The sequence below is a fragment of the Virgibacillus ndiopensis genome, assembly GCF_900187325.1.
Lineage (GTDB): Bacteria > Bacillota > Bacilli > Bacillales > Amphibacillaceae > Virgibacillus_E > Virgibacillus_E ndiopensis.
This window is the reverse complement of the sequence record NZ_FZMZ01000006.1, coordinates 230,686-346,028: the sequence shown is the minus strand read 5'-3', so window position 1 is coordinate 346,028 and position 115,343 is coordinate 230,686. Positions and strand designations below refer to the sequence as shown.

General features: G+C 37.0%; 115 protein-coding genes, 2 pseudogenes and 2 riboswitches (2 of these 119 only partly in view). Of the genes and pseudogenes, 34 read left to right on the top strand and 83 right to left on the bottom strand.

Annotated features, from left to right (window positions below; all coding sequences use genetic code 11):
* Positions 1 to 259, top strand: partial view of a glycoside hydrolase family 3 protein gene (locus tag CS937_RS14405; protein WP_099159172.1) — the 3' portion only. Its footprint begins 173 nt before the window's first position; only the last 259 of its 432 coding nucleotides appear in the window; the start codon falls outside the window, past its left edge; it ends in the stop codon at positions 257 to 259.
* 54 nt (positions 260 to 313) lie between these two features.
* On the opposite strand, the gene CS937_RS14400 is transcribed toward CS937_RS14405, so the two are convergent.
* From CS937_RS14400 to CS937_RS14395, 3 genes are all read right to left on the bottom strand, one after another.
* Complete coding sequence (locus CS937_RS14400; RefSeq protein ID WP_099159171.1) at positions 314 to 1,126, bottom strand: alpha/beta fold hydrolase; 813 nt, start codon at positions 1,124 to 1,126, stop codon at positions 314 to 316.
* Between the two features lie 124 nt (positions 1,127 to 1,250).
* The gene (locus tag CS937_RS19520) at positions 1,251 to 1,394 is read right to left on the bottom strand and encodes a hypothetical protein (protein WP_176555844.1); all 144 of its coding nucleotides are present in this window, start codon (positions 1,392 to 1,394) and stop codon (positions 1,251 to 1,253) included.
* 55 nt (positions 1,395 to 1,449) lie between these two features.
* Positions 1,450 to 2,673: an MFS transporter gene (locus tag CS937_RS14395; protein WP_099159170.1), complete on the bottom strand. Its 1,224-nt coding sequence runs from the start codon at positions 2,671 to 2,673 to the stop codon at positions 1,450 to 1,452.
* 167 nt (positions 2,674 to 2,840) lie between these two features.
* Here CS937_RS14395 and CS937_RS14390 point away from each other — a divergent pair, with 167 nt between their 5' ends.
* Together CS937_RS14390 and CS937_RS14385 are read left to right on the top strand one after the other, a co-directional pair.
* Positions 2,841 to 3,287: a YndM family protein gene (locus tag CS937_RS14390; protein ID WP_099159169.1), complete on the top strand. Its 447-nt coding sequence runs from the start codon at positions 2,841 to 2,843 to the stop codon at positions 3,285 to 3,287.
* A gap of 144 nt (positions 3,288 to 3,431) precedes the next feature.
* On the top strand, positions 3,432 to 4,358 hold the full coding sequence (locus tag CS937_RS14385) for a bifunctional helix-turn-helix transcriptional regulator/GNAT family N-acetyltransferase (RefSeq protein ID WP_099159168.1): 927 nt from the start codon (positions 3,432 to 3,434) through the stop codon (positions 4,356 to 4,358).
* Between the two features lie 73 nt (positions 4,359 to 4,431).
* Here the strand turns inward: CS937_RS14385 and CS937_RS14380 are convergent, their stop codons facing one another.
* From CS937_RS14380 to CS937_RS14360, 5 genes are all read right to left on the bottom strand, one after another.
* A complete protein-coding gene (locus CS937_RS14380; protein WP_176555843.1) occupies positions 4,432 to 5,784 on the bottom strand; it encodes a TrkH family potassium uptake protein in 1,353 nt (450 codons plus the stop codon).
* Between the two features lie 114 nt (positions 5,785 to 5,898).
* Positions 5,899 to 6,044, bottom strand: a riboswitch (cyclic di-AMP (ydaO/yuaA leader).
* 144 nt (positions 6,045 to 6,188) lie between these two features.
* Positions 6,189 to 7,634 carry a 4-hydroxyphenylacetate 3-monooxygenase, oxygenase component gene (hpaB, locus tag CS937_RS14375; RefSeq protein WP_099159167.1) on the bottom strand — a complete coding sequence of 482 codons (1,446 nt, stop codon included), beginning with the start codon at positions 7,632 to 7,634 and terminating at the stop codon, positions 6,189 to 6,191.
* A 129-nt stretch (positions 7,635 to 7,763) separates the two neighbouring features.
* Positions 7,764 to 8,309 (bottom strand): nucleotidyltransferase domain-containing protein, encoded by a 546-nt coding sequence (locus CS937_RS14370; protein ID WP_099159166.1) that lies wholly within the window; start codon positions 8,307 to 8,309, stop codon positions 7,764 to 7,766.
* Between the two features lie 32 nt (positions 8,310 to 8,341).
* On the bottom strand, positions 8,342 to 8,968 hold the full coding sequence (locus tag CS937_RS14365; protein WP_099159165.1) for a chloramphenicol phosphotransferase CPT family protein: 627 nt from the start codon (positions 8,966 to 8,968) through the stop codon (positions 8,342 to 8,344).
* 39 nt (positions 8,969 to 9,007) lie between these two features.
* A complete protein-coding gene (locus CS937_RS14360; RefSeq protein ID WP_099159164.1) occupies positions 9,008 to 9,649 on the bottom strand; it encodes a DUF2306 domain-containing protein in 642 nt (213 codons plus the stop codon).
* Positions 9,650 to 9,967: 318 nt separating this feature from the next.
* Here CS937_RS14360 and CS937_RS14355 point away from each other — a divergent pair, with 318 nt between their 5' ends.
* Entirely contained in the window at positions 9,968 to 10,162 is a 195-nt protein-coding gene (locus CS937_RS14355) for a hypothetical protein (protein WP_099159163.1), read from the top strand.
* 70 nt (positions 10,163 to 10,232) lie between these two features.
* Here the strand turns inward: CS937_RS14355 and CS937_RS14350 are convergent, their stop codons facing one another.
* Together CS937_RS14350 and CS937_RS14345 are read right to left on the bottom strand one after the other, a co-directional pair.
* Positions 10,233 to 10,541 (bottom strand): hypothetical protein, encoded by a 309-nt coding sequence (locus CS937_RS14350; protein WP_099159162.1) that lies wholly within the window; start codon positions 10,539 to 10,541, stop codon positions 10,233 to 10,235.
* Positions 10,542 to 10,630: 89 nt separating this feature from the next.
* On the bottom strand, positions 10,631 to 11,203 hold the full coding sequence (locus CS937_RS14345; RefSeq protein WP_099159161.1) for a TetR-like C-terminal domain-containing protein: 573 nt from the start codon (positions 11,201 to 11,203) through the stop codon (positions 10,631 to 10,633).
* A gap of 151 nt (positions 11,204 to 11,354) precedes the next feature.
* On the opposite strand from CS937_RS14345, the gene CS937_RS14340 reads away from it, so the two are divergent.
* Complete coding sequence (locus CS937_RS14340) at positions 11,355 to 12,116, top strand: SDR family oxidoreductase (protein ID WP_099159160.1); 762 nt, start codon at positions 11,355 to 11,357, stop codon at positions 12,114 to 12,116.
* A gap of 141 nt (positions 12,117 to 12,257) precedes the next feature.
* Here the strand turns inward: CS937_RS14340 and CS937_RS14335 are convergent, their stop codons facing one another.
* From CS937_RS14335 to CS937_RS14285, 12 genes are all read right to left on the bottom strand, one after another.
* Positions 12,258 to 12,812 (bottom strand): GNAT family N-acetyltransferase, encoded by a 555-nt coding sequence (locus tag CS937_RS14335; protein WP_425445473.1) that lies wholly within the window; start codon positions 12,810 to 12,812, stop codon positions 12,258 to 12,260.
* Positions 12,813 to 12,877: 65 nt separating this feature from the next.
* Positions 12,878 to 13,537, bottom strand: a complete 660-nt coding sequence (locus tag CS937_RS14330; protein ID WP_099159158.1) for an HAD family hydrolase — start codon at positions 13,535 to 13,537, stop codon at positions 12,878 to 12,880.
* A 179-nt stretch (positions 13,538 to 13,716) separates the two neighbouring features.
* Positions 13,717 to 13,899 (bottom strand): aminoglycoside adenylyltransferase domain-containing protein, encoded by a 183-nt coding sequence (locus CS937_RS19830; RefSeq protein ID WP_281251926.1) that lies wholly within the window; start codon positions 13,897 to 13,899, stop codon positions 13,717 to 13,719.
* Entirely contained in the window at positions 13,826 to 14,506 is a 681-nt protein-coding gene (locus tag CS937_RS14325; RefSeq protein WP_281251912.1) for a nucleotidyltransferase domain-containing protein, read from the bottom strand. Before CS937_RS14325 ends, CS937_RS19830 begins: the two co-directional genes overlap by 74 nt.
* A gap of 120 nt (positions 14,507 to 14,626) precedes the next feature.
* Positions 14,627 to 15,100: a DinB family protein gene (locus CS937_RS14320; RefSeq protein ID WP_099159157.1), complete on the bottom strand. Its 474-nt coding sequence runs from the start codon at positions 15,098 to 15,100 to the stop codon at positions 14,627 to 14,629.
* A 170-nt stretch (positions 15,101 to 15,270) separates the two neighbouring features.
* Positions 15,271 to 16,563 carry an MFS transporter gene (locus tag CS937_RS14315; RefSeq protein ID WP_176555842.1) on the bottom strand — a complete coding sequence of 431 codons (1,293 nt, stop codon included), beginning with the start codon at positions 16,561 to 16,563 and terminating at the stop codon, positions 15,271 to 15,273.
* Between the two features lie 110 nt (positions 16,564 to 16,673).
* Positions 16,674 to 17,819, bottom strand: a complete 1,146-nt coding sequence (locus CS937_RS14310) for a winged helix-turn-helix domain-containing protein (protein WP_099159155.1) — start codon at positions 17,817 to 17,819, stop codon at positions 16,674 to 16,676.
* 10 nt (positions 17,820 to 17,829) lie between these two features.
* The gene (locus tag CS937_RS14305) at positions 17,830 to 18,009 is read right to left on the bottom strand and encodes a hypothetical protein (protein ID WP_099159154.1); all 180 of its coding nucleotides are present in this window, start codon (positions 18,007 to 18,009) and stop codon (positions 17,830 to 17,832) included.
* 150 nt (positions 18,010 to 18,159) lie between these two features.
* The gene (locus tag CS937_RS14300; RefSeq protein WP_176555841.1) at positions 18,160 to 19,266 is read right to left on the bottom strand and encodes a glycosyl hydrolase family 8; all 1,107 of its coding nucleotides are present in this window, start codon (positions 19,264 to 19,266) and stop codon (positions 18,160 to 18,162) included.
* A 23-nt stretch (positions 19,267 to 19,289) separates the two neighbouring features.
* Positions 19,290 to 20,567, bottom strand: coding sequence for a glycosyltransferase family 2 protein (locus CS937_RS14295; protein ID WP_099159152.1), 1,278 nt, complete (start codon positions 20,565 to 20,567; stop codon positions 19,290 to 19,292).
* Complete coding sequence (locus CS937_RS14290; RefSeq protein ID WP_099159151.1) at positions 20,560 to 22,314, bottom strand: polysaccharide deacetylase family protein; 1,755 nt, start codon at positions 22,312 to 22,314, stop codon at positions 20,560 to 20,562. Before CS937_RS14290 ends, CS937_RS14295 begins: the two co-directional genes overlap by 8 nt.
* A 76-nt stretch (positions 22,315 to 22,390) precedes the next feature.
* Entirely contained in the window at positions 22,391 to 24,121 is a 1,731-nt protein-coding gene (locus tag CS937_RS14285; protein WP_099159150.1) for a DUF2334 domain-containing protein, read from the bottom strand.
* 179 nt (positions 24,122 to 24,300) lie between these two features.
* Here CS937_RS14285 and CS937_RS14280 point away from each other — a divergent pair, with 179 nt between their 5' ends.
* Entirely contained in the window at positions 24,301 to 25,767 is a 1,467-nt protein-coding gene (locus CS937_RS14280; protein ID WP_176555840.1) for a potassium/proton antiporter, read from the top strand.
* Between the two features lie 263 nt (positions 25,768 to 26,030).
* On the opposite strand, the gene CS937_RS14275 is transcribed toward CS937_RS14280, so the two are convergent.
* From CS937_RS14275 to CS937_RS14255, 5 genes are all read right to left on the bottom strand, one after another.
* Complete coding sequence (locus tag CS937_RS14275; RefSeq protein WP_099159149.1) at positions 26,031 to 26,495, bottom strand: helix-hairpin-helix domain-containing protein; 465 nt, start codon at positions 26,493 to 26,495, stop codon at positions 26,031 to 26,033.
* 156 nt (positions 26,496 to 26,651) lie between these two features.
* Positions 26,652 to 27,116, bottom strand: a complete 465-nt coding sequence (locus CS937_RS14270) for a GNAT family N-acetyltransferase (RefSeq protein WP_099159148.1) — start codon at positions 27,114 to 27,116, stop codon at positions 26,652 to 26,654.
* Between the two features lie 99 nt (positions 27,117 to 27,215).
* On the bottom strand, positions 27,216 to 27,956 hold the full coding sequence (locus tag CS937_RS14265) for an LEM-3-like GIY-YIG domain-containing protein (RefSeq protein WP_099159147.1): 741 nt from the start codon (positions 27,954 to 27,956) through the stop codon (positions 27,216 to 27,218).
* Positions 27,957 to 28,040: 84 nt separating this feature from the next.
* The gene (locus CS937_RS14260; protein WP_099159146.1) at positions 28,041 to 28,571 is read right to left on the bottom strand and encodes a GNAT family N-acetyltransferase; all 531 of its coding nucleotides are present in this window, start codon (positions 28,569 to 28,571) and stop codon (positions 28,041 to 28,043) included.
* 21 nt (positions 28,572 to 28,592) lie between these two features.
* Positions 28,593 to 28,946, bottom strand: a complete 354-nt coding sequence (locus CS937_RS14255) for a VOC family protein (RefSeq protein WP_099159145.1) — start codon at positions 28,944 to 28,946, stop codon at positions 28,593 to 28,595.
* 170 nt (positions 28,947 to 29,116) lie between these two features.
* Between CS937_RS14255 and CS937_RS14250 the strand changes: the two genes are divergently transcribed.
* Positions 29,117 to 29,509, top strand: coding sequence for a hypothetical protein (locus CS937_RS14250; RefSeq protein ID WP_099159144.1), 393 nt, complete (start codon positions 29,117 to 29,119; stop codon positions 29,507 to 29,509).
* Positions 29,510 to 29,561: 52 nt separating this feature from the next.
* On the opposite strand, the gene CS937_RS14245 is transcribed toward CS937_RS14250, so the two are convergent.
* On the bottom strand, positions 29,562 to 30,203 hold the full coding sequence (locus tag CS937_RS14245) for an SDR family oxidoreductase (protein WP_099159143.1): 642 nt from the start codon (positions 30,201 to 30,203) through the stop codon (positions 29,562 to 29,564).
* A gap of 149 nt (positions 30,204 to 30,352) precedes the next feature.
* On the opposite strand from CS937_RS14245, the gene CS937_RS14240 reads away from it, so the two are divergent.
* Positions 30,353 to 31,930 carry a cation:proton antiporter gene (locus tag CS937_RS14240; protein ID WP_099159142.1) on the top strand — a complete coding sequence of 526 codons (1,578 nt, stop codon included), beginning with the start codon at positions 30,353 to 30,355 and terminating at the stop codon, positions 31,928 to 31,930.
* Between the two features lie 39 nt (positions 31,931 to 31,969).
* On the opposite strand, the gene CS937_RS14235 is transcribed toward CS937_RS14240, so the two are convergent.
* Positions 31,970 to 33,199: an MFS transporter gene (locus CS937_RS14235; protein ID WP_099159141.1), complete on the bottom strand. Its 1,230-nt coding sequence runs from the start codon at positions 33,197 to 33,199 to the stop codon at positions 31,970 to 31,972.
* A gap of 41 nt (positions 33,200 to 33,240) precedes the next feature.
* Positions 33,241 to 33,696, bottom strand: coding sequence for a CBS domain-containing protein (locus tag CS937_RS14230; protein WP_099159140.1), 456 nt, complete (start codon positions 33,694 to 33,696; stop codon positions 33,241 to 33,243).
* A 160-nt stretch (positions 33,697 to 33,856) separates the two neighbouring features.
* Between CS937_RS14230 and CS937_RS14225 the strand changes: the two genes are divergently transcribed.
* On the top strand, positions 33,857 to 34,282 hold the full coding sequence (locus CS937_RS14225; RefSeq protein WP_099159139.1) for a MarR family winged helix-turn-helix transcriptional regulator: 426 nt from the start codon (positions 33,857 to 33,859) through the stop codon (positions 34,280 to 34,282).
* Positions 34,283 to 34,636: 354 nt separating this feature from the next.
* A complete protein-coding gene (locus tag CS937_RS14220; protein ID WP_099159138.1) occupies positions 34,637 to 37,030 on the top strand; it encodes an immune inhibitor A domain-containing protein in 2,394 nt (797 codons plus the stop codon).
* 287 nt (positions 37,031 to 37,317) lie between these two features.
* Here CS937_RS14220 and CS937_RS14215 read toward each other — a convergent pair whose 3' ends face one another.
* Both CS937_RS14215 and CS937_RS14210 read right to left on the bottom strand, forming a co-directional pair.
* Positions 37,318 to 37,509, bottom strand: a complete 192-nt coding sequence (locus CS937_RS14215; protein WP_099159137.1) for a hypothetical protein — start codon at positions 37,507 to 37,509, stop codon at positions 37,318 to 37,320.
* A gap of 23 nt (positions 37,510 to 37,532) precedes the next feature.
* The gene (locus CS937_RS14210; protein WP_099159136.1) at positions 37,533 to 37,979 is read right to left on the bottom strand and encodes a hypothetical protein; all 447 of its coding nucleotides are present in this window, start codon (positions 37,977 to 37,979) and stop codon (positions 37,533 to 37,535) included.
* Between the two features lie 236 nt (positions 37,980 to 38,215).
* Here CS937_RS14210 and CS937_RS14205 point away from each other — a divergent pair, with 236 nt between their 5' ends.
* Together CS937_RS14205 and CS937_RS14200 are read left to right on the top strand one after the other, a co-directional pair.
* The gene (locus CS937_RS14205) at positions 38,216 to 38,440 is read left to right on the top strand and encodes a gamma-type small acid-soluble spore protein (RefSeq protein ID WP_099159135.1); all 225 of its coding nucleotides are present in this window, start codon (positions 38,216 to 38,218) and stop codon (positions 38,438 to 38,440) included.
* 270 nt (positions 38,441 to 38,710) lie between these two features.
* Positions 38,711 to 39,397, top strand: coding sequence for a DUF4396 domain-containing protein (locus CS937_RS14200; RefSeq protein ID WP_099159134.1), 687 nt, complete (start codon positions 38,711 to 38,713; stop codon positions 39,395 to 39,397).
* A gap of 49 nt (positions 39,398 to 39,446) precedes the next feature.
* Here CS937_RS14200 and arsC read toward each other — a convergent pair whose 3' ends face one another.
* The 3 genes from arsC to CS937_RS14185 are packed head-to-tail and all read right to left on the bottom strand — an operon-like array spanning position 39,447 to position 41,538.
* Positions 39,447 to 39,866, bottom strand: coding sequence for an arsenate reductase (thioredoxin) (gene arsC / locus CS937_RS14195; RefSeq protein ID WP_099159133.1), 420 nt, complete (start codon positions 39,864 to 39,866; stop codon positions 39,447 to 39,449).
* A gap of 13 nt (positions 39,867 to 39,879) precedes the next feature.
* Complete coding sequence (locus tag CS937_RS14190) at positions 39,880 to 41,178, bottom strand: arsenic transporter (RefSeq protein WP_281251911.1); 1,299 nt, start codon at positions 41,176 to 41,178, stop codon at positions 39,880 to 39,882.
* A gap of 15 nt (positions 41,179 to 41,193) precedes the next feature.
* Positions 41,194 to 41,538, bottom strand: a complete 345-nt coding sequence (locus CS937_RS14185; protein ID WP_099159131.1) for an ArsR/SmtB family transcription factor — start codon at positions 41,536 to 41,538, stop codon at positions 41,194 to 41,196.
* 148 nt (positions 41,539 to 41,686) lie between these two features.
* Between CS937_RS14185 and CS937_RS14180 the strand changes: the two genes are divergently transcribed.
* Both CS937_RS14180 and CS937_RS14175 read left to right on the top strand, forming a co-directional pair.
* Positions 41,687 to 41,878, top strand: coding sequence for an H-type small acid-soluble spore protein (locus CS937_RS14180; RefSeq protein WP_099159130.1), 192 nt, complete (start codon positions 41,687 to 41,689; stop codon positions 41,876 to 41,878).
* A 78-nt stretch (positions 41,879 to 41,956) separates the two neighbouring features.
* Positions 41,957 to 42,694, top strand: coding sequence for a GDSL-type esterase/lipase family protein (locus tag CS937_RS14175; RefSeq protein ID WP_099159129.1), 738 nt, complete (start codon positions 41,957 to 41,959; stop codon positions 42,692 to 42,694).
* Positions 42,695 to 42,860: 166 nt separating this feature from the next.
* Here CS937_RS14175 and CS937_RS14170 read toward each other — a convergent pair whose 3' ends face one another.
* Positions 42,861 to 43,598, bottom strand: a complete 738-nt coding sequence (locus CS937_RS14170) for a hypothetical protein (RefSeq protein ID WP_141554365.1) — start codon at positions 43,596 to 43,598, stop codon at positions 42,861 to 42,863.
* 328 nt (positions 43,599 to 43,926) lie between these two features.
* Positions 43,927 to 44,538, bottom strand: coding sequence for a YpjP family protein (locus tag CS937_RS14165; RefSeq protein WP_099159127.1), 612 nt, complete (start codon positions 44,536 to 44,538; stop codon positions 43,927 to 43,929).
* A 169-nt stretch (positions 44,539 to 44,707) separates the two neighbouring features.
* Between CS937_RS14165 and CS937_RS14160 the strand changes: the two genes are divergently transcribed.
* A complete protein-coding gene (locus CS937_RS14160) occupies positions 44,708 to 44,956 on the top strand; it encodes a hypothetical protein (RefSeq protein ID WP_425445472.1) in 249 nt (82 codons plus the stop codon).
* Positions 44,957 to 44,962: 6 nt separating this feature from the next.
* Here CS937_RS14160 and CS937_RS14155 read toward each other — a convergent pair whose 3' ends face one another.
* Entirely contained in the window at positions 44,963 to 45,892 is a 930-nt protein-coding gene (locus CS937_RS14155) for a DUF4349 domain-containing protein (RefSeq protein ID WP_099159126.1), read from the bottom strand.
* A gap of 152 nt (positions 45,893 to 46,044) precedes the next feature.
* Here CS937_RS14155 and CS937_RS14150 point away from each other — a divergent pair, with 152 nt between their 5' ends.
* A complete protein-coding gene (locus tag CS937_RS14150) occupies positions 46,045 to 46,941 on the top strand; it encodes an aminoglycoside phosphotransferase family protein (protein WP_245835759.1) in 897 nt (298 codons plus the stop codon).
* A gap of 50 nt (positions 46,942 to 46,991) precedes the next feature.
* Positions 46,992 to 47,603, top strand: coding sequence for a hypothetical protein (locus CS937_RS14145; RefSeq protein WP_099159125.1), 612 nt, complete (start codon positions 46,992 to 46,994; stop codon positions 47,601 to 47,603).
* 463 nt (positions 47,604 to 48,066) lie between these two features.
* On the opposite strand, the gene CS937_RS14140 is transcribed toward CS937_RS14145, so the two are convergent.
* The 4 genes from CS937_RS14140 to CS937_RS14125 form a co-directional block, all read right to left on the bottom strand.
* Complete coding sequence (locus CS937_RS14140) at positions 48,067 to 49,074, bottom strand: DUF3231 family protein (protein ID WP_099159124.1); 1,008 nt, start codon at positions 49,072 to 49,074, stop codon at positions 48,067 to 48,069.
* 101 nt (positions 49,075 to 49,175) lie between these two features.
* Positions 49,176 to 49,520 carry a YqzG/YhdC family protein gene (locus tag CS937_RS14135; RefSeq protein WP_099159123.1) on the bottom strand — a complete coding sequence of 115 codons (345 nt, stop codon included), beginning with the start codon at positions 49,518 to 49,520 and terminating at the stop codon, positions 49,176 to 49,178.
* A 128-nt stretch (positions 49,521 to 49,648) separates the two neighbouring features.
* Positions 49,649 to 51,304: a LolA family protein gene (locus CS937_RS14130; RefSeq protein ID WP_099159122.1), complete on the bottom strand. Its 1,656-nt coding sequence runs from the start codon at positions 51,302 to 51,304 to the stop codon at positions 49,649 to 49,651.
* 27 nt (positions 51,305 to 51,331) lie between these two features.
* Positions 51,332 to 51,856, bottom strand: a complete 525-nt coding sequence (locus CS937_RS14125; protein ID WP_099159121.1) for an RNA polymerase sigma factor — start codon at positions 51,854 to 51,856, stop codon at positions 51,332 to 51,334.
* Between the two features lie 211 nt (positions 51,857 to 52,067).
* Between CS937_RS14125 and CS937_RS14120 the strand changes: the two genes are divergently transcribed.
* Positions 52,068 to 52,682, top strand: a complete 615-nt coding sequence (locus CS937_RS14120; protein ID WP_099159120.1) for a DUF3298 and DUF4163 domain-containing protein — start codon at positions 52,068 to 52,070, stop codon at positions 52,680 to 52,682.
* Between the two features lie 237 nt (positions 52,683 to 52,919).
* Here CS937_RS14120 and CS937_RS14115 read toward each other — a convergent pair whose 3' ends face one another.
* Positions 52,920 to 54,329 (bottom strand): SpoVR family protein, encoded by a 1,410-nt coding sequence (locus tag CS937_RS14115; RefSeq protein ID WP_281251910.1) that lies wholly within the window; start codon positions 54,327 to 54,329, stop codon positions 52,920 to 52,922.
* Between the two features lie 194 nt (positions 54,330 to 54,523).
* Between CS937_RS14115 and ymzB the strand changes: the two genes are divergently transcribed.
* The gene (gene ymzB / locus CS937_RS14110) at positions 54,524 to 54,877 is read left to right on the top strand and encodes a protein YmzB (RefSeq protein WP_099159118.1); all 354 of its coding nucleotides are present in this window, start codon (positions 54,524 to 54,526) and stop codon (positions 54,875 to 54,877) included.
* Between the two features lie 167 nt (positions 54,878 to 55,044).
* Here ymzB and CS937_RS14105 read toward each other — a convergent pair whose 3' ends face one another.
* On the bottom strand, positions 55,045 to 56,064 hold the full coding sequence (locus CS937_RS14105; protein ID WP_099159117.1) for a sensor histidine kinase: 1,020 nt from the start codon (positions 56,062 to 56,064) through the stop codon (positions 55,045 to 55,047).
* Positions 56,061 to 56,732, bottom strand: a complete 672-nt coding sequence (locus CS937_RS14100) for a response regulator transcription factor (RefSeq protein ID WP_099159116.1) — start codon at positions 56,730 to 56,732, stop codon at positions 56,061 to 56,063. The genes CS937_RS14105 and CS937_RS14100 overlap by 4 nt, the downstream gene beginning before the upstream one ends.
* Before the next feature lie 195 nt (positions 56,733 to 56,927).
* Here CS937_RS14100 and CS937_RS14095 point away from each other — a divergent pair, with 195 nt between their 5' ends.
* Both CS937_RS14095 and CS937_RS14090 read left to right on the top strand, forming a co-directional pair.
* Positions 56,928 to 57,695 carry an ABC transporter ATP-binding protein gene (locus CS937_RS14095; RefSeq protein ID WP_099159115.1) on the top strand — a complete coding sequence of 256 codons (768 nt, stop codon included), beginning with the start codon at positions 56,928 to 56,930 and terminating at the stop codon, positions 57,693 to 57,695.
* Positions 57,682 to 59,601, top strand: a complete 1,920-nt coding sequence (locus CS937_RS14090; RefSeq protein ID WP_099159114.1) for an ABC transporter permease — start codon at positions 57,682 to 57,684, stop codon at positions 59,599 to 59,601. The genes CS937_RS14095 and CS937_RS14090 overlap by 14 nt, the downstream gene beginning before the upstream one ends.
* 130 nt (positions 59,602 to 59,731) lie before the next feature.
* On the opposite strand, the gene yhbH is transcribed toward CS937_RS14090, so the two are convergent.
* Positions 59,732 to 60,901: a sporulation protein YhbH gene (yhbH, locus tag CS937_RS14085; RefSeq protein WP_099159113.1), complete on the bottom strand. Its 1,170-nt coding sequence runs from the start codon at positions 60,899 to 60,901 to the stop codon at positions 59,732 to 59,734.
* A gap of 421 nt (positions 60,902 to 61,322) precedes the next feature.
* Complete coding sequence (locus CS937_RS14080) at positions 61,323 to 63,218, bottom strand: PrkA family serine protein kinase (protein WP_099159112.1); 1,896 nt, start codon at positions 63,216 to 63,218, stop codon at positions 61,323 to 61,325.
* Positions 63,219 to 63,378: 160 nt separating this feature from the next.
* On the opposite strand from CS937_RS14080, the gene CS937_RS14075 reads away from it, so the two are divergent.
* The gene (locus CS937_RS14075; protein ID WP_099159111.1) at positions 63,379 to 63,621 is read left to right on the top strand and encodes a hypothetical protein; all 243 of its coding nucleotides are present in this window, start codon (positions 63,379 to 63,381) and stop codon (positions 63,619 to 63,621) included.
* On the opposite strand, the gene CS937_RS14070 is transcribed toward CS937_RS14075, so the two are convergent.
* The gene (locus CS937_RS14070) at positions 63,576 to 63,863 is read right to left on the bottom strand and encodes a phospholipase (protein WP_099159110.1); all 288 of its coding nucleotides are present in this window, start codon (positions 63,861 to 63,863) and stop codon (positions 63,576 to 63,578) included. The genes CS937_RS14075 and CS937_RS14070 overlap by 46 nt on opposite strands.
* A gap of 168 nt (positions 63,864 to 64,031) precedes the next feature.
* On the opposite strand from CS937_RS14070, the gene CS937_RS14065 reads away from it, so the two are divergent.
* The gene (locus CS937_RS14065) at positions 64,032 to 64,445 is read left to right on the top strand and encodes a YuzC family spore coat inner layer protein (RefSeq protein WP_099159109.1); all 414 of its coding nucleotides are present in this window, start codon (positions 64,032 to 64,034) and stop codon (positions 64,443 to 64,445) included.
* A 400-nt stretch (positions 64,446 to 64,845) separates the two neighbouring features.
* Here the strand turns inward: CS937_RS14065 and CS937_RS14060 are convergent, their stop codons facing one another.
* From CS937_RS14060 to CS937_RS14015, 10 genes are all read right to left on the bottom strand, one after another.
* The gene (locus CS937_RS14060; protein WP_099159108.1) at positions 64,846 to 66,450 is read right to left on the bottom strand and encodes a long-chain-fatty-acid--CoA ligase; all 1,605 of its coding nucleotides are present in this window, start codon (positions 66,448 to 66,450) and stop codon (positions 64,846 to 64,848) included.
* A gap of 78 nt (positions 66,451 to 66,528) precedes the next feature.
* Entirely contained in the window at positions 66,529 to 67,503 is a 975-nt protein-coding gene (locus tag CS937_RS14055; protein ID WP_099159107.1) for a quinone oxidoreductase family protein, read from the bottom strand.
* Positions 67,504 to 68,256: 753 nt separating this feature from the next.
* On the bottom strand, positions 68,257 to 69,576 hold the full coding sequence (locus tag CS937_RS14050) for a YjiH family protein (RefSeq protein ID WP_099159106.1): 1,320 nt from the start codon (positions 69,574 to 69,576) through the stop codon (positions 68,257 to 68,259).
* Between the two features lie 150 nt (positions 69,577 to 69,726).
* Complete coding sequence (locus CS937_RS14045; protein WP_099160071.1) at positions 69,727 to 70,308, bottom strand: helix-turn-helix domain-containing protein; 582 nt, start codon at positions 70,306 to 70,308, stop codon at positions 69,727 to 69,729.
* 249 nt (positions 70,309 to 70,557) lie between these two features.
* The gene (locus tag CS937_RS14040) at positions 70,558 to 71,463 is read right to left on the bottom strand and encodes a hydroxymethylglutaryl-CoA lyase (RefSeq protein WP_099159105.1); all 906 of its coding nucleotides are present in this window, start codon (positions 71,461 to 71,463) and stop codon (positions 70,558 to 70,560) included.
* A gap of 542 nt (positions 71,464 to 72,005) precedes the next feature.
* Positions 72,006 to 75,179, bottom strand: coding sequence for a DEAD/DEAH box helicase (locus tag CS937_RS14035; protein WP_099159104.1), 3,174 nt, complete (start codon positions 75,177 to 75,179; stop codon positions 72,006 to 72,008).
* 61 nt (positions 75,180 to 75,240) lie between these two features.
* Positions 75,241 to 75,855, bottom strand: a complete 615-nt coding sequence (locus CS937_RS14030; protein ID WP_099159103.1) for an NUDIX hydrolase — start codon at positions 75,853 to 75,855, stop codon at positions 75,241 to 75,243.
* A gap of 51 nt (positions 75,856 to 75,906) precedes the next feature.
* On the bottom strand, positions 75,907 to 77,724 hold the full coding sequence (locus CS937_RS14025; RefSeq protein WP_099159102.1) for a cation:proton antiporter family protein: 1,818 nt from the start codon (positions 77,722 to 77,724) through the stop codon (positions 75,907 to 75,909).
* Between the two features lie 136 nt (positions 77,725 to 77,860).
* A complete protein-coding gene (gene dapA, locus CS937_RS14020; RefSeq protein ID WP_099159101.1) occupies positions 77,861 to 78,763 on the bottom strand; it encodes a 4-hydroxy-tetrahydrodipicolinate synthase in 903 nt (300 codons plus the stop codon).
* A gap of 115 nt (positions 78,764 to 78,878) precedes the next feature.
* Positions 78,879 to 79,057, bottom strand: a riboswitch (Lysine riboswitch).
* Positions 79,058 to 79,160: 103 nt separating this feature from the next.
* On the bottom strand, positions 79,161 to 79,736 hold the full coding sequence (locus CS937_RS14015; RefSeq protein WP_099159100.1) for a flavodoxin family protein: 576 nt from the start codon (positions 79,734 to 79,736) through the stop codon (positions 79,161 to 79,163).
* A 123-nt stretch (positions 79,737 to 79,859) separates the two neighbouring features.
* Here CS937_RS14015 and CS937_RS14010 point away from each other — a divergent pair, with 123 nt between their 5' ends.
* The 5 genes from CS937_RS14010 to CS937_RS13990 all read left to right on the top strand — a co-directional run bounded on the left by CS937_RS14010 (position 79,860) and on the right by CS937_RS13990 (position 86,690).
* Complete coding sequence (locus CS937_RS14010; protein ID WP_099159099.1) at positions 79,860 to 80,753, top strand: LysR family transcriptional regulator; 894 nt, start codon at positions 79,860 to 79,862, stop codon at positions 80,751 to 80,753.
* A gap of 266 nt (positions 80,754 to 81,019) precedes the next feature.
* Positions 81,020 to 84,976 carry a S8 family serine peptidase gene (locus CS937_RS14005; protein WP_099159098.1) on the top strand — a complete coding sequence of 1,319 codons (3,957 nt, stop codon included), beginning with the start codon at positions 81,020 to 81,022 and terminating at the stop codon, positions 84,974 to 84,976.
* Between the two features lie 68 nt (positions 84,977 to 85,044).
* Positions 85,045 to 85,284, top strand: coding sequence for a hypothetical protein (locus CS937_RS14000; RefSeq protein WP_099159097.1), 240 nt, complete (start codon positions 85,045 to 85,047; stop codon positions 85,282 to 85,284).
* Positions 85,285 to 85,514: 230 nt separating this feature from the next.
* Complete coding sequence (gene sipW / locus CS937_RS13995; RefSeq protein ID WP_099159096.1) at positions 85,515 to 86,078, top strand: signal peptidase I SipW; 564 nt, start codon at positions 85,515 to 85,517, stop codon at positions 86,076 to 86,078.
* 24 nt (positions 86,079 to 86,102) lie between these two features.
* On the top strand, positions 86,103 to 86,690 hold the full coding sequence (locus CS937_RS13990) for a CalY family protein (RefSeq protein ID WP_099159095.1): 588 nt from the start codon (positions 86,103 to 86,105) through the stop codon (positions 86,688 to 86,690).
* A gap of 88 nt (positions 86,691 to 86,778) precedes the next feature.
* On the opposite strand, the gene CS937_RS13985 is transcribed toward CS937_RS13990, so the two are convergent.
* The 7 genes and pseudogenes from CS937_RS13985 to CS937_RS13960 all read right to left on the bottom strand — a co-directional run bounded on the left by CS937_RS13985 (position 86,779) and on the right by CS937_RS13960 (position 94,320).
* Complete coding sequence (locus CS937_RS13985; RefSeq protein ID WP_245835758.1) at positions 86,779 to 87,909, bottom strand: endonuclease/exonuclease/phosphatase family protein; 1,131 nt, start codon at positions 87,907 to 87,909, stop codon at positions 86,779 to 86,781.
* A gap of 29 nt (positions 87,910 to 87,938) precedes the next feature.
* Positions 87,939 to 89,405, bottom strand: coding sequence for a serine hydrolase domain-containing protein (locus CS937_RS13980; protein WP_099159094.1), 1,467 nt, complete (start codon positions 89,403 to 89,405; stop codon positions 87,939 to 87,941).
* A 143-nt stretch (positions 89,406 to 89,548) separates the two neighbouring features.
* Positions 89,549 to 89,797: an FIMAH domain-containing protein gene (locus CS937_RS20015; protein ID WP_425445481.1), complete on the bottom strand. Its 249-nt coding sequence runs from the start codon at positions 89,795 to 89,797 to the stop codon at positions 89,549 to 89,551.
* An 18-nt stretch (positions 89,798 to 89,815) separates the two neighbouring features.
* Positions 89,816 to 91,078: pseudogene (locus CS937_RS13975) on the bottom strand (exo-beta-N-acetylmuramidase NamZ family protein); the annotation flags it as partial.
* 77 nt (positions 91,079 to 91,155) lie between these two features.
* Positions 91,156 to 91,743 carry a CalY family protein gene (locus CS937_RS13970; RefSeq protein WP_099159092.1) on the bottom strand — a complete coding sequence of 196 codons (588 nt, stop codon included), beginning with the start codon at positions 91,741 to 91,743 and terminating at the stop codon, positions 91,156 to 91,158.
* A gap of 21 nt (positions 91,744 to 91,764) precedes the next feature.
* Entirely contained in the window at positions 91,765 to 92,247 is a 483-nt protein-coding gene (locus CS937_RS13965; RefSeq protein ID WP_099159091.1) for a hypothetical protein, read from the bottom strand.
* Between the two features lie 18 nt (positions 92,248 to 92,265).
* A complete protein-coding gene (locus CS937_RS13960; RefSeq protein ID WP_245835757.1) occupies positions 92,266 to 94,320 on the bottom strand; it encodes a glycoside hydrolase family 3 protein in 2,055 nt (684 codons plus the stop codon).
* A 448-nt stretch (positions 94,321 to 94,768) separates the two neighbouring features.
* On the opposite strand from CS937_RS13960, the gene CS937_RS13955 reads away from it, so the two are divergent.
* The 3 genes from CS937_RS13955 to CS937_RS13945 all read left to right on the top strand — a co-directional run bounded on the left by CS937_RS13955 (position 94,769) and on the right by CS937_RS13945 (position 98,295).
* A complete protein-coding gene (locus CS937_RS13955) occupies positions 94,769 to 95,323 on the top strand; it encodes a PadR family transcriptional regulator (protein ID WP_099159090.1) in 555 nt (184 codons plus the stop codon).
* Between the two features lie 2 nt (positions 95,324 to 95,325).
* On the top strand, positions 95,326 to 95,835 hold the full coding sequence (locus CS937_RS13950; RefSeq protein WP_099159089.1) for a DUF4188 domain-containing protein: 510 nt from the start codon (positions 95,326 to 95,328) through the stop codon (positions 95,833 to 95,835).
* 105 nt (positions 95,836 to 95,940) lie between these two features.
* Positions 95,941 to 98,295, top strand: a complete 2,355-nt coding sequence (locus CS937_RS13945; protein WP_245835756.1) for a penicillin acylase family protein — start codon at positions 95,941 to 95,943, stop codon at positions 98,293 to 98,295.
* 21 nt (positions 98,296 to 98,316) lie between these two features.
* Here the strand turns inward: CS937_RS13945 and CS937_RS13940 are convergent, their stop codons facing one another.
* From CS937_RS13940 to yeiL, 13 genes and pseudogenes are all read right to left on the bottom strand, one after another.
* Positions 98,317 to 98,814, bottom strand: a complete 498-nt coding sequence (locus tag CS937_RS13940) for a methylated-DNA--[protein]-cysteine S-methyltransferase (protein WP_099159087.1) — start codon at positions 98,812 to 98,814, stop codon at positions 98,317 to 98,319.
* Positions 98,807 to 99,715 (bottom strand): DNA-3-methyladenine glycosylase 2, encoded by a 909-nt coding sequence (locus CS937_RS13935; protein ID WP_099159086.1) that lies wholly within the window; start codon positions 99,713 to 99,715, stop codon positions 98,807 to 98,809. Before CS937_RS13935 ends, CS937_RS13940 begins: the two co-directional genes overlap by 8 nt.
* A 12-nt stretch (positions 99,716 to 99,727) precedes the next feature.
* The gene (locus tag CS937_RS13930) at positions 99,728 to 100,255 is read right to left on the bottom strand and encodes a bifunctional transcriptional activator/DNA repair enzyme AdaA (protein WP_099160068.1); all 528 of its coding nucleotides are present in this window, start codon (positions 100,253 to 100,255) and stop codon (positions 99,728 to 99,730) included.
* A gap of 106 nt (positions 100,256 to 100,361) precedes the next feature.
* Positions 100,362 to 100,511 (bottom strand): annotated as a pseudogene (locus CS937_RS13925) (isocitrate lyase/phosphoenolpyruvate mutase family protein); the annotation flags it as partial.
* Between the two features lie 345 nt (positions 100,512 to 100,856).
* Positions 100,857 to 101,123: a GyrI-like domain-containing protein gene (locus CS937_RS13920; RefSeq protein ID WP_099159084.1), complete on the bottom strand. Its 267-nt coding sequence runs from the start codon at positions 101,121 to 101,123 to the stop codon at positions 100,857 to 100,859.
* A complete protein-coding gene (locus CS937_RS13915) occupies positions 101,105 to 101,329 on the bottom strand; it encodes a hypothetical protein (RefSeq protein ID WP_099159083.1) in 225 nt (74 codons plus the stop codon). The genes CS937_RS13920 and CS937_RS13915 overlap by 19 nt, the downstream gene beginning before the upstream one ends.
* A gap of 65 nt (positions 101,330 to 101,394) precedes the next feature.
* Entirely contained in the window at positions 101,395 to 102,072 is a 678-nt protein-coding gene (locus tag CS937_RS13910) for an RNA polymerase sigma factor (protein ID WP_176555839.1), read from the bottom strand.
* Positions 102,073 to 102,192: 120 nt separating this feature from the next.
* Positions 102,193 to 102,684 (bottom strand): GyrI-like domain-containing protein, encoded by a 492-nt coding sequence (locus CS937_RS13905; RefSeq protein ID WP_099159081.1) that lies wholly within the window; start codon positions 102,682 to 102,684, stop codon positions 102,193 to 102,195.
* A 71-nt stretch (positions 102,685 to 102,755) separates the two neighbouring features.
* Entirely contained in the window at positions 102,756 to 103,130 is a 375-nt protein-coding gene (locus CS937_RS13900) for a VOC family protein (protein ID WP_099159080.1), read from the bottom strand.
* 158 nt (positions 103,131 to 103,288) lie between these two features.
* Positions 103,289 to 104,821, bottom strand: a complete 1,533-nt coding sequence (locus tag CS937_RS13895; RefSeq protein ID WP_099159079.1) for a malate:quinone oxidoreductase — start codon at positions 104,819 to 104,821, stop codon at positions 103,289 to 103,291.
* A 351-nt stretch (positions 104,822 to 105,172) separates the two neighbouring features.
* Positions 105,173 to 105,670: a DUF2798 domain-containing protein gene (locus tag CS937_RS13890; protein WP_099159078.1), complete on the bottom strand. Its 498-nt coding sequence runs from the start codon at positions 105,668 to 105,670 to the stop codon at positions 105,173 to 105,175.
* A gap of 186 nt (positions 105,671 to 105,856) precedes the next feature.
* On the bottom strand, positions 105,857 to 106,462 hold the full coding sequence (locus CS937_RS13885) for a class I SAM-dependent methyltransferase (protein ID WP_099159077.1): 606 nt from the start codon (positions 106,460 to 106,462) through the stop codon (positions 105,857 to 105,859).
* Positions 106,463 to 106,496: 34 nt separating this feature from the next.
* A complete protein-coding gene (gene yeiL, locus CS937_RS13880) occupies positions 106,497 to 107,168 on the bottom strand; it encodes a transcriptional regulator YeiL (protein ID WP_099159076.1) in 672 nt (223 codons plus the stop codon).
* A gap of 82 nt (positions 107,169 to 107,250) precedes the next feature.
* Here yeiL and CS937_RS13875 point away from each other — a divergent pair, with 82 nt between their 5' ends.
* Positions 107,251 to 108,399 carry an MFS transporter gene (locus CS937_RS13875; protein WP_099159075.1) on the top strand — a complete coding sequence of 383 codons (1,149 nt, stop codon included), beginning with the start codon at positions 107,251 to 107,253 and terminating at the stop codon, positions 108,397 to 108,399.
* 216 nt (positions 108,400 to 108,615) lie between these two features.
* On the opposite strand, the gene CS937_RS13870 is transcribed toward CS937_RS13875, so the two are convergent.
* From CS937_RS13870 to CS937_RS13845, 5 genes are all read right to left on the bottom strand, one after another.
* The gene (locus CS937_RS13870; RefSeq protein ID WP_099159074.1) at positions 108,616 to 109,347 is read right to left on the bottom strand and encodes an N-acetylmuramoyl-L-alanine amidase family protein; all 732 of its coding nucleotides are present in this window, start codon (positions 109,345 to 109,347) and stop codon (positions 108,616 to 108,618) included.
* A gap of 28 nt (positions 109,348 to 109,375) precedes the next feature.
* Positions 109,376 to 110,251 carry a polysaccharide deacetylase family protein gene (locus CS937_RS13865; RefSeq protein WP_099159073.1) on the bottom strand — a complete coding sequence of 292 codons (876 nt, stop codon included), beginning with the start codon at positions 110,249 to 110,251 and terminating at the stop codon, positions 109,376 to 109,378.
* A 229-nt stretch (positions 110,252 to 110,480) separates the two neighbouring features.
* Entirely contained in the window at positions 110,481 to 111,173 is a 693-nt protein-coding gene (locus tag CS937_RS13860; RefSeq protein ID WP_099159072.1) for an N-acetylmuramoyl-L-alanine amidase family protein, read from the bottom strand.
* Between the two features lie 351 nt (positions 111,174 to 111,524).
* Positions 111,525 to 113,363: a HAMP domain-containing sensor histidine kinase gene (locus tag CS937_RS13850; RefSeq protein ID WP_099159070.1), complete on the bottom strand. Its 1,839-nt coding sequence runs from the start codon at positions 113,361 to 113,363 to the stop codon at positions 111,525 to 111,527.
* Positions 113,360 to 114,046: a response regulator transcription factor gene (locus CS937_RS13845; protein WP_099159069.1), complete on the bottom strand. Its 687-nt coding sequence runs from the start codon at positions 114,044 to 114,046 to the stop codon at positions 113,360 to 113,362. Before CS937_RS13845 ends, CS937_RS13850 begins: the two co-directional genes overlap by 4 nt.
* A gap of 246 nt (positions 114,047 to 114,292) precedes the next feature.
* On the opposite strand from CS937_RS13845, the gene CS937_RS13840 reads away from it, so the two are divergent.
* Positions 114,293 to 114,853, top strand: a complete 561-nt coding sequence (locus tag CS937_RS13840) for a DUF1697 domain-containing protein (RefSeq protein ID WP_099159068.1) — start codon at positions 114,293 to 114,295, stop codon at positions 114,851 to 114,853.
* A gap of 460 nt (positions 114,854 to 115,313) precedes the next feature.
* Positions 115,314 to 115,343 carry the 5' end (the start) of an NAD(P)H-dependent oxidoreductase gene (locus CS937_RS13835; protein WP_245835815.1) on the top strand. Its footprint extends 612 nt past the window's final position, so the window shows 30 of its 642 coding nt (coding positions 1-30); its start codon is at positions 115,314 to 115,316; its stop codon lies beyond the right edge, outside the window.

Sequence of the window (115,343 nt, the reverse complement as noted above, 5' to 3'; positions counted from 1 at the left end):
TGCCAACACAAACGCAGCCCAACAGCGTTTGGTAGCTTCCTTGATGGAAACAGGAAAACCTGTTATAGTAACGGCGATGCGCAACCCATATGATATCATCGTATTCCCTGAAGTGCAGGCGTATCTAGCTACGTACGGAAATCGGGATGTTTCCGTTAAAGCACTTTCACGCGTACTCAGTGGTGAAGTGAACCCTGAAGGAAAATTACCAGTAACAATCCCAGGATTGTATGATTTTGGGCATTATTTGAGTTATTAAACGGAAAAAGAGCTGTCCTTTGGGGCAGCTTTATCTTTTGTAAAAATCCACTTACTAATTTGCTACAAAATCTGCTAATTCCTTATTAAACTTAGTACGCTCTTCCCAGAACAACCCATGGCCACTATTCTCAAACCATACAAGCTTAGAATTTCTTATGCCGTGATGAAGTGCTGATGCTAATGGTGGTAAACAGATTTGATCATGTCTACCCTGAAATAGTAAGGTTGGCACTTGGATTTTTTCCATATCATAGAACATAGTTTCCTCTCGCAAAGAGACTAATACATTTGCGGTTGAATACCCTGATGCTTCAAGTCCCATTTGGAAAAACCAATCAGAGAATCGCTTCGTAATAGGTTGATAGAAAAACATGTTTGTCAATTCTGCCAGCATAGTTGGACGATCATTATAAACTTGTTGAATGAGTGCATTAACGTCTTCCTTTTCTAACCCATACGGGAAATAAGACCTCTTTACAAAACTAGGAGCAGCAGCAGCAAAAAGGGCTAATTTGGAAACACCATAGCCATAATGACGCCCCATATATCGAATAACAATTGCTCCACCTACAGAGTGCCCTGCAAGTGTGAAATTCTGTAGCCCAAGTGCTTCAACAACACATCGAATATCGTCAGCCAGTATGTCGTAGGTGTAACCTTCCCATGGCTTATCAGATTTTCCAAATCCCCTGATATCAATGCCAATACACCGATATCCCAGCGCAGGAAGTATGTCAAACTGATATTCGAATAATTTATGATTGGCTGGCCAACCGTGAACAAAAAGTATGACATTCGGACTCATTCGGTTGATATCTTCTACATAAATGTTGACATCAGATTTGCACCTAACATAATACCCCATTCGCAGCCCTCACTTCATTATTCATTGTATTATAAGCTATTCAAAAGGGGCTTAGTTTATAACTTTGAAGTTTGGAATAAAAAATCCAATGTGACATGGGAATCCCCCATGTCACACCGCATACTTATTTACCAAGGTTCTTATTGTTAATATATTCGTTCGGTTCTTCCTCGCCATGAGAATTATTATTCTTAAATTGACTTTTACGACCGTTTCGATGTTCACCGTGGTTTGTGTTTTCTTTAAATTGATTGTTTTTCTTATCCATTTTTTATCCCCTTCCTAACAAATATTTTTTGAAATAAGGCGTTTTTTATACATTTTCAAATCCTGTTTCCCATTAGCTGAATATCATGTTTAGGTTTCACATAAAACAACGTAACCAACACGGCAAGCAAACTAAATCCAACAAAACAAATATTTAAATATCCGGGGAAATTTTTCAGAAGAACAGAGACAAGTGGAGGGCCGAATGCTACTCCTAAAAATCTCATACTGCTGTATAAAGACGTAACAGTTCCACGTACTTCCTTATTCACACCTTCTGTAATTAATGCATCCAAACAGGGCAAAGATAAACCAATCCCAATGCCTACTAATGTTAATACAATTAATACAAACGCTAAATTCAAATTGCTACTAAAAAACAAAAGTGACACTGCTGTTAAACCATTCCCAATAATAATTGCCCATTTCATCATCACTTTATTTTCTCCAACTTTTTTACCGGCTATATAGGAGGTCATACAGAGGAACAGTAAAGGGATTGCCAGATAAACACCCTTCAGTAACACACCATCTACATTATATTGATCATCCAAAAGAAAGGAAAAATGGAATAGAAGCGCAAATAACACTAGCATGTTGATGCATCCAATAATAAATACGGATATTAGCCAACGACCGTTATGATGAAAGACGTCTTTAATTGATTTTCTAAATGATGAAAAATTATAATCCTTCTTATCTTCTTTAGAAGCGGGAGCCTTTACTAATACCATAACTAAGATGATCGAAATAATACATAAGATTGGAATGGCTGCAAAGGGTATGAACCATATATAATAAGCAAGAAAAGCCCCAATTATTGGGCTTAAGACTTTTCCAAAGGTGTTAGAAGTCTCAATAAATCCTAACCCGGCACTTACATCTTTCTCGTCTTTGTACATATCACCTACTGTTGGGATGACGATTGGAAAAGCACCTGATGCGCCTATACCCTGTAAGAACCTGCCAACCAGAATAAACAAATAAGGATTATCTAATTTCCAGGCAGCAAAAGCAGAAACAACTCCACCAACTCCAGCAATAATCAAACTTGGAATAATTACCTTTTTTCTACCTATCCTATCTGATAAATATCCAGCAAGAGGAATAAGCAAAATCGCAATAAAGGAATAAACCGATATAATTAAACCGGATTGAAATGGTGTAATCCCTATCTCTTTTTCAATCATCGGTAATACAGGAATTAACATTGAGTTCCCTAGTGTCATAACCAATGGTATTGATGCTAATCCAACCAGATCCCATTTTTTCCTTTCCATGCTATTCCACTCCAATTTAAAGACAATAATGATGAATCATTTCTTTTTTGTATTGTTAATCAAAATCTTCTTTTTATACCGCTTCTTCCCTAAAGGTAAAAGAAAGATAATATTTATCTGGAAATGACAAATACTATAAAAAATTAGGAAGGGATGGGTATAGCTTTATGGATCATTTAAAAACATTTGGGATAAAGTTTATTGTTACAGCAATAGCTGTTTTCTCCATATTTGGCATACTTTTTAATACAACATTGATTAATTTATTCTGGATTAGTTTATTAGTTACAGGAATTTCTTATCTTGTAGGGGATTTATTTATTTTAAAGCGATTTAACAATATCACAGCAATAATTGCGGATTTTGGTTTGGCGTTTCTTTCATTGTGGTTACTTGGAAGTATATTTCTTACCCAAACGGGTCTTCCAATAATTACACTTTCAGCAATGGCGGCTTTTTTTATCACGTTATGTGAACCCTTTATTCACGCCTATATTAGAGAACACTTTTCAGACAACACAAACAAGCACACACCCGTTAGGAGAGAATTACAAACCGAGTTTTCCGAAGAATTGGATGTACACACCAGAAAAAAAGATCGTAGTGATGATTAACATAATGAAACGCAAAAGATCCCAAAAAGTAGTTGGGATCTTTTACGTTATATTCCTATTGAAGAAATTAGCATATCTAATTAGTTGACTATATCAACTAATTAGATTTATCATACATTATATTAAAAAGGGAGGTTAACTTGTATGGAGCTCATTAACTATGTAGAAAAAATTCGGAAATTCAATAGATATTATGCAAACGTTCTGGGTAAAGTCGACCTGGAAATCTATAATCAACCTTTTTCTCTAACCGAAGCCCGTGTTATAACTGAAATCTTTTACAAAAATAGCTGTACTGCTACTGAAATTAGAGAAAACCTGGGAATTGACCGAGGATACATGAGTCGAATTATCCAACGATTTGAGGACGAGAATATAATCTTAAAGAGACAATCAACAGAGGATAAACGACGCTACTTACTTTATCTAACCGAACATGGCATAACTATTTTTGAAAACTTAGTAAAAAAGGCAAATTGTGGTGTGAGCAAAATGATTCAAAACCTATCGGAACGTGATTTGGCCAAGCTAGTCACTTCCATGGAAACGATCGAATCTATATATACAAAAGATCATTCAACACTCACGCAAGTAGCCATTCGTCCATTCCACGCTGGGGATGTTGGATATGTTGCACATCTCCATGGAAGGCTTTATAATCACACATACAAGTTTGGACCACTATTTGAATATTACGTTATGAAGGGCTTATCTGAATTTATGATCAGCACTGACGGAGGAGAGCTCTGGATTGCTGAGCTGAATGGTGAAATTGTTGGTTCTATTGCGATCACAAAACATAGTAATTCAGTAGCCCAGCTTAGATGGTTTATATTGGATGAAAATTATCAAGGAATAGGCATTGGAAAGAAGCTGATGGAAACAGCAATCAACTACTGTAAAGATCAAAACTACAAGCATGTTTTTCTATGGACAGTAAGTATTTTAGCAACGGCCCGCTACCTTTACCAAAATTACAATTTTACATTAACAGAAGAGAAGACCAACAATGAGTGGACTGGAGAAGAATTGATAGAAGAACGCTGGGATCTTGATTTATCTAAATCTTAAAGTAGTAAATACATTAATAACAGAAAAGCAAAAAGATCTAGACTTCATCTTTTTGCTTTTCCTTTCATCAAAGTTACCCAACAATAACCCGCTCTTTTGGATAATGGTAATTCGTTTGTTTATTTCTTCTATTGAACAAGAAAATGAACGATAAAATTCCTATTCTTCCGATGAACATGAGTGATATAATAACAATTTTACCAGCATCACTAAGTTCAGGCGTTATTCCCATTGACAATCCTGTAGTGCCAAATGCAGAACTAACCTCAAACATAATCTCCATTATTGGAAACGGTTCTGTTTCAGAAAGAATAACCGTTGCTAAAAAACAAAGCAGTAATGCAAGAAAGCTAACTACAACCGACTTTCTAACATCATCCTCATGTATTTCACGCCTAAAAACCTTTATATTCTTCTGGCCTTTTGCAAAAGAGAACATTAACAATAAAACAATAGCAAAAGTGGTTGTCCTTATTCCTCCCCCAACAGAGCTTGGCGAAGCACCGATAAACATGAGAAAACAAATAGCTAATAAGGTTGAATTAGAAAAGTAGCTTACATCCATCGTAGCTAATCCACCATTCCGCGTTGTAGACGATTGAAATAATGCATAGAAAAATGACTCATGCCAGCTTTTACCTTGAAAGAAATGGTTAGCTTCAAATATCAAAATAATGATAGTTCCAAATATCATTAATGAAAAAAATGTGACTGTCGTTAATTTTGTATACAAAGAAAAATGATGGCGATAGTGCTTCTTTCTATTTGCCATAAAGTCCTTTAATTCTATCAGTACAGGAAATCCAATTGCACCCAATGTCAATAAAATAATGTTTATAAATTGCACAAAATAATCATGGGCAAATGGAATAAGTGAGTTACCAGTAATATCAAACCCCGCATTTGTTGTTGCACTAACGGCAGCGAATAATCCTTGTAAGAAAGCATCCTGCCAAGTCGGAAAATAAGACAGAAAGTAGATGCCTAGGATAACCGTTCCAACAGACTCAATAATAAGAATCATTACAAGTATCTGTATCATCAATTTAACTAATCCTGACATATTGGACTGATTCTGATCCGTTCGAATTAATTCCCTTTCCTTAAAACCTATTTTCTTTCCTAAAAGTAACCAAAAAAAGGTACCAAGTGTCATAATTCCAATTCCGCCAAACTGCAGAATAAAAAGCAAAATAAATATTCCAGGTGTACTAAATGTATCTATTACCGGTACAACCGATAGACCCGTTACACTTATTGCACTTACCGCCGTAAATATAACATCCAAAAATGACCAGTTCACACCCGGTTTTAGAGCTATCGGCAAGCTAAGCAAACAAACAGAAATGATAACTGCAATTACATAAAAGGAAACAATAATTTGTGCAGGTTGTAAGCTTTTAATTGTTTTTAGTATTGTGGACAAAAGCAATTTCCCCTTTGATTCAAGTTACTCACCTATCTCTTTTTAGCATTTCCATACGAAAAAAGACCATTACAAATAGAATGGTCTCATGATAAATCGATGACCTTCCCCTCTGAAAATACAATACAACGCTTACGAGGTTAGCTGTCGGGTTAGGAACTCGAGAGTATCCCTTCTTACTGTAGTAAGATTCACCCCAGATTGAAAATAATCTACTAACTTTGGTTCCCCCGCTCAAGAAGATTAAGCGATTAAAAGGTACGAGTTATTTAATTAAGGAATAAGCAAAATTTACTCCTATTCTCTTTAATTGTCAACAAGATTTTGGCACTAAAAAATCCCCTTTTGTAATCAAAGCAAAAAAGGGGATATAACACTACTATTAATTTACTGTTAGCACATTGCTAAGATTCCATATTTAAAAACCGATGAACATTCTCCACATATTTATCCTTTTTATAATTCATGTACAAGCTTTGCGAAAGACGAATTGGGTCCCCAAAGAAAAACCGTTCGTACAATGTCTGTCTTGTTCCGAATGCACTCATGGACAGATCCCAAGCCAATCGGAATAATTTGACCCTATCCTCTGCCTTTTTAGTAGCGGCACGCAAATAAAGGTCTAATTCCCCTTTAATTTCTGATTTAAAGTCCTTTTCTGTTGGTATGGAAACGAGACCGCTCGCCCCAAGAGATTGGATGATTTCTGAAAACCTTGGATAAATTTTCGGGAACGTATTAATAGCAGCATATAATGTATTCAAATCTGGTACCATCGTGCCATTTACATCTTGTTTTGCCTGATGCTCAGAAGCGATTAAAAATGCTTTCATCGTTTCACGGGCAAGGATAATTTCTGACACTTTATCTTGCACATGCTGATATTCACCTATATTAATTGTATCAACAAGCGATTGTACTATTCCAAGTACAAATTCTGTTTTAGTAACCTGTCTTGCAACAATCTGATGCAACGTTAATGGGAAAAATAGGCTCTCCGTGAAAAACTTGCCTGTTATCCGTGGATTATCATAATAAAATACTCTATCCCAAGGAACAAGCACATCATTAAACACGATAACAGTATCCATTTCCTCAAAACGCGAGCTTAGCGGATGGTCGAACTCTGAATCTTTATAGACAAACGATTCCCGACAGATGAACCTTAGTCCCTTTGTATTACTTGGAATGGAAAAAGCATAACTATGCGCTTCATCAGCACCCACTGTCGAGAATACCAATATTTCATCTGTGATTCCGCCCTGTGTAGCTAAAAGGCGTGCCCCCTTTATGATAATTCCATCCTTATTTTTCTCTACAACCTGTGCTGTAATGATTTCATCTTCCTCATCATCTTCAAAGTAAAATTTACCTCGGTTAACTTGCGGATTTATAAATGTATGTGTGAACGACAGATCGTTTTCTCTTGCATATTCATAGAATGATAGCAAATTCTCAGGAAAACAATTTTTCTCACCTTTTAACAGATCTACTGACGCAGCAAACGATGCCAAAATAGTGTTCATGTAGTCCGGACTTCTTCCCATCAAACCACCGTTTACTTTTGCCCATTCTTGAATCATCTTACGTCTTTTTAAGAGGTCCTCTTTTGTCTTTGGTATCAAATACGAAGTCCCAACTTTTTCACCTGAAGATGGTGAATCGTATGTCATGATATCCTCAATCGATTTCGTATGCTGTAGATCGTATAATGCAGCTTGGCTTTTCATAACACCTTTAAAAGCTTTATGTTCAGAGATTTTTCCTTCTATTCGCTTCCCTTCAATCCAAATATCAGATTTTAATTTGTTAATCCTATTCATGTAGTCTTCACCTGAAATAATTGGCACCTTAAACCCCTCCTAAATAGCCTTAAACCCCACAAAACAGAGTAATGTATACCATTAATCATTATGAAAAACGGGAGCTATTTATGCACGGATCGGAACACAAGGCCAGTCCCCCTGTCCCACTTGTGGTTAATTCAGTAACTGCATTATCTTTTGTTTCACTTCAATTGGTAAGGGTTGTTTCAGTGCTTCTTCTAGCAAACCTGCATGCTGTACGCCATTAGTTTTAAAATGATTTTCAATTAGGCTTATTTTTTCTTGTTTATTTGGAATTAAACAGTATAAAACATACCAATCTTCCAGTGAACATAGGGGGATTTCTACTCCGTTTATTTTTTTATAATCTACAATGGAATCCCTTTTAAACGACAATTTATATATCCCATCTTTATGTTCTAATGCAAATCCGCCCATAATATCTATATCAATATGATTAATACAATATTTAGTGAAATACGTTGTTCGAAAAGGTGCAGAATGCTTTACTTCTTTACTTTTCCCTAACGGTGAAATTGTTTTATTTAATTGAGTAGCATTATTTTCACTCACCAAAATATCTATATCATTAGGGTTATCCACTATTTTATGAAATTGAAGTAAAAGTGAACCACCAACTCCCCAAGTAATATTCTTATTATCTAGTTTGTTTCCGATTAAAGATAACGCTTCTAGCATATTACATCCCCTTACATTTATTTATAAACAACTTATTCAGTTTCCATTTCTTCAATCTGTTGAAAAGCTATGGGAGGGGGACCGTCTGCGAGTCGTTGACCAATTAAGGCAGCACATTCTTTTGGTGAAAGTAATGAAGTATCGACTTCTAGATCATAAATACCGGGCTTATGGACAAGTTGTTGCCAAAAACGGACTGGTTCGGGAACCTTGCCTTCAGAGGTGTAACCAACTTGCCAGGTATCAATCCGCCGCTCCATAATAACGTCAATCGGACACCGCACACCAACGAAGAAAACAGGGAGTCCCTTCAATATTTGTATGCATTTGGGTAGAATACCACGGGGAACTGAATAACCATCATGATGTCCAACGTCCACTACAACATGAAAGCCCAATCGACTGTGTAATGCAATCGATTCGTATAAAGCTTGATACATATTTACAATAAGAGACTCAAGTTCTGGGCGCTCACCCCCAGGGCGTAACCCAATCCCAGGTTGATATCGTTCTGGAGTCATTTTCATGAAATGATCAACACCTAAGTTCATCCATACACCCTTAAACGTATGTTGGATCTCAGCAGCAATACTGGACTTCCCAGATCTTGGAGGACCATTAAGGATTACAATTTTTCCAGGTGAAGCTGTTTCTGACATAAAGTTTCCTCCTTCCGAATTCCTTTCTTCCACTAAAAATTAATTCTTATGTCCCTTAGGTGATTTTAGGATAATCCACTCAACAATCACAAGGTTTAAGACAATCCCAATCCAGATATTTACATGTAACACTTCTTCTATCATCTTGTCTCTTCCATCTGGAAAAGTAAAGCCGTTTAATGTGTAATAAGCAAGAAGAAGAACTGGCACTACGATTCGCCCACTTACAGCCACCAGCGTTACACCAAAACTACGGATCATCCATTTGCGGTGTTCGTTGAAACTTCTTTTTACAGCTTTTCGATAACCTTTCAACGTCGTAAATAACCATAAAATCGTCAATGTTAGAAATGCCACAGATTTAGTGAAATTATCAATATACAAAACTACCACGAGCGACAAAAGACTACTTATAACGATACTACCGACGTACGTTCTCCCAAGAAAACGATGAAGCTTTGGTTTTTTAAGATGAAAACGATCTACAAACTGAAAAAAACCGGTTACTAATGCAATAAATGCAAAAACAATATGTGTAACTAAGGCTGGATATTGTATAGCCTTCGATGTGATCGTCACACGGCTTGAATCAGGATCTAGCATCAAATATGGTGCCATGAATGGAATAATAACACCGAGACTTACAAAAATTAATAGCCACCAGCTTTTTCTTTTATGCACTTAATCAACCTCCTCTTAATGCTATTCACGTCCACTATAGCTCGATAATCTGTAAAACCTCTTAATAAAATATAAAAAAAATATAAAAATTTTTCCTTATCATGAGACCAGATCGACATCTCTTTTCGATTATAGATATGAACAGCGAACTATTTTGGAAAAATTTTTTAGGAGGAAAAACATATGAATTATTCTAATCCAAGGTATAACTTTTTCGACCTTATATTGGGCAACCCTTATTTATGGCGAAACCTCAGATGAGAACTAACCGATAATCAATGGAAATTGGTATATTTCTTTATCATTGGAGGGATGTCAGTGAAGGACATTGCTACACAAGAAAACACAACCATTGATACGGTAAAAAGCTGGGAGCAGCAAGTTAGGAATAAGCTAAAAGAAGCAGATTTACCAAAACGTATTTCCTGGGACAGGGGGACAAGTTTATTGTCCCCGTCAAATTGGAAGAGTGATTCGCACGGCGGTGCTTTGGGTTGGCTTACTCTTACATGAATAGATCCACCGTCAGCAGAGGTGTGCTTTCCTAATCGAACACAATCAAGATTCCTCTTTCTTTTACCTCTTAGAAAACGCCAATTGTGATATCATAGTAAAAGCCAAACTTACTTTTCTTCATACAAACGCCAGGAACAGCTTGCTCGGTACCGTTATTCACTTTAGGATTATCTATAACATAGCATTTACCATATTTATTACTTTTAGAATCAGGTTTATCTTGTATATCAGTTGTAAAAGCTTCTATTGGATAACCGTTTAAAAATATGGTCCGTTTTATGACTAAGTGATTGGAAAAAGACATCGAAAAATAAAGTAAAACAAAGAATAAAACTACCGATGAAATACTTATGATTACTTTTGTTTGTTTTCTCACAAAATAAATGCCCCCTAAAGATCTTCACTTTATCTGGAAATTAGTTTCTTTTAAAACAAAACATCAATCTATTTATATAACAACTACACCTATCGAAAAGGACTGTTAATCGATAAAATAGTGATAAGCTGTTGATTTAGCTCTTGGATAGATGTCTTATATCCTTGTCGGTGCCATTCAATTAAAATTCCAAGGATAGCATTCGTCTGATAGCTAATTAGATAGTCTACTTGTATGTTAGATTCGGATTGCAATTCTATTTCATCTAAGGTTTCTTTCATAAACGAACGCACCGTATCGAAAAGTAGATAAAAATACATCATTGGAATACGTTCATCGAAGATAATCTGATAAAAATCCTGATATTTTTTCACATGATGAAAGATTCGGATCATGTCCGCTTCGATATTTTGAATATGAAAGTTCGTCTTATGGTAAGGCTCCTCATAAGATTGCCTAAAGTCTTCTACAATCACCTCCAAATAATGCTTAAAGACACCGTGGACATCTTTATAGTGGGAATAAAACGTTCCACGGTTAACTTTTGCTAAACGGCATAGTTCTGCGACTGTAATCAATTCCAAAGGTTTTGTTTTCAATAAAGTTAACAAAGCATGTCGTAAGCTATCCTGCGTTTTTATAATTCGCAGATCCTGTTTCATATTTTTTTCTCCTCAACTTAAACACTTTTGCTAATAAGTGTCTATTACGCAACATTATTTGCGTTTTCCGTCGTTTGTACATGTTTTCCCTATCCAGTATAATAGTTAATATACACATGTTCAATATTTTTTTATTTGGGAGGGAATTAGGATGAAATTAAAAGACAAAGTGGCTATCGTTACTGGTGCAGCTTCAGGTATGGGGAAGGCGATTGCAGAATTATATGCTAATGAAGGCGCTAAAGTGGTTGTTGCCGATCTAAACTTGGAAGGTGCAGAGACAGTAGTTAAAGAAATCACACAAAATAATGGAGTGGCGAAGGCCGTTCAGGTAAATGTTGCAAAACAGAAAGACATTGATAATATGATTGACACAGCCGTAAATGAATATGGAACGTTGGATATTCTAGTAAACAACGCTGGTATTATGGATGGATTTGAGCCTGTCGGGGATATTCTTGATGAACGGTGGGACTTAATTTTTGATGTTAATACAAAAGGTGTTATGAGAGCAATGCGCAAAGCACTACCTATTTTCTTAAAAAAAGGAAAAGGCGTAATCATTAATACCGCTTCTACTGGTGGATTAAACGGAGCCCATGCAGGTGCAACATATGGAGCATCCAAGCATGCAGTTATTGGTCTTACGAAAAATACAGGCTATATGTATGCTAAGAAAGGGATACGCTGTAATGCCATTGCCCCAGGTGGAGTAGCAACCAATATTGCATCCTCCATGAAAAATGTTAATCAATTTGGCATGGAACGAACCAAAGCAGTGCAAGAAGTAATGCCTAGAATAGGTCAGCCTGAGGAAATTGCCCAAGTAGCTCTATTCTTAGCATCTGATGAATCAAGTTTTGTAAACGGTACTGTTATAACCGCTGATGGTGGATGGACAGCAGCATTCTAAATAAAATCCTTAAAAAAGAGGCTTTCGAGGTTGTAAGTTTTAACCTTTTAGAAGGCTTCTTTTAATTTTCTACTTACTTAAAACAATAATTTAAACTTTCTCTAAGACAGAAGATGATAAATTTAGGAGCCTCACAATATATCATTTTGTATTGAAATCTTGCTTTAACAATGAATACATGTATAAATCATCAAATTTTCCACAAGTAAACTCATAACTTCTCAAAAGTCCTTCTCTAATAAATCCCTGTTTTTCTACCAACTTTTGTGATGGTATATTAGGAGGTTCTATTAACGCTTCTATCCGTTGTAAATCGATCTGCTCAAATCCATATCTAATAACAGCTTCAATAGCCTCACTTGCTATTCCTTTCCCCCAATGCTCTCTACTTAACTCAAAACCAATTTCAGAACGATAATGTTGTGAAACCAAGTTAAGAAAACCACAACTCCCAATTACCTCGCCTTGGTCCTTCAACGTAATCCCCCATCTTATTCCTGTTCTCTTTTTGAGGATTGAATGATACCAGGAAATCTCATCCATAGCATCATTAATTGACTTAAATGGCTCCAATCCTACGTATCTCATTACATCTTGATCAGATAAATACTTTAGAAGACTGCTCGCATCCTCTTTTGTTACTTGTCTCAAAACCAATCTATCCGTTTCAAGTACAGGAAATACACTTACTTCCACAACAATTCCCCCTTACAAAACTGAAGCGCCTAATCTCTTAGTGCAATGGACATCCTTTAGAATATCTATTTATTTAGCCTAGGTAATATGGTTTTCAGCTCAATTAGATCGTCTATTACCATATCAGCATGAGAAAGTTCATCTTTTCGTGCAAAGTCAAAATTACAGCCTATCGAGACTAAACCATTATCTCTAGCCGCATTAATATCGGATAGACGGTCCCCGACTATTGCTGCTTTTTTAATATTATACTTTCTTATAATAGTCTTAACTAAATCTGCTTTATACAGCGTTTGTATCTGTTGAACACTAAATGTTTCAGTAATCCAATTATCCAAATCATAGTAATTTACAATTGCATTTAAATATTCTATTAAACCATTACTTGCTATGTATATTGAACAATCGTTCTCTTTTAAATAACTGAAAACCTCCCTTACATTAGGATATAAGGCACCTTTTCCTATTCTTATATTTTCAACTAATCTTTCCAGAAAATAAGCATCAGTTTGTTCTCTTACTTCATCAGAATGTTCAGGTAGTAAAGTTTCCCATACTTTTGGTAAAGGGACACCCATAATTTCACGGTATTTATCAATAGGGGTTACGGTGTGCCATTTGTTTAGTGATCGTAACTGCTCAAAAGTATCATCAAGTGATAATTCTAAAATTTTATCTGTTTGAAATAGTGTTCCGTCCATATCAAAGATTAGTGATTGAGACATTTTTTCACTCCATTTTTAAATTACTGTACTACCAATAACAATTTCGCTATCAGTCCAAGAAACAATGAAATTAAAAACCAATTAAGACCCGATCTGTTTCTCCCTTGTGCTAAACCAGCATTAATAAGAGCAAAAGTACACCAACCAACAAAAATTTATTCGTAAACTTCCTCCACGCTTTACCTTAATAACTCTTGTACATTACTAGCAATATAATTTTTTATTAAAAGAAGTTCATCTTTCTTAAAATCATAAACTTCTTTTTCATTGGCATAACTACGAATCACTTTATGCATAACAAAGTTCATTTCTCCCGGTAATGATAATAGCCCCCAATTGCCAGCTTCTTGCTTCGATGAAATAATTCCTTCTTTTAGATACAGAAAGCAAATTTAATGTACAATATATTGGTTCCTCTTCAATATTCTCTAAACACGCTCGGAAGTCTCCCATAATCGAAGATACATAATGTGAACGTGGAACAGAAGGGAAAATTTCAGCAATAGGCTTTCCATCTATACATACCCCTCTATTAGTGATTATAGTTATATGTGCTGCTAAATCAGCATCAGTCTTAATCACTTCGTTTAAATAGTGATACGCCCCAGTAGCCAAATCATCTTTATAACGTCCCCTCCAAAATTCACTATAATGAAAATCAAACGGACTAGGATGCTTCCAATTTTTTAATTGTTTATCATTCAAAAAACTTACTTCCACTGGATATGGATTATCCGAACAAGTTAGAAAGAATTTTGCTAGTTTCCGCTTAGTTTTAGTAGTCATAGAATTGTTCGTAACTACTAAAATATCAATATCACTTCTATTCGGATTGAAGCCTCCCATTGCTAAAGACCCGTGTATGTAAAAACCGAGATAATTTTCCTTTATAATTTCTTTAGTCTCGTTTAGAAGGTGAGAAACAAAATCCTTTACATCAGTTGAGCACGTTTTCCAACTATAAGCCATATTTATCCCACCATTTAACTTTGTATGGTTAACCGACAACGTTAGCACAAAGAAAATAGAGTTCTGATTCCTTCATTGTCTTCAACTCTTGTAGCGAAAATAATAAAATCACTTGTTTATTCAATTCCAGCCTTTTTGCAACTTCCTTATATAAACAATTTGACCAATATGATAAGCATTGTGCGTAATAGCATTTCCGAGTAACTGATACCATTTAGCTGGTACAGGGAATCCATTTACATCACTTTTGAGTTGTTTCTCGGTTAGTAGACCTTGCCATTGTAATAGCACCTCTAATAGACGCTCTCTTAATTGATTAAACGTTTTGTTTTCTGGAATAATAAAACTTTTATCGTTATTTTCAATAGACGGAACAACTGTGATGTCAGATTGTTGGTATCTTAATTGCCAAATTTCATTCCAGTAAATTAGATGCTGCACAATTTCAGCAATACTATGACTATCTACATTAGGCCGCCAAAATGCTTCTTCCTCCGATAAATTTTCTACTGCTTCTGTAAATGGAAGATACCAGCTGGGGTCATTGGCATTCGCCAATAACTGATCTAATAGAACTTCTTGAACATGTTTCATATTTTCATCTCCTTCATAAGGTACAGAGACCTTATTAATAACTACTCTATTTTTTTAAATATGCTTATCGATTTGCAACTCCCCTGTTCCATAACTTGTGAACCAGCACAATCAAAAATGCTCTATCGGTGTGTGTAAACCATTATCACCATAGTAATCAATTATCAAATCTAATCCCATGTCCCATCAAAATGCCGCTTCACATCCTCTTTAGCTTGTTCCTGGCCTACAGCCGAGTTCTTCTGTTTCCAGATGAGCTTTTGGAAGAGAGTTCCGGCAGCGCCGATCACGGTGAGTCCAATACCGATAATTTTAAAAGCCATAAGTACACCAAACTGATTGATCAGCATACCGCCCAGTAGCGGACCGGCTATAAATAAAATACTCAAGGTAGAATCTACAATTCCAGAGACCCTGCCAATTGCTTCTTTTGGTGGTTCCTTTTGAATTAGATAATTTACCGCAGTAAACATAATCCCATTGCCAATTCCACCTAGCAAAGCAAGCCCAATTGCCAGAATGATAAAGCTGTAATCACCTAGCAATCCAAACCCCCCAGTCATTAAGCCAATGAGCAGGCTGCCAGAACCAAAGAACCAGCCGTAGTTTCGGATCTGTTCCAGCCTGTTTAGAAACAGGACAACAAGGAGGGAGCCGATTCCAATCGCCGATATCGCCCAACCTGTCAGTTCGGCTCTTTTAGGGAATACCTCGCTGAACAATGTAACAATTTGAGCATCAATCATTTGAATCGTTAAAGTACTGACAATCCCAAAAATGATGCTTGCTAAAAGGATCCTACTTTTCAAAACTATGCTCCAGCCTTCCTTCCATGAAGCGAAGAATCCTATTTGTTCTGTTGTTTCGAGTTCCTCCTTTTTTTCTGGAACTTGATTTTTCAAGTGAACCCGAGTCAGGATGATTCCGGACAAAACGAAAGAAAGAGCATTTACAACAATTGAAATGTCTGGAGAAAAAACACCCGCCACCGAACCACCGATAAGCGGACCAACTACCTTTACGAGCTGAAACAGGCTTCCGTTAATGGTTACTGCCTTCAAAATGTCATCTTCATCAACAATATTTCTCATCAGTCCCTGTTGGGCAGGTAAACTTACCACACCTACCGTATTGCGGAACAAAAGAACAGGCAGGGCAAGCATGGGGGCAGGGGTAAAAACTAGCAGCAAAGTTAAACCCGCTCGAATCCAATCGGAATGGACAAGGATTTTCAGCTTATCTCTTCGGTCAGCAAACACGCCTGCGAATTGCCCTAACAAAATGCTCGGAATAGCATACATGACAGGTATGAGGGCGATCAGCATCGGATTCGCCTCCCATGTGTATCGAAACAAAATAAGCACTGCAACAAAGTCAAACCAATTCCCTAAATCGGAAAGGGCATTAGCCGAAAAGAATTTGATAAAATTTCGATCTCTCCAAATTGATGCATTTTTCTTCATCTGTGATACCTCCATGATATTTTCTCCTATTAACAATAACGAGCGAATATCAGAGAAGTATCAGAGGATAGCAATTTTTGAATTTTTCTGCGATGCAGAAGCCTACAATGTTATTTTAAATAAAAATCAAGTTGGCTTTGAATCCTTTGCTGCAATTCAGTAAATTTATATTCTTCAGTATACTTTTTCCATACTTCTTGGTAATGGGCGTATAAGTCATCTTTCATTTGAAACTCATTTAAATAGAATAGGATAATGTTCAGACTGATCAAGATCCCGGGAATGTATTTAGCTTTCCGGAACAGTTCGAATCCTTGATCGAAGTAATACTCCGCTTCGATTTGTTTCTTCAATGCTAGGCTATTTAATCCTTTGATAATTAAAAAGGTTGCTTTTTCCCTTGAAAAAGGATATTTTACGAGTATTTTTTCCATTTCGGTCATCTTTTCTTGTATGGAGGCAATATCATTTTCGAGAAAGGCAAGATAAAGCTCTGTTAGTGAAATCAGCGGTATAAAACCTTTCAGTTCTTTTTCGTGAATTGTCTTTTTTGATTGACTTAAGAGACTTTCCGCTTCACTAATCCGCTTTGTGAATATTAAAAGAGACAAGCGGTTCAGTAACTTTATTTCTTGCCGATGATATTCAGGCAGCTCTTTAGCTGCCAACGCTCTGGTGAAATAATCAAGACATTTCTCTTTATCCGCTTCAATGTAGGAATATATATGAAGAAAGTAATAGCATTTTTCCCAGAAGGAGATTTCCTCCGCACCTATAAACCACTTGAAATTCCCCTTCATGAAATGGAGATAAAGGCGGCTTTGAAGATCAAGCTCAAAGCCAAACACAGCTTGATTTTCCTCAAGCAATTTTAGAGCATCACCCTGGCCATAGAGATGATATTTGTGAAAGAGGACTTTCACATTGGAAGAGACTTCCTCATCCTTTAACAAAGGACTATCATGTACCTCTTTATTAAGCCTTAATTGGTAACCCTGTCCCCGTACTGTCTTTATACCAACAACAGAAGACAGTGGTGACAACTTTTTTCTAATCCGGTAAATATGATCATCAACTGTCCTGTCAATCGGAGCTTCCATTGGCCAAACCGCATCAAGAAGTTCTTCCCTAGTAAAAATCCTTGATGGACTTTGATATAAAAATTGGAGCAGTTGAAATTCCTTTGGTAACAGAACGACCTCTTCGGAACGATATTTCACTTTATAATCACCAATGAAAAACTTGAGCATCCCCATTATTTCACCTTCATGGGACAAGGGGTCTGTCCCTTTGTCCCACTAATAAATCGACAGGACGATAAAATTCATTATAAAACTGACCATACAGTGTTAGTGAAAGAAGCCCAACTACTATAAATATAATAAATGCATCTACAATTCCCGCTCCAAATCTACTCCCAAAATCCACTGGATTACTTACATCCATGTAAACACCCCTTGTATTAAATTTTGGGGACATGGGGTCTGTCCCTCTGTCCCTCTATTTTAACACAAATATTATGAATATAAGGTCAAGTTATCAAACAACGTTATTCACCAGCTCAAATCGAATGTCCTACCATGCTTTTGCAATTTGTTAATCCTCTCCATCAACCTTATCCAACTTCCGCTCTGCCAACAACGGTACCAAATTATCAAAAATGTGCGTATCTCCCACCTCACTAATCGAGTATCCACCATAATACGGGCTCTTATAATCATTATCTTTAAATGCAATCATTCGCTCATACAATTTACGCGCAAAGTCAACTTCGTCCATTTCCAAAGCATACATAATTAAAAAACCATAAACAGCCGGGGATTCATATTCAACTGTCGGCTCTTTTGTTTGAATATCATATTTTCCATTAATAATGCCATGCCGCTCTATTTCCGCCTTCACAAAGTTTAAAAATTCTGCTGATACAATCCCCACCTTTGATTGATGATATGCCATTAGTACTTGGTCTACCATATTAACATCTCTATCGAACTTATATGATTGTTTCCGAACATGATATGATTTAGGATAAAATCCATTTTTCAGTGGTGCATCCTGTAAGATTGCCAGTGTGTTATCGTATATTTGGCTATCTATCCAATTACGTTTTTTTAATTTTTTAAGTGCTAGAGGATCGATATAGGATAATGTAACGTGATTGCTGCTGTAGTTGAGGCGTCTTTCATAATAATCAGTAAGTACGTTGTTATTTTTACTGAACTTGTTAACATAACGACTAATTAAATTTGCAGTTTCTACATAATTTTCATTTCCCCACTTTTTGTCAGCTTGAAGTAGGGCATCTATAATTCTGAAATCGTCCACTAATGCATTTGTGTAAACATAGCTTTTACCAGATGCATTTATTTTCCAGCTGATATAGCCATCTTTTTCGAGAAAATAGTTTTGTAGGTTCTGATACGTTTCATCAAAAAGTTGTTTGTCTTCTATTTCAAGGGCGTACAACATCCATAATCCTAACGTTTCTGATAATGCTTCCCTGCCTTTCACTAAATCCTCATCAACAATATTGCTGTCTTTTATGTAAGTAGCAAGCGTACCATTATTATTTTGCAGACATCTTACGATAAAGCTTTCAGTTGGAAATTTTTTAGGCTTCTTTTTTTCAGGTAAATTTAGAATGATAACAATAATGACGATGATGAATATTAACATTACCAGTAGTTTAATAACTTTTCTCACCCTCCTCCCCCCACATCCTAACATCAAGCTGTACGGTCTTTCTCCAATTCCTCTTGTTTGTATCGTTTCGTTTTATACCATTTTACTTCTTGTTTAAACAAGATTCGTTTTATCTCTAAGAACGTTGCATTTACAACTAGAAACAACCACAGCTGTGAATAAGTTAAATACATCAAAAGCACGGTGAAAAAGTTTTTCCTATTGAACTGATCCTTTTCCATACTTAACGATAGCAGTACCTCTGTCACAAATAGGAGAAACCCTATGATTAGCAAGGCATAGGATACTAGACCAATAGACAAGTTTAAATCGAAGAATAAATTGAGAATAAAAATAGTATGGGAAATCATTACACCACCGAAGAACAAAAGGTATGTAAACAAGAAGTAGAATAAATCAAGACCTACTTTCTTATTTTTTAATTTATGGAATTGCATGAAGAACTTGCCGATAACATATAAATTCCCGCGTGCCCACCTTGTTCGCTGCCGCCACCATACTCGAAGTGTTTCCGGCTCCTGTTCCCAGGTTACAGCCGACGGGAAGAACCGGATATGATAGCCTAAGTTATAAACCCTAAAACTTAATTCGGTATCCTCTGATAATGCCTTTTCATCCCATCCACCTAACTCCTCCAGAATCGACCTGCGTATCGCAAAATTAGTTCCAGGAATGGTTGCCATTTTAAACCAAAACCAACGCCCCGCTTGTGCTAACCATTGAAATGTAAGTGTTTCAATATTAATAAGACGAGTGAGCAGGTTTTTCATGGCATTGTTTACACGGAATTTACCAACAATTGCTCCAGCTTTAGGGTCATTAGATAAACCTATTGTTAACCAGTAAATTGCATCGGATTCTGGTGTATTATCCGCATCATAGACACAAATTACTTCCCCTGTCGATTCACTAAGCCCTTTATTCAATGCTCCAGATTTTCCTTTACCTGAAAATGGTGGCCAATTGTGAATTACTTTGATAAATGGGTATCGTCTTGCATAGGAATCTGCAATATCTCCTGTTTTGTCACTTGAATTATCATTAATAACAATTACTTCCAGCTTATCAAGTGGATAACTTAAGTTCACCATCGATTCCAGTGTATTTCCGATAACAACTTCCTCATTGTGTGCTGGGATTAAAATACTAACAGACGGAAATGAAGTCTTATTCTGCTGCCATTCTTTTTCAGATTTTCGATGCTGCAAGGAATGGAGGTATCCACCCTGCATCAAGAAAATGTGATAGAACAGCATAAACCATATAAGAAATAACGAGATATACATGAATACATCAGCCAAATCGACCCCTCCTTAATCGCTTCCTTGTAACGAACGTATAAATAGTGAAGAGAACTACCGCCAACGCCCCGACACCAACCATCCACCATGTCAGACCTTTAACCGTCTCTTTAAAGTGATACAGGAAATAATCGAAGGATGACATATAAAGACCTAAATTATCAATATTATCAATTCTTTTTCCATTGTCGGTTTCAATTTTGACATTATCCGCTGTCACTGTATGGTCCATTTTTTTCAGATCTATCCATTCTATTCCTGGGATTTTCTCCATCCTATCGAGAAGTTTTATAAAATCATTTATATCTAAATCAGGATGAGAAGGATGAAAAAAAGCCGCCACCATACCATCTCTAACAATTGAGTATTGTTTTGCATCGTTGATCATCCTCTTAATTACTTTTGAATCATTTGGCTGCACATACCCCATTGTTTCTGGAAGCAATGTCATACCTTTTAAAAAGCTAGGCATTGTAATGTAGGGAGCTGTAGTCATAATTTCCCAGTCTTCATCACTAACTTGAACCTGGCCAACATAGGTTGAAAAATGATTAGACGTAACAGCGTAGCCATTTTGTGACATTGTATAATGCGGCGCTTCAAAGGCCAGTGGATAAATACCATAGTTTGTCAGCTCCTGAATTCCTTTCGTCAGTTTCTCTTCAACATACTTCTTCTCAAACTCCTTTTGTTCTTTTTTATACATTTCATAATCTGCAGCTGTATCGAAGTCCTGCTTCGTTTTCTTAATTACTTTTTCGTTTGGTCCATGATAAATTGGCATATTATTTTCTACGTCCCAAAACTCGTATCCTTCTCCTGTTTCACTCTTTCTAAATTGGTGGGTGTAGCCATGCATAACAATATTTCCTCCATTGTCCTGCATATATTTCAGTGCTTTTATCACATGAGGAAAGTCAGACATGTGATATTCCTCGTGCGTTTTAGGGTTTGTATAAACGGGTATAACTGCCACCAAATAGGGTATGTCACGTTTTTTAAGCTCCTCAGCTACCGCCATCAGTTTTTCTACATTAACCATTGGATGAATATCCTCTAATCGAATATAACCAGGATGGACGTTCTCATGCTCCTCATCAAACACTTCATGTAAAACTTCTCCTAGATAAATCGATAGTGGTGGCTTTATATCTGATGAAGCATAATAATAATTCTGTTTATTTTTTACAAACAATGGATAGACATTTTCAGATCCGTGGGTAACCTTTATTAACTCTTCCGTTTCTTTGGTCGTATTTACGTTTAACACTGTATGAGGAATTATACTTTCCACCTTTTCTCCCTTCCCCATCAACAATACTTTTGAAAATATCGCTTCCCCTTGTGGTATAACAAAAGAAAAACGTTTTCCCAATTGGGCGACATTATGTCCCAAAGCAACGACTGTACCGTTAAAAGAATCTAAAATGCTAGTAAACGAGTTTGGTAACTGTTCCTTCATTTGACCAAAGTAAAACAGGTGTGTAACGTTTTTCAGATCATTTTCTTCAATCTCCGATGTATTTATAAAAGTAATATTCATTGTAAAATGACCGGTCAGCAGGTCGAGCATCCGTACATTATCATTAACCTCACCACTTTGTGACGAATAAACAACTAACACTTTTGGATCATTCCCAGCTGAATTTTCGGCATCCACCTGTATACCATTAGTAAATAAAGTCATGAATAGGATTCCGACCAGCATTAAAATCTGAGGTAATCGCTTTTTATGTGTTAAAATCATTTTTAGCCCCCTAGGTGTTCTTTATTTTATATTCATTTGTTCTTATTAAAGAACTAATGATTATAAAAAAATAACCTTACCCATTTCGTATCCTTCTAAAGAATACATACGACAAAAATGCCATGAACATTGTTGTTCCCGAACCTGCCAAAACCCACAGTACATTATCCTTTGACAGTTTGATAAGATACGTAGGAAACTCCGTGGAACCTGATGAACCCTCGTCACGGTCTGTCTTATCAGAAACTAGCTTTCCATTATTTATAACGACTCCACCTGTTTTAACAGTATTATTCACGTCTTTTATATCAATCCATTCCAAATTTGGAATTTTCTCCATTTCATCAATCAGATCAACAAGTCCATCCACACCTAAAAATGGGTGATAAAACCCACCGATAATACCATCCCTGACAATAGAAAAATCATTTACCCTGTCTTTCATTTCCTGAATGGACGTTGGATCGTCATAACGAACATATCGGATTGTTTCAGGAAGCAATTTCATTCCATGTAAAAAGGAAGGAGACGTGATATTCGGAGCTTCGGTCATGATTTTCCAGTCGTCATCGGTAAGCTGAACTTGCCCAACAATCGTTGAGAAGTATTCTGAAACAACCTCGTATCCATTTTGCGACATTGCATAATGCGGCGCTTCAAAGGCGACAGGGTTTAACCCATGATAGACCAAATCCTGAATTCCTTTATTTAATCTTTCTTCGATGTACGCTGTTTCATATTCTTCTAAATTTTTTATATAATTTTTATAAGCTGTGCCACTAGAAAAGTCTTCCTCCGTCTTGATTGGAGTATTTACCTCAGGACTTTGATAGATTGGACTGTTTTTTTCAATATCCCAAAACTCATATCCATCGCCCGTTTCTCCAAGGAAGTACTGATCTGTGTATCCATGTAAGATAATACTTCCACCATTATCCTGCATATACTTTAACTCCTTTACCAGTTCTGGTGCATCGGAGAGGTGATACTTTTCTTCAGTTTCTGGATTTACATAAACAGGTATAACTGAGACCATATACGGAATATCCCTTTGTTTTAGAATCTTTGCAATTTCACTAACATATTCAGGATCAACTAGTGGATGAATATCCTCCAGCCTTAAATATGCCCGTGTTGATGTTTCATGTGAAATCTTAAATACATTATGCAATGCTTCCGCTAAAAAGTTTGAGTTAGGTGGGAATAAATCATTCATAGCGTAATAGTAAGCATTTTGATGGTGAACGAATAATGGATATTCCTTATCGCCTTGACTTACTTCAATAAGGACATCCGTGTTATCCTCAATTGTGATCTCCATAACTTTTTGGGGTTCAACGGTTCGTTTTCTTTTTTCATTTTCAGAAAAAAATATTTCCGTATATTCCTTTACCCCAACAGGTTTCATAAACGAGAATTGAGTTTCTAATTGATTTGCATTATATCCGATAGCTACAACAGTACCAGTGAATGTAGAGAACATCCTTAAAAACGAATTGGGTAATTTATCTTCCACCTGACCATAATAAAAAAGATGGGTAATTCCTTCTAAATCCTTTTCTTGCACTTCATTACTACTTTTAAAAGTCACATTTGTGGTAAAGTGACTAATTAACAAATCTAATAATCGCTGATGCTCATCAACTTTTCTGTCTCGTGAAGAATAGACAATTAACACATTCACGTTCTCGTATTCCTTGTCAGATGCAGCTTTTGCAAGGGAAGGCGGAAATAGTAATCCTAGAAATAGTATTCCACACAGGAGTGGCTTAAGACCATATTTAGCATGATGACGATTCCTGATCATTAACTTCCCTCCTTAAATATAGCTATTGTTCTTATTAAAGAACATACACGAACTTTATAAAGAATTCAAGTGTTTTTTATTTTCTTTGACTTTGCTAGTAGAAAGCACACGCTTTGTTTTTTATCAGAATTTTAGGTATCATTATTTATACAGGCTATGATTGGGGAGGATTATAAAACTTGGATTTGACTGTAGAAATGTTAATATTTTTATTCTCTGCAATGCTAATTATTGGTGTATTGGCTACAAAATTCTCTTCGCGTTTAGGATTACCTTCACTTGTTTTATTCCTACTTGTAGGTATGGCACTCAATGAATTTATTTACTTTGAAAATGTAGAACTTACCCAGCTAATTGGAATTCTTGCTTTAATCATCATCCTGTTCGATGGTGGTGCACATACAAAATGGAATCATATTCGTCCAATTATCGGGGCTGCAAGTACATTAGCAACGTTCGGTGTGTTGATTACTACCGTAGTAACAGGTCTCGCTGCTATGTTCATCCTTGATTTTTCTTTATTGGAAGGGATGCTCTTCGGTGCGATTGTAGGATCTACCGATGCCGCTGCTGTCTTTTCCGTTTTAGGAAATAAGAACATTAAAAAAAGACTTACCTCTACACTGGAAGCAGAATCTGGTTCTAATGATCCGATGGCTGTATTTTTAACAGTAGCGTTTATTGAAATGATTCAAATACCTGACAGCTCTATTTGGAATGCTATTGGAAGTTTCTTTATACAAATGGCACTAGGACTACTATTTGGATTAATACTAGGTAAAATAATTGTTCTGATCATCAATCATATAAAGTTGGATGCAGCTGGATTATATCCGGTACTTGCGATGGGTATGGCTATTTTTACATATGTCATTACCGACCTTGCTGGTGGTAGTGGATTACTCGCCGTGTATGTAATGGCTGTATTTGTCGGTAATAGTGACTTAATGTACCGCTTCACCATCTCACGTTTTAACGAAGGTTTTTCCTGGATGATGCAAATTTTAATGTTTATCCTGTTAGGACTGTTGGTATTTCCAAATCAATTAATAGGCGTATCCTGGCAAGGTATTGTGTTATCCTTCATATTAATGTTTATTGCCCGTCCAATTGCAGTTTTCATCTGTATGATTTTTATGAAATATAACATAAAAGAACAATTATTTATTTCCTGGGCAGGATTAAAAGGTGCTGTCCCTATCGTACTTGCAACTTATCCTATTGTGGCAGATATAGAAAATAGTCAGGTAATTTTTAATGCAGTATTTTTCGTTGTACTTATTTCTGCATTGGTACAAGGTAGTACATTATCATGGCTTGCTTCAAAGCTAGGACTTTCTGGAGAAAAGAGCCACCAAGAATCGCCAAGTATGGAGTTGATCAATCTAGGTAACACCGACTCGGAAATTATGGAAGTAGCAATCACATCAGAATCACCGGCAGTTAACACTTCTTTAATCGATCTGGAACTACCTGATAATACGCTGATTATTGGAATTGTACGTGGTGGTGAGTTACTGACTCCAACAGGAAACTCTGTCATAGAGGATCATGACACGTTATATGTACTGATAAACAAGAAAATCAGGGGAAAAGTGAAAGAAGTGCTGTATGGGAAGAACAGAAAAAAAGAACGGAAAAGTTAATTTAATAAATGAAAAATCTCGGTTTGATTGGCTGAGTACTCATAACTGGAGTAAGTGGAGGCGAAAGGCGTGGGATAAAAGCATTGGGAAGTGATCCGGTTGTGATGATGAAAAGCGGAAGAGTATTTTGGATCGTTGATTTGGCAAATTATGGATTTAAAGATTTAAATGATTCCTCCACTTACACTGTAATTGATTTTTGTAAAGTAAAAGGTCTGGCACCTAAACATGTTTTGGTAATTTTATATTGAATGTATACGATCCTATTCATTCCACGCTTTTCTAGGCCTGTCTTTTGGAAAACCAACTTTTTCCCTGTATTCTTTTCTTTCTTTTGTGAAATCGAACCATTGTCTGTTAGAACCTGGAGTATTCGCATGGTGAACGATGCAGCGAATTTGATCTTCTACACAGCTGTCCGTCCATACACCTAAACATTGTTCCAACCTATCAAATAGTTCAGCACCATCTTTATCTTTCATATCATTTAAAGAATAAATATTTAAACGATATACAAGCTTCTCAGCCAATTTATAACCAATGGATGGAACCGCTTGGAATTCTGATAAACCTTTCACTATATTTGCTCTCTCATCTGAAATATTTAGTATCTCGATTAACTGTTCAACACTTAGAGTATGTATTTCACTAATTTTTACTTTAGCTTTTCTAAATTTTGTTTTTTCATCTGGCGTTAGTGACAATGTTGGATTGGGAATGATAATCATCCTCCTTCAAAATACCTGAAAGTTATTATTACCTGAACAAAAGAAGGCGATAATTCTAATCTAGAGGAATTTTTTTTAACAATAGAAAGTGTGTTGAGGAGGAAACTTGCTCTCCTTTTTTATTTCATTTTTTCAAGTTATCCAAAAACATTGAGGTTAGTTTTCGTATTCCATTTTTAGAAACTCAAATGTGCTGCCATTTGTATCCTGCATAAAAGTACCAATATCTTTAAATCCAAACTTTCTATATAATTTTATCGCTCTTTGATTAAAAGCCGCCACAGATAATGTTATTTTTTTAGGTTCATATTCTGATTGAACTAAATTCATAGCTTCCTTTAGGAATTCTAAACCCATACCTCTTCCAGTTAAATCTGGTCTCATTCCTAAACCGATATCAAATGTTTTATCAGCTACTTTGTTAACACTAAAGAAAGCTACCAATTCATCATCTTTAGTAACAGCAAACATTGAGTTCCCTCGTGTTCCTGGGTTTAAAAATTCCTTTAAATCTTCTCTATCAGCTTCCATATCATAAAATGAATATTCATTATCATAATGCCAGTTAAATGCGATATTTTCTGCTTGTTCTTGTGTCATAATTCTAAACTTATAAGTCATAAGTCATTTTTAAACTCCTTTTTTATCTTTTAACTCATTCTCCAACCTGTTAAATAAGATCCCTTTCATTTACATTACCGTACTAATACTTTCTACTTATTAATTTTCTTTTATATTTACGTATCTAATCGGGTTTTGCGCACTTCTTGGAAGATAATGCTCTACTGATTTTCTTATGTATTTTGATCTTATTGTTTCTTCTGCTATTTGACCAACAAATTCCCATCGACCTGTTTCGTAATCAAAAGAACCCCTTGTATTAAATGTACTTCCCGCTCTATACCAACCGTTTACTTTATACACCTCATGAACAATTCCATCAAATACAGCAAATGCATATTGCACTTTCTCCCTATCCTTCCCAATTCTCCATACACTTCTAGTAGCATCATACAATTCGATATCAGTCATGTCATAGCGGAAAATGCGATTTAATCTAATTAATATCGCTGGTTCCATAATATTGACTTGTTCTCTTTCATAATGTGATATCAATTGAGTCACTTCTACTCTTCCAAAAACACCGCTTTGCCATCCACGAACTCTATTGGTCAGTTTTTCTTTTCCAATCAAATCAATAATTGCTGCCTCAACCTTTAGTGCAGTATGCTCATCTTCCAATCCATGAGTAAGAATTTCAATTTTAGGTTCCTTGCCTCTATCGTGAATACGTTTAATAAGTCGGCTCTTTTCTGTACCTTCGGGGTCGGTTAAATGATAAAATACACGATTACCGATTCCTTTCCCTACATAAAATATCTCATCCGTCTCGGGATCAGAGTAAATATAAACATAATACTTTAACTTATTAATAACTTCTTTGGAAAATTGCTCTTTCATACTGAAATTCCTCGCTTACCTTTATTACAGAAGTCTAAATACATGGTCGACTTAAGCCAATCCAATAACTAAGGAGCCACAAGCTCAACTTTTATACTCAATCAACCAACAATCTCGATATTCACCTTCATGAAGCTCATGTTTAGGGAGGATTCTAACTTTATTAAAGCCGCACTTTTCATAACATTTTAAGGCCCGCGCATTTCTTACTTGAGGGTCCATTACTACTAGATCCGCTTTTTTATGTTCTATTAAATAGTTTACCATGGATTTAACAAGTAACATTCCAATTCCATTGTTCCAATACTTCACCTCACCTATGAATTGATCCATTCCATAAATAGTTTCATTAAAATAATCATAATCTTTTTTTGTTTTATCATCTAATACATAAAATTGAATATATCCTATTTCATTCCCCTCAAATTCTACAGTGCATTTAACTACATCATCTTTTGGGTCATAAAACTTCTTATTAACTTTTTCTAATTTAAAAGGATTGTCCCTTCCCTCATAAAATTCCAGAACAGATATGTCTGAAAGCCATTTAGCTAAAAGGTATTTATCTCTTACTTCTAACTTGCGAACTATCAAATTACCATTCTGGAACAACAATACCGCACCTCATTCGTATTACTACTTTCTTTGAATAAGCCCAAACCCAACCCCGGTAGGATCTACTAAGTACGCGAGAAAAAATTCATCAAACTCCATTTTTTCCCGTACTACCATTGCGCCATAGTCTTTTGCTTTGGCGATGGAGTCGTCTATGGAATCAACTTCTATTTGAATACGTGTCCCATGCGGATAATCATTTGGTCCTTTGCTTATTCCACCATTGATTCCAGTTCTCCCAGTACTCTTTTCCGTAGAAACAGACCAATAATCCCAGTTTGGTTCGGATATTTCCCATCCAAAAACATCTGAATAAAATTTTGTTGCCTTTTCCGGTTCCTGACTGCTTAATTCAAATCCAACAACTTTTCCCATTTTAAAACCCTTCTTTCAAAAATATAAAAATTACTATTACAATAATTCTCTATTATCCTATAAAACCCTTTTTCTTATTAACAAAAAAAACATCCTCTCCTATTCCTAGTCATAAATACCATCTACAAACATACAAATGAACTAAATCTATATATCTGGGGGAGTGCGTGATGGAAGCTTCACTTGCTATTACAGAGGAAGAATTACAGCGATACGCTGAACTAAACAAGCTTAAAAAGGAAATTGAAGAAGAAATAAAGCAGTTTAAAACGAAATTTCATAACCATTTTGATGACCTAATTGGAAAGGAACAAAAAGGTGAAATACAGCGCGGAAACTATAAACTTCAACGACAAATACGTACTTCCATTAGTTATCAAGATGATAGTACAGTGCAAAAATTGGAAGAATTAAACCTAAATGATTTTGTTATCGTGGCAAAGCGTCCCGATGCAGATAAACTAAAAGCTGCGTTTAAATTGGGTTTGGTTGAAGAAAGTATTTTTGAAGAATGTAAAAGGGAAAAATTGACACAAGCGATTGTAGTGAAGGAAACAATATGAACACAAATAAGGTGCCTGTTCTTGCGTACAGACACCTTATTTGCGTTATCATTTAAACCCGCTTCAATGCTTCCGTAATTGGAGTGTCTCCCGAGATAAGATCAAATGCGCGTTTATATGTGTTTTTCTCATCCAATGCAGCTACAACTGTACGTGCCACATCCTCACGCGGGATTGATCCTCTTTCTAATTTTTCGGCAGCAGATACTTTTCCTGTACCCGTTTCGTTTACTAATCCGCCTGGTCGAACAATTGTATAATTTAAGTTGCTTGCCTGAAGCATTCTGTCTGCATAGTGCTTCGCAACGTAATAGGCTCTAATTTTTTCATTCCAATTCTCTCTGTTGTTAGCTTGAAAAGCACTGACCATGACATAACGCTCCACTCCCGCTTGCTCAGCAGCCTCCATTGATTTTACTGCGCCATCAAGATCTACTAGCAATGTTTTATCAGATCCTGTGCTGCCTCCTGATCCAGCGGTGAAGATAACAGCATCGCAGCCATTTGCAGCTTCCGCGATCTCATCTACACTTCCCTCTAGATTACCTAGAATCGTTTCTATACCCGCTTGATTAAGAGCGTCTGCTTGCTCCTGTTTTCGCACCATTGCTCTTACTGTATGCGCACTATTTTTTAGTAAATCAACGATATGTTTGCCGATTTGACCATTGGCTCCTATTAAAAGAACTTTCACAAAGCATGTCTCCTTTATTTTGGATTTGCTTACCTTATTATTATTTCAAAATTAAAAAGTCTTATCAATTAAACAGCTTTTAATCGTTAATCGTTTGGGGTAATATGAATGGTATAAATAGGAATAATGCTTTTTAAAGGGGATATACCATGCATGATTTAGATTTACATCATATTTTTCAGCTTGGTCTTATATTGGTTATGATTGCGGCCGGGATTACAGCTATTGCGAAGAAATTTAACAGACCGTATCCAATTGCTCTCGTTATTGTTGGGGCGATTATTGGGCTCGTGAACATTCCGTTGCTTGGGCCACTAAAAGACTTTATTACAGAAGGGGAAATTTTCAACTTTGTCATTATTACATTGTTCCTCCCCGCATTGTTAGGAGAGGCTGCATTAAAGCTGCCATTTGCCCATTTAAACGAAAATAAAAAGCCAATTATTGCTTTAGCATTTGGTGGAACGCTTTTGTCTTTTATTATCATTGGATTTTCTTCACTATGGCTATTAAACCTTACTATCCCAGCAGCTTTTGTATTTGCTGCCTTAATGAGTGCCACAGATCCAGTTAGTGTTTTATCAATTTTTAAAAGTGTTGGCGTACATAAACGATTGTCCACTGTTATTGAAGGCGAAAGTTTATTTAACGATGGATTGGCAGTTGTTCTATTTAACATTTCTGCCTTTTCGTTACTTTCCTATACAGAACTGGGATTGCAAGGTGCAGGATATGGGCTATGGGAATTTGTCAAAGTTATTTCTTTAGGCGTTCTGATCGGAGCTGTTCTAGGATATGGCGTATCCCGTTTAACAAAATACTTTGATGATTATCCATTAGAAATTATTTTTAGTATTATTCTCTTTTACGGTTCCTTCTTACTTGCTGAAAGCGTTGAGGCATCTGGCGTCATCGCGGTTGTTGTTTCAGCCCTAGTCTTAGGAAATTACGGTTCAAAAATTGGCATGAGTCCTACAACCAAGTTAAATATCAGTAACTTTTGGGATGTCGCGGCACTATTGGCAAATTCACTCGTTTTTTTAATGGTTGGATTGGAAATAACACGAATTGATGTTGCGGATAAATGGGGATTAATTTTTGTGGCTATTTTAATTGTTTTAGTTGCACGAGGTTTAGCGGTATATTCTAGTCTTTTATTCATAGGAAATATTCCACGTTCATGGAAGCATATCTTGAATTGGGGTGGATTAAAGGGGTCATTATCCATTGCACTTGTCCTCAGTCTCCCAAGGGATTTCACAGGGCGCGAGGATATTTTGATTCTTGCTTTTAGCGTTGTATTGTTTTCGTTAGTCGGTCAAGGTCTCTCTATTAAACCACTCATTTCCTGGCTAGGGGTTAAGAAACAAGAGGATGGTAATAAAGATTACAAAACACTCATAGCACATGGTCATCGATTAGAAACTGCTATTGGGGAAATAAACAAAGTTAAGAAAAACCTATTGATTTCCGACCTAGTTGCAAATGAATTAATCGATCGACATAAACAAGAATTTAATACATTGCACGAAAAGATGGAGAAGCTTTTGCAAAAATACCCAGAACTTAAAGAAAAACAGGAAGCTGTTTTACAAAAACATTCATTATATGCGCAGCACGAAGCAATTCAACGTCTGGTGAGAGAAGATATCATATCCGATGAAGTTGCAAAAGAGGAACTTGAATCAATAACAGATAAGCTTGTGGAATTGGATCAGGATCATTAAGAAAGGGTGTCTGTCAACAATGTGACAGACACCCTTTTCTTAATGAACTGTTTCAACAGTATCAACATGATTTACGTGTTTATGGTTGTACCAAATGAATAATACGGAAATGAATACAAACACTGCACCCACTATAAATGGAATGCTTGGGTTGTAGATCTCTGATAGTTTACCTGCTGTATACGGTGCAATAGCTCCTCCTATAAAGCGAAGAAAGCTATATGCGGCCGATGCTGTAGACCGTTCAACATCTGTTGCATTCATTACTGCAGTTGTAATTAACGTATTGTTATTTCCAAGTAGCGCTCCAGCAACAATAACACCAGCAATAACTACCCATTGTGTCGACGTCCAAATACCCATTACAAGTAAAACAAGAGCGAACAAGGTTAGCATCATACCCATCGATGTAATTGTTCCAAACCGATGTTGAAGTTTTGGTGCCATGAATACAGAAGTCACCGCAAGCAATATTCCCCATCCGAGAAACACAAAGCCTAATCCATGCTCATCTAGCCCTAAAACGAAAGGTGCATAGGCTAATAAAGTGAAGAATCCAAAATTATACAAAGCTGCTGCAACACCAAAAACTAAAAGGGATCGGTGCTTCAATGCACGGAATGGATCTAATAAAGACGTTTTCGATTTAGCAACTTTTTTATCCTTAGTTTCTTTTGGCATTAATATAGAAAGCCCAATAAATGCAATTACCATTAAAGTGGAAACACCAAGGAATGGTCCTCTCCAAGACATCGCGCCCAACCATCCACCAAGCAGTGGTCCAACAGAGATACCAAGTCCGATTGCTGCTTCATACAAAATGATTGCTTTTGCATTACCACTATTGGAAAGGGTCACGATTGCTGTCAAAGCTGTCGCTACAAATAATGCATTACCTAGACCCCAGCCACCTCGTAAGCCAACGAGTGTCCAGATATCGTTTGAAAATCCACCTAGTCCTGCAAATAAAGCAATAACGACAATACCTCCAAGTAATGTACCTTTAAGACCAATTCTAGATGAGATCGTACCAGTAATCAGCATTGCGACGGCCATAACAGCATTATAGCTAGTAAAGAGTAAGGTTACTTCGCTTGGAGATGCGTCCAATTGGCTAGCAATTGCCGGAAGAATCGGATCAACAAGGCCTAGACCCATGAACGCGATGATACTAGCAAAGAAGACCGCCCATACTGACTTAGGCTGTTTAAGAATACTCATCTCTTCTTGAATTGTGTTACCTGATATTGTTTTAGTATTATGTGACATTAAACTTACTCCATTTCTAATTATAAAATATAATTGCTTTGTTAAAGAATTGACTTAAATGTATGCCGGATGACATCCCCACGGCTAATGATTCCAATTAATTTCCCATTTCGCTCAACCGGTAACTTTTTTATTTGTTTTTCTCCTAAAGTAGCTGCAACATTTTCAATATTCTCATCCCATGCAGCTGTAATCACTTTATTTTTTGCGATTTTTAAAACACTTAATTCAATTATTTTTTTAACCCTTTGCTCAAACTCCTCATCGTCCCCTTTAATCACATTCACAGTGTATAGGGAGTCAACAATTATATCCTTCTGTCTGCCGATGTATCGCAGGATATCGCCATCACTCACATAAGCGACGACTTTATTTTTGTCATTAATCACTGGTAGACCACTAATGCGATACTCGATAAATTTTTCAATGACAGAACGGACTGAATCTGTTTCATTCACTTTGTAGACATTGCTGATCATCATATCTTGCGCTTGCATACTTAACCTCCTCTAGTGGTAGATTTGTTTTTACATCAAATAATAAATAATTGTATCATACAACTATTTAATTGTATAGTGCAAGTAATTCCAATAATTGATATGGAAAACACTTGCGGCAAGCTATCATTTGGATATAGGATAATAGTGAGGTGTAACCATGAATAAAGAATCACTTGAAACAATTGAAAATGAAGTAAGTGTCTTTGTAAGGCGCATTGTTATATCAGAAAAAAGAAATGCAAAGCTTGAGCGCTCGGCTTATATTTTATTACGTCAATTATCAACACATGGTCCTGCTGGAGTGAAAATATTAGCTGATCAGCTTCAATTGGATATTTCCACGGTAAGCAGACAAGCAGCAGCTCTTGAACATAAACAGTACGTAGACAAAGTTCCCAATCCTCGTGACGGAAGAGCCTATTTCTATCGAATTACAGATTTAGGAAATAGAGAATTAGACGAAGCCAAACAACGGCGATATGATAGACTGTCAAACCTATTAAAAGATTGGTCTGAGGAAGAACGAGAAAGCTTTGGACAATTGTTGAGGAAATATAATCAGACGGTTGATAGCGACAATTGATAACATAAACCTTCTATGATCTTACCTACTCCCCTTATTCACACACAAAGATAGGCCTTCAGCAATTGGCAGGAGATCTATCTTTTGTTTTTCCATTCAAATTGTTCATACAAAATACCTATTAAGTTTCTGTATTAAGCATATATAACCAAATAAAAAAATGTCATTTATAGGTATATAATCACTATTTTTGACTACCTTTGTTTAAAATATTTACAATATTCTATTATGGCTATATCATAAAAAGTGCCCCGTCATATTTTTCAGATTTATAGAATTAGTTTAACTAGTCTATTAAAAAGGGAGGAGATTAGAACTATTTTTAGGGGTCAAAAAAATATTAGGAGGAGCTATATGAAGAAGAAAAACGGCATCATTCTTTCAACAGCACTAGCATTATCCCTCGGCTTGGGAGCAATTAATGTTTCTGCCTCTGCACCAAGTGTTGAAGTACCGGATTTATCAACTACTACTACCTTTACATCACAAAACGCATCATTTGATGCAGGAATTGCAAATGATGAGAAATTAATAGAAATGCTGAAAGAACAAGGAAAGATTGCGAAAGATGCTTCTCCTGCTGAAGCGAAAAAGGTTTTGGAGAACTATTTAAAAGCAAAAGCAGAAAATGCGGATAAGAGTAACGAGAATGAAGTTGGAAAATCCCTAGGTAAAGACCTTAAATCAGATAACAAAATTGAAAACAATGGATTGAGAAATGGAAAAGGCAATAAACTAGGACATGCCAAGAAAAATAAACCAGATTCTGTTGAAGAAGAAGTTTATAACGGTGAAGTACGTGAAGACAAAGTTCTAGTACTTGCTATCGATTTCCCAGACTATGAAAAAAGCTCTATAACAAAAGAAGAAACCGATATGTGGTATGAAAACTATACACATGAACATTTTCAAAATATGATTTTTGGTGAGGATGGCTATGAAGGACCGAATGGTGAAAACCTAATTTCCATGAAGCAGTACTATGACCAACAATCAGGCGGAAGCTACACAGTAGATGGTACTGTTGCAGGATGGTATACTGCAGACCACCCAGCTGCTTACTATGGCGGAAACGTTCCCGCTCCGGACGGTAATGATGCTGCAGCTGCCGAATTAGTATATGAAGCACTAAAAAAGGCTGCTCAGGATCCATCTATTGATTTAAGTAATTATGACGTTTGGGATCGTGAAGATTATGATGGAGACGGCGTACTAGCTGAACCAGACGGAATCATTGACCACCTAATGGTTATTCATGCTGGTGTAGGTGAAGAAGCTGGTGGCGGATCACTTGGAGGAGATGCAATTTGGTCCCACCGCTCATCACTAGGTTTGGTTGCAGTTCCTGGTGCTACATCTGATAGTGATCGTTTTGGTGGCCAATTAGGAGCAGATGACTACACAATTGAACCAGAAGATGGAGCTGCAGGTGTATTTGCTCACGAATATGGACATGATTTAGGTCTTCCTGATGAATACGATACTATTTACAGTGGTGAAGGTGAAGCAGTTTCGTATTGGTCACTTATGGCTGGAGGAAGCTGGGCTGGGGATGTTCCTGGAACTGAACCTCCTGGAATAAGCCCATATTCAAGACAAATGCTTCAATCGCTTCATGGAGGTAACTGGTTAAGCGGTACAACACTAAATGAAGATGATATAACGCGTAAAGGTACTTCTGTGCTTCTTGATGAAGGGGTAACAAAAGGTACAAACAATGATGCAGTACGTGTTAACCTACCTGATAAATTAAATAAAATTAACACACCAAAAACTGGTGAATTTGAGTACTATGGTGGCAGAGGTGATGAAGTTGACCACAAAATGGTCACTACTGTTGATCTAACTGGTGCCACTAATGCAACACTTGATTTTGATGCATGGTATGAAATTGAGGAAAACTGGGATTATGCAATGGTTCAAGTATCAACTGACAATGGTGAAACTTGGACATCCCTATCAAGTGACCGCACAAGCTCAGAATTTGCTGCAGGCGGATACGCAACAATTCAAGAAAACCTACCTGGATACACTGGTTCCAGTGACGGATGGGTCCATGAAACAATTGACATTTCGGAATATGCTGGTCAAGAAATTCAATTACAATTCCGTTCTATGTCTGACTGGGCAACAAACCTAGAAGGATTTTTCACGGACAACGTTAAAGTAACTGCAGATGGAAATGAAGTGTTCTCTGATGGTGCAGAATCAGACTCTTCCTTCACAATGGATGGCTTTGAAAAACATGACGGTACGTATACAACTGAACAATACTACTTACTAGAGTGGAGATCTCATAACGGCGTAGATGAAGGGCTAGCACATATCCGTCGTGGTGCAAGCTTAATGAGCTTCGACCCAGGTCTAGTTGTGTGGTATGTAGATGAATCTTATAACAACAACTGGACAGGCGTGCACCCTGGTGACGGGTTCCTTGGTGTAGTCGATGCAGACCAGCATGCTTTAAAATGGAGTGACAAAACTGTAGCGTCAACCCGTTATCAAGTTCATGATGCAGCATTTAGTTTAGATAAGAAAGAAAAAATGTTCATCGATTATACAGAAACGCAAGGTGTGACATTAAAAGATAATTTTACGAAACGTGCACCGTTATTTGATGACAGTGCTAACTGGAGCAACCCAGGTCTCGTTGACGCTGGACGTAATGTACCAGAATTCGGCTTGAAATTCCGTGTTACAGGTCAAAGTGATGATGGTACAGTTGGTAAAGTATTGATTTATAAGTAAGAGATTAGAAGTTTGGAAGATTAGAAGTTTAAAAGGGAAGAAATTGGGGGTTACCTGATTTCTTCCCTTTTTATGTTACGAAGGGGGAATGGGTGACCGCTGCTCTCGCGCTAATGATTAGGCTGTCGGGGTGATGATTGTGCTCTTGGGCTGATGTCCGTGCTTTCGGGGGGCTTGTCAAGAAAAGTGTGTAAGTTATTCTAAATATTTTAACACACGTTTATTAAGATGGTCATGTATTAATAGCTGGTTTATCTCCTCCTTTCTCTAGTATTTCATTCGACCACCTAAAGGTTCTGCGTATCCTTTTTTATTTCATGCATGAAGCTCTCTGAGTATACTCTTTCTGATTCACTCATATGTCTATTCTTTTCCTCCAGATTGATCTTTTTCCCTCTCATTTTTGCTATTAAATCAACGATAACACCTATGAAAAGTAATCCGCCGAACAAAATTAAAATAACAGCCCATAAAGGCATAGTTAAGACCTCCTTTAAATTTCTCACTTCACTTTACTTGTTATCATGTCAATCATATCAAATGCTTTGCTTTCTGAAATTTCCTTGAGATTAAATGTAATTGAATATGTGCCCTTTTTTACGTTAAATAATGCCAGTAGCGCTTTGGCATTGTTACGATCAACCTTATGATACTCGACCTCAATACCGTTAAAGATCTTAGTTTCACTTGGCTTGGAGCTACCTTTTCCACTTCTAAATGTCAGTTTAACTACGAAAAATTCACTTTCATACACTCCATACAATACATCAGAATCCATATTTTCCTCATATTTCTTTACAAATGCATCACTTTTTAATTCGCCTTTTTTCTTGGAATATTGAATAACTAATTCTTTGTTATCAAATGGTAGGTGCTGAATTTCCGCCAAAGTAATAGGATAATTCTCAAATTTTGGAATAAATAGATCAATTCCAAATTCCTCATTCACTTGCCTCTGAAAAGAAACCTCTTTACCCTTCGTTTGAAACGTACAAGCACTAATTATTAAGTAAGAAACAAGTAATAATACTATTTTCTTGATATTATTACCCCCCCAGACTTATCTTACTACAGTTTACGTATAAACCAGTGCATTAGTTTCATTTTTCAAACAATTGATTCATTCTGATTAAAAAAATCGTTTTTAACAGAAGCTAAAAGAAAACCAGGATGGAGGCAAATATAATGAAGGAAAATGACAAACATAAAAAAGATACATTCACAGTAGCAGGAACAAATATTGACGCAGTAAAGAGGCAAAATGAACGATCTGGCATGTCATACAACGAGGTAAAAGAATTAATCGCACGAACATCAGGTGGTCATGGTACAGGAATTTACAGTGACACCAATATCGAAGAAGTGAAAAGAAAAAATCAAGCGTCCGGTAATAACAGCCAGCAAGAGTAATAGCTATAAAATTAAGGAATGGCTTAGTCCTGTCAACTAGCCATTCCTTAAATAGTTTTCATAATATTAGAATAGATTTAAAAAGGCTTTTGATCGCGTGTTTGAGATTTCTTCATTAATTATTAATTCTAATTCACCTCTTTGTTATAAGACTTACACTAATAGACACGATAGAATGTTGTTTTGCTTATAGTTTATACGTATGTTTCAGTTCTATGCTTTTGGGAATCATACATATGAGGTTATTGTAATTTTGAAGGGATTGATAAGATGGACTTGCTTGAAATTATCTCCTGGATTGCCATTTTAGTAGGTATCGTGCAGGCAATTATTATAACGATTGATGTACTAAGGTTTCCACAGAAAATGATGCCTATCATGAATATCGTTTGGCCACTAACTGGTTTGTACTTCCCAATTATAGGAATGTGGGCATATTATCGATTAGGACGTAATAGTAAGAACAACGAAAACGATCACATGGACCACCATCATCATAACCATGACGATAAACCGTTTTGGCAAAGTGTCTTTGTTTCTACGACCCATTGTAGTAGTGGGTGTTCGCTTGGTGATATGATCGGTGCGCCAATTGTATTTCTAACTGGCTTTACAATCGCAGGAAGTACGCTTTTTGCTGATTATACAATTGAATTTATTTTAGCGTACATTTTTGGGATTGCCTTTCAATACTATGGTATGGGATTTAAAAAACAAGACAATCCAGGAAAGGCTCTTAGAAATGCGGTCAAGGCTGATACGTTATCATTGATTGCTTTTGAAATCGGTATGTTTGGATGGATGGGACTTTCTCATTATGTATTTTTTACAGAAGCCCCGACACCGAATACGGCAGTGTTCTGGTTTATGATGCAAATTGCTATGATGCTAGGATTTCTTACAAGCTATCCAGCAAATTGGTTGTTAGTGAAAAAAGGGATCAAACATGCCATGTGAAGGGATACTTTTTAAGGGACTATCCCTAAAGGAACAGCCCCTCCTATATCTACTTCCCCGTTTCAGCAAAAAGACGAATCCTCTCGCCAATTTGATCACGGACAAGCCTAAATACTTGCCATTTTTCTTCATCCGTTCCTTCAGCTTTGGCCGGGTCATCAAAGCCCCAGTGCTCTCGCTTCACTTGAGGTGGTGTCATTGGACATTTATCTGCTGCATCTCCACAAAGCGTGACAGCTAAATAAGCATTGTTCAAAACCTCCGAATCAATGATGTCAGATGTTTGATTGGAAATATCAATCCCAACCTCAAGCATTGCCTTGACCGCATTCGGGTTCAACCCGTGTGCTTCAATACCTGCACTTTTTACTTCCCATTCATAACCTAAATACTTTTTTGCCCAACCTTCTGCCATTTGGCTTCTGCAAGAATTACCAGTACACAAAAAATAGATTGTTTTCTTAGACATCAACTCATTCCTCCTAAAAAATAACTAACGTTACATATAATCCAAGCAAGGTGATAAATAATATTGGAACGGTTAAAATTATTCCAGTTTTAAAGTATGTTCCCCAGGAAATTTTAACTCCTTTTTGCGATAAAACATGAAGCCATAATAAGGTTGCCAGTGATCCGATTGGTGTAATTTTCGGTCCCAAGTCAGAACCAATCACATTGGCATAAATAAGTCCTTCTCGAATAATTCCTGACGTGTCCGTTCCAGCAATTGCTAATGCATCAATCATAACCGTTGGCATATTGTTCATAATGGATGACAAAAACGCCGCAATAAAGCCCATTACCATTGTAGCCACAAACAATCCCTGTTCAGCACTTACTTGGATCAGATTAGCCAGCACATCAGTCAGACCAGCGTTACGTAACCCATATACAACAACGTACATTCCAATGGAGAAAAATACGATTTTCCATGGTGCTCCTTTGACAACTGCTTTCGTGTCAACAGCCTTACTTCTTCTAGCCATTAGTAAAAAGAAAATGGCAATGATCCCTGCAACGATTGAAACGGGCACATGTACAAACTCACTTACAAAATAACCGATGAGCAGTACAGTAAGAACATACCAAGACAATCGAAACATTTTTGTATCTCTTATTGCCTCCACAGGTTCCTTTAGTTGTGACAACTCATATTTTTTAGGGATACTTTTCCTAAAATAAATGTACAAAACTAATATGGTCGCAGTAAGTGAAAATAAGTTTGGAATAATCATTTTGGAGGCATATTCAACAAACCCAATCGTAAAAAAGTCAGCAGATACAATATTCACTAAGTTACTTACTACTAACGGCAGTGACGTTGTATCTGCAATAAACCCACTTGCCATAATGAATGGAAATACCATTTTTTCTTTAAAATTTAAATTTCTTACCATTGCAAGCACAATTGGTGTCAATATTAACGCAGCTCCATCATTTGCAAAAAATGCTGCGACAATTGCTCCTAAAATACTAACGTAAACAAACATTTTAGTCCCATTACCATTTGCTGCTCTTGCCATATGTAACGCAGCCCATTCAAAAAATCCAATCTCATCTAATATTAAAGAAACAAGAATAATTGCGACAAAGGCTAAGGTTGCATTCCATACGATTTTTGTAACTTCTATTACATCATTAAACCCGACTACACCTACCAATAAGGCAAGGACAGCTCCACCACAAGCAGACCATCCAATTGATAAACCTTTTGGCTGCCAAATAACTAAAACTAACGTAATTAAAAAGATTAACGATGCAAATATAATTGATGATGACAACATATTTTCCCCCGATCATTTACACGAAATACGTGTTCCTTGCTCTTCTAATTCTTTCAATTTTTGGTCTTGATTAGGTAGCAAGCTTAGAATTTCTTTGACAAATGGGTAATACTCACAAGTTTTGTTTAACGAGTAAAAAATCCATTGTCCTTTTCTTGATTCTTGAACTACTCCCATATCTCGCAGCTTGCGAAGATGCTGACTCATGGAGGGTTGACTTGCTTGAAAGATTTCCACAAATTGACATACACAACAATCATGGTTTTCCAGTATTTTAACCATGGTTAAACGTGTTTTATCACCTAACAGCTTCAAAATTATTGCAGCTTTATCGATATCAATTATTTTTGTTAGCATAACAACCCCCCTATTCTCACTCATATATTAACATATAATAATTTGCTTATATATTTAAATAAAAAAGTTCATCTCCTTTAGTTTCCACAAATATTATTTTTAAAAAATGTAAAGATAAGAGTAATGGGGATTGTGTAAGGAGGAAGTTATGGACATTCATCGTGCACAAGAAATTTTGAATTCACCCGTATTGATTAATGTGAACTATCATGGGATACCAGTGTATATACAAGATATAAACCAAGATACAGCGACCATATTCCCGCTTGATGAGATGAATAATGAGCAACAGGTAGACTTGAATGGCTTGTCTGAAGGAAGTCAAACTCAATTTAGTTAAACCAAATTGGAACCTCCTTTCATTAGGAGGTTTTTTACAGACCACTACATAAATGGACAAATAAAAGAGGTGTTTTTAATGAAAAAAATCTTCAAATTGTTAGCTTTCATTTTAATTGCAATTTTACCTTTTTCCACGACAGCATTTGCCAATAAAGACAATAGCATAAAATCACTCGTTGCTCTTGGTGACTCCATTCCTTATGGCTACAACCTGAGCAAAAACAATAATTCTCCTTCAAGATTTTCCTATCCATACTTAATTGGAAACGATGCTAATTTACATGTGAAAGACCTTGGAATACCAGGCTGGAGAACAACAGAATTGCTGGAAGCATTAAAAACAGACCAAAAATTCCGCCAGGCGGTAAAACATGCAGACTACATTACATTAAGTATTGGCAGTAATGATCTTTTACAAGCATTAAAGGCTGCACAAGCAAGTAGCGGCGGAGACCCCGGTCTATTCATGCCATTATTACAATCTGAGATCCAAAAAAGGAACATCTTTGGTAATATTGGGGAGATAATTCTAGAGATCCGTACACTTACGGAGGCTCCAATTGCCGTTTACAATGTTTATAATCCATTCCAAACGGATGATCCTTTACATCTTGTTGGTTCAAATATACTTCCAATTGTAAATGAAGGTTTTGACCAACTACTAATTAATTTCACCAATGTTGTAATAGCCGACGCATTTACTGCTTTTGGCGAGGATCAAGCAACATATGTAATTCCTGGTGACATTCATCCTACGATTAATGGCCAAATTAAACTTGCTGAGATTGGATTAGATGCGTTTGGGCTACATTAATTTAAATGATTGAGGTTGGGACATAAGTGTTTTATCAAAGAAAAATCCGAACAACTAGAAATTATAGTTGGTGCAACTAACTCGCTTCGGAAATATACTTCGCTAAATTGTACATTGTTCGTATTTAGAATTGATTATTTTACTTTTGTCCCTGCCTCTAACTAATTTAATTAGAGTTCTTCTGTTCTTTTTTATTTTGCATATACAATGTTAATGGTTGTTCCGATCCTGTTAAAAGCTTGTAAACAGCTGAGGATGTTAATTGGTAGCTATCTTCAATTTTTTCAGCCAGAAAACTTGCTCTCTCGAATAGGATGGAACGAATATTGTTTATTTGCCTAAATGTTTTCTCCATCATTGCTTCCTGATTTTCCAGTTGGTTCAACACTTGATTCTGATTTTCATCGTGCTTAGAAAATTTATCTGACATCTGCTTGTGAAGATCAAACAATTCCTCTAGCTGTATAGTGAGCTGTTGATTAGTGGTTTCATATTTCCCAAGCTGATGCACAATGTCCTGATTTGACTTGCTTACATGGTTAATTTGGTCAATAACCTCCTGCTTTAATAAACCTTCTTGTTCCAGCATTTCCTTCATTTTCTCACTATTTTCATCTAGCATTGTTAACCACTCCATAGCGTTACTTTCGAATTTCTCATGCTGAAGATTCGTTTCTTTTAATGCTGCAAGCTCGTTGCCAATATCTTGCCAGCGTCTTGCCTGTGTAATTTTTTGCTCATTAAAACCAAAATTTAAATTACGATAGGATGTCAATAAAGATTCATTTAACCTTTTCTGTTCTTTTACCAATTCTTGAAAATAATCCATTTTAAAATAATCCTGATTTGGTTCTGCAATGCTGCCTTGATTCATAAAAACATCTGGGTGCTCACCTTTATTCATAAATAGCCCCATTTTGTCACTTCCCGTTATAATGTATTATTAGTTTATCTTATGCTTTTCAATTTTTGTTGGGACATTATCGGAGTTGGATAAAGAAATTGGGCGGGTGCCTATTTTATAAATTTATTAGTCTTAATTGGGACTTTTTATGGTTTCAAACGTCATTACATATACAGGATAGAAAGAGGTGGCTAAATGGATAGTAAGGTAGAATCTTACGGTCGAGAATTTGATGTATAATGTAAACATAAATGATTCGGTTCATTTTCAAGTTTCAATGGATAAATAAAAAATGTCAGGTACCTGCACATGAGGTACCTGACATTTTTTACGCCATCCACTTCGGCGGAATATTTTTATCCCAGTAAATTTCGCCAATTTCATGATGTTCTTCAAAGTCGTCATTGTTTAAGTGATAGTGGAAATTAAACCAGTATCCTTCTTGCGGCCGATTATCACGCCTTACATGAAATCTAGCAAGGTCTTCATTCGTACGGAGATCATATATGTTAAAAATCCTTTCCCCGAATCCATCTGCAGGACTCTCCGTAATACCGTAATACGAGAGGTCTTCTTCATCTGCACCTGCTAAAATCATAGTAACGACTTCCTCGATATTAGGCAAAATTTCTGTTGTAAAGTCATCATCAACTTGACTAACAATCCTCGGCCCTAATTTTGTAATAGTCTGTTCTTTTGCTTTTTCAGTTATTGTATTAACATAATCTAATTCTTCTTCATCATTTTCAGGTTCAGAATCTGTTTCTTCCCGGCTTATATCTAACGTTGTTGTAAGAAAATCCTCGTTAACATCCTCTTTGGGAGAAACCGCCTCTTTATTATCCTCAGCATCCGTATTTAAATGTATTGGCGGGACATATATCCCTAATGTCATTATGGTAACTAGGACAACGGTTACTTTTCTCATCCAAAGCTTCATGTTTAATTCTCCCCATTTATAATCTTACTTCAATTTTATCATTTCCAAGACAGATGTCTATAAAATTTATAATATTTAACCAAATGGTAACACTTTTTCCACATTTATACCTAAAAAATTTTTATGTTATAATTTCATGTATAACTTATTTAAGGGAAGCTGGAGAAAAGTGAAAAAAATGGCAGGCATTCTTTCCTATATTCTATTTTTATTCGGAATAGCGTCATACATCGTGATTTTTTTGGGCAATGATAGCTTTTTATTAACTGGCGTTATCATCTCAGCAATTGGATTCATACTCGCATTATATGCTGAAAAGCCTTTTAAAAAGATCGGGCTATTCGGAAACGGTTTAGTTCTATTGATTGCATTTATTATCCCATTTATCGTAACTACATTTTTCTGGAATGAACCATAATATAATTTAATCTTGTTGATTGCTCTGTCTACTCTTCTTAATAATCAAAAGCACAACAATTACAATAACCCCTAATAGTATAAAAATAGGTAAGTTTCCTACAAAAAAGATAAGTAAACTGGAAAAGGCCGTTATGAGGAAGTTGATACTTTTCAAAAACTGTTGTTTGATTTGTTCCCAGGTGTTCAAATCGTCCTTGCTCATTCCGGAAAGGCTCACATTTTTTTCTTGAATTTGGATAGTGACCGTTGCAAGATCTGTTTTGTTTTGTAAGTATTTCATTCGACCGGTTATTTCTTCAATCTCTTCTTGAACTTTTGCCAAATCGTTGGAAATGGTTAACAGGTCTTCCGTTTTTTCAGCTTGCTCCATAAATGAAAGCAACCTTTTTTCTACTACACGCTTCGACTTCAAACGTGCTTCTAAGTCAACATACTCTTCTGTTACATCCTGCCCTGACACAGAACTCTCCAAAACCTTGCTACTACCTTCTTCGACTAATGTAATAAATTCCTGAAACTCTTCTTGCGGAATCCGAACAGTTACATGACCATTGGTTGTTTCATTTTCGGCGTCCTCATACATATTCGACTCAACAATATAGCCTCCTCGGTCTGAAGCCTGGGTCCGAATTTCATCTAAAGCTTTTTTGTAACCCTTTACTTCAATACTAAGGTTGGCAGTATAAATTATTTTTCGATCAGTTTCAGTAGCATTATCAACCTTGGAATCTGCATCTTTCTGTTGCACAGAACCTTCATTTTGACCTGATTCATCTTCTACTTTTTCAGTCGAGGACTCCCCTTGGCCTACAACATGATCCTCTGTACTTAATGCAGTCTTATCATTCGATTCACTTTTTTCTGATTGATTACTGCAAGCCGCTACCGTAACACTGATTCCCAAAATAAGAATAACGAAAATAACTTTTCTCATTATTACGACCCCCAATTTTGGGACAGAGGGACAGGTTCATTGTCCCGGGACAATGAACCTGTCCCTCTGTCCCGCTTTTTTATGTATAGACGGAATTTATTGAAAAAAGTTACACTTATTGTATAAACGAAATCACTAGGGGGATTATCCTATTGGAAGATTATATTCGCAATCGTATTTTATTATTCAATAAAGCTAACTCTATTCAGAAATTGAACAAAGGGTTTTCTTTTGATGAAAAGTATGTAGTTGACGATCAATATCTGATAAGACTTTTTCCAATAACAGATATCGAACATAGACGGACCGAATTCAATAACATCAACAAACTAGCAGCATATTCTGAAGTAATTCCAAAGGCGATAGCGTTTAACCAATTAAAAGAAAAAGAAATAGGCTATATGATACTTACCTTTTTGCCTGGGAAAGACGGAGAGAATGCGCTAAAAGATTTATCGCAACAGGAACAATATGATGCAGGGTTTCAAGCAGGTATTGAATTAAGGAAATTACATGAGATGCCTGCTCCACTTGGGTACCCATCCTGGAATCAAGTTAAAAAACGGAAGAATGATAGATACATGGAGGAATTTAAGAAGCTACAGATCGATTATCCCCTAAAAACCTTGCTTGAAGCATATATAAGAAAAAATGAACATTTGATGCAAAATAGACCTAACACATTTCAGCATGATGATTTCCACCCAGCAAACCTTTTAATACATAACAACGTCTTTTCAGGAATTATTGATTTTCAAAGAATCGATTGGGGCGATCCGATTCATGACCTGCATAAATTAGGTTTTTTTTCAAAGAGAGTAAGTATTCCCTTTACAAGAGGCATCATTAGCGGGTATCACAAACACACAAATCCGGACAAAGGATTTTGGGACTTGTATGGATTATACAGTGCCATGCATATTGTTTCTGCACTTGTATGGGGTAAAAAACTGGGAATAGAGACCTATAACAGGATGTTGAACTATTCGCTAGATGTTATTCGTGACCATCGTAATTTCGAGCGTAATATTCCTGAATGGTATAAGTAGGTTTATCTGGAGCAACATCATGTTACAATTAAACAGTAAGGAGGGTTCACGTGAGATATTTTACAATCGGAATGGTACTATTACTATCGTTGCTCAGTGCTTGTACACAAGATAAGGCAAGTATAGAATCAGAATCTGATGCCACTATCAAAGAAGCTGACTTAACAGCATTCGAAAAACACATGATGGAAATCGCTGGTACATATTCGTTTAGCTACGATATTGAGATTAAAAGTGACAAAGTGAAAGAGCTTCATACTACAATCGATTATTACGAGAACGGTGATTTCAAACGAAAAATTGTGGATTCTTATACAACACTAACTGAAGAAGATTTAAAAGAAAAAATTAGAACAGTTTTTGTTCGGCAGCAACCAACAAACGATCAGGAACAATGGATTTCTTCAGTCATGACAAAGGATGGATATTCCACTGCAGAGTCAAAATTTGATATAACAAACAGAAAAAAAATAGAAAGTACCACCTGGGGCGGGATTAGTGATAAAACTCCCTTAAAAATTGGAGAAAAAAGAATCGTAGCTTCACTTATAAATAGCGATAAAAATGCTGTTTCTATTCGAACTAATATCGAAACAAAAGAAGAAATAAAAGAAGCAACCAACTATGAACAAGTGTATTTGATCTCAGTGGAATTACAATAGTGCCAGAAGGACAGATTAATTTTGGAAAAGGAAAAAAATAAGGGGTGCATTATAATCGTAAAAACGTCAACTATCTTAGGGTTAATTGCCGGTATAACATACTCCTATGGCTTTTCATGAACTTATTCCATCCATATTCCAGTGCATTTGAAATCGAACTTATGCTGAACACATTTTTTCATGCTACTGCTTCCAGCGTGTTTAGCTATCTTTTCTGTATAAACTCTAAAACTCTAAAAATATCATCCTGTTAATTACATTTTTCTAGTCATTGTAATTTAGTTTATACATGGCTTTGACGCCGAAAATATTGCGCTATTTGGTGTTACGAATGTTCTTATTTGGTAGGATTTATTAATATGCAGTTAATAAGGAAAATGGACTTGATATAATCTTACCTTCCGTGCCATGTATGTTTGACCTATCGGAACGTAGGGACAAGATTCCTGTCCCTACGTCTTATTTACTTCTCTTTCGCTATTTCCTTTCTGTTAGGAGCTAGTGGTGGCTGTTCCAACCACCTATTTTGCACCATAATGTTAAACCACTTTTTTGTTATCTTTAGATTTCTAAAAATGGTACTTTCGTAAGTTGTTATCAGGTCTGCTCTCATAGCTGATGCTAACCCTGCCCCATAATATGCTTGCGCAACTTGAGACAAAAACCCTATATGATACATCATTAATTTATCTGAAAAGGGCGATTCAGTTGAGGTTGTTACTTCTGTTTCCCATGATTTTGGAACAGGTAAATTATCCATGTACATAATTTTTGAAAAAGATTGTATATTACTGTTTGCTATGGTCTCGGAATCAGTCATAAACTTTCGTACTTCTTTTGTTTGAGCAACTTGACTAAATGCGATACTAAGTGTTTTAGCCATTATGCTTTTTTTCATGCTGAGAGAAATACTGATGATCTCTGTTGAGGCCAATCGTCTTCCCTTTCCAATAAATCCATCAATGAAATCTTTATTGATTATCCACTCAGGGTTCTTTGTAGGATAAATGAAAGGGTCTCTTTGAAACTCCCCCTTTTCAAGCAATAATTCAATTGTTTGATGGTACATCCTTTTACCATCATTATCACATGAATCATAAAAGTACCGTAAGTCCTCTCTAATGGATACACCAAATGAAGTTGTGTGTCCTACTAAACCGTGTAAGGTCATGATATGTAAGTAATTCAAGCAAAATATGTCAGTGAATAATTTCTCCGTACCTTTGTTGAGGTCGGTTTCAGTAAACCCGAATGGAACTGGAAAACCCTCGTTCTCTAAAAGAGTTACGATTTGTTTCTTTTGTTTTTCGAACATCTTAATAGCATCCTGAAAAACGGCTTTTATCGACTTATCCTCAATAATTGAGAGCATATATTTATTTACTATTTCTGACATTGTTCCGTTTATATACTCTCCCCATAGTGATCCTATTTCGGAAGATGTGAGTTTTAATTTATCCTTCTTGCCCATATTTTCCACCTCTTTAGTACTATTTACTTATAGTAAGAAATATAAACCTCCTTCCTTTTCCAAATGACAGTAGAGAGGAGATATGATGAAATTTTGATGTATCACCTATTAAATGATACTTTAAGGATTTCTTCCGTTTGGTTATCAAATTCAACATTGACATAAACACCAAATTCCTTATTGCCTTCTTTTAACCAAAGCTTAAATTTCTCAATTGAAGATTTTCCCCGCACATCTCTCCCAACATGTAAATAATCAACAATATCAGCATTTGGATATCTTGCTTTTGTTTCTTTCATAGCCAGCCTCCCCCATTTGGCATATGGTGGAATTTCTTTTTTCGCATATATATTTTTTTCCAAATCCTTAGTATGAACTACATTTAAATTAGAATAACCCAAGAAAAAAATCATAGATAAAACCACTATAGTTATTAATTTCCTCATATTAATCGCCATCTTTCTATTTTTCTTTTAGGATGTACGAATTATAAGTATTTATTAAATGAATAACCCACGAAGAAAATAAATTTCTCCGTGGGTATTCGAGGGAAAATGGACCAGTTCCTCTGTCTTTATGCCGGATCGTATCCGACTACCGTCCATATTCCTGTGATGTCTTGCCTTACGAGTCGCTTTAGGTAAACTTTTTTGATTGAAGTTTTATCACCACTTACTGCTATTATTGCCTCATCACCTGTATTTTTGATTACTTCAAGTTCATCCATCGAAATCGGATAATCGCCTATAATACCATCCGGAGATATTTTCAAGCTAACAAAAACTTGTGCGACAAATACTGGATCTAGTTTCCATGGTGAGCTCCCTGCATCGACACTTTTTTGATCATTTTTTTCTTTTGTTAAGTCATATGGAACTTCTACTTGAGGTGAAAATTCTTGTTCATCAACTGTAGGCATCTTAAATTCACCATCAGTTAACCCCTCTGTTAATAGTACCAATTCCTCTAATGGCGTATTACCTACTACAGCAAATTCAAATCCATCCTGCTGCCACCTAATGGAATTTACATTGGTACCTTCTGCATAGGGATCTCCACCTCCGAGCATCCCCACAAAGTCTTGAACAGGTGATTGTATTTCAGCGGTATTATTATCAATCTTTCCTAAAATTGCATTTGCTGCAGGCTTAAATTCACCATTCGATTCTCCTTGCGAAACTACAATTCGCTTCCCTTTCTCACCTTTATAGTAAATCTTAGCAACATCCCTACTAGGAACTACCACCAATCTATCCTGAACATATCCTGCTGGAAGTCTTCTCGGTGTTTTTGGAGTAAATCCAACAGCCTCTTGCACTTCATTGATATCGGTCACTACTTGTTCAGAATTTTTATCGATTTCCTCAAAACCTTTAGGTAGCTGATAATCCATTAATTTTCCAGGAATTGTATTGTTAAATGCGATTTCCGTGTAGGTTATCTTATATTGTATAGCATTATGCATGGCAGTTTGTTTTTGCAATGGAAGCTTGGTTTCGTTATCAATCCATATCTGATAAGGTTCCCCTCCTTTAGGTGTCACCTCTAAGATAGTTGCCTTTCTCCCAGCAATCGTATCTTCTCCAATCACATTTGTAGCTAAAGCATTCGTTACATTGTTTATTTCATTTCCTAGTTCAAAATTAAACCGATAGCCATCCGGAGTGGATGGGAAAATATGCACTTGTTTTTGATGAGGATGGACCTGCCATTTCTTTTCGCCGTTATTTACCGTAACTAAGCCCTTATTAGAACCCTCTAAGTTTTTGATGTAATAGTGTCCATTCTTGTCTGCCCAAACCTCCAATTTTACCTGCGTAGTTGATTTTCCGTTGGCGTTCATTTCTACTATTTCAAGTGTTCCATGGTATGCTTCTACCTCCTCAAAGGCATCCGCCATAACGTTAACAATGTTGGAGTTCCCAAATGGTAACATGACGTTGACGATTAGAGCGATAATGGCAGCGGCACTCGCAATGCTAATAAAAAATGCCCACTTTCTTTTGTTCTGTGGCCGCTTCCGCGAAGCTTCACTTTTCACAGAAGAAATCAATTTCTTTTGAAAATCAGGACCTGGCATTGTTGGATCCTTTACACTTTTAACAAGTTTTACAGTTTGATAAAGTTCTTTTAACTCATCAGATTCTGTTGAATATTCATCCTCATCGGGCTGTTGTTCTTTATTCAAACGATCTATAAAATCGGACACTTTCCGCTCATTGTTCTCCATCACTTCGTACCTCCAAATCTAATTATTCTATTTAAGGATATCGGCAAGCATCTGTAACGCTCTATGCTGCATGACACGTATGGTAACTTCTTTTTTATTCATCAATCTAGCTGTTTCCGCTACGGAGTATCCTTTTAAAATGCGTAATTCAATTACTGTACGCTGCTCTTTATTAAGTTTACTCAGAGCATTTTCTATTAAATGTCGCTGAGCACTCATTTCTGCAGGATCTTCAGCAGTGTCGTCCATCTGATTGATCAGCTCAATATTAACAGCTGTTCCTCTACGTTTCTTCTTACGCCATAAATCTCGCAGAACATTTAACGCAACAGTTTTTAAAAAACCAATATATTTACTCGGGTTAACCTTCCCGCTTTGTAAATGCGACATGGCTTTTATATACGTTTCCTGCGTAATATCTTCCGCTTCTTCACGATTTTGGACTTTATAATAAATGAATCGATATATAGGTTCCCAGGTGGTATTACATATTTCTTCGATGGATGGCAAATGATCATCATCCCCTAGTTGGGAATTCTCTATTTTAGCCATAAGGATTTGCACCTTCTTTCTGACTTGGTGTTTGCACTATTAAAAACGTCTCTCAGACATATAACGTTACATAAAATCGAAAAATTAAATCGAGTGGGACAGGGGGTCAGGTCCCTTGTCCCACCGTAGGTACCCAATCCCCTGTCCCAGCTACACCTATTTTGCGCCTATGCATAAAGTATAATGACATCCATCTAGGAGAGTGATATTTATGTTTCAACAACCTGCAATAATACAAACACGTACCTATATTGACACCGAACGAAATATTCATATTTATTATCCAGTAGTAACTGGATTAAGTAATACGGATGCACAGCATTCCATCAATCAAACAATAATAGAAAAGCTGAATCAATTGCTTGTAGAGTGGAATTTTTATGAGCCATCATTGGTAGAACTGCAGAGTTGGTTCGAGGTAAAAACAAATCAACGAGGAGTACTAAGTTTGGCACTGTATGTATATTCATTTACAGGTGGAGCTCATGGTATGACGGTCATTAATACGCTTACCTTTGATATAACAACCGGTAAAAAGTATACATTAAATGAGCTTTTCAAAGCTGATTCTGACTATGAAAATGTATTGCTTGATCGGATTAAAACACAGGTAAAGGAAAGAGATATTCCTGTCATTAATGAACCGATAACCTTTCCTGACAGTGAGAATTTTTATATTGCGGACAAAAGCTTGGTACTCTATTATCAGCTTTATGACTTAGCTCCATACGTATATGGCATTCCCTATTTTCCAATAAGCGTATATTCGATTGAGAACATTATCAATGAGGAAGGTCCACTTGGTAAAATGATGGGATCATTTTAGCGGGACAGGGGGTCAGTCCCCGCGTCCCAATTGTCTGGGACAAGAAACCTGACCCCCTGTCCCGAGGGAAACGTAGGATAAACAAGATACCTTTGAGCAATGCATGAAGTGAAAAGAAATATATCTATGACTGCTTTCACTGAAAATCGCACCAAACAAATGGCCATTAAAATGAACCCTATCGTTTTTTTAGATAGGGTTCTTGGGTGGGACAGAGGGACTGTCCCCCTGTCCCAGCTAAATAAACCGTCGATTAACCTTATTTCCGTCAAATGAATAAAGAATTTTTTTGTCCTCTACATATGTTTCGATGTACACGGTCCGTCCCCACAATTGATAAATATATGGAAGGACATGCTCTAGATAGTTGAGATCAAGTTCTGTTCCTTCATAGCCATGGAGTAAATAAAGCTCTCCATTACGCAAATAATCGCCATTTTCAACGGTTATATAGGGAAAACCGCCATTAACTCTCATGGAAACAAGCTGATCCCGAACATTTTCATATTCCTTATCGGTTATTTTGTAATCTCTACCTTGCTTTTCAAATAAATACATATCTTCCCGTTGAACTAAATCTTTTGTTAAATAGTTTCTGATGAATGAAATGTCCGACTCAATTTCGCGTACTTCAAATATTTTTTCCCTACCGGAATTAGGTTCTACGCCCAGTTCTCTCATTTGTTCAGTCGGATTATTATATCGCTCCTCAATGTCTTCATAAATTTTTAATCCAAGGTAGTAAGGATTGATATTCTGTTTGGATGGCTGCACAACCCCAGCGTTCAAGGAGGCAAATTCAACCGTTTCATCTGATGTTAAATCCATTTCCCTCAAAATACGTTGATGCCAGTAAGAAGCCCAACCTTCGTTCATAATTTTCGTCTCAAGCTGTGGCCAGAAATACTGCATTTCTTCACGCATCATCGTTAGAATATCACGTTGCCAGTTCTCAAGCTCACGACTATATTCTTCAATAAAAAGCAAAAGATCCTTTTCAGGTCTAGGTGGGAACTTCTGTCTTTTTTTCGATTTTTGCTGTTTCTTTTCCGTTCTATCATCTAAGCTCCATAAATCATCATAAGGTGACTTCACTACTGGCTTTACATCCTCTTTTTCGTCCTCTGTTTCATATGGCGTTAATTTAGGTCTAACAATGGATGGATCGATATGCTCTTGGATAGATAAAATAGCGTCTAAAAAGCGTTCTACTTCATCTTTTCCATGAATCATTTCATAACTCGCAATTCGTTCAGCTGTTGCTGTCATACTTTCAACCATATCTCTTCTTGTATTGGAAAAACGCACATTATTTTTGAAAAAATCACAATGGGCAAGGACATGGGCAATAATTAATTTATTTTGAATGAGGCTATTCGTATCAAGTAAAAAAGCGTAACAAGGGTTAGAATTGATAACAAGTTCGTATATTTGGCTTAAACCAAGATCATAATGCATCTTCATTTTATGAAATTGCTTTCCAAAACTCCAGTGACTAAAGCGCGTTGGCATGCCGTACGCACCGAATGTATAAATAATATCAGCAGGACAAATTTCATATCGCATTGGATAGAAATCAAGACCAAATCCAGACGCAATTTCAGTAATTTCATCTATCGCACGATTAAGCGCCTTTGTTTCCGTCAATATAATCCCTCCAAGTGTACTTTTTATATTGTATGTAGTAGAGATGGATTTTTGAACATGGATTTTGGATATGAACCTGTCACTACTCGAATTTTGTCGAATGGACGAATACAATTTTTCCCACTGGTTCAGACAGCAAATCATTGAATGTTTCCTTTAAATCATGGAAAGTATAAACGGTAGGAGGAATGATCATGGACCAACATTTCTTATCCATAGAAGAGTTACATGCGTTATTGAATCAATGGAATGGGCAAAAAATTAAAGTTACGAAACTGGAGCTTGACGATGTAGATGAAACATTAATGGAGCTACAAAATATATCGTATTCAAAAAATACGAGACGAATTGATGATTATGTACCAATGCATGCATTACAATTGAACGGTACTGGGCGCATTCAAACTGATGCGGCCAACCTTCAACCACAGGATCTTCCATTATCATTATACGAGATCCCGCTAGAGGATAGTTCACTATATGAATTTGACGGATCGAAGTTTTTATTAAGCACTGCCCGTGGAGTTTATAAGATTGAGCGTGCTTGATAAGATGGTAACTATACATGACTACAAACCATTATGAAGGCACCCCCATTTAGGAGTGCCTTCATAATAGATATTGACCAAACTTCACATTTATTCAATCGAGTTTATAGTATATCATGCTGTATCTTCATCATTCACACCATAATTCAAAAGCTAAAGGCATCACACTAGGTTAACTGATAGTAATTTCGTATTTTGGGAAAGTGAATGACAACCTTTGTCCAATTACCTTCATCCGATTCAATGCTAATATCATGCCCCAACTTATTAGCTAGTTGTTTAGCAAGATATAGTCCCATTCCTGTCGATTTAGCGTGGACTCTTCCAATTGATCCAGTGAACCCTCTTTCAAATACACGATGTATATCCTCTGGTTTAATCCCAACTCCAGTGTCTTGAATGACTAACCTTTTCTCTTTGCTGTCTTCGTCAAATACTATAGAGATGTTACCACCATCATCCGTATATTTTAAAGCATTTGCAATTAGCTGATCAGTGACAAATCCTAACCATTTACTGTCACTGTGAACAAACTTCTGTTCCTCGTCCATGTTAAACTGAATACCTTTGTTAATAAATAGCTTTGCATATTTTTTTACACTGTTTTTAATAATTTGGTTTACGTTTATTTCGGTAATAAAGTAGTCTTTGGAAAATGAATCAATCCGTGAATAGTAAAGTGCCTGTTCTACATAATTATCAATTTTGTTAAGTTCATCCTCTAATTTATCAACTAGCAAATCCATTGACTTACCGTCGCTATTTTCCATGAGTAGGCGGCTTGCAGCTATAGGCAGCTTTACTTCATGAATCCAGGACATGATAAATTCCTGTTGGTCTCGCTTTTCACTATATAACAGTTGTAATTGGTTGTTGTTGTCTTTGATTATCTTTTTTAAAAGATTAAGAAATAACCTTTGTTCATAATTCTGCGGTTCTGGCATCATAGCAACTATTTCTTCGTTTCCACTTTCAATCATCTCACTTAAATCCAAGTAAAATTTCCTTCGATAAAAATAACCGATTGTAATATAAATGACCGCAAATAGAAAGCAACTTACATTGATATAAATGATATTATTTACATTTCCGTCACTTACGAACATGATTAACGATACAAATACCATGATGATAATATAAAAGACGATAAAGAAACGTTTATCTTTACTATATTCTAATAAACTCATTGGATTATATAACCCTCACCTTTCTTGGTAGTGATGACGTTTTCCTTACCAAGTTCAGCAAGCTTTTTACGCAGACGTGCTATGTTAACAGTTAATGTATTATCGTCTACAAAACTTTCATCCTTCCAAAGATTACGCATCATTTTTGTTCGATTTACGACGGTTCCTTTTTGCTTTAAAAGTAATTTCAGAATGATAAACTCCGTTTTAGTTAGTTCTACTTTATGATCACCATAACTTAAATCCCAATCCTTCAAATTCAGTATAATTCCCTCATGCTCCAGGACGCTTGATTCTGTATCTGTATAGGAATAAGACCTACGCAAAAGGGCATTAATTTTGGCCAATAGCACATCCGTGTCGAATGGTTTTTGAATGAAGTCATCGCCACCCATGTTCATTGCCATAACCATATCCATCGGTGTATTACGGGAGGATAAGAATATAATAGGTACATTTGATACTTCCCGAATTCGCTGACACCAGTGAAAACCATTGAATAAGGGAAGGTTTATATCTAACACTAAAAGTTGGGGCTTTTCATGTAAAAATTCGTGCAATACGTTATCAAATGCTTCTAGCTTTATAACATCAAAATCCCATTTTTGAATTGTTTCTCCCAACATTTCCCGTATTGTTGGCTCGTCTTCTATAATCATAATCTTCATATCGTTAACCCCCAAGAGGAAATTATATAATTAGCATTTGACTAATGTGAACAATCATCCTTATTTTAGCTTATTACACGATACATTTCACTGGACTTACAAAATTGTAAGGTTGGTCATTATTACTGTAAGGTTGAATAACGGTAACCTCGTATAGAATAGAACTTGCAAGAGATAAAAGGAGGAATGAATAAATTGAAAACAATTGTCGAAACAAATAATGTTAAAAAGATATATGGTTCAAAAGGAAATGTATTTACTGCGTTAGAAGACATTGATTTAACTGTTCAAGAAGGAGAATTCGTTGGTATCATGGGGCCATCTGGTGCTGGTAAATCAACATTACTAAATGTTTTGGCGACAATTGATGAACCGACATCAGGTGATATTTCAATTGACGGGACCAGCATCATTAAGATGAATGAAGATCAATTAGCAGCCTTTCGTCGTGATAAACTTGGGTTTATCTTTCAAGACTATAATTTATTAGATACATTAACGGTTAAGGAAAATATTGTACTTCCACTAGCATTAGCAAAAATGAACGTAAAGGAATTGGAGCAACGTGTTGATGTGGTGGCAGATAAATTTGGAATTCGTCCTATATTAGAAAAGTACCCCTATCAAATTTCGGGTGGACAAAAACAACGTACAGCCGCTTCTCGCGCAATCGTAGCGAAACCAAGCTTAATACTCGCGGATGAACCAACGGGTGCATTAGATTCCAAGTCTGCTACAGATCTGTTGGAAAGCTTAAAAACCTTAAGTGAACAAGACAAAGCAACGATTCTTATGGTAACCCATGATGCCTATGCAGCAAGTTATTGCCAGCGAATAATTTTTATTAATGATGGAAAGCTTTTTACAGAGCTTGCAAAAGGGAAGGAAACTCGTAAAGAATACTTTAACAAAGTATTAGATGTATTGTCTGCACTCGGGGGTGGGGCAAATGACGTTATTTAGTTTAGCAAAGAAAAATATGATCGGAAATTTCAGTAGTTATTTGGTCTATTTTATTTCTTTAGTTTTCAGCATCGTTATTTACTTTACGTTTGTGTCGTTACAGTACAGTAAAAAAATTCAAGACAGCATTGCATTATCAGATATAATGAGTTTTATGTTTATGGCTTCCTCTATCATATTAATTTTGTTTGTAGCAATCTTTATTTTATATTCGAATTCATTCTTTACACGAAAAAGAAAAAGAGAAGTCGGATTATACTCGATGCTTGGCTTGCAAAAAAAAACAATTGGTATAATGTTATTTTATGAAAATTTAATAATGGGATTACTTTCGTTAGTAATTGGTATCCTTCTTGGAACATTACTATCAAAATTGTTTTCCATGATATTGATAAAACTAATGGGGTCAACTGCGGAAATTGACTTTAGTATCTCCATCGGAGCAATTATCCAAACGGTTATCGTATTTATGATAATTATCCTATTTACATCCATTCAAGGGTATCGTTTGATTTATCGTTTTAAATTAATTGAATTATTCCATGCGGAGAAAAAAGGAGAACAAGTGCCAACAACTTCACTTGTTTCAACTATTATTGGAGTTATTTTGCTTACGCTTAGCTACTTTCTTATATTAAGACCGTTTCCAGATGATTTAAACGGGTCATATATAATGAAAAACTATGGACTTGCTTTAGTCACGCTTGTCATAGGAACAAGTTTGTTTTTCCGTTCTGTTACCGTCTATTTATTAAAGTTATCGCAAAAGAATAAGTCGCGTTATTATAGAGGTACCAATTTAATTGAAACATCACAATTGTTGTATCGCATTAAAGGCAATGCTCGTACATTTACGATAATTGCATTATTAAGTGCAGCAACTATAAGTTTTTTCGGTGCGACATACAGTGGATACTATGGTAACGAAAAGAGCTCTACAGAGGATGTTCCGTTCAGCTATGCCCATCTATCAAAAGGTCAAGAATTTGATACAAAGATAGAGAATATTATTAATGGTGACAAAGAGCATCCGATAACAGCACAACTTGATATCCCGATTATTGAAGTTAAGGGTAAGCTTTCATTCGATCTAGGCTATGAAATTAACCCTATTAAATTGATCTCTGTAAGTTCATTTAATCAAGCCACTAAAGCACTAGATAGGGAAGAAACAATAAAACTTTCACGTAATCAAGCAGCGGTTATAAAGCCCAGGTTAACTGAATTTACTGAGACTGATTTTAAAGGAAAAAATATTACATTGGATCAGACAAATCAGAAACTAACATTTACAACGATGGTTAACGGAAGTGTTTTACCTTTTGATTTCCCTGATTTCTATGTCGTGGTTAGTGATGACATGTTTACAAAATTGTCCAAGCAACTAACACCATTAACGTATAAAGTCTATGAAGTGGAAAATGAGAAAACAACCGAAGCAACCTCTTTGAAGGTATCAAGGCTTATTGACGGAGATTTCCAAGTACATTCATCATTCTATACAGAATATAAAGAAGGGAAAGAAGGTAACGCACTAAATCTCTTTATATTTGGATTTTTAGGGCTGGTGTTTTTAGCTGCAACAGGTAGTATTATTTATTTTAAACAGTTAACAGAAGCAAGTGAAAACAAATCTAATTATGAGATTCTACGCAAAGTTGGCGTCAGTAAAAAAGCTCTACGTAAATCCGTTAATAAACAGACATTTTTTGTGTTCGGATTGCCTTTAACAGTGGGATTAATACACAGCAGTATTATTTTACATTTTATTACTAACTTCCTGTCAAACCTAATAGGGGCTAGTATTATTGTGCCTATACTCACTGCCATGGGGGCATTTGTCATTATCTATATTGTCTATTATGTATTGACCGTTAATACGTATCATAAAATAGTGAATAAATAAAAATGAACATCCCCTCAAAAATGATAAGGGGATGTTTTTTATATTGATGATCTTCAACCATATTATAATTAATTAACCCAACTAACATTTTATTGAGCGACATCGACTGTTGCACCTGCCTAGCATAAATTCAAACAGTAGCTTCTTCCTTCTGAAAAAAGCTCTTCATGGCATGGTACACATCACTCTTATCTTTTAAAATATAATGGCGAAATTTTGGATTATCAATTGTTTTAAAAGCGCTCATTAATGTCGAATGGCGATTATATGCATTAACCTCTCCATAGCCAAACATGTTGGACACATCCATAATTTCATCGACCAGCTTGAGACATTTTTGGTTATCTGATGTTAAGTTATCACCGTCTGAAAAATGAAATGGGTAAATATTATACCGAATTGGATTGTACTTTTCATCGATAAGATCTAATGCCTTGTGGTATGCTGATGAACAAATTGTTCCACCGCTTTCACCTTTTGAAAAAAAGTCTTCTTCTGAAACAACTTTTGCCTCTGTATGATGGGCAACAAATTCAATTTCAACTGTTTCATATTTTGAACGCAAAAACTTTGTCATCCAGAAAAAGAAGCTTCTTGCCATATACTTCTCAAACCTACCCATTGATCCACTCGTATCCATAAGTGCCAAAACAACTGCCTTTGACTCTGGTTTTATCACTTCATTCCATGTTTTAAAACGTAGATCATCATTGGAGAATGGGGTAATTCCAGGTCTTCCTTCTGTAGCATTTCGTTTAATTGCCGTTAAAATCGTCCGCTTTTTATCAATGTTACCCATCAATCCTTTTTTGCGAATATCATTGAATTCAATTTTCTCCGTTTTAATTTCGGCTTGTTCTTTTTGTTGAAGATTGGGTAACTCAAGCTCTTTGAACAGGACTCCCTCTATTTCAGCTAATGATACTTCTGCCTCATAATAATCCTGTCCTGGCTGATCTCCAGCTTCATGTCCTTTTCCAGCCCCATCTTTTCCTTTACCTGACTCGCTTGGAGCTCGGGCAACGACATCCCCTACTTGACTATCGCCATTACCTTGACCTACATGCTTTGATTTATCATAATTGTAACGAATTTTGTATTCATCAAGAGAACGAATCGGAATTTTAATAACATCGCGGCCATTAGACATAATTATATTTTCTTCACTGATCAAATCAGGCAGGTTATTCTTAATAGCTTCCTTGACTTTTTCAGAATGTCGCTGTTGATCTTGATATCCTTTACGATGGAGGGACCAATTTTCCTGAGAAACAACGAAACTTTCTTTCTTTTCATTCATACCTTCCCCTCCTTATTAGACGCCAGAGGTCGGACTAGTAAAAATTCACAAATCAGCCGTTTCCCTTGCTTTATTCCCTCCGGCTTTTATACTATTTTAAAATCGTTAAAATACCTATAAAATTTGATGCTTTCTTTATCATATGCAATCATGATAAAACAAGTTAGTACAACATACTAAATTGGGTAAAAAACTCGATATCAGCTTCATCTTTCTAGGGAACAGATGTCGGAGTTCGATCTTCCGCTGATGTTTCTGCTCTTTCGCCGATGCTCCTGCTCTCTCGCCGATGTTTCCGCTCTCCCGTCGATATTCCTGCTCTCCCGCCGATGCTCACACTATCTCGGTAGCTATTTTTTCTATTAAAAAATAACAAGACTAACGAAGTAATTAGTCCTGTTATTTTTGGATAACTATAAACTTATCGATTGAGCAGGCTTCCTACATAACGCAATAATTCATTTGCTGAAATAGAGTTATAGCCATATTCGTCTATTAATCTGGCTATTACTTCATTAACCTTCTTAAGCTGTGATTCATCAGGTGTTTTTGATGAAGTTGTAATTTTAACAACATCTTTTAAATCGGCGAACAATTTCTTTTGAATGGCTTCTCGTAAACGTTCATGTGAACTATAGTCAAAGCGCTTCCCTTTTCGTGCATAAGCAGAGATACGAATAAGAATTTCCTCTCTGAATGCCTTCTTAGCATTTTCCGAGATGCCAATTTGTTCTTCAATTGAACGCATTAGTTTTTCATCTGGATTCAATTCTTCTCCAGTGAGCGGATCTCGTAATTTATTTTTATTACAAAATGCCTCCACATTATCAAGGTAGTTATTCATTAACGTTTTTGCTGATTCTTCATAGGAATAGACGAATGCCTTCTGAACTTCTTTCTTAGCAATTTCATCATATTCTCTTCTTGCAACAGCGATATAGTTCATATATTTATCACGGTCTTCTTGTGAAATCGAAGGATGCTGATCTAGACCTTCTTTTAATGAACGCAGTACATCAAGCGCATTAATCGCTGGAACTTCCTTACGAATTATAGTTGAAGATATTCTGTTGATCACATAACGCGGATCAATACCATTCATTCCTTCTGTTGGGAATTCACTTCTTAATTCATCAACGTCAACTTGATTAAATCCTTCCACACTTTCTCCATCATACAAACGCATTTTTTTAAGGTTATCTACACCTTGTTTCTTAGAATCTTCAAGTCTTGTTAAGATAGAAAAAATTGCGGCAACCCGCAATGCATGTGGAGCAATGTGGACATGCGCCATATCACTTTCGTTAATCATTTTTTGATAAATACGTTCTTCCTGACTAACGCGTAAATTATACGGGATCGGCATGACAATAATGCGTGAATGAAGTGCTTCATTCTTTTTATTAGAGATAAATGAACGATACTCTGCTTCGTTCGTGTGTGCAACGATAAGTTCATCAGCACTAATAAGCGCAAACCTACCCGCTTTAAAGTTACCTTCCTGCGTTAATGATAAGAGGTGCCAGAGAAACTTCTCATCACATTTCAACATTTCCTGAAATTCCATCATCCCACGGTTTGCCTTGTTCAATTCACCATCGAAGCGGTATGCACGTGGATCCGATTCAGAACCATATTCAGCAATTGTTGAAAAATCAATACTTCCAGTTAAATCAGCAATATCTTGTGATTTGGGATCGGAGGGACTAAATGTTCCAACACCAACACGTTTGTCTTCTGAAAAAAATATACGTTCGATTTTAACATCTTCAATTCGTCCATCATATTCCTTCTCAAGCCGCATAGTATTCAGTGGGGACAGGCTACCCTCGATACGAATACCATATTCCTTGTAAAAATCTTCACGAAGATGCTGTGGTATAAGGTGAAGTGGGTCTTCGTGCATTGGACAGCCTTTAATGGCATATACCGCACCCGCATCAGTTCTGGAAAACCTTTCAAGGCCACGCTTCAGCATTGTCACAATAGTCGATTTCCCACCACTAACAGGGCCCATCAACAATAAAATTCGTTTACGTACATCAAGTCGTTTTGCTGCGGGATGAAAGTATTCTTCGACAAGCTTTTCAATTGCATCCTCAAGCCCAAAAATCTCCTCACCGAAAAAATCGTACATTCTTTTACCATCTCTTTCGGTTATTCCGGAGCTTTTTATCATATTATAAACGCGTGAATGAGCTGTTTGGGCAACTTCAGGCCGCTTTCTTACTATTTCCAAATACTCCCCGAACGTTCCTTCCCACATAAGCTGCTTTTCTTCTTCTCGGTGACTCCTCACCTTGTCTAGTATACTCATTGAATTCCCTCCATCTAGGGCGCGGTTTATATAGCTTATGCAGGTGAGGGCCTTATAATGATGACTACTTTTTGCTAGTTTTATGGTGGCCGGGCTTTATTTGTGAAAAAGTGAGAATTATGTATAATAAGAGTCAAATAAAAGTAGGAGAGTGATAGCAATGGCAAAATCCAATGCCCAAAAAAAGAGAGAAAAGCTGGTACGTGAGGGAAGAAGGAATCCACAAAATGGAAGAAGCTCATTTTCACAACTTGATTTACGAACACGAAGGACCAAAACGAAAAAAGACTATTTGTATCGAACAAAACATAAGAATCGTGATTCCAAACAATGGGAAAACGATTCTTTTTTATTTGCCTATCTTCTAAAACCACACGTGAAAAATGATTGGAATTTCATATAATTGTATAAAGTTCTTGCGTGTCTGCCTTTTTGCGTATATGGATCGATTTCCCTGCGGAGACGGTGCATAAATTCACGGTCACACATACAGCTAGGACCGAATCTGCGATAACATTCGTCATGTGCCTTACAAGCCGCGTCGACTTCATTAACCGGAGCACCTGGACCGCTGCAACCCGGACCACAATATTTATAACCTGGAAAAATGCAAAATCCTAACCCTCTGCTTCTTCGTTGTGGCATAACTATACCCCCCTTGTAGATCGTCGTACTTTACGTTATTCAAAAATACACGATCATGTATATACAAATACCTATGGAGGTCTAATTAAAATTAGAGGGCGTATATCACATTAATAACTTCAAGACATATAGTAACTATTATGAATTTAAACGTAGGAGGGTCATTATATGCATTACCCTGTGCAGCCTAACCCATATTACTATGCGTCCTATCGTCAGCCCTTTTATCTGCCACCACCATGTATCCATCACCAATCACGACCATTCATTCCATATGTTCGCCCAGATTTTCCAGAGGTTAATCCATCTTTTTTTCACGAATCAGCTGGTGCATTTAGAAAATTATTGAATGAAGCAGCTATTATTTTGAATAAACTTGCCGATTCTGAACAATTTGCCTACAAAGTAATGGATGCAGCTCAAAAGAATGAATTGGACAAAGTTGAGAAACTTATTGAATCCACGGGGATTCAAGGGGATATTGACGTTAGTTATAATCCCGATGGAATTAACTTGAAAATGGGTTCTGAAATTGAAAATACAGAATGCTGTAAATTAGAAATGGCAATTAGGTGGCGATAAATTGTAACACAAAAAGAACCTAAAAAGGGGGGCATTCCATAAAAGGACAGACCCCCTATAATTCTAGATAAGAACGTAAATAACCACCGCAATGCTACTATTCCTATTAATTAATAGAGCCTATAAAAGAATGGGACATCATGAATGTATATACTTGCTCTCGAACTGTCTCATTATTTTCAAACAGGTCCTGATCAAGCTGCCTTACAATCACAAATACTTGATTAAATACCTCTTCAAGTAAGGAAACCATCAACATTTGCTTTAACGTCGCTTCATCTTCAGCATCGATAATTTTCCTTGTTCAGAGCACCACAGACCCCAATGCATAGAAGAGGTGGAAATTGTTAGTATGTCCATGTTAAATAGCTGCCATAGGAAACATATCCACCGTAGCTATTTATTTCATACTTTCTTCTCTAATTGCCCTTCGGAGAATTTTTCCTACATTTGTTTTTGGTAGCTCATCTCTGAACTCAACAATACGTGGTACTTTATACGCTGCCATATTTTCACGGCAATACGCAATTAATTCCTCCTCATCACAATGTGTTCCATCTTTTAACACAATAACCGCTTTAACCGTCTCTCCCCGATAGGGATCAGGAACTCCGACCACGACAGCTTCTTGAACGGCTGGATACTCGTAAATGATCTCCTCCACATCACGCGGATAAATATTATAACCACTCGCAATTATTAAATCTTTTTTGCGATCAATGATAAATACATAACCATCCTCATCCATATAGGCAATGTCACCGGTATATAGCCAGCCATCACGGAGAGTATGTGCTGTTTCTTCAGGCATGTTCCAATAACCTTTCATTACCTGTGGACCCCTTATCACAATCTCACCCGCTTCTCCTGCGGGTAGCTCATTCGTTCCAGTTTCCAAATCAACAATTTTATATTCAGTGGAAGGAATGCCAATACCAATACTTCCTGGCTTCCTTGTTGCAAAAAATGGATTACAATGTGTAACTGGTGCACTTTCCGAAAGTCCATAGCCCTCTAAAATCATTGCTCCAGTTTTCTTCTCAAACGACCGAAGTAATTCACCAGGCATCGGTGCACTGCCACTATTACAGATGCGAATACTATCAATCCCATATTCCTCTGCTTTCGGATGGCTTGTTAAAGCTACATACATCGTTGGAACGCCTGGGAATGAGGTAGGCTTTAGGTCCTTTATTGTTTGCAAAACCCCATCCAAATCAAACTTTGGTAACATAATACTTAGCGACCCGGTATAAATAGACAGGTTCATGCATGATGTCATACCGAACACATGAAAGAGTGGGATCACTGTTAAATAACGATCTTTCCCAGGCTGAATTTCATCTTTAAAGTACTCATATACTTGCATGGTATTGGTTCGTACATTACGATGTGTAAGCATAACCCCTTTAGAGCGACCAGTAGTCCCACCGGTATATTGCAATACAGCAATATCTTCTGCAGAATTAATGTCAACTGGCCTTGGTAGTCCACCGGCTTGTTGAAGGTAATCAATAAACCCTATCGCCAGGCTATCTTCCGTATTACGACCGTCTAAATTTACTTTAATTATGCGTTTAACCGAGGTTTGATCAATAATTTGATTCAATACAGGAAGCAGCGATTCATAAATAACAATCGTTTCGGCACCTGAATCCGTTAAAATATGTGTAAGCTCTTTGCCGACAAGCATTGGATTCACCTGCGTAACTATCCCACCAGCCTGCAACGTTCCGTAATAACTGATAACGTATTGCGGACAGTTGGGAAGCATAATTGCCACTCGGTCACCCTTAATTAGACCATCTTGTTGCAGAGAAGAGGCGAAAGCAGCGGTCTGCGTACCAAGCTCGTTATAACTTATCTCTTTACCATAAAAATAAAGTGCTTTATTCTCCCCATAATTTGCAATAGCTTTTTGTAGCATATCTGGGACTGAATCGTTGGGTATTTCCAGTTCCCTCTGTATATGTTCTGGGTAATGCTTTAACCATACTTTTTCCATTGCTCTTCCTCCCCCTTAATTGATAACGCTTACATTTATGTTGTGGGCATGCCCTAACGGAAAGTGTGCCCTATAAAACTATGGGAGCAACACGAGCTTTCCTTTTGTCTTCCTTCCCTGCAACAATGAATGGACATGTGAAGCATCATGTAACGGATATGTTCCACCTATTGTAAGCTCCAATTCCCCATGATTTACATACGTCAAAAGCTCGCCAAGACTACGCTTTAACAAGGCAGGCTTTCGCATAATTTGTGGTAGGAAAAACCCTACAACAGATTGATTACGCCTCATTAATGCAGAAGGGTGAAATTTTGTCTGTTCACCACTCGCCGCCCCGTAAATAACAAGTCGTCCAAATGGCGCTAAACACGTCACTGTTTTATGAAAAATTTCTCCACCAACCATTTCTAGTGCAACATCAACACCCTTTCCACCCGTCAATTCGCGAATCTGTTTCTCCCAGCCATCTTCGGTATAATTTACACCATGATCTGCTCCCATCTTTGTAGCAAAACCTAATTTTTCTGGCGTACTGGCAGTGGCAATCACCTTACCAGCATCAAATAGTTTCGCAAGCTGAACAGCCAACGAACCAACACCACCAGCTGCTGCATGGATTAGAACAGTCTCGCCTTTATCCAACCGTCCCATTGTTTTTAAAATGTGATATGCCGTTAACCCTTGCAATGGCAATGCAACAGCTTGTTCAAACGGAACACCATCTGGAACAGGAATCAACGCATTTACCGGGATAACCGCATACTCTGCATATCCACCCGACTCAATTAACGCCACAACCCGCATCCCTTTTTCTACACCTTCAACATTAGCACCAACCTCCGTTATAACGCCGGCCACCTCTGCACCAGGGGTAAATGGTAGGTTTGTCGGCACAACATATTGCCCCTCACGCCGTGCAGTATCGGCATAATTCACACCAATCGCTTTCACCTCGATTAATACTTCATTTTCACTAAATGATGGAATTTCAGTCTCAATAACCTCCAGTACATCAGGTCCACCGTATTGTTTAAATTGAACTGCTTTCATGGCTTCTATTACCTCCTATATTGGTTTTTCGATGATTACTTTCCCATCGATTAAACATGGAACAACAAGTTAAATATCTTTTCTACTAACAAACTCCACATCTATTTGACATCCATAGTTTGCTAGCCGATTCGCTAAGTACTTGTGCTGCTTGGTCAGATAAATTTCACCGCAATCCGTTTGACAATAGGTCCTAGCATTTAACAATTATCCAACACCACAAACTAACCAGACAGTATGTTCAGAATATTTTTATTTTATTATAAATCAATTAAAATATGAATGCAACAATTATAAATGAATAGCAAACAGATACTTAAAGAACGGCTAACCCAAGGTATGCGTTAACCGCTTTAGTCTTGTATAATCGAATACAAATTTTACCCAGGTTTAACCCAAGCATTCTTGGGATAGCCACGTTTCTCCCTATATCCCGTGTATTCCTATAAATCTCCCCTTTTCTTTAACTTACCTTCATTCTAGTGGGGAAATCTTTCATCACAATAAACAAAATCTTAAATAAGTCTTACAATTGCAGTAATAATTTCTGGACGGAATAACTGACAATAAGAAAATTGCTTAATTTGTTGGTTGGATCGTATTTGGGTGGATTCCGCTCGTATTTTTCAATTTTGGACCGTATTTCGATCGATTCCGCTCGTATTTTCTAAATTCGGATCGTATTTCGTACAAATCAGATTGTATTACCATAATTTAGGGTTTAATGCGGTTATCAAACGATCAAATAAATTTCTATAGGAGCAAATATGCAATTGGAGTCACAATTACGATTGTTAAAATCGTCCGCTCAATCCAGATCACGATCAATTTCGGGATACTGACTGGGATTTCGGTTGATAAAATACAAGGAATGACAGCTGAAAAGAAGAGGATTGCTGATACGGACAGTACCCCAATCACAAACTTCGTAACAAGTGATACTTCGACTACCAATAAGGCAGGTAAAAACATTTCGGCAATCTCAATTGCAGATGCTTTTGCTGCTAATAATGGTTCTGGTAATTGAACGAGCCAGGTGAATGGATAAAAAATGTACCCTATTATATCAAATACTGGTGTAAATTCTGCTAATACTAATCCCAATAACCCAACAGATAAGATGGAAGGAAGGATTGCGGCTGTCATAATGAGTCCATCTTTCAAGTTAACTACTATATTATTAAATAAGGAAAACGAATTTTCCGCAGCTTCCATTCCTTGTTGCCATGCAGCTTTTAAACGATTGTGCTTAATAACCGTTTCAGGAGATCCTTCCTCACTATAATAAGCTTCACTTATTTTGTTTAATGGCCAAATTCGAACGGTGACTCCCGTTACAATGAATGTGACGATCAACGTAACCCAAAAATAGGTATTCCATATTCCCATTAAACCTAATGTTTTTGCTACTACAATCATAAAGGTGGCCGATACCGTAGAGAATCCAGTTGCTATGATGGTTGCTTCTTTAATTGTATATTTACCTTCCTTAAACACTTTGTTCGTAATAAGTAATCCAATCGAATAGCTCCCAACAAACGATGCCACTGCATCTATCGCTGAACGACCAGGTGTCTTCCAAACCGGACGCATAATCGGTTGAAGCAGCACACCAATAAATTCTAAAAGTCCATAACCAACTAACAGCGCTAAAAATACTGCTCCGATAGGCACCAATACCCCAACAGAGATTACTAGTTTATCAAAGAGAAACGGACCCATACCGGGATCAAATAACCATCTTGGGCCGAAGTCAAATACTAGCATGAATGCAACTAGCACACCAATCACTTTAAAAACTGATAATACAACATTAACTCTATCTCTATTCCATGATTTATTCAGAAATGGATATGCTGCTCCAAAGACAATAACGATTAATACATAATACGGCACTACATCGGGAAATGTCTGTTGGATAAATGTAACAATGTGATCCAGTGGAATAGATGACGTTCCATTGACAGTGATTGGGACAAAAAATGTAAAAATACCAATAAAACTGTAAACAAAAAATTTAATTACATTACCACCAAAAGTCTTCCTCTTTTCATCGCTAACAAGATTGTCCATCTTCAAACCTCCCTATATTTTTTCACCTTCCTACACTAAATATTTATTTAGACTCTTTGATTTACATTCACCATAGACTCAGGAAAACTAAAATAGACCAATAAAAAAACCACCTAATAAGGCAGTTTTATCGTCTTCCTATATATCACGCTAGACCCCACTATCAATAAAAACCGTCAGCACCTTAGCCCCGGCATTATCAACTGGAACAAATAGATGTGGTTTCGTCCCCTTAAAATAGGCTGTATCTCCTTTAACCATATGGTGTTTTTCATCATCATAAAGCAAATGGATGGATCCCTCTAAAATATAAATGAACTCATCCTGAGAATGGGTATAAGGTTCGTGTCGTAAATTCGTATCCTTCGGGGTAACATGAACAATTGTCGGCTCAATTCCAGAAAATCTGGACCTGTTCGCAAGTAATTCATAGGAGTAACCCATGTTATCATTTCCCATTTTGTTTCTATCTGATTTCGGAAGCAAGACAAGATCTGTTTCCGGGTGTCCATCTAATATCCAAGAAAGTGGGACATCCAACGCTTCACAAATTTTTGATAACGTTGCAACGGCAGAGGATGTCTGTCCATTTTCAATTTTTGATAAAAGGCTTTTTGAGATACCGCATTGATCAGCTACTTGCTGCTGTGTTTTTTTATTTCGTAAACGAACTTGTTTTATTTTAGTTCCAATGTTTTGTAGCTCTATTGGGACTCTCCCCTTTCCCTCCAATTGGATTTGGGTGCTTTTATAATAGAATAGCACATTAACCCAGTCAAGTGGGACATGGGAGTCGGTTCTCTTGTCCCAAATTATTCCGAGACATATGATCGATTCTCCTGACCCACTTTTACCTGCACTTCAGCGCTCCTAAGACAAGAATATTTTTTGTTACAATCTGCCTTTAGAAGTAAAAAAAGTCACTATTTTCAATATGGTGTGCACCCATACAAAAATAGTGACTGTTAGATATTTTGATTATCATTGCTGACTTACAGCATAGGCAAGTGATTTGCTAGGTAGTGGCTTCCCCAATTTGTTTTGGATAAAAAGTGCCGCTTCTTGAAGTTTCTTTTCATCTACCCCAGTTTTAATTCCCAGTCCATGCATGAGGTATAATACGTCATTTGTCGCCACATTTCCTGCCGCACCGGGAGCATATGGACAACCACCCAGCCCACCGATGGAGCTATCAAAGCGAGAGATACCGTACTGCATCGATGTCATGATATTAGCAATAGCCATTCCTCTTGTATTATGAAAATGCATGATAATCTTTTCTTTCGGATACCTTGCCAGCACTGCTTCAAGCAATTGTTCTACTTGCAAAGGGACCGCTGAACCGATTGTATCGCCAAGTGAGATATCGTCCACACCAAAATCGATTAATCGATCACAAACTTGAATAACTTGTTCTGGTGAAATTCTTCCCTCATATGGACAATCAAACACAGTAGAAACATAACCTGTTACATGCTTACCAGACTTTTTGGCTTCCTTAACAACTTCTTCTAGTACCGGATATGTCTCTGCAATCGTTTTATTTATGTTTTTCTTATTATGCGTTTCACTTGCAGACATGAATACGGAAGCCCCATCAATACCAGATTCAAGAGCAAGTTCCAGACCTTTCATATTTGGAACCAATGCAGAATACCTGACATCCGGATTGCGTTTAATTTTCTTTCCAAGCTCATGTGCATCTGACAATGCAGGTATCCATTTAGGATTGACAAACGATGAAAACTCAATTTCCTTTACGCCGGAATCAGATAACATATTGATCCAGTTAACTTTATCTGGCGTCGCAACCAATTTCTTTTCATTTTGCAAACCATCCCGTGGTCCAACTTCCTTAATCTGAACAAACCCTGGCCAATGTCCCATGTTTCTCCCTCCTCTAATCGTTGAAAAGAGTTTTGAATACGCTTACATTATAAGTGACGACTCCTACATTTGTGTCTACAATTACCTATAAAATTCCTTCTCTACATATTATTCAATTAAGTTTATTTTTATTCAACATTGTTGAATACACTATATAATAAAAGTCAGTAAATTGTCAAATTTGTGTTGCTTTAATTATTTAGATGCAATAGTCGGCGATCTAAACATCTATTCCGTGTTGATTGCAGGTATTTCAACGCTAGCGTAATGATTTTGAATTTTTTGACGATAAAAACCAAGGCTGGGACATAAGTAAAATAATCTAATCTAAATACGAACAATGTATAATTTAGCGGAGGAAATATACGTAGACTCCAGTGGGAGGAAGGCATCGGTGAGACACCGAAGTGCGTTAGCACAAGGAGGCTCACCAGCCGCCCGCGGAAAGCGAAGTATATTTCCGAAGCGAGTTAATGCACAAACTATGATATCTTTATTCGGATTTTTCTTAGATAAAAACACTTATGTCCCAGCCTTTACATTCAAACCATCAATATTTCCCTTATATCTTCTTCTGTAAGTGTAGAACCATTCCCATTAGAATCAATGATCTCCGCGATTAAATGTCTTTTCTTCGCTTGCAATTCATTCATTTTTTCTTCAATCGTCCCACGTGCAACAAGTTTAATAATCTGGATAGCATTTGTTTGACCAATACGATGGGCACGGTCGGCAGCTTGCTCCTCCACTGCTGGGTTCCACCAAAGATCATACAATATTACTGTATCTGCTCCGGTCAGATTGAGTCCTGTCCCACCTGCTTTTAAGGAAATTAAAAACACATCACGTTCTCCCAAATTAAAACGATCGCAACTCTTCACTCGTTCCTCTGATGGCGTTTGTCCATCGAGATAGAAATAAGAAAGGCCTTGCGTCGTTAATTCTCTACCAATAAGCTCAAGCATTTTCGTAAACTGCGAAAAAATCAATACCCTCCGCCCAGAAAGCCTCGACTCCTCCATAATCCGCTTCAGCTGCTCAAATTTAGCTGAACTTCCTTTATAACCATCGACAAACAATGCCGGATGACAACAAATCTGCCGTAATCGGGTGAGGCCAGCAAGAATTTTAATACGATTTTTCCGGAGTGTGTCTTTGTCCAAATGCTTCAGTGTGTCATGCCTTAACTTGGCTAAGTAGGCAGCGTATAGCTTCTTCTGATCTGGAAGAAGCTCCACTGATTCCATCGATTCAATCTTGTCAGGAAGCTCAGAAAGTACATCCTCTTTCATCCTGCGAAGTAAAAATGGACGAATCCTACGGGCAACCTTTTTCCTTGTAAGGTTACTAAATTCCTTTAACCCACCGAAAAGTTCCGGAAAAACAACATGAAAAATGGACCACAGCTCTTCGGTTGAATTTTCAACTGGGGTACCAGTCAAGGCAAATCGATAATCTGCTTGGAGCTTCTTTACAGCGCGTGCTGTTTGCGTCACAGGGTTTTTAAAAGCCTGAGCCTCGTCAAAAAACACCGTATGAAATGCTTGCTTCTTAAACCACTGGATATCACCGCGCAATAACGGATAGGACGTGATAACAACATCCTTATCCATAGCATCTTTTTGGAATTTGATCCGTTCTGCTTTATTACCATCGATAATAGCTGCTTGTATGTCCGGCGTAAACCTTTTGATTTCACTTTGCCAGTTATACAGTAACGATGATGGGCAGACGATGAGAACAGGGAGCTTTCGTTCTCGAATTGTTACTAGCTCTGACTGAATGAATGTAATGCTTTGTAACGTTTTCCCAAGCCCCATATCGTCTGCAAGGATTCCTCCAAATCCATAGCTGGCAAGTGTTTTCATCCATCTATATCCAACCTTTTGATAATCACGCAACGGTGTCTCTAAGCATGTTGGTACGGCATACATCATACTGTCCGGATTTTGAATTTTATCCAAGAATTGTTGAAACGTTTCCTCTAACGTGAATACATTATCATCAGCGGTATCCAGTAGCTGAAAACCCTTGGTAATTGGTACATTTAGACCGCTCTCCAAATCCTTATCCTGATCCTGAATAGGAACGGCATTTAGAAAACGTTTAATTTCCTCAAACTCTCTTGTCTCAAGGGATAGTAGTGATCCGTTTCGTAGCCGATAATACTTCCGTTTTTCCTCTAATGCTGCTAAAATCTCACGTATTTGTTTTTCAGGAATACCATCCATTTCAAACTTAAATTCTAGCCAGTTTGTCCGTTCTTTTTTGTGCTTAACTCTGATTTTAGGGGGGCTATTTCCTTTTGTAACACGCGCTCTCACTGCTGTCGTTGCGTATACTTGCACGAGCTTTTGAAGTTTTGGCAGCATATGATATAAAAATTCATATTCCAGCTTTTCATTGTGCAAAAAGTATCCCCCGTCTGTTTGCGCAAATGAACTGTCTTCCATCAATTCCAGTATTACGCCCTCTTTTTCTAAATCTCTAACAACGAAAGAGTTTAGTTGGCCATTTTCCAGTGGATTGATCATACTATTTTCATAGTGAAATTCTAGCCCAGCAAGAAGGCGATTATTGACACGATCCAAGTAAAGCTTCGCCATTAAAGGCTTTTTCCTAAACTGATTAGCTATAGAATCAGACATTCGGAAATCGCCTAACCTTTTCAGTCCAGAGACTACCTTTTCCATGAAAAAGCCTATTTGTTTGTGAGGAATAGCAATTTTAGTTGTACCAGAAGTATTTAGCATTTGTTTTAGATCGTAAAGATAGTTACAGTCCTCATACTTCAACTGAATTAATTTTCCTTCAGCGAGTACAGACTTATATGATTTTAATACAAGTATTCTATTCATCCCGTTAATTTCCAACTGATAGCCTTGACCGCTTACTTCTGCAAAATAAAACGTCAACGGGAGTGGTCCGTCAGATAGATGTAAACCGTCAGTAGTTCTCTCGTTGTGCTCAAGCTTCACCAACGGCGCGTTAGTAAGTAATGGTAAAAGTTTCTCCCAGGTTGATGGAGGAATGAGTAACACTTGATTGTTACGTTCTGTTTCTGGCAGTACATCCATATATAATTTTTCATCGTAGGTCAGGTTAATAAGCTGCTGAAGGCATTCATCTGTTTCAATTTGAAAACAGTGCAGTGAAGGATCATACGTAAATGAAGCGGACAGCTTATAAGATTTCCCTGCTTTCACACACTCAAGAAATTCCCTAATATTTTTAATCCTAATAGGACCGATGTTAAATTCTACTCCTAACATGTCATATCCGTGGTTAACGGCGTGAGGTTTACACGTAAATACTAAATCAATTACTTTTCGATTTTCAAAATGAAGCTGATGGCCACTTGAACGAACAGGACGATTATTAAAAATGGTCATTAATCCTTCTGTTAGTGCCTGGCCATTTGCAGAATCTGACTGACGCTTCTGTTCGTAAATTGACAGTAAAACAGCCGCAATATGCTGACAATCGTTTTTAAAAGAAGCCAAGGTTGGACAACTGCATGTTGTGTGAATATCGTCATGATCACCTTTTTCAATCGTGACATGGAAATCTTCTGTTCCCGTAACAATTGCCTCACATCGATTGGAAGTATGACTTGTAACAGTTACTTTATTAGCACGATAAAAAGAGTCCCCTTTTTTAAAGGAGACAGTACCGCACATATCCTCAATTATTTTATAGTTTAGTTTTATATCCAAATGTCTCGCCCCTTTTGAAGGGATTCATTAATAGGATTGTATCATAATGAGTCGACTATTTTTAACGGAGCACCTCAATGAAATGAGCAAGAATTCTTGCAGTAAGTCCCCAAATAACCTTATCCTCATAAATGTAGAAGTATTCCTCTATTTTTCCTGTCCGCCAATTATAGTTCTGACCACCCGCAATAAGCTCAAATGGGAAATTTTCCTCCGGTTTCATTTGCAAATTTACATAATGAATTTTTGGAGAGTTATTTTGGAAAAAGGAAAGTGGTACCGAAAATACCTCCTCAACTTCTGAAGGGTTTGGTGTAATCGATTCAGGATCATCGATCTCCCCAACATACGGAAAAATCAGCATTCCAAAGGGGGATACGAGATAATCCAATGGAAAAACATCAGTGATTTTCTCTAAACTGATCCCCAATTCTTCTGTAGTTTCCCTTAAAGCTGTATCCTGATTGGTTTTATCCTGCTTATCCATTCTTCCACCCGGAAAGCAGATCTCTCCGGGCTGTCTTCGTAAACGATGCGAACGAACTTCAAAAAGAATGTGGATTTCATTGTCCTTTTCAATGAGTGGCAGTAAAACAGCATACTTAGTAAAATCAGCACTTCCAAGAATAGAAGGAACATGGCTTTTTAATTTATTTTGGATTAATTTCGTATCCATCTCATCACCCTTCATTTGTTCTTATTATCATACTATTTAAGCCATGCTATTTCATGTCAGCTTTCTTTTAATATTAGTTAGATCATCCATTGTTCCACTAACTAGTATTCTATCCCCAAATTCTAAGGCGGTACTACCATGAGGAATGACTACTTTTCCATATCGATATATGTGTAAAATAAGTGATTCTCCTAAAAATGGTAAATCAGTGATCGGGATCTGATCATATTTTGTGTGATTGACGGTAATTTCTTTAATTGTTTTATTATGGCTCGTAATCAGACGTACAAGACCTGGATTATCAATAAGTGCTTTTAAAAGGGTCCTTGTAGAGTAAAGCATGGAATATATCGTAAATCCTTCTTCCCTTAACTCCCCCTGTAAAGGTGTACTTTCAATTCGTAATATAATTGTTTTAATTCCCTGTTCTTTTGCATGGTAGCCAAGTTCAATATTAAGTGCCTCGTTTCCTGTAGCAATTACAATCTTATCTGCTTTAAAGGCGTTTTGCTCCTCCAATTGTTCAATGGTTAAATCGTTTACATGTATATGCGGAAATGACACCTTTTCCTTGCTTTGGTTTGACTTTGTACTATACAGCCGAACAATAGCTTTTTCCTCCATTTTATCCCGAGCAACGAGCATTGTTGCAGGGTTGGCTCCAATAATCGTTATTTCCATTTGTTTTTCACGAGATCTCGTTTTTGGAAACAGTTTGGTAAACGTAATTGGTGAAATTAAGCAAGTTAAAATGGACACTAAAATAATCGCTCCGTGTAGAACATCATTAATTACACCTAGTTCCAATGCAATAGCAGCGGCCGCAATGACTAAGCTTAATTTAGAGGTCGTCAAAATACCAATACTTAATACTTCTTTCCAGGAATACCACTTTTTCAACACGAGAGCAGGGATCATTTTAGCTAGATACATAAATAGTAATAGCAGTGGCATGAGTAATAAAATTTTTTTATCTACAAATAGTTCCCAAATATTTAATCTCACTCCAACCATAACGAAGAAAATTGGGATAAGAAATCCAAATCCGAACGAATCTAGTTGGTGTATAAATTCTTTCTTTGGGGCAAGCAAAGATATAATCATTCCCGCTAAAAAGGCTCCTAAAATATTTTCAGCACCTATCGTTTCGGATAGCGATACAAACAACAATATTAGTGCAAATACCCCTCTAGTTCCCAGCTGAATTGTCCCTCTTAGAAGGTTATCAAACAGCTCGAACTTAAAGTATCTTTTGATAATCCGATAAGCAAGAAAAACAGCCATAAAGAGAACTAATAACAGGAGTACCTTTACCCCTTCTTCATCTCGGAACATGGCATATATCGTTAGTAGAATCATCGTTGAAAAATCGGCAATTACCGTAATAAGCAGGATGATTTGCCCAAGTAGTCCTTCATTCATATTCTTCTCTCTAATTACAGGAACGACAATGCCGAGTGATATAGTCGATATAATCAATGTCATTAAAAAAGGATCTTTAATTAAATCTATCATTACCAGCACGTAGGATAACGCGAAAGAAATTGTTATTATTAAAAGAAAAACAACAAGGGAAATGACTACCGGGTTTGGTGAATTTGTATCTTTATCCTTCTTCCTCTTAAAAACGCTAAAATCAATTTCTAAACCACTGATAAACATAAGAAAAATAAAACCGAGCAATGAAAGTAATTCAAGCCACGGATCGTCTGCAATAATATTTAAGCCACTTTTTCCAATTAATAATCCAGCAATGATTTCTGCAATAACAACAGGTATAAACCGCAGATTAAATCGCTGTAGAATTATTGGAATAAAAAAGGCAATACCTACTACAATCATTAAGGATGTTAGTGATTGATGTTCCATAAAACACCTACTTTAGATTTTAAAATGTTTAAAATAAGATTAACGAAATTTAGTAGTTTACACAATTAAATTGTTTTAATTTCTAACATAAAAATCCCTACTAGAGTTTAAATTCTCTAGTAGGGGGTTTTTTAGATTAATATCCAGCTACTTTCCTATTCCTGTTAAGTAGTGGTTGGATGACATAGTGTAGTGCCGTTCTCTCTTCTGCATTTAACGAGACCAGCGGCAATCTCACATCATTTCCAATTCCCACTCCAATCATGTTAAGCGCTTCTTTAACCGGTGTCGGACTTGGAGCAGCAAATAGTGCTTTCATAATTGGAAGTAAATTACGATGCTTGATAGCTGCATCGTTGACGTCACCATTTTGATAACTCGTAATCATGTCCTGCATTTCATTACCAATAATATGTGATGCCACGGAAACAATCCCGCTTCCACCGATTGCTAGGGTTGGTAATGTTAACCCATCATCACCACTGTATAATGAAAAATCATCCGGGGTTTGGCTTATGATATCTGCCATAGCATCCAAATTACCACTTGCCTCTTTTACAGATACAATATTTTGCACTTGTGAAAGTCGTACAATTGTATCTACGGTCATGTTAATTACACTTCGACCCGGGATATTATACAGCATTACCGGTAACGATGTTGACTCGGCAATTGTTTTAAAATGCTGATAAATCCCTTCTTGAGACGGTTTGTTATAGTACGGAGTAACGAGCATAATTCCATTAACCCCTGCTTCCTCCGCTTGTTTCGTTAAACTAATCGAAGCCTTTGTATTATTTGAGCCTGTTCCAGCTATAACTGGAACTCTTCCTCCAACAATATCAACCACAAATTTAAACAGGTCTACTTTTTCCTCTGTAGTTAACGTAGGTGACTCCCCTGTTGTACCTGCGACAACTAATCCATCTGAACCATTTGCAATTAGATAATTGATCAATTTTCTTGTTGCTTTAAAATCAATCTCTCCATGCTGATCAAATGGCGTAATCATTGCTGTTAAAACTTGACCGAAATCCATAAACTCACACCCTTTTTAAAATTTAATTAGAGGTGTTAAGAGCTATTTCATTAAGCGCAAAAAAGCAACAACGAGGGATTCGCTGTTGCTACAGAAACAATTTTTTTACCGTTTCTTTTACGATAGCCCTCCATATAGTCTCCTATATGACAGTCCTGCATTTATTTAATACAGACCCAGCTTTAAGAACATGAGATTCTTCAAAGCTTCGGCAAATTCCCCTTTCCACAATAATCACAGGACCTCATTTTCCTCCCATTGTGTACTAATGGTTTTTGCACCTCTATCCCCATTTCAGATAATCTAAAATGAGAAAATATTTAATTGCATTTAATAATAGCGAAAAACTCACCACAATGCAATAATTTTTTCTCAAGAGTGGGACAGGGGCTCAGGTTCATTGTCTCGGGATGCGGGGACTGCCCCCCTGTCCTGCTTTCAAATTTTTCTGAAGTTCAACAGCGGCAAATATTGCTTGCGCGTCTTGATAAATCTCGCCAGGCTTATTTCCTTTTCCAAGAATGTATCCTACAAAAGGTAATGTTACAAAATCAAAAATGTGCTGGAATTGCTGAATTAATGGAAGTCCCTTTATATATGGATCGTCTCCACCAACCGTGATAACATACCCACGTTTCGCAGACATTTGATTTTTAAAATCTAAATACCCCGGATCTCTCATTATCTGTGACCAGCGATCAATAAAGTTTTTCATCGTTCCCGTCATACTATACCAATAAATTGGTGTGGAGAATACAAGCGTGTCATGCGCTAACATGCGATCGATAAGTGCTTTAAAATCATCATTTACCTCTTGAAACCCTTCCTCAGAATGGCGCATATCTTCAATAGCTTGAATGGTATAATCCTTTAAATAGATCTTGTCATCTGCTAAATCTTTAATTGCCCTTTCGGTTAAAATTTCCGTATTTCCGTTTGAACGGTTTCCGCCATAAATTACTGCAATTCCCATAGTTGATTGCCTCCCTTATTTTTGCTCCTAAGCTATATTTAGCTTATAATGAGAACGCAAATCAGTAAAACAGATTATTCCGATCACATCAATTAATAATTTCGATTTAGGGGAGATGTTAACATGGAAACAAAACAACTGATCACCTTTAAAATGGCTGCAGAAAGCTTAAACTTTACACAAACAGCTAAGATGCTAAACTTTGCACAATCCAGTGTCACAGCTCAAATCAAATCTCTAGAAGCCGAATTAGGACAACCGTTGTTTGAGCGATTAGGCAAGCGATTGACTTTAACCGAGGCAGGACGTCAGTTTAAGGTATACACTGACAAAATGATCAAGCTGAACGAAGAAGCAAAATTGGCTTTAAGTGGCGATAAAGAAACTTCAGGAACACTAATCATCGGGGCACAGGAGAGCCAGTGCACCTACCGACTACCTCCTATACTAAAAGAATTCAAGAATCAGTACCCAAACGTCAAACTCATCTTTAAGCCGGCTCATTCAGATGAAATGGCTAGAGAACATCTACTAAAGGGTACATTAGATATTGCTTTTATCATGGATACATCAAAGCCTGGTGATGCCTTAAAACTAGAGCCCCTTATCCAAGAAGAGATCAAATTGGTCACCTCCCCAGATCACCCTTTACTTGCTAAATCTGAGGTATGTCCAAAAGATCTTGTAAATGAAACGCTATTGCTTACTGAAACCGGTTGCTCATACCGCACCTTATTCGAAAACTACTTTCACTCTGCCGAAGTATATCCGTTAAATAAATTTGAGTTTGTTAGTATAGAAGCCATTAAACAATGTGTCATAGCAGGTCTTGGCATAGCTGCATTACCTGCTATGGTTGTTGAATCAGATATAAAAATGGACCGAATGAAGGAACTTGTTTGGAAAAATGGTATTCCCCCTATTTTCACCCATATTGCCTGGCATAAGGATAAATGGATGACGCCACCTTTACAGGCATTTATTGAGTTAACCCGGAAAACATTTATAAACAGCTAAATGAAGCCATCACAATTTTTGTGATGGCTTCATTATTGAAAGAAATACCTCACACAAATACTCTAACACTAGTAAAATTACTGATAAATGATAGATAAGGACGTTTTACCTAAATAATATAAACTCATCTATATTAATTGAGACTATTTGCACTAGTATAATTATTCATAATTCGATAGCGTTAAATATAACTGAAAATTAAGTCATGCAAACTAGCAAAAGGGAGGTATCTATCTATTTTTTACTAAATTCATAGGGGGAGACATATGTTAAAAAGAATTTCAGTCGTTTTATTAGTTGCTTTGTTAGCATTTAGTAATTACTTCTATGTGAGCGCATCAGAATTTACCGGGAAAACCTTACAACCTAATACGGAAAAAAAGGTTAAACCTGATTTGAAAAAGGTAAAAGAGACGACAGATCCTACTAAAAAGGTCAGGATTATTGTTGAATTGGAAACGGATGCACCAATCGTAAAGGCAACAAAAAAAGGTATCACCTATAAGAGTTTGGCTTCAACTGAAAAAAATCAGCTTCAAAAAGAAGCAAAACAAGAGCAAAAACAAGTCAAAAATAAAATGCAAGAGAAAAAAATTGAGGCTGACTATTTACAAGAATTCACAGCAGTTGCAAATGGATTCAGTGCCGAAGTAAAACAAGGGGACATCGATGAAATTAAAGAGATTCCTGATGTCAAAACGGTACATATTGTCCATGAATACAAACGACCGGAAGTAAAACCGGAAATGAAATACAGCAAAGAATTAGTCGAAGCACAAAAAGCATGGCGCGATTATGGCTACAAAGGTGAAGGAATGACAGTTGGAATCATCGATACAGGGATTGACCCTTCACACCGGGATATGATCCTTTCCGATGAAACAGAGCCTGCACATTCACAAGACTCAGTTGAGCAAACGATAAGCGAAGAGGATCTGCCTGGAATGTATTACACAGAAAAGGTTCCATACGGCTACAACTATATGGATGAAAATGATGAAATTCTTGACAACGCTGCAGGAGCGTCAATGCACGGAATGCACGTTGCAGGAACAGTGGGAGCTAACGGGGATGAAGAAAATGGCGGTATAAAAGGGATTGCTCCGGAAGCACAACTATTAGCGTTAAAGGTTTTTGGAAATGACCCGGAAATGCAATCAACATATGGCGATATTTATATTAAAGCAATTGATGACTCTATTAAACTAGGAGTTGACGCTCTGAACTTAAGTCTAGGTTCTCCATCAGGGTTTGTTGATGCTGACTCACCTGAACAGCAAGCAGTGAAGCGCGCTGTCGATAATGGAATTCTAGTAGCTATTTCAGCAGGAAACTCCAACATGTTTGGGGAAGGATTCTATTATCCACTTGTATCAAACCCGGACTATGGTGTAAGTGGTTCACCGGGTCTCGCAAATGAATCCCTGCAGGTGGCTTCATTTGAAAATACGAAAATGGATGTTGATGCAGTGGAATACACGATTGACGAGAAAACAGACAGTGTACCATTTTTATCAGCGGGAGACACACATCCATCCGATTATGTGAAAACGACATTTGAAGTGGTGGAAGCTGGCCTTGGTGCGCCAGATGATTTCGCTAGTAAGGATGTAAATGGAAAATATGCACTAATCCAGCGAGGCGAACTGGCATTTACGGAAAAAGCATTAAATGCACAACAGGCAGGCGCAGAAGGTGTCATTATTTACAATAATACAGACGGGATTGTAAACATGGCAACCGACCCAGCTATTGATATTCCACAATTATTTATGCTGAAAAATGACGGGGAACAGCTGGCACAAGCATTAAACGATGGAAAAGAAGTTACATTGAATTTCAACGGCGGTACTGCAACAATCGACAATCCTGATACTGGAAAAATGAGTGCGTTCTCCTCATGGGGATTAACGCCAAACCTGGATTTCAAACCGGAAATTACAGCACCTGGCGGGCAAATTTTGTCAACATTGAATGATGATCAATATGGAATCATGAGTGGGACTTCCATGGCAGCACCACATGTATCAGGTGGATCAGCACTTGTTTTGCAGCGAATTGATGAAGCTTTTGGGCTTGAAAATAGTAAACGCGTTAACATAGCAAAGAACATAATGATGAATACGAGCAAACTAGTTACATTAGACGGGGCATACGTTTCACCTCGCCGTCAGGGTGCTGGATTAATGCAACTTCATGCAGCACTATCTACACCAATTGTTGTAACTGAATCGGAAACCAATGAAGCTAAAGTAGCTTTAAAACAAATAACCGAAAACAATGTAACATTTGAATTGACCGCAGAAAACCTTACCGATGAAGCAGTCACATATGATGTGAAGGCAAATGCACAGACAGACCAGCCTGTTGCTAACGGTGGTGACACACTCGTAGTTCCAAACCAATTTGCTGCACTGGAGCTTGATGGTGTCGCAACGGTTAACGGAGAAGAAGTAAACAATATCGAAATACCGGCAAACAGTGAAGTAACGTTATCCGTATCGCTAGATGTCAGTGATGTGGATACCGAATTAGCCGACACCTTTACAAATGGTTATTGGCTGGAGGGTTTTGTTACACTAACAGACCCAGCAGATGTAAATCCGGATATTTCCGTTCCATATGTCGGCTTTAAAGGGGAGTGGGATGATGCTCCAATAATGGACAAGCCAATGTGGGATGCAGGCACATACTATGGAATGACTGGTGTAGTAACTTCAAATGGTAAAGATGAGGAAGGGAACCAGCAATTTGATTTCCTTGGTCAGAATTTGCAAACAGGTCAAATTGATCCTGATAAAATTGCCTTTTCACCAAACGGGGATGGTCTTCAGGATGATGCACTAGTCATCTTATCATTCCTAAGAAATGCAAAAGAAGTGAAATTTAATGTATTAGATGAAAACAAAGACAAAATTCGCACCATTACAACAGAATCTTACGTTACAAAGAACTACTATGATGGCGGACAGGGACCAATGTATTCTCTATCTGCTTCAAGAATATGGAATGGAAAAATTGATGGTAAGAAAGCACCTGAAGGAAAGTATTATTTACAAGTCGAGGCTGTAATCGATTATGACGATGCAGCGTGGCAATCGCTGGATATACCTGTTGAATTAGATACAACAGCACCTGAATTAGATGCTGAATTTGATAAAGATACACAAACGGTAACTGTTGATACAGAAGATAATCCGGACGGAATCGGGCTTGCCTATTGGGATGTACTGATTGACGGAAAGTCCATTCTTGATGAGACCTATACAAATGGTGAAACAGAGCACCAATTAACGAAAAAGCTAAAAGAAGGACAAACATTAACTGTCATTGCCGTTGACTATGCCGGTAATAAAACAAAAGAAGAAACAGTGAAGGGAACAGACACGACAAATCCTGATCTTCATTTATTAACTCCTGAATTTCTTGGTGTGGAAACAACGAGAGAGGTGGAATTCTCCGGTTATGTAACAGATGAATCCGGAATTCAAGAAGTCACTGTTGATGGTAAAAAAGCTGAACTTGTCTACAACGAAGAGGAAGATCGATATGATTTCTTAATAAAAGTCAAACACGAAAATGACGGGTACTTCTTCCACCGCATTAAAGCAGTAGACAATGCTGGCAATGAGGCAGAAATTGGACGTAGATTTTTTGTTGATACGGAAAAAGCAAAATTGAAAGTGGAAGTTGATAAGAAAACGAATGCCGACACCATTAATGCTTCAGCTTTAGTAACAGACAATTTTGATGATATTCGGTTATTTGTAAATGGAAATGAAGTTTATCAGCATGAATTGTCTGAACCTTATGGCATGAATGGCTTTAAGCAGACAATAGAGGATATTGAGCTACAGCTTGAAGATGGCAAAAATAAATTTGAATTTAAAGTAGTTGACTTTGGCGGACATGTGACGAAAAAGACTATTGTAGTAGAGAAAGATAATGGTGACACCGAATCAAGTATTGAAACGATGCAGTCACTCGTTGATCAATATGAAGAAAGCGGAGAAATTGAAAGTCACCTTGTTGCACGATTATTACGAACCCAATTATCTGCAATTAGTCACTTTGCTAACAATGGATTAATGGATAAAGCTGTAAAACATATGAACGCTTTTAAACAAATGCTCAGCTATTACGAAGGTAACAGTCAATTAACAGAGGGTGCTGCAACAGAACTGCAGCAACACGCTGATAACTTAATCGAAAAATGGCAATAAGTTTTTTAGGCTAGAGTCCCCCTTTTCAATATAAGGGGATTCTCCTTTAAATCAAAAGGAGCATACCAATGATACGTTTTTATTTGGAAAAAAAGAACAACAGTATAAAGAAATTTATCATGATTCCATTCGTGCTTGGATACCTATTATTTTGTACAGTCGTACTAATGGTATCACCAACAACAGCATATTTTACGGATAGTCAACATGTTACAGGAAGGCTATCTGCTTCAACCCAATTTAATGAGAAAAAAATATCCGATAAAACAGAGGAGCTCTCAGATGAAGCTGTGAGCAACGACGAATAAAGGTAAGAAAAATAACGCATCGCCTTCTGAAACAGATTCATCACCAACACAAGAAGCGCCTAACCAAAAGGGAGAATCATCCGATCAGAAAACAAAAGAATTCCCAGATACGAATGAAGATACAGTCAAGACTAACGAATTGAGCGGGAGGGATTTATAAAATCAATTAGGAGCACGCCCCAGTCTTTCTAAAAGTCAGAAATAAGAAGTCAGATAGGAGTGGTGGCAACATGAAAGGAAAACATATTTTAAAAGTAATTAGTAATCTCATAACAAGTCTACTTTTTATTGTACTTCTTGTTACATTTTTTGCCGTGATAACAATGAAAGCATCCGGAGGCGAAGCAAATCTTTTTGGGTATCAACTGAAGACCGTCCTTTCCGGATCAATGGAACCAGACATTCAAACTGGTTCTATCATTGCTATAAAGGAAACAGACGACCAACGTAATTTTCAAAAAGGTGACGTAATAACGTTTCAATCAAATGATATGTTAATAACACACCGAATCATAGATGTGAAAAATAATGGACAGCAATACATAACTCAAGGGGATGCAAATGACGCCCCTGATATGGACCCTGTTCTCTCGGACAGCATTGTCGGTGTGTATAAAGGATTTACAATACCGTATGTCGGCTATGTTATGAACTTTGCCAATTCAAGTGAAGGTGCTGCACTATTGCTAGTGCTACCTGGGGCATGCTTGCTCCTGTTCTCAATCGTAACAATATGGCGCGCACTAAGAAGTATCGATCAATCAAAAAAGAATGTCGGAACAGATGCAAAATAGCTATTTATTAAAGGAGGATTTTCAATGGGGTTAAAAAAACAATTGGGTATGGGAATAATGTCTGCAGTACTCGGTACAACGTTGATAAGTGGAGGAACATATGCATATTTCAGCTCCACTGAAGCTACAAATAATACGTTTGCAGCAGGGACATTGGATTTGGCGGTTGATCCAACCACTATTATTGAAGTGGATAATTTAAAACCTGGAGACTCAGTTATACGTAATTTTGAACTGCAAAATAATGGATCATTAGATATTGATAAAGTATTACTGGAGACCAATTATCACATTACAGATGCAAACGGCGACAATGTGGAAGACTTCGGAGAGCATATCGAGGTTGAATTTTTGTACAATGCGGATAAATTAGATGAAGTAATTTACAAAACCACTCTAGCTGATTTGAAAGAAATGACACCTGAAGCAGTAAATGATAGTGTATTTTTACCTGCATTTGGTGAAGAAGGATTAGAAGCTGGAACGATAGACGACCTTGTCGTAAAGTTTAATTTCATTGACAATGGTGATGATCAGAACCAATTTCAAGGTGATTCTTTAAGTCTTGAATGGACATTTAATGCAATGCAAGAAGCAGGAGACGATAAATAAGGAAAGCATGATGAAAGAGTAGAGATTCTTTAACATCTCTACTCTTTTCTTTTCCGTACAATTTCCTTTCCTATATCCTGTCCCTTTGTTACTTATACTCCCACTTTTCTATTAGATATTCCGCATCTGAGCGTAATGTTGTTAATGCGTGATCAGTAATAGATTCTTGATCGCTTTGTTTTTGAAGTAATTGTATAAATGTTCCCAGATGTTTAATGACTTTTTCCTTCCTGTCATTATTTTCATAATAACTTACTGCCTGCAGATGGATGCGTAATGCATGTGCGGCTTCTTCGTTACCAATTTCTCCATTCTCTAAAAAAGCTTCAACGAGCATTTTCATTCCGTCTGTATCCATTGAATGGTTGCCACGGACGAACGTTACATCGGCTATAACGGGTAAATGATCAGATGCTAGAGATTGATGAACCGATACATCGTTTACATCCATTCGCGGTGAAGTTAACACATAATCGATTCGCTTAATCGGTGAATCTGCAGGAAATGTGTACCCTTCGTCCATTGTTTTACTGTTCCATGTATCATCTAGCAAGTGAAAAAGTGGCCTAAGTTCATCTGAATCTGGTGTTGCATTCATATCACCAACTAACACATTGTATTGATGCTCTGCCATCACATGGAGCATATCTTGAACTTGCATTTCGCGAATAGTTGGGTCTGAACGATAATCAAGGTGTGTTACATAAAACCATACATGTGCTCCTTCCATATTCACCTGTGCCTCAAGAAAGCCTGGAGCAAGCTTTGGTTCAGGATTTGGATCTTGGGTGGATAACCTTGTTATGTTACGATTTGCTGCGCTTAAGATGGGATATTTACTCAAAACAGCTATACCATATTGTCTCCGAGGGTCTCCTTCTTCAGCCGGTTCCAGATCATAAATCGGCGCAAAGAAATACTCCATGTCTAATTTTTCCGCTAATAACTGCACCGTATTATCATACTGGCTTCTACTTCCCCAATGGACGTCAACTTCCTGCAGTCCTATAATATCTGCATCCATATCACGAATCGCACTAGCTATACGATCCAAATCATATTTTCCATCAACTCCAATTCCGGCATGCATATTATACGTTGCTACCCTGGCAGTTACCTCTCCACTATCCCACACCACTGTTTCATTCTTCTCCGCAAACACAGTATTTAGCGATGAAAGCACAAGGAAAAACATAAGAAATACAATACCTTTCTTCATAATGCGGCTCCTCCTTTTAATTTAACAACCTACTGCCATTTCCCTATCAAATAATCTGCATCTCTTGTGAGAGTCTTATAGATTTCATCCCTGATCAATCCGTCTTCTATTTTCTGGTTAAGCATAAGTTTAAATCCATCCATGTGTTTCAGTACTTTTTCAGGCATATTCCGTTTTTCAAACTGATTTACAGCGGTTAAATGCATCTTCAACGAATGTGCTACTTCTGGTGATAGTTCCCCCACATTCTTAAAATCTTCTACAAGAAATGCAAGCGTACGTGCACTCCAAGCATTTATCGCATCCGAAGTTTTCTGTGCAACTTCACGACGGATAGGATTTGTCGATGGCGTATTCGCTGTTGGGTGAACCCGATTCGTCAGTAATATAGCAATAGTATCCTTATTCTTGCTAACTACTATTGAAGTTCCAGTAAAACCGGTGTGTCCAATTGTAGTAGTGCTAGCCATTCCACTCATAAACCAATCCTGATTTATTTCCCAGCCTAACCCATGATCATTGCCAGGGAATTCTGGGGTATGATTTGTCGTTATTAAATCTACCGTTTCCTCTTCCAGGACACGTACATCTTGATAGATTCCCTTGTTTAACATCATTTGGGCAAAAATAGCTAAATCATCTGCATTCGAAAAAACACCCGCATGACCAGCAACACCGTCAAGGACAAGCGCATTGCCATCATGAACTACACCACGAATCATTCCTCTACCAGGTACATAGGCAGTTGCGGCTATTCGGTCAATTAAGGACGCAGGTGGATTATACAACGTATCTTCCATACCAAGAGGACCTGTAATATTCTCGGCCACATACTCATCAAGACGTTGCCCTGACCATTTTTCCACAAGCGCAGCCAAAGTAATCATATTCAAATCACTATATTCATAAGTAGTACCTGGTTCATTTTCCAATGGATAGGTTAATACAATTTCCAGTGCCTCTTCCCTGGTATCAGCCATATTATAAAGCGGAATCCAAGCTTTAAATCCGGTTGTATGTGTCATCAATTGACGTATCGTGACGTCCTCTTTACCATTCTCAGCAAATTGCGGGATATGTTCTGCTACAGGATCATCTAATTCAAATTTTCCTTCCTCATACAACTGCATGGCAGCAGTAACCGTAAAAAGCTTACTAATTGAAGCTAAGTCAAAAATAGTATCGTTTTCCATCTCCACTGGATTCTCTACCTCGTTAAATTCGGAATCTGCATAACGTAATGCATAACCATACGCTGTTTGTTTAACAATTGTGCCATTTCGCGCAATCAACGCTACAGCTCCTGGCATTACTTTATTTGCCATTGCTTCTTTAATCGATTCGTCTATGTCATTTAAGGGCTGCTGCAGCATTTGCACACTTTCAGCATCTCCAGGAGTGAGTACAACCGGATGTGCATAGCTTTTCTCTTTTTCACTGATAAAGAAAAATAAAATTATAACGAAAACAACAGTAAGAATGAATTTATTTCTCATGTTTTTCCTCCCATAATTAGAAAACCCCTTTGCATTCAAAGGGGTTAAAGGTTAAAAGCACTTGAATAAAGCCTGCTCCTTTTCAAAGGGTAGGAAATCGACAATGTAGCCGATTTCCTTATCAGAGATTCCCAATGTTACCTTTACTCCCAAATTTTAATCATGGCATCCGCCTTAGCCTGAAGCATTTCGTGAGCGTTTTTTGTAATCAATTCATTTTCTTTCTGGGAATCTATTAGCACTTTAAAACCATTCATATGCTTGATCACTTTGTCTGCTTGATTCTTTTTTTCGTACTGGTTTACAGCAGATAAATGCAGCTCAAGCGCATGTGCGGCGTTATCATCTAGGATATCTCCACTTTCTTCTAATGACGTTACGATTGTCTTTATATCTTCCGTACGAACGGTGTATAACAGATACTCTCTCCTTACATCCTTAAATGCTTGGAGATCTTCCTGCCACCTGCTTGTTATTTCATCAATAGATGCACCTTCTTCAATTTTCTCACGTACCCATCCATTTCCGATTAAATTATCAAAGAAGGAAACACCGGCACTGTTTTCTGCGCGAAATTCAAAATCATCCGGATACATATCATGAATGGTCTTAACGATCGTAAGTCCTGTCTCGATAGAGTCATAGCTTTCCCGATTGGTTACATAGATTTGAATCCCTCCAGAAAGTTCACCAGCATGCTTGGAAAACTGCGGCGTAAAGTAGGCAGCCCTGAACCGGACTCCAGGTAAGTCAGCGGCATTGAGTTGTTCAGCCAGATCCTCACCTGTAATAAATGGTGCTCCAATTAATTCAAACGGCTTCGTTGTTCCCCTACCTTCAGATACATTCGTTCCTTCAATCAAAGCAGCTCCCGGATATACAAGAGCCGTATCTAATGTTGGCATATTCGGTGATGGCAGCACCCATTCTAGTGGCGTATCGTCATAATACATGGACCGATCCCATCCATTCATTTCAATAACGTTAAGATCTGCATTAATATCAAACTCCTTATTGAATAGTAATGCCAATTCCCCAACTGTCATTCCGTGGCGTTGTGGAATTGGATAAAGTCCAACAAATGAAGAGTAATCTGGATCAAGTACTGGCCCTTGTACATTTAAACCCGAAATTGGATTTGGACGATCCAGTACAATTATTTCAATATCATTTTCAGCGGCAGCCTCCATCGCGTAGGCCATTGTGTAAATATAAGTATAGAATCGTGCCCCAACATCTTGAATGTCAAACAAAAGCACATCCACACCTTCTAACATTTCCGGTGTTGGTTTTTTCGTATCACCATACAAGCTGTAGACAGGTAAGCCCGTTCTTTCATCAATATAAAAGTCTACACCTTCACCTGCCTGTGCCCCTCCACGTACTCCATGTTCAGGACCGTAAAGTGCAACGAGATTAACACCCTCATGATTGTGTAATGTATCTACAATGCTGTTTAACCCCTGATCAACACCCGTTGGATTCGTTATCAGTCCAACATTTTTACCTTCTAATGCATTTAATTGCTCATTAAGTAAAACCTCTACACCGAGCTGAAACTGATCGTTATTGTTACTATTCTTTTTACCAGTTTCTTTTTCACTAGCTAAAATAATGGTTATTGAGGACAGCATGAAACACATAGTGAACAACACAACATACCATTTTTTCATGGTAGAGCCTCCTTATATTAATAATTAGTAGGACAAAACTAAGAGGAGGCTTGTATAACCCCTCCCCTCATAGATGATTACTTCTCTTCTCCTGCTGTTTGCTGTGCATTAAATGTCCATTCTAATTGTAGTGAATCGCCTTGGAATTGGTTCTGATCTTGACCATCGTCCACAAAATTAAACTTCACGACAAAGTCATCCAAAGAACCAGCTGGTAAACCCTTCTCACCAAAATTTGGATAAAAGATATGCTCATTGATGGCCTCTGGACTCATCTCTTTCAATTGATCCAGTGTAGTTTTATAAATAACCTCATCTAGCTTGTCCGCATTATATAAAAATTCCACTTCAATATATTTTCCAAAATCCTCTGTATTGTCACCGTTTGTATCTGTAACATCATAGTTTGTGTTCAATGTCACTTTTTCAATGTCCAATGTTCCACTATTTTGCAATTCAAAATCGCGAATTACCCAATCACCCGGTTTAAGATTTTCCACTTCAATTAATGTTGTAGGTTCAACAGCTAAATCAAGTGTTCCTGCGGCAAAGGTGTTATTGGTTGTTTCACTGGAGCTGAAAAATGCATACGTCCCCCCGCCAATCAACGATAATCCGAGCGCTGCAGACATTATTCCCATACCCAATTGCTTTTTTAAACCCATTTTATTTCCTCCTCAACATTTTTAACTCGTTTTCTTTGATTCATTATTAGTATCAGTTGGATCTGTATGGTTTGGACTTTCTTTATCTTTTTCTGTATTACCAGTTGTTTTGTCCATCTCGGATGATTGATTAGATTCCTGTACAGTATTATTATTTTGCTCAGATTGTTGCTCGTCATCATCACCTTTAGCTTTATGATGATCATCTTTATTTGCTGATCCTTCTTCAACTTCATCCTCTGAATTCTGTTGTGAATCCTTTTCTTCATTTTTCTTGGGTGATTCTTTCCCGCTCGTTTGTTTGCCATCTAAATTGCTATCACCAAAACTATTTTTCACAGTTAATGTGTCATGATAAGTTGACGTAGCGATAAAATAGGCGTTTGTTGGTGAACTAAGCCAATAAGCTAGTAAAAAGGTTAGATACGCGACAGCGAGGATTCGAAATAAAATGCTCGCATATAAACTTGTTGCTTCTCTTACCTTTTCTGACTGCCGAAGCATTCTGGATCCTCCTTTACTTTAGTTCGACCAATATTCAAGCAATCGATCAGATTCTGTTTCCAGGTAACTAAATGCTTTAGCAGATATCGCATCATTTTCCTTGTACTGCTCAAGCATTAACTTAAAGCCTTCCATATGTTTCACTACTTTTTCTGACAATTCCTTCTCTTCAAATTGGTTTACTGCAGTTAAATGAACCGTTAACATGTGTTTAGCTTTATCACTCAGGATTTCTCCCATTTCATCTAACTGTTCGATAAGCGATTGCATCCCATTTGCACTTAGAGGTGTATCAACATAATCCAGCCCATGGCCCAGTTCATATACCCCTGGAATAGTTACAGGTAATTTACCAAAAGGATTAACGTCCCCAGCAATCACCTTGGCAAGGGCTTGAACAGAAACATCGAGATAACTATACGTACTGATATAGGCATCTACTTCAGGGAATTCCATCAGATCATATGGATTGCGGAGTGCTGCAACAATGACCGGCTTTCCAGTACTCTGAATTTGTTCAACTAGTTGCTGTTGCTCTTCATTCGTATTCGCTGTATACGTTGTTACAATGACTTTATCAGCTTCTTCCGCTTTCTGGACCGCTTCATTAATCTGATCTTGTGTTGGACTTGTACCTGTTGCAAAACTGGTTGACATCAAACCTTTCTCATTCAATAGATTTGACAGTAAATCTGGCTGTGCTGCACCTGGTCCAGTCACAAGAACGTTCGCTGAATCCTGCTGTAATGGCAGTATTGAATCATTATTCTGTACGAGAGTAATGCTTTTCTCAGCAATCTCATCCGCCGCTTGCAAATGCTCGTTGGTACCAATATTCTCTATTGCATCTGGACTCGTGTATGGATCTTCAAACAATCCTTTTTCCAGTTTGGCTGATAGAATTCGATAAACTGATTCATCTAATCGTTCCTCACTAATTTCACCACTTTGTACTGCATCAAGCACACCATTATAGGCAACCTCAACATTTGGTGGATTTAATAAAATATCGACTCCCGCTTTAAACGCTTCAACAGGAACACGATCCTGCGGGTATACGTTTGCGCCGGACATACCAAGACTATCTGTAATGATCAACCCGTCATATCCCATTTCTTCCCTTAGTAAACCAGTAAGAATCGGTTTACTAAGAGTTGCCGGCAGTCCAGAATCATCAAGAGCAGGAACAACTATATGTGCCGTCATAATCGAATCAATTCCGGCATCTATTGCAGCCTGGAAAGGTTTTAAATCAATCTCATGCAGTGTTTCAAGATCATGGTCAATAATTGGTAAGCCATAGTGAGAGTCAACGGCTGTATCACCGTGACCCGGAAAATGTTTTGCGGAAGCAATGATATTCTGCTCCTGATAGCCTTTAATTTGTGCAACTCCTAATCGTGATACCAAATTAGGATCCTCACCAAGTGACCTAACACCGATAACCGGATTATCGGGATTCATATTAACATCAAGAACAGGGGCAAAATTCATATTAATTCCAAGACTACGTAATTCATTACCAAGAATACTTGCCGTGTTAGTTGCATATTCTTCAGAACCAGTAGCTCCAATTGCCATGTTTCCAGGGAAAACTGTTCCCGGACTTTTAATCCTTTGAACAATTCCACCCTCTTGGTCGGTTGAAATAAACAAAGGAATAGAATTATCTTGATCCATTGCAATATCCTGCAATCCGTTTGACAAGGCATTCACTTGGGCAGTATCAACCGGTGTGCCGATATTATCGGTCCAGTTAAAATAAATAACACCACCAACATGATAATTCTCAATTACCTCTTTAAAGTTTTTTCCGCCCCGATCCATCCGTAAATTGGTATCTTCATAATTTGCATCTGTAGGTGTTTTACCATAAACATGAACAATAAAAAGCTGACCTACCTTTTCTTCGATTGTCATGTCATCCATAATTTCGGTAATTGCATCATGATTATCATTCTCACCTTTACCATTGGCAGGTGATGAACCACCTTCATTAGCCAAGCTGAATTGCGGAAACGATAACATTAGCAAGATTATCGATAGAATTGCTAGTAAACGTCGCTGTTTCAATGGTTTTTCCTCCTTTGGAAAATAGCATTTCTCACAAGCCATTAAGCATCTTTCTTAGCTAGTACATACATCCATCATGCATATCTTTAAGTAGTAAAGCTGCTCACTCCTTTTTTGTAAAGATTTTTCATTGCTTCTGTAGGTGTCCGTAATATATGTAATCTATTCTTTTCTACCGAGAGTATAATAGTTTCTAATAAAAAATGGTGTCATATTATGTCGCACAAATCAGATAATTCAAAAAATGAATCGTTTGTCCTAACATAAACTAAAAAGAATAGGAGAAAGGGCGGGATTAGGATAGGTTCTTTGTACCAATTAACATGAAAGAAAAACCTAATCCTCTTTCTTTCCGTTTATCTCTACACAAAATAAAATCTTTTCAAAAGCTTTCTTTTGACGTATAATATATCTAAAAGATATATATCATATAGATAGGGTGGTCCTTTTGAAAAAATATAACCATACAACCTACGCAATTCTTGGAATTTTAACAACTGATTGCAAGTCTGGATATGCAATCAAGCAATTAATCGATAATAGTTTAAAACATTTCTGGAAGATAAGTTATGGACAGATTTATCCGACACTAAAGCTCATTGTGGATGAAGAATTAGCAACAGTCAGCATTTCATCGCAGGAAGGTAAGCCAGATCGAAAAGAATATTACCTTACTCAAAAAGGAGAGGAGGTCCTAAAAAATTGGCTAGAGAAGCCTATTGAGCAAGCACCTGTGGAACGAAACGAGGTTCTGCTTAAATTATTTTTTGGACGCCATCAGTCTAAAGAAAATACATTATCACAGCTGCAGGATTACAAACAAAAATTAGAGGAGCGCTATCAGACTTACAGCGGTATTGAACAGATGATTTCTACGTTCGAGCACAACAAACGGGATTCAACGTACTGGTTGATCACGTTAGACTATGGAAAGCGAGTGACAATGGCAGCCATAGAGTGGTGCGATACCACGATTAAACAAATTTCAAAAGAGGTGGAATGAGTATGGCCAAGCAAATTTATACTGGGCGTTATACGACGGAGAATGATGAAGATATTGTTGTATTTCTTATTGGGATGCGGATTAACAGAAGGTTTGCAGTGCATAAATGGCTACCTGTATTTACTGCGATGCCGCCAATGATAAAGGAGCTTTACACGAACAAAGAGGAGTTAGGCTTTTTGTCCATGGAAAACTATTTTGGTTTCAAAACCACAGTCATGATTCAATATTGGCGCCGGGCAGAGGATCTGCTAGCTTACGCGAAAGGAGAGAAACATTTAACTGCATGGAAGGATTTTAATAAGAAAGTCGGAAACAACAATGCAGTCGGAGTCTATCATGAAACCTATAATTTGAAAAAGGGAAACTACGAATCCCTATATGGAAACATGCCCCTTTACGGCCTTGGAAAAGCAATGAAGCATATCCCCATTACACCAGAACGCATATCGGCCAGAAAAAGGTTAAAAAATGGGACAGAGGGTCAGGTTCCATGTCCCAATAAGAGTTGACTGGGACAGTGGACCTGTCCCAGAAAAAGGAATTTATTAATCCTATGTCGAATTAGTTCTGTAAATAGAAAAGGGGAGATATTATTGCAAACACAGGAGGTTTTTGTGGAGACACCGAAGAAAAAAAGAAGTAAAAAGAAAATTTTACTTCTCACATTTGGAATACTGCTTTTAGTAATAACTGCCTCGGCCATTTTTGTAAACGCATACATAAATAAATCACTGGCACAGGTTGAGGGCACGATTGATCTGCCTATGCTTGAAAATGAAGTAACGGTGATAACAGATGAAAATGGTGTTCCACATATTAAAGCAGAAAATAAACATGACTTGTACATTGCACAAGGATATATTCAAGCGCAAAGTCGCATGTTCCAAATGGAGTTATCACGCAGGCAGGCTTCTGGGACGTTAAGTGAAGTTGTTGGGGAAGTTGCTATTGATCAGGATAAATATTTTCGAACGCTTGGTTTGAGACGAGCCGCGGAGGAATCATACAAAATTTATTCCGATCAAGCCAAACAAGTTTTACAATGGTTTTCCGATGGCGTAAATACATATATGAAGCAAGCAAAGGAAGATAATAGTTTGCCTATAGAGTTCAAACTAATTGGGGCAGATCCTGCAAAATGGACACCCATCGACTCACTGACAATCGGTAAATATATGGCATTTGATTTAGGTGGTCATTGGAAGCAGCAAGCATTCAATTACTTTGCACTGAATAACTTTAATAAGCAAAAAGCATATGAACTTTTTCCAAAATATCCAGAAAACAAGCCCACTATTATTGGAGAAGATGAAATAGATGTAGCGTCCAGTTTCGATCAGGCTGTCATACCTCATCCTTTTAACGGAAGCAACAATTGGGTCGTGAGTGGAGAAAAAACCAAGTCTGGCTTGCCACTTTTGGCAGATGACCCACACTTGGGACTAGCAACTCCTTCAATTTGGTATCAAATGCAGTTAAAAACACCTGAATTAACAGTTAGTGGCGTTATTTTTGCTGGAGTTCCCGGAATTATTCTCGGTCATAACGACGCAATTGCATGGGGTGTTACAAATACAGGACCCGATGTACAGCAGCTTTATCTGGAAAAAAGAAATCCAGATAATCCAGACGAATTTTTATATGAAGGCAAATGGGAAAAGGCGGTAGCAATTGATGAGCCAATTAAAGTAAAGGATGGGGAAACAATTGATTATCAGGTTGTTGAAACCCGTCATGGACCAATTATCTCTGATTTTGCAAATGAAAGTGCAAAGGAAACTGCCATGTCACTTAGATGGACAGCACTCGAACCAACGACAGAGCTTGAAGCTATATTAGAAATCAATCAGGCATCGGACTGGGATGAGTTTGAAAAAGGGTTGGAAAAATTCCTGGCGCCTGCACAAAATTTTATTTTTGCATCAAACGATGGAACAATTGCTTATAAAGCGAATGGCAACATTCCCATCTATGAAGACGATGACGATGCACTATTACCGATGGAAGGATGGGAGAAGGAGAATGATTGGAAAGGATATATTCCATTTGATGAGCTCCCTACAGTTGTTAATCCCGAAAAAGGATTTATTGCAACGGCGAATAATAAAATAGTTGGGGATGATTACCCTTATCATATTAGTAATGTATGGGCACAACCGTATCGATATGAGCGTATTGCCGAGGTTCTGGAAGCAGATGATGATTTTACAATAGAAGACATGCAGAATCTGCAAATGGATCAAACAAATTTACAAGCACGTGAATTTGTGCCGATTTTTGTGAATGCTTTAGAAGAGACAGATCTATCGACAGTTGAGCAACATGCATTAGAACTACTCAAAAATTGGAATTACGTAGATAAAGTCGATGCAGCTCAACCGCTAATTTTTCAAAATTGGTTAAACGAAATAGAGGCAATTTTATATAAAGATGAGATACCTGAAGATGTTATGGATTTATTTGGAAGTCGTGGACAAACGACAGACAATATCTTGCGGAGTGGTAATAATTCCATTTGGATTCAAGAAAATGGCGGACTAGTAAACATACTGCAGACCTCTTTAAAATATACGCTAAACCAGTTAACAGCAAAATATGGTGATGACATGTCTGCTTGGCAATGGGGGGATTACCATAAAGTACAGTTTCCTCATCCATTATCAGATGTGAGTCCAGTGCTAGCATTCTTTTTCAATAATGAAGATCCAATTCCAGTCGGAGGAAGCAGCGTTACCCCGATGGCAGCCAGTTACGATACCAAAACAGGAATTGTTGATCACGGTGCATCATGGCGATTCGTCATTGATACAAGTGACATGGATAAAGGCTACCATATTGTTGGACCAGGACAAGCGGGTCACTTTAAAAGCGATTGGTATCATGACCAAATGGACGACTGGGTTGAAGGGAATTATCATTTAACGGATATGAACAAGAGAGAAGGAAAGAAATTAAAATTAAAACCATAGGCGGGACAGGGGGAGTGGCCCCTATGTCCCACTTATCTTTCTAAAAGATCTCTCATGTTGAAGCAGCCATTCCTTCCTCCATAGACCTCCTGCATAACCAGTTAACGTTCCATTTGAGCCTATTATTCGATGACACGGAATGACAATGCTTAATTTATTTTTACCATTTGCACTGCCTACTGCTCTAATAGCTTTTTCATTCCCAATAGAAACAGCTATGTCTTTATATGAACCCATTTCTGCGTATGATATTTCCTTTAAAGCGTTCCACACCTTCTTTTGAAAATCTGTACCTTCAAATTTATATGGAAATGTAAATACTTTTCGAATACCTTTAAAATATTCATCAAGCTGCTGTTTACAATCTTCTAGAACCCCAGGAATTTCGTCCTGATAATCATCTATTTTGTTCTCTTGTTGTTCTGTGAATAGTATTGAAAAAACCGCTTCATTAGTGCCGGTTATTTCCAATACACCTATTGGAGATTGATAATATACTTTATGGATAATTTTAGTCATATAAAGACCTCCAAAGATAGAAAGTAGCGTATGCCTGCCATCCTTTCCAACCTGATGACAGTTTTTCAATTTCTTCTATTGTCGGTTTACGCTCTAAACCTAATTGGTGCTTTATGGCATTATGAAGACCAACATCTGCTATTGGTAAGGAAGCCATATTGTGTAAACATTTCATCATAACATAGTCTGTAGTCCAAGCACCTACACCTCTGTGTTTCATTAATAATTTTTGTACTTGTTGATCATCTTGCTGCTGATTTAATAGTTCTTTTGTTAATTCACCATTTTTCATAGCCTTAGCAAGCCCAATGATATATTCAGCTTTCCTACTAGTTATTTGAAGTATCCTTAAATCCTTCACGTTCAAAGATGAGATTTTTTCAAATGTGGGGAACAACCAAAAGGTATCTTCATCAAAAGTTAGATATTCCCCAAACCGTTCAACAAAACGTTTCTTTAATGTGTAAGCAAATGTTAAATTGATTTGTTGTCCTAAAATCGCCCATATAAGAGCTTCAAATAAATCTTGAATACAAATAATCCGTAAACCATAATAGTCTTGAGTGATTTTCTTCAAAATTTTATCTTTACTTACCGCTTTATAAAATTCCCCTAAATTAGTATCTAAATCAAACCACTCCCATATATACGCAGCAACTTTTTTCCGGGTAACTAAAGATGGAATTTTATTTAGAAATTCAACATTGATGGAATCTTTAATGTACCCAATTTTAAATAAAACCAATGTTCCATCCACTTTTATTAATTTATATAAATTTCTTCCTTTAATTTGATGAAGCACTTCTTGATTGGACCTGCCTAAGAATAATAAACATTCATCAAAATTGAATTCCTTATGAGGATAAATTATAAGAAAAGACTCGTGGTCACTCCAATTCATTTCAGAATCTCCTTACCTATTACGTTTTCGATATTCACTAGGTGAACAATTATTCCAGCTTCTAAACACCTTGTAAAAATTGGAGGTACTCTGAAAGCCAACCCCATAGCATATCTCAAGATTCGTTTGGCTAGTAGATCTAAGAAGATATGCTGCTTTATCGACACGTATTTTTTCTAAATAAATACGAGGGGTATCACCCGTTTCCTCTTTAAATATCCGTTCAAGGTAAAATGGACTTATACCAACTTCATCTGCTATATCTTTTAAACACAAATGATTTTTATAATGATTAACCAAGAAAGTGATGGTATCTCTTACTAACTGAATATTGGGTGAATACTCAACCTCTGGCTGACATCTTTTACATGCACGAAACCCTGCACTTTCTACTTCATTGATATCAAAATAAAATTCTACATTTTCTTTTTTTGGTTTTCTAGATCTGCAGGAAGGACGACAGTAAATTTTTGTTGTTTTCACAGCTGTAAAAAATAATCCATCATATTTATGATCACAAGCAATAATCTTTTCCCACATCTCTTCAAACGTAAAATTGATAGCAGCCACCTGTGACCCCGCCTTCCTTTCTAACTTAGTTTTCATATAAGAGTGACGTGTCCTTAAATTCTAGTACTTTCGTAAGCACTGAGTTAGCAATTCCCCAGCTGGTCGTCCCAATTGCTTTAACCCCCACTTTCTCTAGCGTAAAAGATGATAACAAATCCCATGCATTCCCTAAAAATAAAATATCCTCTGAATTATGTAGCCTATTGAATTCTTGAGTTTTCATCATCCTGCCTCCTAATCCTAATATTTGTTTAATATCATTTTATCAAGGCGACAGTAACGATTTCATCCTCATTCTTGCTGTTATGGTCTAACTAACGGGATACCAATTGTTGTTTATCTTATCATTTGTAATTTTGATTGGTTTAAGAGTAGTATCAACATCACTATTCGAGACTACACAGTTTAAGACTAACAATAAGAAATGAGCTAGGAAAACTTCCCTTAGCTCATTTTTCTTCAATTGAAGATTTAAATCTATCTATTAATTGAACTTTCCAAGGATACCGTAAATGATTAGATACGATATCCTTATATTATTTACGCAGTAACGGTTATTTTTTTAAATTAATTAATGTGCATTATAAATAAGCCTAATTGGGTTATATAACGTAGACCGAATTATTCCATCTTCTTGTTTTGTCTGATCAAACACTTCTAATGTCCAAGCATCAAAAATTCTTTCATATTCTGATGCTTCAATCGCTTGATTCATTTTTCCGTATGTCTTATGAATATCCCAAGGTATGCCATCATGTTCTATTGTCGCATATTCCTGCGCTGGTATAACGAATGAATCCATCCCATTAGGTACATTCTTTATTTCTGATACCTCCACACATTTCCAATAACCTCCTGCTCTTCCATTGCATCAACCATATGGATACCGATAAATACATTTGAGTTTACTTTATAGGAAATTTCATCTAATCGATTATGTAAGGATTCTACTATGGATGGTATCTTTTCTTGGTATTCTTCTATAGTAGAACAAACTAGCCGGATACCCACTAGTTTTGTTTCCCCTCTACTAATAATTCTCATCTCATTTACTCCTTTCATCTTTTCATTTCAAAATGATAAACATTACGAAATGGATACGCACTCTATTAATTTTTTTGAAATATCGCCAGCTTATTTCCATCAGGGTCTTGAAATTCAAAATAGTATCCATCCATATCAAATGTCCGCTTCACGGAAATTCCATTTGCCAGTAAATCATGATAAATAGAAACGATTTCCTGTGGGTTACCTAGCTTAATGGCATGAAGAAACAACTGGGTCAAGTTCTGATTATCTTTTTTCGATTTCTGCTCTTGATAATAGTTTTTCTTTAGTGTTGTTCTTGCACGATGAAGAGCTGATTTTACAGCACCTGAGGTCATATCTAGCATTACTGCAGATTCTTTGATAGAGAAAGCAAAGGCATCTATTAGTAATACGACTGAAGCCTGTCTAATCGGAAGTTTGTGTACTAATTCTTCTAATGCACTATAGAGGTCAAAATCACTTGGTGTAGTTTCTCCGTGTAGATTATCGTTATATGTATCAACATCTATACTTCGATTACGACAAATATCAATCCACGTATTCGTAGCAATTTTAAATAAGTAAGCTTTCGAATTTTTCAAGTGAATCCATCGCTCACTATTTTTTATTGCTTTCATTATTGTTTCCTGAAAAAGATCATCACCTTCCCACGGAACACCTGCAAGCTTATGGCAGTATCCTAAAAGTTGATCCTGGTATTTGATAAGTAGTTGACTACAAAGTAGTTCAGGGTTCATTGTTTTGCTTACCCCCATTCGAAAAATTCACTTTCTATATTTTTTCGCCAAACAACTAAAAATTCCTTTTTAACAAAAAGGAAGTATCAAAATTTTCCTTATGATACTTCCAAACTCTATTTACTTTATTACTGGGATCATAATTGTAAATTCCGGATCCTTATTATATGGATCCTGGCTCATCGGGTATTTTTCAAAATGGGTTAAATCATCTACATTGTTTTCCTTTAGCCCTTCTTTTTCAATCCATGTATAAATGTTGTTATAGGATTGCTCGATACTTTGTCCTGTTTTATGTTCACATGTTGCATAGGTTAACGTCGGAACACTGATACTAATCATTCCTTCAGGGATACTTTCTACTGATTCAACCTCTACAACTGCATAATGCGTAAACCCCTTTCCGTTAGGTTGAGTGTGGTAAGACAAGCCCAATAGTGTTTCAGGGTTAAGAACGTTTGAAACTTCTTCTATACGTTTATGCATCTGCTCTTGAATCTTTCGTATACCACCTGCACCTGCCTCCACAAAGGTCCCTTCCCACTTCAAACCAACAGCATGAAACGCCTTCTTTGACATCACTTTAGCCTCATTCGTTTGTTCAACAGCCATTAAAACTACACTCCCTTTATATTTTTTCACGGCGGGACAAAGGGTCAGTCCCCGTGTCCCGCTCCTAATCCCTACTCAATCACACTAAAACGATTTCCATCTGGATCGTATAATGGGAAGCCTTTCATTCCATCAAATGCATGAATATCACCAATATCCGCGCCTTTTTCTAGCAGGCTTTGATGGATTACGTGAATATCATCTGTGTGGAAATTCATGTGATGATCGACATTGTAATTATTTTTCGGAAATTCTGGCTGAACAATATCATTTGATTTAACGAGACAAAACACAACAATACCATTCCAGATTTTTAGCACATTGGCTTTTGGTGCATCCCTATGTAATACTTCAAATCCCAGCATTTTTCTATACCAATCCGTTGATTTTTCCAAATCCGTAACCGGAATAAAAATACCTATTCCACTGATTAGATCGTTTCCCATTCTTTCACTCCTTTATAATAAGTTCATTATTATAACGAGTGGTTTAGGTAAAAAGATACGATTTTTTTGAAGAATTATTTCAAAATAAAACTGGGACAGCGGGACTGACCCCGTGTCCCACCTGTCCTATAAAAAAAGCATAAACTGCGAATGGCAGTTTATGCTTCCTGTAACACACTGGTGTTTTCTTCTGAGTTTTCTTCTTGTTGACTCACTAAACCCAGTGCATGTGCTGTTTCTGTTTGAATTTTATGGATGAGCTCTGGGTTATCCTTAAGTGACTTACCGTAAGAAGGAATCATTTCCTTTATTTTCGGTTCCCATTCTTTTACATGTTGCGGGAAGCATTTTTCAATTACCTCAAGCATAACGTGAACAGCGGTTGAGGCACCTGGAGAAGCACCGAGCAATGCTGCAATCGAGCCCTCAGCTCCACTAACAACTTCCGTACCAAATTGAAGGGTACCTTTTCCGCCGTTCTCCGTATCTTTAATTACCTGTACACGTTGACCTGCTACTACTAAATCCCAATCCTCGCTTTTAGCATTTGGGATAAATTCACGTAATTCTTCCATACGTTTTTCTTTCGACTGTAAAACTTGCTCGATCAGGTACTTAGTCAAAGAAACATTTTTCACACCTGCGGCAAGCATCGTTAAAAGATTATTCGGCTTTACAGAACCAAGTAAATCAAACAATGATCCATTCTTTAAAAATTTCGGTGAAAAGCCGGCATATGGTCCAAATAGCAACGATTTCTTATCGCCTAGAAATCTCGTGTCAAGGTGCGGAACAGACATTGGTGGTGCACCGACCTTGGCCTTGCCGTATACCTTCGCATTGTGCTCGGCTACAACATCCGGATTATTGCACACCATAAATAACCCGCTTACCGGGAATCCGCCAATATGCTTCGATTCCGGTATACCGGTTTTTTGCAGTAAAGGCAGCGCTCCTCCACCTGCACCAACAAAAACAAATTTTGCTGTATGGTATTCGAGCGTACCGTCTTCAAAGTTTCGTACCTTTAATTCCCATGATCCATCTTCAGTACGATTTATATCATCCACTGTATGATTATAATTTATCGTAACATCTTGACTCTTTAAATGGTCTAACAATTTACGCGTTAGCGCTCCAAAGTTAACATCTGTTCCAGAGTCGATCTTTGTTGCTGCGATCGGCTGATCTACTGATCGTTCATTCATAATTAGCGGAATCCATTCCATTAATGTTTCCGGATCATCGGAAAATTCCATCCCCTCAAAAAGAGGATTGTTTGACAGTGCTTCAAACCGCTTTTTCAAAAATGTTACATTATCTTCCCCGTGCACCAAACTCATGTGAGGCAGTGGCATAATAAAGTCATTTGGATTGTCTAGCTGGTTGCTGTTTACAAGATAAGACCAAAACTGCCTGGAAAGCTGAAACTGTTCGTTTATTTTTAGTGCTTTTGTAATATCTATAGACCCATCTGGCTGTTCAGGAGTGTAATTAAGCTCGCATAGTGCAGAATGTCCAGTTCCAGCATTATTCCATTCGTTAGAGCTTTCCTCCCCTGCCTTATCAAGTTTTTCAAAAATGGTAATTTTCCAATCTGGTGCCAATTCTTTTAAAAATGATCCCAATGTCGCACTCATGATTCCAGCACCAATTAGGATAACATCTGTTGTAGTATGTTTGTTACTCATGTTTTCCATCCTTCTTGTCCATTAAGATTTACAGAAAGGATGCAGGAGCTCCCGCTCAGATGTAACAGCAAATTAGGGCGGTAACCCATTCGCACATCTTTTCTGATCAAAAATAACCTAATAATAGTGTATCACTAATAGTAATAGAATAAAATATTTTGTTACAAATACGTGATAGATGTATGATGGTTAATTGTTGGTAATTTTCGGTATGGTTATACATATTATGAAATTTTATCTATATTGTAATGTCACTCTTCCTAGTTATTTATTTTTCAAAAACTTACCAATACAAAAAGCCAACTGATTTCACATAAAATCAATCGGCTATATAGACTTTAAACTAATGTATTAGGCGTTTACTATTTTACGAGCCTGACTTTCATGTAATTTTTTCATTGAAAATCTAGCAATTGGCTGTGCAATCAGCGTTTCAACCCAAAATGCAATAAAAAAGTTCCTTGGCCAATCATAAAAGAACGTTTGGAATGGTTCCAAACTAATTTCTCTCATGCCAATCCACGTTCCGATAATTGTCAGTAAAATAGACAAAATGGTTACGCTAAACAAGATCGTAAATAATACTCTTGCATTAAATCCATCAGTAGGCTTAATGAACTTAGCTACCAATTTAGTAACAATTGGGTTTGCAACAAGTGTAACTAACAAAATTACACAGATCCATACAAATGGAATAACCTGTAATGTTTCGAAATAAGTCTGCTTACGGAATCCAAATTCAAATCCCATAATAAGCGGGGCAATAATATTTACTGAAAGGATTGAAATGATAGCTAAGAATAATGTAAATTCTTTGCCATTTCGGGGTAATCTTGTTTCTTCATGCATTTTCGTCATCTCCAAAAGTTATATTTCAGATGGCAGACGTATCATGAAGACATATATTTTTGGTCAATAAAAAAAGACCAATATCTCTACATACTGATCTAATCAAGAATATCACGTTTTATATATTTATTTCAAGCCTTCTCTTATTTAAATAAACGGCTCAAGCAGGTCTCTTCCTAAGGTCCATTATTTGTTAGGTCTAGCCCATATCATATACAAATATCCTAATAATTTTCTATCATAGTTCTCTACTTTGACATTAGACCGCCTCACTATTTCAAGGACGTCACGATCTTGATGACAACCTATCCTTTTATGTACTAGGGGATTTAATCGTTTTTGGATCCAGCTTAATGCAGCATTTTCAAATAGTCCATGTTCAAATAATAAAATTTCCCCATCGTCTTTACACCACTTGTTAAATAAATTCAAAACGTTCACTGGATCTTCATAACTGCACAAAGTTCCTGAGGAGACAATAGTATCAAACGTATTTTCGTGAAATGATAGACTTTCAACTTCAGATAAAATAAACTCCGACTTTATAGCTTGTTCCTTTGCAGCTACCTTGGCTTTTGCAAGCATTGCAGGGCTAAAATCAACACCTGTATAATCGATTGACTTTGGAAAATAACCGAAATTCATTCCCGCACCGACTGCGACCTCAAGTGTTTTCCCTCTAACCGATCGAAAAATTCTCCTGCGCCACATATTTTCTGACTGCCGTTTCCTTCTTTTTTCATATTTTGTTGCCTGTTTATCAAACAGATTAATTAATCTTTCCTTTTCCATCGCTTCCCCTCCGTTTTTTATTAGCTTTAAATGGTTACTTATTCTTCAGCATTTCAGCAAGCTCATGCAAAAAGTGGCATTGTTTAATTCGATAACTCCGCCCTTCCTTTTGTAAGTACCCTTTATCACAAAACTGTGTAAGTACATGTAATAAATGACGATAGGATACGCCTAAATAGTCACATACGACAACGTGTTTTTCTTTATAAACACCATTATCAGCTGTTTGCAAAATGAAATCTGCAAGCCGGTTTTCAAGCGGAAATGCTAGACTTTGTGAATACTTTGCTGCCATAAGTGTTGCCTTTACACTTAAAAACTTGGTTAATTCGATCAGAAATTTTGTATCCTCGAGCAATTGCGTACGGTAGTAATGAATTGGAAATGCAATACAAACAGTCTTTGTTAGAGCTTGAATTCCTTTTGTATAGTATACATCATGTAGTAATTCCATTTCTCCAATGTATTCATTTTCATTGATAAAATTAATTAAGGATACTTTCCCGTTTTGATGGGTTATATATATTTTTGCTTTTCCTTCTATAACATAAAATAGAAACGCTGGTCTCATACCTTCCTGAATAATCCAATCATCGCGTTGGTATTCATGCACTTCCACATACTTTTCAGCCGGAAAGGAAAATAAATGTGCAATAGAGTTCTCTTTCATATATAGCCGCTTTTTCTCACCTTGATATTTTTCCATAGTTCACCTCAAAAATAGGAGATATCTCATATTTTTCCTACCTATTCCCATGATATCATGCTATCAATGAGGGGGATACAGAATGAACACACAACGCTGGATGAGTACACAGTTTTTTAGTTTTTTTATGACATGGGGCATTTTTCTCCCCTATTGGACGGGGTGGATGATTCATACAAAAGGGATTACCGTTTCGGAAGCTAGTTTGATTATGAGCTTAGGCTTGGTTGCAAGGGGGCTTTCTACATTAGTTGCATTTCCATATTTGTCAGGGAAATTCAGCAGTAAAACTATACTTAATGGAGTAGGAATAGGTACACTGATTGCGATTCTGTGCTATATTCCAGCAAGTTCCTTTGCCAGCCTGCTTATCGCCACATTATTATTGCATTTGGCTTATCCGGCATTGATGCCTGCTTTAGATAGTGCTGCTGGTATCCTTATGCAAAATAAAGAATTAAACCATTATGGAAGAAGCCGTCAGTGGGGCTCCATCGGATTTGTCGCTGCTGGCATGGTTTTAACCGTCTTTACTGGAATGCTTGGTGACGAGGTGATTTTATGGGCGCTGCTGCTAGGTATAATCGTATTCGTGTGTCTTGGTTTTATGCGTGCACCTTTCGTATTATCTGAAAAACCGCAAAAGCATAAAACAGAAAAAGCAGGAATGTTAAAGCTATTTCGCATCAAACACTTTGGCATAGTACTGCTTATTGTCATTTTATTGCAGTCGGCACATGCCTCCTATTACAATTATGGCTATCTATTCTTACAGGAAATAGATACCTCGAAATATTTAATTGGCGTAATTCTGAATATTGCAGTACTTGCAGAAATCATTTTCTTTTCGATTGCAGACCGGGTGTTCCATCGATTTTCGGCTGGTTCTTTACTTGCTTTGTCTGCACTTGGATCAACTGTAAGATGGATAATGGTATTTACCTTTCCAAACGTTATCGTATTCTGCATGTCGCAAACGTTGCATGCATGCTCGTTTGCAATGGGACACTATGCCTTTATGAAATATTTAACTAATAACACTCAGCCTAAACAAATACCAGCAGCACAGGGTATGTATTCAGCATTAGCACTCAGCTGGGGAACGGCCGTGTTCACCATTTTGGGCGGCTATTTATTTGAAATTGAACCAAGATACGCCTTTATTGGGATGATTGTCTGTTCCATTCCATCTCTAGTGCTAGCGCTTGTTTATCGGAAATTGGAAGCATAGGGAGGTTCTCTTGCTTCATTACTCGGTGGGAGCAGAATAACACCATTAATATTTAGAACAAGAAGCACTCCAACTAAAAGTGCCTGACATCCTGAAGTGCAATGACACAATCAGGACTTCAGGCACCCTATTATAATCTGCTTTATCAATCCAATCCACAAAACCAAGATATTTTCCAAAATAGTGGCTTTCGTTTTGTATAAGAATGTATTTCTGTCAGTCTATTTCCAAATACTCTTTTACACCGTTTTTAATAGATGTAGCAACAGACTCTTGAAATTGGTCTGTTAACATCATTTTCTCATCTTTTGGATTCGTTATATAACCTATTTCCAGCAAGGTTGCCGGCATGGTAGTATCTTTTAAAACAAAATAGTTTTCTTTTTTTACCCCGCGATTTCTAAAACCCGTAGCCTCAGCAACATGTTTGTGTATAATGTTTGCCAAAGATAAAGAATTCTGATTGTAATAATAGGTTTCTGTACCAGATACAGATGGATCCGTAAACGTATTTGCATGTATAGAAATGTATAAATCTGCGCCTAGATCATTCGCAAATTTTGGTCGTACTCGAGCCTCAGCAGAGAGAAAAACATCTTCATCTCTTGTCATATAAACGTCTATTTGCGGTATTTGCTTCAATAATTGGTAGACCTTCGTCGCAAGGCTTAACGTGAAGTCCTTTTCATATGAACCACTGGCACCAATAGAACCGGGATCATTACCACCATGTCCCGGATCAATCACTACTTTATACAGGTCATCGGCTGTATCACCCTTTGAACTTTTATCATCTGCTTGGTTACTTATAAGTTGCTCATTTTTGGATTGCGATTTATTTTCCTCTGAATTAGAGGCAGAAGGTTTCTGATCAACTAGTAAACTAACCGCTATTAAAAGTAAAATTACCAATATACCAAATGTGGAAATTCGAATCCTCTTCTTCATTTAACTCTCTCCCTTAATACTTGTTTATCTACTCCTTTGAAGATAGTCGATGACAACGCTGATAACAGTTGAAGTTATATGGTTGTGTGCTCTCTTCAATTCTTTTTGTCTGAAATCCATGATCTGACAGATAGGTTAGAAGCGTAGACAAATGGTCAGCTGTATTTGCTCTATCATGCATTAGAATAATAGGTGCCACCCCTGCATTAACTAGCTCTTCTATTTGTCCAATAACCGTATCTACATATTCGTCATTTGATAAAGACCAATCACTACTGTCAACATTCCAATCCCACAATTTAAATCCATTGCTATCTAAAACCTCCCGATATGATTCGGTTAAATAAGGAACACTGCCATAAGGTGTCCGAATTAGATTGGATTGAATCCCTGTAATAGATTGAAGTGCCTGCTGAGCGGTGGTCATTTCCTCCAGAGCGGATTGTTCCGTTTTATAAAATTTGTATAGGTTGTGAGTCACACCATGCAAACCCACGGCATGTCCTTCCTCTGCAATTTTGTTTACAACTTCCGGCAATTCCCTCATGGAAGGCTCCAGCATGAAAAATGTTGCTTTGGCATTAAAATGGTTTAACGTGTCTAAAATATCTGTCGTTGCTGAAGTGGGCCCGTCATCAAAGGTTAGGTAGACAGTCTTTTGGGAAACCAACTCATTATTCGTTTTGGATTCCTCAGATTCCGTTTTTTTAGAATCTGGTAAATCTTTATATTTTGGATTTATCTCAGATGTTTTGCTGCCAGGTGCAGACTCTGACTCTGTCTTATGATCTGCAGCAATTGACTGCTTCTCCTTTGATCCACCCTCGCCATGGTCAAAATTACTTTGACAGGCATAAATAATTACCAAACTGGCAAGGAAAATAAATAGTTTAAGCTTGTTCATGTAAAGACCTCTATTCTATTTCATTTCATGCTAGGTGATAGATTAGTACAATGAGATAAAGAAGAGATGAAGATGAAATGGATGTAAGCTAAAGATTGTAAAAATAATAAAAAACCATCCATATTCATGACATATAGCGTCATAAAATTGGATGGCTTTACTGTAAGGATAATTTTGAAAATGAAAGGAGGGACATACCCACTTTCTGTATTGGCTATTGGTCAGACATTTAAAATATCCAATCCAAAATACCGTTTTTTGCCGATTCCCCTTGGTATTCTTTAATTCCTTCAACAATTGATGCTGCAATACGATTTTGAAAATCGTCAGTCAACATTTTGGACTCATCTCGAGGATTCGTCAGATAACCTACTTCTATCAAAGCTGATGGCATTTCCGTATCCTTTACAACAAATAGATTTTTCATCTTTGTTCCCCTATCATTGAATCCTGTGGCATCAACAACATGCTTCTGTAAGATATTAGCTAAAAGGCGGGAGTTATTGTGATAATAAAATGTTTCCGTGCCTGAAACATCAGGATTGGAAAACGTGTTTCCGTGAATAGATACATATATATCCGCATTTAGTTTGTTAGCATATTTAGGTCTGTACCTGCTTTCCTGCGAAATAAAGCTATCATCCGTTCTTGTCATAAAAACCTGTATTCCAGGTTCCTGCTCCAACCGTTTTTTCACTTTTTTCGATAGACTTAACGTAAAATTCTTTTCATACTTTCCGCTGGCGCCTGTCGCACCGTTATCTTTACCGCCATGCCCCGGATCAATTACAACCTTAAACGTGGTGTTACTGTTTTCATCTTTATGTTGATTACCCTTATGGTTGATGGGGATGATAATGCAAACCGCTAATAGTAAAATTAAAAATAAGAGCAAAACAATATACAACTTATTGTTTTTCATACTTTCGCCTTCTTTCTATTTTGCAATCGTTTAAGGCTGCTATAAAACATCAAGACGACGGCTATATTTAACCAATTCTTCCGCTGTAAAGCCATAGTTAATCTTTCCCTTCTTTTTAAAGCATCTTTATACTGTTTAAGATTAATAGAGGAAGATAAAGATGAGGTAAAGATGAAATTGATATCATTTAAAGAATTATAAATGGCATTGTAAGCAGAATTAATTATCTCTATAAACATGGCATACAAAAAAACCATCCGTTCAATGTCTTCAATAAAGGACGTTGAACGAATGGCTCAAACAAATTAAAAGTTCCATTATCACGGATGAAAAAGTTTCTTAAACAAATCTCTACTCTTTTTTGTCCAAATAGAAGAAAAACAGCACACCATCTTCCGTATTCGTTACACCATACTGCGAATCGTGAAGCTCTAAAATATTCTTTGAAATAGCGAGCCCCAGTCCCGTCCCACCTTTCGAACGCCTGCGAGACGTATCTCCACGATAAAAACGATCCCATATTTTCTCTAACTGTTCCTGTGGGATATGCGCTCCTTGATTTTCCACACATACCTTTACACGATCCTGCTCTTCTATTGTGGAAATCATAATCGTTTTATTTTCTGGTGTGTAACGAATTGCGTTGGTAATAAAGTTCGTAATAACCTGTTCAATACGATGTTGATTGGCAACTACCTTAATCCTGGAAAGATGTTTCTGAACATGTAATTGCTTATTGGTTATGTCTAATGTTAATTGTTCACATATATACTCAATGACCTGATCAATAGAAAAGTCATCCATTTTCATTTTATACGTACCAGACTCAAATTTTGCCAACTCGAGCATATCGACAATGAGCATATCCATTTTATCTACTTCATTTGCCATTGCTTTAAAATAATAATCTTTTTTATTACTAGCGACCCCATCCTGCAAAATGGAGATACAGCTCTTCATGATACTTAGAGGCGTCTTTAATTCGTGTGAAACACCGGAAATAAATTCTTTACGAGTATTTTCCAGTTGTTTTTCCTTCTCTATATCCTGCTGCAGCTGATTAATATACGAATGCAACGTATGTGAGAGTGTATTAATATTGTGTGATAGAGTACCAATTTCGTCTTTAGATGTAATCGGTATTGTCTCTGAAAAATCCAGGTTTGCAATTTTGTTTGTCGTATCGTTTACTTGCAGCAATGGTTTAGCGATCTTTTTTGAATAATAAAATGAAGCTAGAACGACAAGAAGGAGTACAAATAGGATTAAGTATACATAATAATCTTCTAGCATTTGTACAGCTTCATCAACTGGTTGTAATGATGTCATAGCATAAATATAAGTAGTTTCACCATTCGTATCTTTGATGGGTCTAATAAATAGTTTGTATTTGATGTTATTTTGCTCATAGTCTATTGTTTCAGCAGTGCTAGTATGATTTTCATTTACTAGCAGGTTTACCTGGAATTGTTTTATTCTTTCTATAAACAGACGATTTGTATAAATATTTGAGCTTGTGGCACCGACTGGTAATTGTAATTTCTTAATTTGCCCCGTTAAATATCTCTGTAAGCTATCTTTAGGAGAAGGTTCTGGTTCTATGGCAGCTTGTTTGCTATCTAACGTTTCAGATGGCTGCTTACTCTCTATTGGAGCTTGCTTGCCATATATTTTTTCTGATAGCAGCTTATTCTCTAATACATTACTCCTGTTTTCACTCATTACAATAGCTGGGATAAATGTATCATCCTTTATGATTCCATCAATAAAAATACGCTTTCCCTCTTCTAAATTAAACCTTAGCCTTTCTATATCTTCTAAACCAGTGAAGCTGTATAGGGGGATGGTAATGTCACGATCAGAGAAATCCTTATTTCGAGAACGATCTAGATGAATGGTTACAGAAAAATCATCTGCATATTGGATTGTTCCTGTACTATCTAAATTTGTAATCCACGTCTGATTTTCCTGGTAGAAATCCTGTTGCAGCTTTTTAATAGCTGATACGTCTCCTTCAGCCTTTAGGTACGCTTTCTTAAAGGATTGAATGCTCGTATTTATTTCATCTACTTTTTGATTTGCATAATATTGCTTGAAAAATATGGTTTGTCCAATATACATCGTTGCCAAAATGAGCATACATAATAATGTTGTTAGTATAAATAACTTTGCTACAATTCCTATTTTCATACGTTTCCCTCAAATTTATAGCCAGATCGGATAACCGTTACAATATGATTTGCTTTGTCACCCAATTTATAACGCAAATTACGAATATGACTATTGATTGTACGATCATCACCAGCAAATTCATAACCCCAAATTTTAGTGATGAGTTGTTCTCTCGTGATAATAATCCCTTGATTTTGCATTAAATAGACTAATATTTCAAACTCTGTATGTGTCAAACTTATATTTTCTCCATCTATAGTCACTGTACGTGAAGGGATTTGGACATGGATACCGCTGCTAATCAAGGTATCCTCATCAGATAACTTACCTGCATGAGAATATCGGCTATCCATTAATCGTTTTACCCTTGCCAGCAAAATTGGCGGACTGTATGGTTTTGTAACATAATCATCAGCACCTAATTCGAAACCCATTAACGTATCGTCTTCATCTGCACGAGCTGTCAGCATAATAATAGGCACATTGGATGTTTTGCGGATTCGTCTGCAAACTGACCACCCGTCTAACTCCGGCAGCATGATATCCAAAATAATTAAATGTACTTCCTGTTCTTCAAATTTGGCCAAAGCTTCATTTCCATCAACCGCTTCTAAAACTTCATATCCAGCGTTTAATAAATAGTCTTTAATTATTTCACGTAAAATGTCTTCATCTTCTACAATTAAAATAGTTTTTTGCATTTTTCTCCCTCACAATGTCAAAAAGGTTAGTCTTTATGAAAGAATATCATAACGATGTAAAGATGAGATAAAGATTCTAATCTATATCAATCTCGTTAAGCCCCTCTGTGGGACAGGGGGTCAGTCCCCTCGTCCCGCAGCTAATTCTGGGACAGTGGACCTGACCCCCTGTCCCGGCTGCTGTACACGTATACGATTGGGTGCTAGTATACAATTAATACGTTTAAAAGCTAAAGGAGGATGTTTATGGTTTATGTCGCTCTTCTTCGGGGAATTAATGTTGGTGGAAATAATAAAATTGACATGAAGCTGCTTAAACAAACTTTTGAAAAAGCAGGGATGAATGATGTGGTAACATACATCAATACAGGCAATATTATTTTCTCGTACAAGAGACCTTCAAAAACAGATTTGCAACGTATTCTGGAAGAAGCTATCCATCGTGATTTTGGCTTACAAATTAAAGTAGTAGTTCGCAGTTTTGATGATGTTAGCAGAATTATTAACGCTATTCCTTACACATGGAAAAATGACAAAGATATGAAAAGTGATGTCATGTTTTTATGGGACGAAGTGGATGATGAATCAGTACTTATGGATTTAACCATCAAACCAACTATTGACACAGTGAAATATGTCCCCGGTGCGATTCTATGGTCTGTTGACAAAATTAATGTAACCAAAAGCGGAATTTCAAAAATCGTTGGATCAAAGCTATACAAACAGGTTACGGTAAGAAACGTCAACACCGCACGTAAGATATATAAGCTTATGCAAGATCAAAATGATTCGTTCACTCGAAGCTAGATATACAATTTGGTTTTTCATAGAAAGTGATCTGTCTGTGAGGTGGCTCCTTTTCTATTGGAACCACCCTGATTATATGTGCAGATTATTGTAAAGACTGCATATGAATAATAGTCTTATGCCCCATCTTCCTCTTTTGACTTTCCATGCATCTGAATAACAGGTCGTGAACGATTATTTTCAAGAAGTCATCAGTAATCTCGTTAAAATCATGTACCTGTCTTACTTGAGGATAAGACTCTCTAACAATTGCCGCGATTCAGCTGGTATTAAATTAATTACATCCTTAAATGATCTCCTAATACAACGAGGATTATTCTTCAACAATCATAAAAACTGCTAGATAAATTCAAATAGATTATACTAATACATATAAGAAAATTATCATCGTTACAATACGTACAAAATAATAAACGGAGTGATTCAATTGCGTAATACAGATAGTTTGAAACAGGAAATTATGGATGCCTTTTATTTTAGACATGCCACG

What these genes read in the sequence shown, in the direction of transcription:
- CS937_RS14005 (WP_099159098.1), top strand. Translation starts at nt 81,020, where the DNA reads ATGTTAAAAAGAATTTCAGTCGTTTTATTAGTTGCTTTGTTAGCATTT.
- CS937_RS14080 (WP_099159112.1), bottom strand. Translation starts at nt 63,218, where the DNA reads ATGAGTATACTAGACAAGGTGAGGAGTCACCGAGAAGAAGAAAAGCAG.
- CS937_RS14130 (WP_099159122.1), bottom strand. Translation starts at nt 51,304, where the DNA reads ATGGAGAACAATGAGCGGAAAGTGTCCGATTTTATAGATCGTTTGAAT.
- CS937_RS14315 (WP_176555842.1), bottom strand. Translation starts at nt 16,563, where the DNA reads ATGAAGAAAAATGCATCAATTTGGAGAGATCGAAATTTTATCAAATTC.
- CS937_RS14070 (WP_099159110.1), bottom strand. Translation starts at nt 63,863, where the DNA reads ATGCCACAACGAAGAAGCAGAGGGTTAGGATTTTGCATTTTTCCAGGT.
- CS937_RS13885 (WP_099159077.1), bottom strand. Translation starts at nt 106,462, where the DNA reads ATGGAAAAGGAAAGATTAATTAATCTGTTTGATAAACAGGCAACAAAA.
- CS937_RS14250 (WP_099159144.1), top strand. Translation starts at nt 29,117, where the DNA reads ATGGAAGCTTCACTTGCTATTACAGAGGAAGAATTACAGCGATACGCT.
- CS937_RS14125 (WP_099159121.1), bottom strand. Translation starts at nt 51,856, where the DNA reads ATGGCTAAAATAGAGAATTCCCAACTAGGGGATGATGATCATTTGCCA.
- CS937_RS14305 (WP_099159154.1), bottom strand. Translation starts at nt 18,009, where the DNA reads ATGGATGTAAGTAATCCAGTGGATTTTGGGAGTAGATTTGGAGCGGGA.
- CS937_RS14075 (WP_099159111.1), top strand. Translation starts at nt 63,379, where the DNA reads ATGGCAAAATCCAATGCCCAAAAAAAGAGAGAAAAGCTGGTACGTGAG.
- CS937_RS13905 (WP_099159081.1), bottom strand. Translation starts at nt 102,684, where the DNA reads ATGGCTGTTGAACAAACGAATGAGGCTAAAGTGATGTCAAAGAAGGCG.
- CS937_RS14100 (WP_099159116.1), bottom strand. Translation starts at nt 56,732, where the DNA reads ATGAAGATTATGATTATAGAAGACGAGCCAACAATACGGGAAATGTTG.
- CS937_RS13860 (WP_099159072.1), bottom strand. Translation starts at nt 111,173, where the DNA reads ATGAAAAACAATAAGTTGTATATTGTTTTGCTCTTATTTTTAATTTTA.
- CS937_RS14395 (WP_099159170.1), bottom strand. Translation starts at nt 2,673, where the DNA reads ATGGAAAGGAAAAAATGGGATCTGGTTGGATTAGCATCAATACCATTG.
- CS937_RS14390 (WP_099159169.1), top strand. Translation starts at nt 2,841, where the DNA reads ATGGATCATTTAAAAACATTTGGGATAAAGTTTATTGTTACAGCAATA.
- CS937_RS14285 (WP_099159150.1), bottom strand. Translation starts at nt 24,121, where the DNA reads ATGATCAGGAATCGTCATCATGCTAAATATGGTCTTAAGCCACTCCTG.
- CS937_RS14365 (WP_099159165.1), bottom strand. Translation starts at nt 8,968, where the DNA reads ATGTCAGAAACAGCTTCACCTGGAAAAATTGTAATCCTTAATGGTCCT.
- CS937_RS14065 (WP_099159109.1), top strand. Translation starts at nt 64,032, where the DNA reads ATGCATTACCCTGTGCAGCCTAACCCATATTACTATGCGTCCTATCGT.
- CS937_RS14185 (WP_099159131.1), bottom strand. Translation starts at nt 41,538, where the DNA reads ATGCTAACAAAAATAATTGATATCGATAAAGCTGCAATAATTTTGAAG.
- CS937_RS14010 (WP_099159099.1), top strand. Translation starts at nt 79,860, where the DNA reads ATGGAAACAAAACAACTGATCACCTTTAAAATGGCTGCAGAAAGCTTA.
- dapA (WP_099159101.1), bottom strand. Translation starts at nt 78,763, where the DNA reads ATGGATTTCGGTCAAGTTTTAACAGCAATGATTACGCCATTTGATCAG.
- CS937_RS13900 (WP_099159080.1), bottom strand. Translation starts at nt 103,130, where the DNA reads ATGGGAAACGATCTAATCAGTGGAATAGGTATTTTTATTCCGGTTACG.
- CS937_RS14290 (WP_099159151.1), bottom strand. Translation starts at nt 22,314, where the DNA reads ATGATTTTAACACATAAAAAGCGATTACCTCAGATTTTAATGCTGGTC.
- CS937_RS14320 (WP_099159157.1), bottom strand. Translation starts at nt 15,100, where the DNA reads ATGAAACATGTTCAAGAAGTTCTATTAGATCAGTTATTGGCGAATGCC.
- CS937_RS14120 (WP_099159120.1), top strand. Translation starts at nt 52,068, where the DNA reads ATGTTTCAACAACCTGCAATAATACAAACACGTACCTATATTGACACC.
- CS937_RS13890 (WP_099159078.1), bottom strand. Translation starts at nt 105,670, where the DNA reads ATGCATGAAGAAACAAGATTACCCCGAAATGGCAAAGAATTTACATTA.
- CS937_RS13850 (WP_099159070.1), bottom strand. Translation starts at nt 113,363, where the DNA reads ATGAAAATAGGAATTGTAGCAAAGTTATTTATACTAACAACATTATTA.
- CS937_RS14140 (WP_099159124.1), bottom strand. Translation starts at nt 49,074, where the DNA reads ATGGGCAAGAAGGATAAATTAAAACTCACATCTTCCGAAATAGGATCA.
- CS937_RS14055 (WP_099159107.1), bottom strand. Translation starts at nt 67,503, where the DNA reads ATGAAAGCAGTTCAATTTAAACAATACGGTGGACCTGATGTACTGGAG.
- CS937_RS14030 (WP_099159103.1), bottom strand. Translation starts at nt 75,855, where the DNA reads ATGGATACGAAATTAATCCAAAATAAATTAAAAAGCCATGTTCCTTCT.
- CS937_RS14025 (WP_099159102.1), bottom strand. Translation starts at nt 77,724, where the DNA reads ATGGAACATCAATCACTAACATCCTTAATGATTGTAGTAGGTATTGCC.
- CS937_RS13895 (WP_099159079.1), bottom strand. Translation starts at nt 104,821, where the DNA reads ATGAGTAACAAACATACTACAACAGATGTTATCCTAATTGGTGCTGGA.
- CS937_RS14015 (WP_099159100.1), bottom strand. Translation starts at nt 79,736, where the DNA reads ATGGGAATTGCAGTAATTTATGGCGGAAACCGTTCAAACGGAAATACG.
- CS937_RS13950 (WP_099159089.1), top strand. Translation starts at nt 95,326, where the DNA reads ATGGCCAAGCAAATTTATACTGGGCGTTATACGACGGAGAATGATGAA.
- CS937_RS13935 (WP_099159086.1), bottom strand. Translation starts at nt 99,715, where the DNA reads ATGAATTGGAGTGACCACGAGTCTTTTCTTATAATTTATCCTCATAAG.
- CS937_RS14345 (WP_099159161.1), bottom strand. Translation starts at nt 11,203, where the DNA reads ATGAAACAGGATCTGCGAATTATAAAAACGCAGGATAGCTTACGACAT.
- CS937_RS14090 (WP_099159114.1), top strand. Translation starts at nt 57,682, where the DNA reads ATGACGTTATTTAGTTTAGCAAAGAAAAATATGATCGGAAATTTCAGT.
- CS937_RS14310 (WP_099159155.1), bottom strand. Translation starts at nt 17,819, where the DNA reads ATGGGGATGCTCAAGTTTTTCATTGGTGATTATAAAGTGAAATATCGT.
- CS937_RS13940 (WP_099159087.1), bottom strand. Translation starts at nt 98,814, where the DNA reads ATGACTAAAATTATCCATAAAGTATATTATCAATCTCCAATAGGTGTA.
- CS937_RS14225 (WP_099159139.1), top strand. Translation starts at nt 33,857, where the DNA reads ATGAATAAAGAATCACTTGAAACAATTGAAAATGAAGTAAGTGTCTTT.
- CS937_RS14000 (WP_099159097.1), top strand. Translation starts at nt 85,045, where the DNA reads ATGATACGTTTTTATTTGGAAAAAAAGAACAACAGTATAAAGAAATTT.
- yeiL (WP_099159076.1), bottom strand. Translation starts at nt 107,168, where the DNA reads ATGGAAAAATATCAAGGTGAGAAAAAGCGGCTATATATGAAAGAGAAC.
- CS937_RS14400 (WP_099159171.1), bottom strand. Translation starts at nt 1,126, where the DNA reads ATGGGGTATTATGTTAGGTGCAAATCTGATGTCAACATTTATGTAGAA.
- CS937_RS14205 (WP_099159135.1), top strand. Translation starts at nt 38,216, where the DNA reads ATGAAGGAAAATGACAAACATAAAAAAGATACATTCACAGTAGCAGGA.
- CS937_RS14325 (WP_281251912.1), bottom strand. Translation starts at nt 14,506, where the DNA reads ATGGCTTATAGTTGGAAAACGTGCTCAACTGATGTAAAGGATTTTGTT.
- CS937_RS13910 (WP_176555839.1), bottom strand. Translation starts at nt 102,072, where the DNA reads ATGAACCCTGAACTACTTTGTAGTCAACTACTTATCAAATACCAGGAT.
- CS937_RS13985 (WP_245835758.1), bottom strand. Translation starts at nt 87,909, where the DNA reads ATGAAGAAAGGTATTGTATTTCTTATGTTTTTCCTTGTGCTTTCATCG.
- CS937_RS13990 (WP_099159095.1), top strand. Translation starts at nt 86,103, where the DNA reads ATGGGGTTAAAAAAACAATTGGGTATGGGAATAATGTCTGCAGTACTC.
- sipW (WP_099159096.1), top strand. Translation starts at nt 85,515, where the DNA reads ATGAAAGGAAAACATATTTTAAAAGTAATTAGTAATCTCATAACAAGT.
- CS937_RS14370 (WP_099159166.1), bottom strand. Translation starts at nt 8,309, where the DNA reads ATGCTAGAAGCGTTATCTTTAATCGGAAACAAACTAGATAATAAGAAT.
- CS937_RS13840 (WP_099159068.1), top strand. Translation starts at nt 114,293, where the DNA reads ATGGTTTATGTCGCTCTTCTTCGGGGAATTAATGTTGGTGGAAATAAT.
- CS937_RS14265 (WP_099159147.1), bottom strand. Translation starts at nt 27,956, where the DNA reads ATGAAAGAGCAATTTTCCAAAGAAGTTATTAATAAGTTAAAGTATTAT.
- CS937_RS14170 (WP_141554365.1), bottom strand. Translation starts at nt 43,598, where the DNA reads ATGAATAAAGGTGAGCACCCAGATGTTTTTATGAATCAAGGCAGCATT.
- CS937_RS14220 (WP_099159138.1), top strand. Translation starts at nt 34,637, where the DNA reads ATGAAGAAGAAAAACGGCATCATTCTTTCAACAGCACTAGCATTATCC.
- CS937_RS14040 (WP_099159105.1), bottom strand. Translation starts at nt 71,463, where the DNA reads ATGGGACATTGGCCAGGGTTTGTTCAGATTAAGGAAGTTGGACCACGG.
- CS937_RS13875 (WP_099159075.1), top strand. Translation starts at nt 107,251, where the DNA reads ATGAACACACAACGCTGGATGAGTACACAGTTTTTTAGTTTTTTTATG.
- CS937_RS14330 (WP_099159158.1), bottom strand. Translation starts at nt 13,537, where the DNA reads ATGTCTCAATCACTAATCTTTGATATGGACGGAACACTATTTCAAACA.
- CS937_RS14275 (WP_099159149.1), bottom strand. Translation starts at nt 26,495, where the DNA reads ATGATTATCATTCCCAATCCAACATTGTCACTAACGCCAGATGAAAAA.
- CS937_RS13980 (WP_099159094.1), bottom strand. Translation starts at nt 89,405, where the DNA reads ATGAGAAATAAATTCATTCTTACTGTTGTTTTCGTTATAATTTTATTT.
- CS937_RS14230 (WP_099159140.1), bottom strand. Translation starts at nt 33,696, where the DNA reads ATGCAAGCGCAAGATATGATGATCAGCAATGTCTACAAAGTGAATGAA.
- CS937_RS14215 (WP_099159137.1), bottom strand. Translation starts at nt 37,509, where the DNA reads ATGCCTTTATGGGCTGTTATTTTAATTTTGTTCGGCGGATTACTTTTC.
- CS937_RS14155 (WP_099159126.1), bottom strand. Translation starts at nt 45,892, where the DNA reads ATGAGAAAAGTTATTTTCGTTATTCTTATTTTGGGAATCAGTGTTACG.
- CS937_RS13870 (WP_099159074.1), bottom strand. Translation starts at nt 109,347, where the DNA reads ATGAAGAAGAGGATTCGAATTTCCACATTTGGTATATTGGTAATTTTA.
- CS937_RS13970 (WP_099159092.1), bottom strand. Translation starts at nt 91,743, where the DNA reads ATGGGTTTAAAAAAGCAATTGGGTATGGGAATAATGTCTGCAGCGCTC.
- CS937_RS13965 (WP_099159091.1), bottom strand. Translation starts at nt 92,247, where the DNA reads ATGCTTCGGCAGTCAGAAAAGGTAAGAGAAGCAACAAGTTTATATGCG.
- arsC (WP_099159133.1), bottom strand. Translation starts at nt 39,866, where the DNA reads ATGTCTAAGAAAACAATCTATTTTTTGTGTACTGGTAATTCTTGCAGA.
- CS937_RS19520 (WP_176555844.1), bottom strand. Translation starts at nt 1,394, where the DNA reads ATGGATAAGAAAAACAATCAATTTAAAGAAAACACAAACCACGGTGAA.
- CS937_RS14255 (WP_099159145.1), bottom strand. Translation starts at nt 28,946, where the DNA reads ATGGGAAAAGTTGTTGGATTTGAATTAAGCAGTCAGGAACCGGAAAAG.
- CS937_RS14105 (WP_099159117.1), bottom strand. Translation starts at nt 56,064, where the DNA reads ATGAGTTTATTAGAATATAGTAAAGATAAACGTTTCTTTATCGTCTTT.
- CS937_RS14385 (WP_099159168.1), top strand. Translation starts at nt 3,432, where the DNA reads ATGGAGCTCATTAACTATGTAGAAAAAATTCGGAAATTCAATAGATAT.
- CS937_RS14180 (WP_099159130.1), top strand. Translation starts at nt 41,687, where the DNA reads ATGGACATTCATCGTGCACAAGAAATTTTGAATTCACCCGTATTGATT.
- CS937_RS14240 (WP_099159142.1), top strand. Translation starts at nt 30,353, where the DNA reads ATGCATGATTTAGATTTACATCATATTTTTCAGCTTGGTCTTATATTG.
- CS937_RS13930 (WP_099160068.1), bottom strand. Translation starts at nt 100,255, where the DNA reads ATGTGGGAAAAGATTATTGCTTGTGATCATAAATATGATGGATTATTT.
- CS937_RS14165 (WP_099159127.1), bottom strand. Translation starts at nt 44,538, where the DNA reads ATGAAGCTTTGGATGAGAAAAGTAACCGTTGTCCTAGTTACCATAATG.
- CS937_RS13865 (WP_099159073.1), bottom strand. Translation starts at nt 110,251, where the DNA reads ATGAACAAGCTTAAACTATTTATTTTCCTTGCCAGTTTGGTAATTATT.
- CS937_RS14135 (WP_099159123.1), bottom strand. Translation starts at nt 49,520, where the DNA reads ATGAGGAAATTAATAACTATAGTGGTTTTATCTATGATTTTTTTCTTG.
- CS937_RS13915 (WP_099159083.1), bottom strand. Translation starts at nt 101,329, where the DNA reads ATGAGAATTATTAGTAGAGGGGAAACAAAACTAGTGGGTATCCGGCTA.
- CS937_RS13845 (WP_099159069.1), bottom strand. Translation starts at nt 114,046, where the DNA reads ATGCAAAAAACTATTTTAATTGTAGAAGATGAAGACATTTTACGTGAA.
- CS937_RS14235 (WP_099159141.1), bottom strand. Translation starts at nt 33,199, where the DNA reads ATGTCACATAATACTAAAACAATATCAGGTAACACAATTCAAGAAGAG.
- ymzB (WP_099159118.1), top strand. Translation starts at nt 54,524, where the DNA reads ATGGACCAACATTTCTTATCCATAGAAGAGTTACATGCGTTATTGAAT.
- CS937_RS14200 (WP_099159134.1), top strand. Translation starts at nt 38,711, where the DNA reads ATGGACTTGCTTGAAATTATCTCCTGGATTGCCATTTTAGTAGGTATC.
- yhbH (WP_099159113.1), bottom strand. Translation starts at nt 60,901, where the DNA reads ATGAATGAAAAGAAAGAAAGTTTCGTTGTTTCTCAGGAAAATTGGTCC.
- CS937_RS14050 (WP_099159106.1), bottom strand. Translation starts at nt 69,576, where the DNA reads ATGGACAATCTTGTTAGCGATGAAAAGAGGAAGACTTTTGGTGGTAAT.
- CS937_RS14060 (WP_099159108.1), bottom strand. Translation starts at nt 66,450, where the DNA reads ATGGAAAAAGTATGGTTAAAGCATTACCCAGAACATATACAGAGGGAA.
- CS937_RS14340 (WP_099159160.1), top strand. Translation starts at nt 11,355, where the DNA reads ATGAAATTAAAAGACAAAGTGGCTATCGTTACTGGTGCAGCTTCAGGT.
- CS937_RS14270 (WP_099159148.1), bottom strand. Translation starts at nt 27,116, where the DNA reads ATGACTTATAAGTTTAGAATTATGACACAAGAACAAGCAGAAAATATC.
- CS937_RS14175 (WP_099159129.1), top strand. Translation starts at nt 41,957, where the DNA reads ATGAAAAAAATCTTCAAATTGTTAGCTTTCATTTTAATTGCAATTTTA.